Origin of the sequence: Arthrobacter sp. NyZ413, from assembly GCF_049390645.1 — a bacterium.
GTDB lineage: Bacteria > Actinomycetota > Actinomycetes > Actinomycetales > Micrococcaceae > Arthrobacter.
Window position 1 is genome coordinate 4,058,684 of the sequence record NZ_CP155434.1, and the last position, 113,989, is coordinate 4,172,672.

A 113,989-nucleotide genomic window follows, 5' to 3' on the forward strand; every position below is an offset into this window, starting at 1 on the left:
GACAATTCATCCACGTTTCGCCCGGCCAATTCGAGTGTCGACGTCGCCTCGAGGGCCCGCTCCACTGCAAGGTCATGTTCGGACTGGTCGCCGGTCCGCCAACTCTGGAAGAACCCTTGGTGCGGATACCGGCCGCGACCTACGAGCTCACGGACCGTGATGCAGTCCGGGGCGATGGGGTGCTGCGGGAGGAGGCCGAGGATGCGCGCGAGTTCACGCGCCGGACGGGAATGGATGTCCTTGCCGTCCAGGGTGACGACGCCGGCACTCGGCTTAAGGAGCCTCGACAAGCCGCGGAGCAGGATGGACTTTCCACATGCGTTGGCGCCGACAATCATGGTCACCTTCCCTTCCGGGATGGTGGTTGACAGCCCCTCGACCACGCGCCGCTGCTCGTATTGGAGGGTCAGGCCCCGGGCGCTCAGTTGTGCCATGTCAAGCTTCCTTTCAATTGGACGTGACTCGGTTGGACGTGACTCGGTTTGAGGTCATAAGGAGCCACAACAGGAACGGGGCTCCGAGGGCTCCGGTGATGACACCGACCGGCAGGACCGTGCCGGCCAGGACCAGGGGTGCCACGTTGTACGCGAGGTAGTCGGACGCGAGCACAATCGCGGCGCCCGTGAACGCCGACGCCGGAAGGCTGGGACGCCCGACGATCCGGCGCGCGATCGGCCCGGCAAGAAAGGCGACGAAGGCAACCGGCCCGGCAGCCGCCGTCGCCACCGCCGCGAGCGCGACGGCAGTGATCACCAGGGCGAATCGCACCGCGTTGACCCGGATTCCCAGTCCGGCCGCGACGTCGTCGCCCAACTCCAGCATGCGAAGCGGCCTCGCGAGGAGCACCAGCGCGGGGACGAGGACGGCGAGGGAGGCCAACAGGATTCCCACTCGCTCCCAATTGGCCGGATTCAACGATCCGTTGAGCCAAATGAGGGCTTCAGAGGCGGTCCGGATATCGGCCCGCGTCATGAGGAAGTTCACCACTGCCCCCAATGCGGCGGCGATGCCCACCCCGGCGAGGACCAGCCGGTTGCCGGCCGCGTTCCCGCCACGGACGCCTGCGCCCCGGCTGCCCGTCCCCCGCGAAATGGCGTAAATGACCAGTGCGACGCCGATGGCCCCAACCAGGGCGGACGCCGAGACCGCCAGGCCCGACGCGCCGAAAACGACAATCGCGAGGACTGCCGAGGCGCTTGCCCCGTAGCTGATCCCGATCGCATCCGGGCTCGCCAGGGGGTTGCGGAGCATGGTTTGGAAGAGCCCGCCGGAGAGGCCGAATGCGATGCCGACAAGGGCCGCGAGCACCGCGCGCGGCAGCTTGTTTTCCATGACAATGAAGCTCGCACCGGGGATCTTGTCTCCGCTGGTCAATTGGGCCACGACGATCTTGAAGAAATCGGGGACGGTCACTGTGTAACTCCCGAGGAGCACCGCCACCGCGAAGAGGACACCGACGACGGCGGCAAGGAGCGCGGTCCGGTTGCGCGGGTTCATAGCGAAGCTCCCTTTCCCCTGCGCACAAGCCACACGAAGACGGGAGCGCCGACGATCGCCGTCATGATGCCCGCGGGAACCTCGCTGGGCAGCAGCACAACGCGGCCCACCACGTCCGACGCCAGCAGGAGCGCCGGCGCGAGGACCATGGAAAACGGCAGGATCCAGCGGTAGTCCGGCCCGGTGAAGAAGCGCACGGCGTGCGGCACCACGAGTCCAACGAATCCGATCGGACCAGCCAAAGCCGTGGCGGATCCGCACAGCAACACGATCCCCAGGGAAGTCACCCCGCGGGCCAAGGCGACGTTCTGGCCGAGCCCGCGGGCAGCATCGTCACCAAGGGCCAGGCCATTGAGCGTCCTGGCGCTGCCCAACACGATCAACGCACCGACTGACAGGAACGGCAACCCGGTCAGGATTACCGACCAGTCGCTGCCCGCGATTCCACCAACCTGCCAGAACCGGAAACGGTCCAGGGTGTCTTGGCTCGACACCAGGATGACGTTCATGAGGGAGTACAGGCCGGCACTTAGCGCGGCGCCCGCGAGCGCGAGCTTGACCGGCGTCGCGCCTTCGCGGCCTATCGCGGCAATCAAATAGACGACGACGGCGGCCGCCCCAGCGCCGACGAAGGCGAACCAAATGTAGCCGCTCGCCCCCGAAATCCCGAACAAGTAAATTCCGGTGACTACGGCGAGGGCGGCGCCGGCATTGACGCCCATGATTCCCGGGTCGGCGAGCGGGTTGCGGGACACCCCCTGCATGGCGGCTCCGGCGAGTCCCAGTGCCGCACCCGCCACCAGGCCGAGCACCGTGCGGGGAATACGCGTGTGCACTACGGCGTGGTTGCCGTCGTCGGGGTTGAATGTGGTGAGTGCCTGCCACACCGTTCCGAGGGACATGTCCCGGGCACCGATCGTGAGCGAGGCCGCGCATGCGACCGCAAGCACGACGACGGCAACCACCCCGGCATTCGCGCGAGTTGGCAGGAGATGCCGATTGGTTGCGCTTTTAACGGCATGATCTGCCATTTCGCGTGTGGTTCCTGAAGACCGGGGTGGGCCTGCCGTCGTCGTGCGTTTTGTCATGGTGGGTTGCCGCCTACTTGGCGGCCGCGTCGGCGCCCTTGGCCAGCTGGGGAAGGAACATGTCCATCGCCCACGGCAGGCTCAGCGGAGACGAAGCGGAAATCGCCAAGGTGAGGGTGTTGTCCGAATCGGCCACCAAGGCGCCCTTCTTGATCGCGGGGATCTGGCCCAACAGGGGGTCGGCCTTGATCTGGTCCGTGGTCTTGGAATCCGGAACCCACGTGACGAACACATCCGAGGAGAGTTCGTTGGCCTTCTCGGCTGACCATGGAACGAAGAATTCCTTGGAGCCCTTGCTGGCGTCCTCCACCACGGGCGCGAGCTTCATGCCGATTTCGGAGAGGAAGCGCGGGCGGTTGTCGTTCGCCGTGTAGACGTTGACGCCGTCGCCCTTGGCCGGTTCGAGGTTGCCGTAGATGAAGGTCTTTCCGACGAGTTGCGGGAACGCGGCTACCTTGTCCTTGATGGTGGCTTCAGTGTCCGAGACGAGCTTCGCGGCCTCGGTTTCCTTGCCCAGCGCCTTTCCGATGATGGTGGTTGCGTCTTGCCACGGTGTTCCATAGGCGAACTCGGGCTGCGCCACCACCGGCGCGATTTCGGAGAGCTTCTTGTAGTCGGCTTCGTTGAGTCCCGAGTACGCGGCGAGGATGACGTCCGGTGCGAGCTTGGCGATCTCGGTGAAGTTGATGCCGTCGGCCTCCGAGTATTGGACCGGAGCTTTGGGTGTGCCGAAGCCCGCACCCAGCTTCTCGAGCGCGGCGTCCTTCCAGGGGGTGGAGCCCTTGCCGTTGTTGCCCCAAGCGTTCTTCGGGACGCCGACGGGAACCACGCCGAGCGCCAACGCGACGTCGTCATTGACCCACGAGACGGTGACCACGCGTTGTGGTTGCGACTTGATGGTGGTCTCACCAAAGACGTTCTTGATGGTGACAGGGAATTGGCCGGCCGAAGCCGGAGTCGCGGCGCTGCTGGCGGTGGACCCGGTTGAGCAAGCGGAATGGGAAAGTACGACGGCGGCCAGGGCGGCAGTTGCTGCTCCGGCGGACTTGAGCAGTGCCCGGCGAGGGTGGAGGGAAGCCACGAGACTCCTTAGGTAAGTGATGCAAACCTAAGTAAGGCTAGCCTACCCTTCAATCAATTACGAAACATTTACATTGCGTAATTAATTCCGGCCCCCGGGCACCGGAGCAGCGAGTGGCCGCCGTCTAGCCTTCGAACGCCGCCCGGAAGGCTTTGAGTGCGTCGTCGGAGTCTCCGGAGGCGTAGGCTTCCAGGCCGACGGTGCCGGCGTAGCCGGCGTCGGCGAGGGCGCGGTGCACTGCGGCGTAGTTGATCTCCCCGGTTCCGGGTTCACAGCGGCCGGGAACGTCGGCGACCTGGATCTCGCCGATCCACGGGAGTGCCTCGCGGACGAGCTCGATGAGGTTCCCCTCGCCGATCTGGGCGTGGTAGAGGTCCAGCATGAGCCGGGCGTTGGGGTGGTCGACGGCGCGTGCCAGCGCGAGGGTGTCCTTCGCGCGGGCGAGCGGGATGCCCGGGTGGTCAAGGACCGTGTTGAGGTTTTCCAGGCAGAATGTGAGCCCGTGGCGTTCCCCGAGCTCGCCGAGGCGTTCGAGCGTACGCGCAGCCGTGAGCCACATCGTGCCGTCCGGACGCAGGTGCGGACGGGCAGCCTTGCCGTCGACAAGTTCGGCCGAGTGCACCACAAGGCGTTCGACGCCGAGCTCCAGCGCTGTGGGGATGAGGGCTTCGGCGGTGCTCACCACGAGGTCCGCGGTGTCCGGTTCCACGAGCGATCCTGCGGAGTAGCCGGTCATGGAGGAGAACCGGGCGCCGGTGGCCTTGAGCGCCGCGATGTCCTTGCTGCGGGAGTCCCAAAGTTCGACGTCGAAACCGGCCTCGTGGATACGGCTGACCCTTTCGACGAAGGGCAGGTCCGTGAAGACCATCTCGGCGCAGACGGCGAGCCTCATGCGCGGGCCTCGGCGACGGAGGCGCCGACGATGGCGGTGGTGGCGCCGGTGTGGGCCGATTCGATGCAGGCCAGGGCGATCGCGAGGGCGCGCCGCGCGTCTTCCAGTCCCGGGGTGAGGGGCACGCCGTGGTCGGGCACTGCGGTGCCCTCGCGGCGGGAGCGGACGTGCTCGGCGAAGTCTGCGAGCTCGTCGGTGTAGGCGTCGTGGAACAATTCGATGTTCAGGCGCGGGGTTTCGGCCGAAAGCCCCGCGGCACCGTAACGCACTGCTGCGGTTTCGGTGGCGCGTCCGGCTTGGACCATGCCGGCGGAACCGAAGACCTCGCCGCGCACGTCATAGCCGTAGAGCGCGGAGAAGTTGGCTTCCGCGACGGCGATGGCACCGTTCGAGTAGCGGAGCGTCACGACGGCGGTGTCCAGGAAGCCTGCGTCCTTGAAGGACGGTTCGACGAGGGCGTCGGCGGTGACGTGGACGCTCACGGGTTCGGCGCCCGGGTTGAACCAGTTGAGGGCGTCGAAATCGTGGATGAGGGTTTCAAGGAAAATCGTTCCTTGCGGGATCTTGGCGGCGTGTGGGATGCTGCCGGTGCCGGGGTCGCGGGTCAGGGAGCGCAGGAGTTGCGGCGTTCCGACAGTGCCGGCCGCGACGTCGCGGCGGGCCGCCAGGAAATCGGTGGCGTAGCGGCGGTTGAAGCCGATCTGCCAGTGCACCCCCGCTGCGGCGACGGCTTCCTCGACCCGGGCAAGCTCCTCGAGGCTCAGCGCGCCCGGCTTCTCGCAGAAGACATGCTTGCCGGCGCGGGCGGCGTCGATCGAAAGCTGTGCGTGGAAGCGGGCCGGCCCGGCGATGACGACGGCGTCGATCTCCGGATCGGCGAACAGGTCAGCGGGATCCGCGGTCACCAGGGCCACGCCGAGCTCGGCGGCGAGCTCCTCGGCTGCGGCAGTGGCAGGATCGGCGATCGCGACGAGGGCTGCGCCCGGGATGCGAAGGGCGAGGCTGCGGGCGTGGAAAGCGCCCATCCAGCCCGCTCCGATGAGGCCGATGCGCACCGGCTCGGGCCGGGCAGACGCGACGGGAAGGTAAGTCATGACGGGGTCCTCTCAAAACAAGACTAGAACGTTCTAGTGAAGATGTATTGAGTGTCGCACGACACATGCCTGATTGTCTAGAACGTTCCAGTAGAGTTGTGGGAGAGTGTCGAAGGAGGTATCTCATGGTCAAGCGCCCCACCTTGGCGGATGTCGCCGCGGAAGCGGGGGTTTCTCGTGCGCTGGTTTCGATTGTGATCCGTGGTGTTCCGGGCGCGAGCGACGCGACCCGTGAGCGGGTCCTCGCTGCCGCCGCGCAGCTTGGCTACCGCCCGGACGCGCGGGCCCGGCTGCTACGCAGTTCCCGTAGCCGGCTGCTGGGCGTTGTCTTCGACGTCGACGGCCCGTTCCACACGGAGATCCTCGAAGCCCTGTATCCGGCGGCTGCCGCCCTCGGATACGACATCACCCTCAGCGCACGGGGGCATCGCCGCTCGGAGGGCGAGGCCATCCGCTCGCTCCTGGACCTGGGAGTGGAAGCGCTGCTGGTCCTCGGCCCGGCGTCCCCCTCCGACGTGCTTGCCGCCCAGCCGGCACCCGTCGTGTCGGTGCTGGAACCGCACACCGACCCGCGCCTCTCGAGCGCCGCGACGGACGAGGCCGCCGGAATCGCATTGGCCGTCGAGCATTTGCGCGGGCTCGGGCATACCTGGATTGCCCACGTCGACGGCGGCACGGCAGCAGGTGCCGAGGCGCGGAAACTCGCCTACGAACAACTCATGGCGGACGAGGGCGTGCAGCCGCTCGTCATTCCCGGCGGACAGGGTGAAACGGACGGGATGAAAGCGGCCCGCGAATTGCTCGCCCTCCGGGCCGGGCGCCCCGCGCCCGAGCTGCCCACCGCCGTCGTGGTTTTTAACGACGACGCGGCTTTAGGGTTCCTTCACGAGCTCGACACAGCCGGGACGGCTGTTCCGGCCGAGCTCTCGGTTGTCGGGTACGACGATTCCCGGCTGGCCGCACTCGCGCACGTCCAGCTCACGAGCGTCCGGCAAGACCCGGACGCGATCGCGGCCGCCGCCGTCGAAGCCGCCGCCGCCGCTCTCGAGGGGCTACGCACCCACACCCTCGTTCCGCCGTCGCTGGTCGTGAGGTCAAGTACCGCGCCGTTGGCCGCCGTCGCCCGCTAAACCCGGCCACAGGCCGGTCTGCCCTGCCCTTGTGAGCTGGAGGCAGTTGCACAGTCCTTTGGACAGCGGGCGCGGCTTTTGCGAAGATGACAGAACCGGCTGGTTCGAATAGCACCGGAGTCGAAATAGCAAGGAACGAGAGGATGAGCATGCGCCCTATACAAAACGGCGATGCCATGGTTGGCGAGGTGGCCGCTTTGGCCTGCTTTGCAGCTCCCCTCGCGTCGGCCATCCTTTTCCGCAGTTCGGACTCTTAACCCGCACTGCCCCACGCAAGAGGCACATCAAGGGGTTCCTTTGTTGTGCCCGGATCGCCAGACGCCCGCGTAGATCCCTTCGCCAGCTCCAACGATTCGAAAGAACTTCGCCGTGCAGAAAATTACCGCCCAACAAATCCGTTCGTCCTTCATCAACGCGAGCCGCTCAGAGGCTGCCAAGCTCAACCTCCCCAAGGACTTTGATGCCCTCGACTGGGAAAACCTCGAGTTCCTCGGCTGGCGCGACGAAAAGATGCCATTGCGGGGCTATCTTGTGGTTCCACACGACGGCGCCCTCACGGGAATCATGCTGCGCGCACCCGAAGGAGGCTCGGGCAAGAAGCGGTCAGTCTTGTGCGAGCTTTGCCGCGACGTGTTTTCCAAAGATGACGTCTATCTCTGGGTAGCCAAGCGCGCCGGCCAATCGGGTCGCGACGGCAACACGGTGGGGACACTGATCTGCGCGGATTTCGGCTGCTGCACCAACGTGCGCAAAGAGCCTCCGGTCAATGACATCAATCCGGACCCGGCCGCCGTCGTGATCCGCCAAGTCGCCGGACTACAGTCCCGGACGGCCCAATTCCTCCTGAGGGTCCAAGGGAAGTAGGCGCCTGCGGCGGCTGCCCAGAAGCTAGCGGAGGACGATGTCCACCGGGTTGGCTTCGGACCGCCATTCGCCGGGCACACCGGGACCGCCAATGACGGGTGCGGTGAGCACGCCGGAGCGGTTGGTTCGTTTGTCGCGCAGGATTTCGGTGACCGAGCCAAGGTGCCGGGACAAGTCGATCACGTTTTCCGGTGCCGCCAAAAGCAATTGGAAGCCGAATTCGTGCAGTGCCTTGATGCCCGCGCCGGCGAACTCTTCCGACGCCAGGACAAATGCCTCATCCATCATCACGGTCCCGTAACTCGTGAAACCTTGTTCCGCGATGCCCAGCTGGTAGCTCAGCGCCGCGGCCATGATGAACGCGGTGAAGCGCTGCCGCTCGCCACCGGACATCGAGCCGGTGTCGGCGTGCATGTAGACCTCGGTCTTGGTTCCGCCGCGGGGACCCTGGATGGAGCGGTGCTCCTTGCACTGGATGAACAGGTGGCCCCGCACGTCCAGGACCTCCGCACGCCAGCGCCGGTCCTCCGGCGTTTGCGATCCGAGCCTCTTGACCAGGGTTTCGAGCGACTTGTAGCGGTTGGTGAGTTCGACGTCGTCGTCCCCTTCGCCTGTCGAAGCCGCGCCGGCCGCCCGGGATGGCCGCGTGTGGCGCGCCTTCAAGGCGTTATGGATGGCGTCCTTGAACTGTTTCGCCGTGGCGGGAAGTGTCTGCTTGATGTCGAGTTCCAGGAAACTGCCCTCATGGAAATTGACCTCGGACAAGATCCCGTTGAGCGGCAGGATGCGGCTGGTAATGGCGCGTCGTTCCTCGTCCAGCAAGTGCAACAGCGTGCTGAATGATTCGTGCGTGCGCTGGTTGAAGAATTGCCGGAATTCGGCTTCCTGGGCCGGCAGCCCCTCGCTCACGATCTGGTGGTAGCGCGATTCGAACTCGCCCGCGGCGCCGATCGACGTGCCGTGGTCTGCTGAGATCGCCGTTCCCCATTCGCGGACGAAACCTTCGAAAACGCGCGTCAACCGTTCGGCCAGCGCCTGCCCGCGGGATTCGGCGGCGTGCAACTCCGCGAAGAGCTTGCTCCGGACCTCGGCTGCGAGGCTGTCGAGTTCGTGCAGTTCCGATACTTCACCGAATGCGCTGAAGTACGGTTCGAGCGCGGTGACGGTAGCGTCCGACGGCGGCGCCTGGTCCAGGCGGGTGCGCGCGGCATCGAGGAGCGCGTCAGCCGTGGTCATCTGCTGGTCGAGCGTCTTGTATTCGCTCTGCAGAACGGCCGCCGATCCTGTGGAGGACTGGTGCTTTTCGCGAACGGCCTCGATGTTCGCCCGCAAAGGTTCAAGGTCCGCTTGCGCTGCCAAGGCGTCCTTGAGGCGCTGCTCGATCTTCGCGAGTTCGTCCGCGGCCACCGCGGCGGAAACCTGGTCCCAACCGCGCTCGTCTTCGGCGATGCGGCGAAGCGCCTCAAGTTGGCGCGTCATGCCCTGGTGCGAGTCTTCGCGGCTCTGTGCCAGCTGGGCGGCCTTCTCCAGCTCGTTTTCGAGTTCGCCGACCTTCGCCGCGACGAGTTCCAGCTTGAAGGCATTGTCGAAACCGAGGACATAGTCCTGGCGGCTCGTGAAGCGGTCGTCCTTCTCCACCGTGTGCCTGTTGCGCTTGACGACGCCACCCAGGCTCAAACCCTTGTCCAGCTTCGCGAGCTCGTCCGGATCCTCGACGCACGGATAGGCGAAATCGAGGGCGATCCGCTCACGGATCCACTCCCCCGCATCGGCGTTGATCCCGGCGGTGAGGATGTTCAACTTCGTCAGCAAATCGCCGTCGGACACGTCCTCCACAGCGAGGGCGCCGCCCGCGAGCGGCTTCGACACGTCGATCGCCCGCAGCGCTCCGCGCACAGTGTTGTCGTTCAGGTAGCGCGTGACGGCAGCGAAGTGCTCTCCGGGGACGAGCAGGGTGGTGGCGAGGTTCCGCAGCGCCCGCTCGGCGGCGGGCCGCCACTGCTCCTCCCCCTCGGCGAGGTCGATCAACTCGCCGCCGAAAGGCATGCGCTCTTCCGGAACGCCCGTGGCGGCCGCGATCGCGGCCCGGTTTTCAATGCTCGACGGCGGCAGGAGGGACTTGCGCGTCCGCAACGAGACGAGCTCCTGCTGGGCTGCGGCGAGCTCGCGCTTCTTGGTGGCGTGGGCATCGAATGCCTCGAAGCGAAGTTCCCTCAGTGCTTCAGAGTCGTCCTTGAGCTCGTCCGAGCGGTTCGCGGCTTGTTCGTGGGCTTGCTCCCAACCTTCCGCCGTCCACTCAAGGGTGAGTCCGGCGTCGAGCAATGCTTGGCGCGCAGCTTCCTCGACTTGCTGGCGGAGTTTGAGTCCCACCCGCGCGTTGTCGAGCGATTGCTCGATCGCCGAGATGGCGTTGCCGCCCTGGTTGTTGTAATCCGATTCAAGTTGGCGCAATTCCTTGGCCAAGGCGTCCCGGACTGCGCGCTCGGCACCCAGTTCCTTGGCCTTTTGCTGCGCAAGTTCCTTGAAACGGGTCAAGGTCTTGGCATGCACCGTCACGGAAAGCTGTTGCTTGTAGGCGTCGAATTCCTCGCCGCTGAGCTCGCGGAGCCGGTTCGCCTCGAGCAAGGACTGGGCATACTCCTTGTTCATCGCGGGCACCGGAGCGAGCTGGTCGCGCTGCTGGCGGACGTCCTCGAGCCGCTGCCTGATGGACATCAGGTTGCTGAACTCCTCCACAACATCATCTGCTGCGGCCAACGTCGCGGGGGCATCCAACACTTGGTCGCGGAAAAACGTGTTGACGCTCCCACCAAGTCCCTTGCCCGCCTGGATCACCCGGAGGAGCGGGAGCGCCTGGTCCGAGTTGATGCCCAGGAGCCGGCGGAACCGTTCCGCGAACGCCTTGTGGACATCGAACACCTGGGCGTCCGGGAAAATCGTTTCCAACGCCCCCTTGGTGAAGCGCTTCTCGGCGATGCCCTCGATCGCGCCCAGATCCAAGGGCTTGTTGTCGATCAGGTAGAAACGGCCGACGCTGGACTCCGTGCCGTTCTTGGGAAGGTCGAACAGGGCCGAAATCGTCACCTTGGTGCCGGCGGCGTTGTCGAACGTGAGCGCGACGGCGGACCACGTGGCACCCGGGCGCTGGAAGGCACTCGCCGATCCTTCACCCACGGCTTTGTCGCCGACTTTTCCACGCATGTACGTGAACGTGGTCCTCTTGTCCTCCACAGCCCCGCCCGCCCGCTGGGCCGCGGCTTCGTTGGAGCGCGGCCTCGCATCGAACACCCGGAGCATGGCATCGAACAAGGTCGACTTGCCCACGCCCGAGTTACCCGTCAGCAGCGTCCCGTTACGATCCACATGCATCGTGTGGGCTCCGTGGAACGTACCCCAGTTCACAACTTGGACCAAGACCAGGCGCATCTGGCCGGGATTGGTGAGTTCGCCGATAGGCAACATGGTTGCGATGGTCACTTGGCTGCCTCCGTCTCGGTTGCGTTCTTCGTGGTTGCGTCAGTTGTGGTCGCCTTTGCCTCCGCAGCCGATGCCGCCCCCGCCCCTTCGCCGGACGGCACCGCTGCAAGCAGCAGGCCGTCCGGCTCCGATAGGCCCGATGCCACTCCCTGGGCGGCATCGGCTGCTGCGGCGGGGGTGTCGTCGCCAAACGCGTCATCCACGTCGGAGGCAGCGTCGTCGGAGTTGGCGTCGCCGTCGTCGTCTGTTTCTGTTAGTTCGATGAGGGGTTCCGTGCCCGATTCGTCGCTTGCGACGGCCACGAGCGCCTCGATCTGGGCGGGGATGTCTCCGATGTTCTCGAACGGGAGAGCGAGCGGAAGCGCCCTGGAAATGGCGAAAGTGTCCTCGATCCCCGTGGCGAGGAGCAGTTGGCGGGCAAGGAGCTTGGTGACCGTGCGGTTGACGACGTCGGCATCGCGCAAGGCATCTTGTTGGCCGGACGGCTGGTAGTGCGCCACGAGTTCGGCGATTTCCTCGCGGGTGATCACCGGATCCGTCTGGGCCGTGACGTGGCGGTCCAGGAGAAGCCGCAAACGGAGCAGCACGATGGTCTCCACCCTGCTCAAGGAGCGCTGCTGACGCAGGATGCTCGAGCGGGCACTGCCGCCGATCGCCTCCGGATCGACGGGCCGCAACACCGCGATCTTCCGTTCGTGGTCCAGCTGCAGGTTCAGGAACAGCTCGGAAAGCCGGCTGCGGAGGATGACCTGGTTGTCCAGGAGCGTGGTCCAGAGTTTCTCGTCGCGGCCGCCGTCGACATACGGGCCCTTAAGGAGCCTCACGAGGGCTTGCCGGACCTTCATGGGGAGCACACCCGTGTCGCCAGGGAAGAGCGCCGCGCCGTCGACGAACGTGTCGCGGGGCGTGACGCGGAACGGATCACTGTGGACATGCGCATTGTTGGACGCCTCAGCGTGGACATATTCCGTTATGTCCACTCCTTCCTCCGAAGAAGGAGCATGCTCCGTGGGGTGGGGGGCGTCAGTCATCGGAATCCTTAGCATCACTTGAAGGCAACGTCACAAGAGGCAGGTACGCGGTGCGGGAACTGCCATCGATTTGTTCGAAGTCGAGGTCCTCCCAGGCGGCGCGGTCGAACGCCGCTCCGCTGTGCAGCGCCTCGGACAGGAGGGCGCGGACGGTATTGATGTGCCGTTCCTCCTCGGGCAGGTTCGCCCAGGCTCCCGCCAAAGTGGCCGCACCCGCCATGGCCGAGCGCACGACGTCGGGCTTTGCTTTCGCGGAGCGCAGCGAACGAACGCGGTCCGAATCGCTGAACGCGATGGGATCGGCCAATTTGGGCGGCGCCGCAAACTCGTCCGGGTCGAAAAGCTTGACCATGGCCAGCGATTCGAATCCCGCATTGAAAAGCACCGGACCCCGCACAAGGCCGGGCCTGTCGCGTTCGTAAGGCATGGACCGGATGGCTTGTTCGGCTTCGCGCAGGACCTGCCGGAGCCTGACCGACTGGCGGATGTCGTCGCTTTGGATGTAGTTGTTGAGGCTTTCGGACAACTTGCCGTAGATGCGCTGGATCTGGCTATGTTGCGCTCGAAGTTCCGCCACGAGGTTCTTGAGCGTTTCCCTGTCCTCTTGGCTGAGTTCATCGGCGAACTGGCGGCTCAACACGTCGCCGATCGCCGAGCGGAAGCGCAATTGCTGCTGCGGATCCTCGAGGAACGCCGCGAATGACCGGAAGGTACGGCCTTCCGGGCTTTGGCGCAGGCGCTTGTCAGCGTCCAGGACTTGAGCCATGGTGGCGCCCTTGCTGAGTGATTCTTCGATGATCTGGTTGCGCAGTTCGCCCACCAGTTCCTCGATGCGGTCACGCATCTTCTTGTAATCGGCAGGCAAGCTCGCGGCGAGGTCGAGGATGTTCCCCGCGGCTTCGACGGCTTCCTCATCGTCAAGCAGGCCGTCGAAATCGCCGGACGTGATGTCCTCGATCAATTGTTGGCGTTCCTGGATTTCGTCTTCGAGCGATTCGAGGCGGGCGCTTTGGTCCGGGTTGGTCTCGTTGGCGAGCTTTTCGACGTCGCCCAGCAGCGTTCCGAGCCGGGAACCGTTGAGGGTGGAGCGTTCGCTGGAGAGGCTGTCCAGGAAGGCCAGCACGCGCGCGGCCGCCTCGGTGATTTCGTAGACGATCTGGCCGGACTGGCTGCGGCGGGTCAGGAATTGCTTGCGGGTCCACTCGTCCGCGAAAGCCTTGCCGCTTGCCTGCCCGCCAAGCGAAGGATCCTGCTTCCGGAGCTGCTCAAGGAAAGCGTCGACGTCGGCATGGAACTCTTCGAGCGGAAGCTGCGGTTTCGTCCGGGTAAAGGACGCTTGCAGCACCGCGATGACCCACGGCGCCGATCGAGTGAGCGCCCAGGCCGGGCCTTTGGTCAGGAGTTCGAGATCCCTGAGGCGTGCGTTAATGGCATCGGCGGAGGACATCGCTGAGCGGGACACTTACTCTCCTTCAGCTGCCGCAGAAATTTCTTGGCAGCGGAAATCCCGAAAACTGCCCCGTACAAGGTTAACGCAGGGCGCACCGCAACCCTTCCGTGACCTACCTGCGGGTATGGTTTCGATCCCATATCAACGGCCGCCATGCCCGTGTTGCGGGTGGTTGAAGCGGCGACGCCGCCCGTAGTGTCATCTCACCGACGCCACCATCCGGCGTCGATCTTTGGCAGCGTTGCGGAGGGGACCCAATGCAGTTGGATCTGACGAACTTGGACATCAACACCTACGTGTTCATAGGAACCTTGGTGTTCGGCCTGATAATTGCGGCATTTATCACCGTGGCGGCCATGGCCGCCCTGGCGATGGTAGGCGCCGGAAGCCTGGCGTGGTACACCGTAAAGACCGTGCTGGGCGGGCTGGTCCACGGGATCAACTTCGCATGGGACCAGTTGGTACACCACGCCGGGAAGGTGGAACTGCCGGTCGAGTTCCCGGCCCAAACGGCCCCTAGCACAGGAACCTACCCGCGAGTAGCATTGAGGGACAGCTGAAGGGTCCACCACCCGAGGCGGACCCCGGGCCCGAGCCGGCACAACCGGCAAGAGGAGCCTTCCCATGACGTCTGCCACAGAGAACAAGAGCAGCGGCGCCACCGCGGCGGAAGCACGCGCCGTCGCCGAAGCGGCCCGCGAAACAGAATGGACCCGGCCGAGCTTCGCGAAAGGCCTTTACCTCGGCAATTTTGATCTTGGACTCATTCATCCCTGGCCCCAGGCCAGGGATGCTGATGTTGAGCGTGGCGAAGCCTTCATGGCGAAACTGCGGGAGTTCTGCACCACTATGTCCGGCCGGGTCATCGAGCGCGAGGCCCGGATTCCCGACGAATACCTTGCCTCTTTGGCCGAACTGGGCGTTTTCGGCATGAAGATTCCGCGGGAATACGGCGGCCTGGGGCTATCGCTCGTCTATTACGGCCGCGCCTTGGCGCTCCTGGGATCGGTCCACCCAAGCCTCGGCGCCCTGATCTCGGCGCACCAATCGATCGGCGTCCCGGAACCGGTCAAGGTCTTCGGCACGCCGGAGCAGAAACAGGAATACTTGCCCCGTTGCGCCCGCGGCGCCATTACCGCGTTCCTGCTGACGGAGCCCGACGTCGGAAGCGACCCCGCCCGGATGGGCTGCACCGCGACGCCCACTGACGACGGCGGATCCTACCTTTTGGACGGCGTGAAACTTTGGACCACCAACGGTGTGATCGCCGAACTGGTAGTGGTTATGGCGGTTGTCCCCGCCCACTCCAACCCCGACGGAACCCAGGAAAAGGGTGGAATTACCGCGTTCGTGGTGGAGATGAACTCGCCCGGCATCACCGTGGAGAACCGCAACGCTTTCATGGGCCTGCGCGGAATCGAGAACGGAGTCACGCGCTTCCACCAGGTCCGGGTTCCGGCGGCCAACCGGCTCGGCCGCGAAGGGCAAGGCCTCAAGATCGCGCTCACCACGCTCAATACGGGCCGTCTTTCCATTCCCGGACTATGCGTCGCGGCCGGCAAATGGTCGCTGAAGATCGCCCGCGAATGGTCGAACGCCCGGACCCAATGGGGGCGGCCGGTCGGCAAACACGAAGCAGTCGCGAAGAAGATCGCCTTTATCGCGGCTACGACGTTCGCACTCGAGGCGGTGTTCGAGCTTTCCGCCGAAATGGCCGACGCCGGGCAAAAGGACGTGAGGATCGAGGCCGCCCTGGCAAAGCTTTGGTCCACGGAGCTGAGCTGCCTGGTGGCGGACGAACTCGTCCAGATCCGTGGCGGGCGCGGATTCGAGACGGCCGAATCCTTGGAAGCCCGCGGCGAGCGTGCCGTGGCGGCCGAACAATTGCTGCGGGACTTGCGCATCAACCGGATCTTCGAGGGGTCGTCCGAAATCATGCGGCTGCTCATCGCCCGCGAAGCCGTCGACGCCCACCTCGCGGCAGCGGGCGAACTCGCTTCCGTGGACGCGACGCTGCAGGAGAAGGCGCGTGCCGCCGTCGGGGCCTCAAGCTTCTACGCGAAATGGCTACCGAAGCTGGTTGCGGGAGCTGGATTGGATCCGCGGTCCTACAGCGAGTTCGGGCGGCTCGCGAAGCAACTGCGGTACGTCGAACGGGCGTCGCGGAAGCTCGCGCGCCAGACGTTTTACGGTATGGGCCGCTGGCAAGGAAAGCTCGAGTACAAGCAGGCGTTCCTGGGCAGGATCGTGGATATCGGTGCCGAACTCTTCGCCATGGCGGCGTGTTGCTCGCGGGCCGAGATGCTCTTGCGGACAGCCCCGGAACAAGGCGCGGCCGCCTACGAACTCGCCGAAGCGTATTGCGAACAGGCCCGGCTGCGGGTTGACGACTACTTCGAGAAACTGTGGCGGAACACCGACGACGCCGACCGCGAGTTGTCCGCGAATGTCCTGGCCGGGGACTACGCGTGGCTCGAGGCCGGAGTGCTCGATCAATCGGAGGGCACCGGTCCGTGGATTGCCGACGCCTCACCCGGCGCTTCTTCGAAAGAAAGCGTCCACCGGAAATACCGATAATGCGTCGGGCTAGCTGACCTCGCCGTCGAGGTAATACCAGCGGCGGTCAATACGCAGGAAACGGCTTGTTTCGCGCTGCACTCCGCGTCCGCCGTCGGAACGGAAATGCGCCGCGAATTCGACCGTGCCTTCCGCGTCCAAGGGGCCGCCGCGTTGGGTCGCCAGAATGTCCAAACGACGCCATTCAATGCCGGGGTCCACGTCCAGGCTGGCGGGGCGCGTGTCCGGGTGCCACGTCCGCAGGAGGTAGTCGGCGTCGAGGACAACGAAGGCCGAATAACGCGAGCGCATCAGCTGCTCGGCAGTGGGCGCCTGAGCCTCGCCGCGGTGGAAACGTCCGCAGCATTCCGAGTATTGTTCGCCGGACAGGCAAGGGCAGGCACCGTTGCGGAGACGGTCGGGATCGAGTGGCATGCGGCCCTCTCCGGAGACGACGAATGAGACGTGGCTAACAAATTTTGTCACACCAGATAACAGCTTTGAAACAACCTCGGCGGGAGGGAGGCTCGCGGCTGATTCGTCCACCTTTCGACCGTAGGCTAGTAGACATGCCCGCGGACCATCGGTCGCGGCCCACCCTACAACTCCGGCTCAGGGAGGCTACGTGGAGGATCCAGCAACGCTAGGCCTCAACCTGACGTTTTTCGGTACGCTCGGGCTGGCCTTCATCATGTTCATCGGCTTGGGCATATTGGTGGCCATCACCCTGGTCCTGGCCGGCATCGCGAAGCTGGTTTCGATCATCCTGCTTGCCATGGTGGGGGTGTACCCGAAACGCGAGACCGACCCGATTGTGCACCTTCCTCCGAGGCCGCGGCGCAAGCCGGCCAGGCAGGACGGGGTGGACGGGGTGGACGAATGGTTGCCGGAGGCCGGCTACGCCGAGTCCGCAGCTTCCCTTCCCGGGAAACGGCGTCCGGGCTTCTTCGCGACCGCGAAAGTTGTGTGGTCAGCCGGCTGGGCTTCCATCCGGAACGTCCGCTGGAAGTCGGTGGTTGATCCGCGGACGTGGCCCAAGCCCGCCGAGATCGGCGCCGGCCTTGCATCCACGGCCACATCGGTGGCCACCAGTCAGGCCAAAGAGCATCCGCTGCTGGTCGCTGCGAAGGACCCGCACGTCTTGAACAGCAAGTGGGCCGCCGCCGTCGCTGAAGCCGACGCCCGGGCAGCCGCGCGTGCCGGGGAAGCTGCTGTAGAACACCCCGCCGCCTCCCGGCCAGACGCCCCGAACGCTTCCGATGCCCCAAACCCATCTGACCGGCTTCCGCGGGATGTCCGCGAGCACGCTGCGACTGGCCCGCACGGGAGCGCCCCGGCGTCCGGGAAGCAAGCCGCGGGCATCGGCGGCCGCCCCCGCCCGTAGCGGGAGGCAGCTACGCGGCGAGCTGCCTGAATCCCGCCCCATGGTAGATGAGCGGCTCGGCGTCGTGGTTGATCTCGGTTGCCTTCACTTCGAGGACCACAATCGAGTGGTCGCCGGCCGGCGTTTCGGAAACCACTTCGCATTCAAGCGCGAGCGCCGCGCCCTCGATCAGCACCGCACCGGCGTCGCTCGTGGATGTCGCAAGGCCGGCGAAGCGGTCCTGCGACCGCGAAGAAAGCTGGAGGCACACATCCTCCTGGCCCTGGGCCAGGATGGAGACTCCCAACCGCTGGGCGCGCCGCAGCTTGGGCCAGGTAGTGGAGGAATTCCGCACCGCGAACATGACCAACGGCGGCTCCAGCGAGACGCCTACCGTGAAGCTCGACGCGACGAGCGCTTCCGGCACGAAGCCCACCATGGCGCTGAAGGCCGCAACTCCTGAGGGAAATTGCGCGAATGCCTGCTTGATCGAAGCGGCTCCGTCCACCGTTGCCTGGGTCATGGCGGTTTCCTTTCTCTGTAGATTCGTGCCTGCCTTTCTACTAATTCATCCCCTTGGCGCAAGGGCAATATTTGTGTATTCGCGTGTCGATGGATGTCAATTCATAATCCGTCATTCTCGCTTTTCATTACTCCGCAATACGAAAAGCGAAGAATTTGTACGCTTTTCCAGTGTCATGGCGGCGACATGTGTAGCGTCGTGTCAATCCATTGCACATCCTTGATTCACCACGAAGGAAGCCGGAGATGAGCCTGAGCGAGCTTCGAACCCTGGGACGCACAGGCGCCCTGATCAGCCCCTTGACACTGGGCACCTTGAACTTCGGGACAGGTACGGCGCCGTCCGGCGCCGAGGAAAGCGTCCGCATAGTCCACGCAGCGCTCGACGCCGGCATCACGAGCATCGACACTGCGGATATCTATTCCCAAGGAGAGGCCGAGGCCATTGTCGGCCAGGCCTTGCACGGCCGCCGCGACGAGGTTTTCCTGTCCACCAAGTTCCATGGACAAATGGGGCCGAATCCCGCCCATGCGGGAAATTCCAGGCGATGGATCATGAAAGCCGTGGAAGGCAGCCTGCAGCGCTTGCAGACGGACAGGATCGACCTCTACCAAGCGCACCGCCCGGACTACAACACTGACGTGCTGGAAACCATCACCGCGCTCAACGACCTCATCCGCCAAGGCAAGATCCTGTACTATGGAACGTCGGTGTTCACGCCGTCGCAACTCGTGGAGGCGCAATGGATCGCCACCACCAACCACCTCATACCCCCGGTGGTCGATCAGGTGCCATATTCGCTCCTGGTCCGCGCGAATGAACGGGACGTCTTCGCGATTACGCAGCAGTACAACCTCGGCGTGCTCAGCTACGGACCGCTCGACGGCGGCTGGCTCGCCGGGAACTACCGCGTCGGGGCGCCGCAACCCGCGAGCTCGCGCGCCTCCGCCGTTCCCGGGCGGTTCGACGTTTCAGCCCCGTACAACAGGGACAAGCTCCTCGCCGCCGAAGCCCTCGCCCGCCTGGCCGAACGGCACGGACTCACACTCATCCAACTGGCGGTGGGCTTCGCACTGAACCACCCTTCGGTCAGCAGCGTGATCATCGGCCCGCGCACCGAGGAACACTTGGTCGATTACCTCAAGGCAGCGGACGTGATCCTTGAAAACGCCGTGCTGGACGCCATCGACGAGATCGTCGCCCCCGGCACCAACTTCCTTGAACGTGACGCCGGAACCGTTGTGCCGCACCTTGAGTTCGCGGAACTTCGACGGCGGTAAGGCGCGGCTTCGAACGCCCGCTCCGGCAGCCGCCGTCGGACTATACTCATTCGCAATCATGACTAGCCTCCCGTCTGCCCCCAGTACCGTCCGCATCGACGCTTGGTTGTGGGCCATCCGGGCCTACAAGACGCGCTCCGCCGCTACCACCGCGTGCCGGGCCGGACATGTCAGGATCAACGGAAACCCCGTCAAGGCTTCCCAAACGGTGATCATCGGCGACACCGTCCGTGTCCGCCAACCGGGCTTCGAACGCATCCTAGAAGTCCGCCGGCTCATCGCCAAGAGGGTAGGCGCCGAAGCCGCATCCCACTGCTTCACCGACCACACGCCGGAGCGGCCCGTTGCGCCCGCCCTCGGACTGCCCCAGCGCGACCGTGGCGCCGGCCGGCCCACGAAGAAGGACCGGCGCGAGATGGACAGGCTCAGGAGGCAGTAGCCGCACGCAAAAGAGCGCGAGCGGAGTGCAATCGGACAGCGTAAAGTGGCAAGGGACGCCGATTCTGGACGCCGCGCTGCCGAAGGAGAGAACGTGACCATCGACTGGGACGAAAAAAGAGCCCTGCTTCAAGAGCCCAACATCGCTGCCGTAACACAGCTCTGCGACGAACTCATGGCCAGGAAACCTGGCTCCACGGTGCCGTACATCGATCCGGTACATGATGAAGACGAATGCCGGATCATCACCCTCCAGACCAGTCCGGTCCGCGGCGCCGAGTCCGGATTCGTCTCGCACCTGAACGAAGACGACGCCGCCCGCCGCATCCAACTCATCTACGACTCCGCCGAGTTGGACGCCCGCTACGTCATGCCGTGGAACTCATATCCGTGGGTGCGGGACTCCGGATCGCCCACAGCGTTGAGTGCGCAGGAAAAGACGGACGGGCTGCGCCCGTTCCGCCAATTCCTCAAGATCAACTCACGGGTGTCCGCGGTCGTCGCGCACGGGGCGGACGCCGCAGCCTTCCTGGCACTCTACGAGAAGACTTACCATTCTGCGCTCAAGCAGAACGGAATCAAGGTCTACAAGGCGAGCGCGCTAGGTGGAAGGGCATTCGCCCTTTCCGAGGCGAAACAGCAGGAACTACTGGAAAAGAACATCGAGACATACCGGGATGCCATGCAGAGAGCTGGGATCCAACACCTATAGCCGTCCCCTGCGAATCGCCGCGATGTGCTGTGAATCCGGTGTTTTTGCGGCGGCCTACCACCTAATCAGGGCCTTTTCGCCACTCATTTTCGCATTTTCACCACTCAATGGACTTTTTTGGTCCTAGCGTCGAGAACTGTGTGAGCCTCATCCGTTTGGGTCTCGCGCACGTCCACGATATCTGGCCTGCGGTACTGATTCCCGGCCCCGAACAAAGAGCGTTTCGTGTCGCGAGTGACTCCCTGACAGCGCCAAAAGGGGCGCGTGGGATTCAATGATGGCAAGCGCTAAGAGTGAGGAGCCCAGGAGTGTTCGAGGAGGAAGCCCGCCGGGCACTGGAGTACGCGCGCCGTGGGACCAGCGTGCGGATTGTGGGAGGGCCGGGAAGCGGCCGCACAACGGTTTTGCAATCGATCATCGGCGACTTTGAGAAGACGGGCGTTGAGGTCTTCAGCTTGGCCGGTGCGCTGCTCCTGCAGCACACGCCGTTCGCCGGGATCGGAGCGCTGGGACTGGACGCCCGCGTGAGGCTCAGCGGACCGATGGCCGTAGCCGACGTCCTGGCCGAACGCCTGGCTCGAATCGGCGCCAAGGCGATCGTGGTGGACGATATCGACCTGCTGGACAAGGAGTCCGCCGCGGTCATCGACATCGTCCAGCGACGCACCCAACGGCCCCTCGTGATGACCATGGGAGACACGCCGCTGTACTCGCGCACCTCGGTCTTCACGCCTGCCCGGTGGCCGGAAGCGAAGATTCGGCTCAGCCCCCTGCGCTATGACCAGGTGAACAAACTACTAGCCCAGACGCTTGGGGCTCCTCCGGACGTAGACCTGACCAGCCTGATCCTCATGAAATCAGCTGGAAATCCGCGCCTCGTGGTCCGGATCGCCCAAAGTGCGAAACTCAGCAAGCGGCTTGTCCTTCGCGAAGGCCAGTGGAGCATCGGCAAGCACTCACTGTGGAACGAATACCTGCAGAGCACTATCGAGGCCTTGCTCCATGGGCTCAGCGCTGACGAACTTACCGCACTGCATACCTTGTCCGCGGTTGGCGCGAGGCCGGCGGCTTCCCTGGCTCCGACGATCGAAGCGGACATCCTCGATGAGTTGGAACGGCGCGGCCTGGTGGCCGCCGCGGAAGATGCGGACAACGTCATCTGGGTGGACATCAGCCCGCCAATCATCGGCGACTACTTTCGCGACCACCACACAGTTTCCTCCCGCAAGATGCTGGGAAACCGCATAGCGCAGGAACTCGAATCCAGTGCGTCGCAGGCCATCACCGATTTTCCCGGACCGGTGGCCACGCTGCTCAACGAACTCCGCACCGAGGCAGGAGCCGGAACGGCCGCAACCCGGCATTTCCAAGAGCAACTGCGGATCCTCGAGCAAACAACCTACGGGCTGTGGGAGGGCGAGAGGAACATGTCCAACGCAGCGGCCTTCCTGCGGTTCTACTGGGGCGGACCGATCGATCCCGTACGCATCGAATACGTCTTCAACAACACCGAAACGGCCGATGCCAATCCAGCCGACCACTTCTTCTTCACGATGACCCGGGCGCTGTGGGGGATCTTCCGGGGCGCCGAAGTAGTGGACGTGACGGGCATCCTCAAGGAAGTAGGAGACGCCGAACCAGAATGGAAAGCCGAGGCCGAGGCCTTCGCGATCTACCTCCAAGCATCCTTTGACCGCATTCCGGCGGACTTCGACGAAGCGTGGAAACGGCTCGACAGCAAACATCCGGAAAGCGGCGTCCTCCCCGTGATCCGCGGCATCGTGGAACTCTACCGCTTCGACCCCCAGGCCGCGCTTGAGGCCCTCGATTCGGCCGAGGGCTTCGAAATATCAGCGAGTATGGCCCCCTTTGTCCGCGGCCTGGCGCTCCATCTTGCCGGACGCTCCGACGAAGCCCTGGTCTACAGCCTCACCCAGAGAACCGAAGCCCGGAGCAGCCTGAACCAATTCGGCTTCGTCGCCATCAGTTACGTCGCCGCATTGGCACTCGTGCAAAGGGGCCTCATGCGCGAGGCGGACTGGGTGATGAGCAGCGTCTTCGCCCTCGGCAGACCGGGCTTCCTTGTGAGCAACCTTCACGACGCCATGCTCCGGCTCGCCGGCCTGCGCGCATTGTCCGATTCCGGCAAGGACATCCCGTCGCTTGGCGTGCAATCGCGCAGGGACGTTGCGGACATAGGTCCGCTGCCGGGAACGGGCAAGGCTGTCTACGACCTCGTGTCGCGCAAGTACATCAACCCGGGGATGTTCGATGAAGCTGCCGCTCGCGTTATTTCGGAGCAATTGGACCGCGGTTTCATCACCGAAGCCGTATATGCATCATTGTTCATGCTTTCGCTCTACCCCGGACCGCGGACCTTGGAGAAGACAAAGCGGTTCTTTCGGAAGTACGGGATAACGGCACACGGGCAGTTCCTGGCCCTGGCTTCAGCAGTCCTGAAGGCTGACTACCCCCTCATTGAGGAGCTCCTCGACCACTACGAGCGGGACAGCGACGTGCTGTTGGTCGGCAACCTCCTTTACGGGGCAGCCAAACGCCAATCACTCGAACCGGATCCATGCCCGGTTGCGCCGTTCCAGGACCTCGCCGCTTCGTTTGATGCCCGCTTCCCCTTGCGCGCCGAATATCCGTTCCTTGACACCGGGGAGGGCCTTCCCCAGCACCTGTCCGCGCGGGAGATCGAGATTGCCGTACTCGCCGGCAGCCACAGCAACGCCGAGATCGCCAGCCGCTTGGGCATCAGCATGCGAACCGTGGAAAACCACATCTCGAGATCCCTCAAGAAAACCGGAACAACCACCAGGGCAGCCCTGCATGATCTCGTCAGGCGGCCCGGGAAGTGAGCGAGCACCGGCGGGGACGTTCGTTAGCCGGTAGGAGCTGGCGGGAGGGTTTGCCTATTCCGGATTCTCGATGCGCCGAATTCGAGCGGCAAGGAACTGATCTCCCATGGTCCGCGTTCCCTGTCCTTTGGCCTTCCGATGGCTACGTGCGGCAACCATCTCGGCGAGCGGAAGCCGAGGGCGGGTGAACTGAGAATGAAATCGTCGATGTTGTCCACCAGCAGATCGTCCAGGAGTTCGTGCAATGCCTGGACCAGCGAGACCTGGTATTCAAACACGTGCTGCGGTACGTCCACGTCCAAGCCGGACACGCCGCCGCCACCCAGTGCGATCAACCTTTGGGAACTTCCCGAAAACGCATCGAGGACAGGCAATTCGTCAAGCCATGAAGCCACCCTCCGGAGGACCAACTCCGACCCGGTGACATCCTTGGTCCACCTGGCCACATCTTGGGATAGCTCTTCCGCGACCCCCAGGTGCAACAACGTCATGTGCAAGCCCCGCGGGTTCCGCAGAGCGCCGACGTACCGTCCCAGATCCTCGTAGTCCGCCAGCCCGGCTCCGACCTGAAGGAGTGGCACCTCTACCGTGACAGGCGGAAGTCCAAAGTTGCGGGGATCCTGACGAATACGCGGACCGCTGGCCATGAATGCAATTATGCTCCGGATTGTCGGCCCGCGGAGTCACGGATTGACCAAGTGTCTCTACTAGATATCCTTCAGTATCTGAGGCAAGAACCCCATCTGGTCCAGGCGCCATGTAAGCAAAGGCGTCAGGTCACTCGGTACCAAGCGGAGGCGGTAGGTCCTCCTGCCGTCGCCAATCGGTTCTATGACTCCTCGATCAAGGAGCTTTCGGATGTTTTGGCTACGAACGGAAGCGGATCCCGGAAAGGCCGGTTCAAAGTCAGCGGCTTTAGCCTCCCCTTTTTCAGCGACGATGAACAGGGCCGTTGCTTCATTCGCTGTAAACCGAGCTGAGTCCAGCCCCCTTCGTAATGCGGGCAGCAGAAGTTCATCCGTCACGAAACTCTGGATCCCGAGCATCGACAACTTTCTCATATCGGCCAGAAGTCCTTCCAGAACGTAGGTCGACCAGCGGACAAGCGCTTCAGGTTCCAGAGAATCGGCATCTTCAAGTCGTTCGTAGTAGAGGCTCTTATTCCGACCAAATACAGCCGTAGGGTTGAGTCCACGACTCACCGTGGCGTCTACGAATGCCGTTGCTTCTTGGAGTTGGACAATCTCTTTGACGCCGTCACTCTGCTGTGCGAGGCGATCGCAGGATTTTCGCCAGGGGATTCATAACAATTAAGACTATCTCGCGTTTGACCCCCGCAAAATCAACGATTTTTCCTGCACGAGAGAGGTCATGAATCAAGCGGGCCCGGTGCAGGACTTAATCGGAGTGAAGGTGGGCAACGCTCGAGCCGCCGCTTCCCGGATTGAAGGTCGCGCCCCCGAAACCACCCACATTGACACCACCCTGTGACCCGTGCCATATTTTTAACCGTGAACCTGTCAGACAGCTGGACAGCCGGACAGGCTGCCAATGGACAGGCCGCCATCGGACAACCAACCATCAGCCAGAAAGCAGAGGTTGGCAAAGGCCCCGCCACAAGCGTCGCCGTCCCCCGGGCGGCCAAGCGCGTGCCCAGTCCGCGTCCCCTCGCCCGCTTCAGCGCCGCGGAGGCCGTCTTCAGTGCTATCCGCGAGGACATTGAAGGCGGAACCATCGAGGTCGGCTCCAAGCTCAGCTCGGAGGCCGCCCTGGCGGCACACTATGGCGTCAGCCGTTCCGTGATCCGCGAAGCGCTCCGTTCCTGCAATGCGCTCGGCCTGACTGTCACGAAAACCGGCAAGGGCACGTTCGTGGTCGCAAACCGCGTAGCCAACGATCTCTCCCTCGGCCAATACTCGGCGCGGGACCTCAACGAGGCCCGGCCCCACATCGAAATACCTGCGGCCGGCCTCGCGGCAAGGCGCCGCAGCCCCGAAGATCTCGAACACCTCACCGAACTTGTTTCCACCATGCTCGGCGAATCGGATCCCGAAGCCTGGGTTGCCCTCGACGCCAGCTTCCATTCCGCCATTGCCCGCGCCAGTGGCAACAAAGTCTTCGAAAGCGTAGTCGCGGACATCCGCGAGGCACTGTCCCACCAATCCGAAACCCTGAACATGGTGGCCGACCGCCAGCATGTTTCAGATGACGAGCACCTTCGCATTGTCGAAGCCATCGCGTCGGGCGACTCCACGGCCGCCGAAGCAGCGATGGCAGACCATCTCAGCGCGGTAAGCGTTGCGCTGGACGCCATCCTCAGCAAATGATCCACCAACTGAAGGAAGCCATGCCCACCCCGCATGCAACGCACACCACAGCGCCCGAAAACACCGTAGCAAGCCCGCGCCACGTCCCCCTGGCCGAGCAGACCCGCGACGGCTTGGTCGAGAGCATCCACTACGGCTCCCTGATCGCGGTGGGCCCTGACGGCGAAACCCTGCTTGAAGCGGGTGAGCCCGACGCCGCGTTCTACCCCCGGTCCTCCCTCAAGCCGTTGCAGGCAGTCGCGATGGTGCGCGCCGGGCTCAAGCTTCCGGATGACCTTTTGGCCCTCGCCGCGGCGAGCCACTCAGGTGCCGCGATGCATCTCGAAGGCGCCGTCCGCATCCTTGAGATGCATGGCCTGGACGAAGCGGCACTGGAAAACAGCATGGACCTCCCCTACGGGGTCAGCGAGCGCGAGGAATGGCTGCGTGCCGGCGGAAAGGCCACGCAGCTTGCCCAGAACTGTTCGGGCAAGCACGCCGCGATGGCCGCCACATGCGTGATCAACGGCTGGCCTGTGGAGGGCTATTTGCACCCTGAGCACCCGCTCCAGGTCCTCGTGAAGGAAACCATCACGGAACTGACCGGGGAAGACGCCGTTGCGGTGAGCACTGACGGTTGTGGAACGCCGCTCTTCGCCCACAGCCTCCACGGTATGGCGCGCGCGTATGGCCGGATCGCGTCGGCCGCCAAGGAAACCACCGAGGGCCGGGTTGCCCACGCGATGCGTTCCTACCCCGAGATGGTTGCCGGCGAGGGGCGGGACGTCACCGCGATCATGCGCACGTTCCCGGGTTTGCTCGCGAAGGACGGCTTCGAAGGCCTCCAGCTCATAGGACTGCAGGATGGCACGGGCGTGGCGGTCAAGATTTCCGACGGCGGCGATCGGGCCCGCATGCCGGTCACCGTTCGTGTGCTCGAGTCGCTAGGGCTCGACGGCGGCCTGCTCGCCGGGCTTGCCAGCCCGCCTGTGTTGGGCGGCGGCCACCCGGTAGGCGCACTCCGCGCAGCGAATTTCCTCGAATCCAACTGAGAACGTCGTCGAAGAAGACGAGAACCAGAAGACTAAGGACGGTACATGACAACCGCGGTACACACAGCTACTGATGCCCAGCAGGCAGGGCTGTTCCGGTCGGAACACGATCTCCTCGGCGATCGGGATGTCCCGGCGGACGCCTATTGGGGTGTCCACACGTTGCGCGCCATCGAAAACTTCCCCATTACGGGCCAGCCCCTGGCCACCAACGCCCACCTCGTGAACGGCCTCGCGGCAGTGAAACTCGCCGCCGCGCGGACCAACCGGGAGCTTGGGTTGCTGGACGACGAGCGGGCCAACGCGATCGAGCAGGCGTGCCAGGACATCCTGGAAGGCAAGCTCCACGAACAGTTCATGGTGGACGTCATCCAGGGTGGGGCCGGAACCAGCTCCAACATGAACGCGAACGAGGTGATCGCGAACCGGGCCCTCGAAATCCTCGGGCACGCCAAGGGCGACTACGCGAGGCTGCACCCGAACGACCACGTCAACCTGAGCCAGTCCACCAACGACGTCTACCCGACGGCGGTCAACCTCGCCACCATCTTCTCGGTCCAAGGGCTCCTCGCTGCATTGCAGGAGCTAGAGGTGGCTTTCGCCGACAAGGGCGAAGAGTTCCGCACGGTGGTCAAGATGGGCCGCACGCAGTTGCAGGACGCCGTGCCGATGACCTTGGGCCAGGAGTTCGGCGGCTACGCCGTCACGATCGGAGAGGACCGCGCCCGCCTGGCCGAGTCCCAGCTCCTGATCCACGAGATCAACCTGGGGGCCACGGCGATCGGCACGGCCCTCAACGCGCCTGCCGGCTACGCGGAGGCGGCCTGCCGGCACTTGGCCGAGATTACCGGACTGCCGCTCGTGACCGCCGTCGACCTCATTGAGGCGACCCAGGACGTGGGCGCCTTCGTGCACCTCTCCGGCGTGCTCAAGCGCGTCGCCGTCAAGCTTTCCAAGATTTGCAACGACCTCCGCTTGCTGTCCTCCGGGCCGCGGGCGGGACTGGGCGAAATCAACCTCCCGGCTGTGCAGTCGGGATCGTCCATCATGCCAGGCAAGATCAACCCGGTGATCCCCGAAGTTGTCAGCCAGGTGGCCTACGAGGTCATCGGCAACGATGTCTGCGTGACAATGGCTGCGGAGGCGGGCCAGCTCCAGCTGAACGCCTTCGAGCCGATCATTGTCCACAGCCTCCACAAGAGCATCTCCCATTTGGAAGCCGCGTGCCGCACGCTCACGTCACGGTGCGTGCGCGGTATCACTGCGAACACCGAACGGCTGCGCCTCACGGTTGAGCAGTCGATCGGGCTTGTCACGGCCCTCAACCCGCACATCGGCTATGCCTCCGCCACGGCCATCGCCCAGGAAGCGCTGGCAACCGGACGCGGCGTCGCCGAACTAGTCCTCGAACACGGGTTGCTGACTGCCGAGCAGCTCGACGAGCTCCTCCGACCCGAACGATTGGCGAACCTCAGCAAGTAAGCCGGGCAGAGCACCCGTACGACGACGGCGGCACTCGCCTGCCGCCGTCGGGCCCGGTCCGGATAGCAACAGGCGGATAGCAGCAGTCTGGCGGCGAGATCCGGACAACCCAACAGGACACCCCCTAAGGATTCCCATGAGCAATGCACCCATTACGGACCACACGGTCCCAAAGCAAGCGCACGCTACCGAAAACCTCCTCCACGCCGAAGACACGGGCTACCACAAGAGCCTGAAGCCGCGGCAGATCCAGATGATCGCGATCGGCGGTGCGATCGGTACCGGGCTGTTCCTGGGAGCAGGCGGCCGCCTGAACGCCGCGGGACCGTCCTTGGTCATCGCATACGCGGTCTGCGGCTTCTTCGCGTTCCTGATCCTGCGCGCCCTCGGCGAGCTCGTGCTGCACCGCCCGTCGTCGGGATCCTTCGTCTCCTACGCCCGCGAGTTCTACGGCGAGAAGGCCGCGTTCGTGTCCGGCTGGTTCTACTGGATCAACTGGGCCATGACCACCATCGTGGACACCACCGCCGCCGCGCTGTACATGAACTTCTTCGGCAAGTACGTCCCGTGGATCGGGGTGGTCCCGCAATGGGCGTGGGCCCTGATCGCCCTGGTGCTGGTGCTGTGCCTCAACCTGATCTCGGTCAAGGTGTTCGGCGAACTGGAATTCTGGTTCGCGCTCATCAAGGTGGCCGCCCTGATAGCGTTCCTCGTGATCGGCACCTACTTCGTGGTCTTCGGCACCCCGGTCCCGGGCCAGCAGGTCGGCTTCAGCCTCCTCGCCGACCACGGCGGCATCTTCCCCACCGGCGTGGTGCCCATGATCCTGCTGATGCAGGGCGTGCTGTTCGCCTACGCCTCGATCGAACTGGTCGGAACCGCCGCGGGCGAGACCGAGAACCCCGAGAAGATCATGCCCAAGGCCATCAACTCGGTGGTTGTCCGCATCGCGGTCTTCTACGTCGGCTCCGTCATCCTGCTCGCGCTGCTCCTGCCGTACACCTCCTACGTCAAGGGCATCAGCCCCTTCGTGACCTTCTTCGGGCACATCGGCATCCAGGGCGTGGACGTCATCATGAACCTCGTGGTCCTCACCGCGGCCCTGTCCTCACTGAACGCCGGCCTCTACTCCACCGGCCGCATCCTGCGCTCGATGTCCGTGGCCGGTTCCGCACCGAAATTCGCCCAGCGCATGAACAAAGCCGGCGTCCCCTACGGCGGCATCGCGATCACCGCCGGCGTGTCCCTGCTCGGCGTGCCCCTGAACTACCTCGTACCCTCCGACGCGTTCGAGATCGTCCTGAACGTGGCATCCGTGGGCATCATCGTCACCTGGGCCACCATCGTCCTGTGCCAGCTGCAACTCAAACGCTGGGCGGACAAAGGCTGGCTCAAGCGCCCGTCCTTCAGGATGTTCGGCGCCCCCTACACCGGCTACCTCTCCATCCTGTTCCTGGCCGGCGTCCTGGTCATGGTCTTCATCGACTCACCACTCACCATGCTGGTAACCGCGATCGCCTGCATCCTCATCGTGGCCGGCTGGTACGCCTGCCGCAAACAAATCCACGAACTCGCCGCCGCCCGCGACGGCTACACCGGAAGCACCCCAGTCATCGCGAACCTCCCGGTTTCCGGTTCGGAGGACAAAATCTAGGATCGGTTCGAACCGGTTTTGAGTGCCCGACGGCGGCACCCGCGGTTCCGTTCACTCGGAACCTTGGGTGCCGCCGTCGGTCATATTTCCCTCTTACAAGGGGACCGCCGCAAACTGAAGACCGGATGTTCGAGCCAATGACGGAGGAATACATGGACATGAAGTTCGCCCGGTTGGGCGCTGTCGGCCAGGAAAAACCGGTAGTCATCGCCCAGGACGCCAACGGCCCGGAAAAATACTTCAGCCTTGAGCCGCTCACGAAGGACATCGACGGCGGTTTCCTCGCCACGGACGGCATCGTGCGCACCCGTGAGGCCTTGATCCGCGGCGAACTGCCCGAAATCCAGCCCGGAGAGCTGAGGATCGGCGCACCGATCGCGCGCCCGGGTTCGGTGGTGTGCATTGGCCTGAACTACGCGGCGCACGCAGCAGAGTCGGGGGCGACTCCGCCCGAGACGCCCGTGGTCTTCCTCAAACCGAGCAACACGGTCAGTGGACCTTTCGACGCAACGCCCATCCCGCCGTCGTCGGAAAAGTACGACTGGGAAGTGGAACTCGGCATCGTGATCGGCCGCGAAGCGTCGTACCTGTCGAGCACCGACGAAGCCGCGGGGTGCATCGCGGGCTACGTGGTGGGCAACGACCTCTCCGAGCGCAACTACCAGATGCCAGGCGCGGCCGGCCAGTGGACCAAGGGCAAGTCCCTTCCGCAGTCCACTCCCCTGGGCCCGTGGCTGGTTCCCGCGGACCAGGTCGACGCCGGAAACCTCGGTTTGCGTACCTGGGTCAATGGTGAGGTCCGCCAATCTTCGGACACCTCCGACATGGTTTTCGACGTTTACACAATCGTCCACCACCTCAGCCAGTACATGCTCCTGGAACCCGGCGATGTCATCCTCACCGGCACCCCGGAAGGCGTGGCGATGTCCGGCCGCTTCCCCTACATCCAACCCGGCGACGTGGTTGAGCTTGAGGTGGACGGCTTGGGCCGCCAACGGCAGGAGTACTACCGGGCGCAGGTAGCCGCGTTGGCAACTACCGGATCCGCGGACCGGAACTGACGCTGGCTGGCTAGCCGAGCGGCGAGAGGTCGATCGTCGCCGGCAGCCTGCGGTTCAGGTGCGCGATTTCAACGGGCGTGCCGGCGGCAGCGGCGTCCGGGTCAACCCAGGCGAAGGCGAGGAAGGTGCCACCGGCAGGGTCTTCCGCAACGCTGCTGATGTAACCCACCGGCCGTCCTGCCGAAAGGACCGGTTCGCCGGTGATCACGGCGTGGTTCGGGTCTTCCAGCCTGAGACGGGTAAGTAGGCGGTGGCCTTCCCGGCGGTCCGCCCCGCTGTGGTTTGTGGTTTGTCCGAGTCCGGCCTCAGCTGCCGTGTCCTGGGGACCATAATCCACGCCAAATGCGGGAACGCCGTTCGCTATCCGCAATGCGTTGAAAGCTTCGTCGCCTACCAGGACCAAGCCGTGGTCCTTGCCTGCACCCACCAAAAGGTCCCACAGGAACAGTCCGTGTTCAGTTGCCGCGTACATAGTCCAGCCGCCGACTCCCGCCAGCGTCTCCGGGACGGCGCGCACAGGAACACCGCCGAGGTCGATCACCGGGGCTTCGCTTCCGGCGGCCGCCGGAATTCCGCCGCGAGTCAATTGATCCAGCAAATCCGCCGCATTTGGCCCGATGAGGCCCAAGGCTGTGGTGGCAGATGACAGGTCGGAGACAACGGCCGTACCGGAATGCGGCGTTTCGCGACGCAGGTGCCAAACGTCCTCCGGAGTGCTGCCAATGACGAGGTAGGCGTCGACGGCGGAACGGACGACGGTCAGGTCCGCTGCTATACCTCCCGAGGCAGACTCGACGAGGACTCCGGTGGCCTCATCGACAGGGAGGGTGATTTCGGCGCCGAGTACTTCGTGCAGGTGCTTGCTGGCACCGTTCCCGCGAATCTCGAAGACGTTCGCGGCTCCCCTGTCGACGAGTCCCACTGAGCGCGCTGCCGCGGACGCTTCCGCGGAAATGTTCGGCGACCATCCGTAGCTTGTCCAGGCATCCAGGGAATCCCTCTGGGCTGTTTCCGCCGAGGTGTACCAGAGCGGGCGCTCCCATCCTCCCTGCGACGAACCGAATTCCGCACCCAAGGCTTCTTGCCGTGCATAGAACGGGGTGGTGGCAAATTTCCTCAGCCGGCCGCTTTGCTTGCGCGGGTGGCTGATGTCGTAGACCTCGTCGTAGTTCTCGCTGGCGAGTTCGATGCTCACCGTCCGTGTGAGGTGGGTCTGGTCGAACCGGCGGAAATCGAGGCTGGTGGTGTCTACACCGGGATCGCCCGTGACAATCCAGTCTGCAAGGACACCTGCAACGCCCGCGGACTGGGTCAGCCATACGGATTCGCCCAGCCAAACGCCCTTCATGCCGGGGACTTCGCCCAGCAAGGGATTCCCATCGGGGGTGAAGGAGAAGATTCCGTTGTAGCCGTCCACGGCTTCGCAATTAGCTGCTTCAGGGAACAATCGCTGGAGTTCTGCCCAGTCGTCCTGCAGGTCCGGCCAGGTCAGCGGATGGATGGCGGGTTCCACCCGGGTTTCGGCGAACTCCTCCGCGGACGCGATCTCGGACTGCTCGACGGGAATGACGCGGTGTTCGTACGTGCCCCACGCGAGGCGCTCGCCCATCTGGCGGAAGTAGGACCCGGTCCCCTGGTGCCGCACCATCGGGAGTTCAAGTTCAACGGCGTCGCTGCAGCCCGCCAGCGACGGCAACTCAGTGGTGGAAGCGGAGCAATGCTCCATCGGCACCATGGGCAATTCAAGCCCCAGGAGCTTGCCGAGCCCCGGCCCCCACAGTCCGGCGCACACCACCACGATGTCCGCGGCCATGAAATCGGTCCCTTCAGGCAAGCCTTGGCCCTTGGACGGGTTTCCCGGCACCGGCGGCGTGGAACGGACCTCGACGCCGCTCACGCGCCCGGCCTCCGTCCGGAAGCCCGTGACTTCGGTATGGCCGTAGAAAACGGCGCCGTTCGAGATAGCACGGCGGGCTTGCCACTCCACTGCCCGCACTGCTTTGACCACCCCGTCGGTGGGTGTGTGGAACCCTCCGACGACGGAACTGGCATCCAGCGCGGGGAACAGTTCGGCGCACTCGGCCGGGCTGACGATGCGGGACGGAATCCCCCACGACTGCGCCAGGTTGTGGCGGCGATGCAGGTATTCCATCCGTTCTTCGTCGCAGGCCAGTTCCAGGCCGCCGACGCGCTTGAGGATCCACTCCCCGTCCAGGTCCAAGTCATCAAGCTTGTCCAGGGTGCGCCGCGCCAGTTCCGACATCACAGGGGAACCGGTGGTTTGGAAAGCGAACCCGGGAGCGTGCGACGACGAACCGCCGGTCTTGTAGAGGGGGCCACGGTCCACCACGGTCACCGACCTCATGCCATGCCGGGTCAGGTCATCCGCCAATGCGGCTCCTACGACCCCGGCCCCGATGATGAGGATCCGGGTATCTGCGTCAAGTCGGGTGGTGGCCACGTTATCTCCCTTTGAAATCAGAGACGTCAGCGTCTCCGGTCAGAATGTTGAGTTGGCTTGAGGCGCACGCGGCGGCCTCGAATAAGAGTTCTGACTCACAGTATATATGAGATATGTGATCACAACTACACTTTTAAAAAGTGGGCGAAACGCAGCGCGACCCTGGTCGGCTCGCGCTGCATTTGCCCAACCTTCACCCCCGGAACTACGCCGGGACCGACAGTTCCGCCCGGAGCAATTGGGCCACCCGATGGCCTTCCTCGTACGCCCCGTGGGATCCGGCCGTTTCGGACGTGTAGTCGCCGGCAAAATGCAGGTTTCCTATGCTGCGGCGCAACTCGGGAAGAGCATCGTTCCGCTTCGGGGAAAGGACGGAGAAACAGTGCTCCCACGTGGCGGCCACAGCTCCCGCAATTCGGCCACGAAGCTCAGGGGCAACCTCCAGGAACTCCTCCACCCACTCATTGATGCGGGCCTCGTCGTTTTCGATGCCAGGAAGGAACCCGGCAGAGTTGCCGTAGCAGGTGAACCGGACAATTCCATCGGACGGGACGACCCCGGGCAGCGGATTGATAATGGCATCGAACTTCTTGCCGACGGTGGAAACGAATGACCAGTCGGCGATCCCTTCCAGGCCGTCGACATTGGCCGCCACAGTCAGGGTTGTGCTGCCCGGCGTCTCTGCGGCCTTCAAGGCGTCGAGCTTCCAATCCGGCAGGCCCACAGTGATGCCGGCAAGCAGCGGAGCCGGCACGGCCATGACCACGTGCCGGGAAGTAAGGACCTTGGACTCACCGCCATGGTCCACCACGACTTCGAACAGGCCGTCCCGCTCCTGCACGCTGGAGACCCGCGTATTGGTGGTTATCCTCGTCCCTGTCCCGCAACGCCCGGCCAAGGCTCGGGGAAGGGATTGCATTCCATCGACGGGATAAAGACGGTTGTCCTGTTCGTGGACGATGTAGCTCGCAAGGTAGCGCAAGGCGTACTTGGCGGAAAGCTGCGTCGCGTCACCCACGGCACCGCCCCTGACGGCCGTTTCGATGACGCTACGGGCGGGTCCCGGAAGGTGCGCGAGCCTCTCGGCCACGGTTTCGTTGACCAGTCCAGCCGCGTTTTCGGTAATGGCCCCTTCCGAGGTGTTGGCGTTGTATTCGCGCGAGACGGACTCCATGAATTCCGCGAGCGCCTGCTTGGATTCGTCCGGCAGCAGAAGCGCGTCCACCACCCCGGACGTTGACGACGCGACGGAAGTGACGCCGTCGACATGGACGCCGTAGGTTCCGGGATGGAACGGGGCGGTCCTGATCCCCAGTTCCGTGGCGAGCGACTCTGCCCGCGTTCCACGGTAGATGAACATCGCTCCGGTATTGACCGGGGCGCCCGCGAGGTCGCGGCTCAGCGTCCTGCCGCCGATATCGCTCCCTGCCTCAAGGACCTGGATGTCCAGGCCAAGGTCTCGAAGGTAGTAGGCAGTAGCGAGTCCAGCAGGGCCCGCTCCGACTACCACCACATCATGATTTGCTTCCAAGTTTGCGCCAACTTTCGATTCGTCCCCTGACGGGTTGCTCACTGCAAGTCCACTCAGATTACGGTGAGATATGTGATCACACAACGGTAAGTTCGAAGATTTCCCTTCAAGGACATCGGGGAGGGAGATTCATTCGTCGCACGCTAATAATTGCTAGCCAAATGATATTGGACGGCGTGCCGCGGAGGGTGAGTTACTGGTTGAAGTGAGGGGCGGCATCGGCCGTCCGCGGCCTTTCCCGAAGGAGTCATCCATGGAATCTATCGAGTTTGCCGTTATCGGGGCCGGGTTGTCCGGTGCCGCGACGGCTTGGCAGCTTGCCGCCGCGGATCACGAGGTCGCGGTGCTCGAACGAACCACCCCGGCGAACGATGCCGGCAGTTCCCATGGTTCGGCCCGGATCTTCCGCTACGCCTACCCGGACGAGTTCTACACCGGATTGGTGCAGGAGGCGAAGGCCGGGTGGGATGAACTTACCCGCCTTTCCGGGAAGGAACTGATCACCCCGTTCGGCGCGGTGGACTACGGCTCGGTCCGCCAGCCGGAGCACCTCGCCGCTGTGCTGGAGGCCCGGGGCATCGAGCACGAACTCCTCAGCGCCGAGGAAGCGCACAGCCGCTGGCCACAGATCGCTTTCGACACGCAGGTCCTGTGGCACCCGGGCGCCGGTGTGATCGACGCCCACGAGTCCGTCACCGCGATGGTGGACCAGGCCGTGGCCCACGGCGCCACCCTGCACAACAACTGGGCCGTCACGTCCATCAACGCCTCCAACGGCGGCTACCTCATCACGTCCGAGGACGGCCGCACGCTGCAGGCCGCGAACGTGGTGGTCGCCGCCGGCGGCTGGCTCCCGAAGCTGCTCGGTTCCCTGGCCCTGCCGTCCTCGTTCCTGGCGAACATGCCGCAGATCCACGTGCGCCAGGAACAGGCCTATCATTTCCCGTACGCAGACGGCACCGAGCCCGCGTCCTGGCCGACGTTCATCCACAAACGGGATGGATTCCAGGCTTACGGGCTTCCCGGCGGCCGCGACGCCGGTTTCCGGGGACAAAAAGTCGCCGAGTACAACGGCGGGAAAGTCCTGCCTTCGGCCGCGGAACAGGACGGGCAGATCGACCCCGCCAACCGCCGTCGGGTAGTTGAGTACGTGGAAAAGTACCTTCCCGGCCTCATTCCGGAACCCTATGCTGAAACCACCTGCCTCTTCACGAACACGCCCACGGAAGACTTCATCCTGGACCGCGCCGACGGCATCACCGTCCTCTCCCCCTGCTCCGGGCACGGCGCCAAATTCGCCCCGCTCATTGGCCAGCTTGGAGCCGCCCTCGCCACCGGGACAGGCACCGTCCCCGAACAATTCCGCCTCGCCGCGATCGGAGCCCGCTGATGACAACGGAAAACACCGCACAGGGCCCGACGGCGGCAGCCACCACCGCGGCGACCGTCACCGGGCTGCTGGCCGAGATCGCCCGCACCGGCACGGACGCGATCCGCGGCGGCTACACCCGGCCCGTCTACTCCACCGCCGAACTGGACCTGCGGACCTGGTTCACCGAGCAGGCCACCCGACGCGGCCTCAGCGTCGAAACCGACCGCAACGGCGCCATCTGGGCCTGGTGGGACATGCCCGGCGGCGACCGAGCCAACGCCCTCGTCACCGGCAGCCACCTGGACTCCGTCCCGGGCGGCGGAGCGTTCGACGGCCCCCTCGGCGTCGCGTCCGCACTGGTGGCCGTGGACCTCCTCAAGGCACGCATGCCCGAGCCCACCCGGCCGCTCGCCGTCGTCGTCTTCCCCGAAGAAGAAGGGTCCCGCTTCGGCGTCGCGTGCCTTGGATCGCGCCTCCTGTCAGGAGCCATCGACCCGGACAAGGCACGGAACCTGCGCGATCCGGACGGAAACACCTTCGCCGACGTCGCCGGCGCCAACGGCCTGGACCCGCGGTTCATCGGCCGCGACGACGAACTCCTCGGCCGAATCGGCGCGTTCGTGGAACTGCACGTCGAACAAGGCCGCGGACTGATTGACCTCAACCAGCCCACCGCGATTGCTTCCTCGATCCTTGGCCACGGACGCTGGGCCCTGAGCGTCCATGGGCAAGGCAACCATGCCGGAACCACCCTGATGTCCGACCGGCACGACCCCATGGTGGCCGCGTCCAGGATGGTCGTGGCCGTCCGGGATGCCGCCCGGAACCAACCGCACGCCCGCGCGACCGTCGGACGGCTCCAGCCCGTGCCCGGCGGAACCAACGTCATCGCCTCCCGGGTGGACTTCTGGCTCGACGTCCGCCACCCCGACGACGCCGTAACGGCCGCCGTCGTCGAAACCATCCACCACCACGCCCAACTTATCGCCGCCGAAGAAGGCTGCACGGTCCAACTGCGCGAAGAATCCCTCAGCCCCACCGTGCACTTCGACCCCGGCCTGGGCAAGGAGCTCCAAAAAATCCTCCCCGACGCCCCCATCCTGGACACCGGGGCAGGACACGACGCCGGTGTCCTGGCCCCCTACGTCCCCACCGCCATGGTCTTCGTCCGCAACCCCAGCGGAATCTCCCACTCCCCCGAAGAACACGTCGTCGACGAAGACGCCGAAACCGGCGCCGCCGTCCTGGCCGACGCCCTCCACGGACTCATGGGCTGACACAGGAGCACCCCACTGGCACCCGCGCCGGATTCACGGCGCGGGTGCTTTCTTGCGCGTTCCGTGCCCCGGTTCCCCGCGTCAGTGGGTGAAGCCGGCAGCCGTCTCGCTCAGGTTCTTGCCCTTGGTTTCCGGCGCCAGCCATTGGGACAGGACGGCCCCAAGGAGCGTGAGGCCGGCGGCGATCAACATGGTGAATTGGGGACCGTAGTTCGCGACAGACCAAGGCAGGAGAAATGTGCCCGCCCCTGCACCGACCCGGCTTACCGCGGTTGCGAAGCCCGTTCCAATGCCACGGATCTCAGTGGGGAAAACCTCGCCGGGATAGATGCCCGTCAGGGTGTTGTACCCCGCGTTGAAGAACGAAAACATCAGGAAGCACGTCAGTACCACCCAGGACGGCGCCCCTGCCCACAGTCCGATGATGAGCAGCAGCACAAAACATAGCCACTGCGGCGGAACGGTCAAGGCGCGCCTTCCCAGCCGATCGATAAGGATCACTGTCAGGATCACCCCGGCCGTTGCCACCGCTGACAGCCCCACACCGCCGGCAAGCCCCTGGCTCAGGCCATATCCCTCCAAGACCCCCTGCGCGAAGGTTGCGATGGCGAAGTAGGGCGTGACGGCGCAGAGCCAGAACATCGAGCAAAACAGGGTTGACCGCCAGTACCGGCGCGAGAAGAGCATCTTGAAGCTACCGTGCGATCGGTGCTGCTCTTGCTCGAGGTCGCTGGCATCGTTTCCGGATTCCATGTACTTATGGGCGATGGCGCGCGCTTCGTCATGGCGTCCCTTGTTCCACAACCAACGCGGAGATTCGGGTAGTCCCAAGCGGGCGAAGAAGAGTATCAACGCCGGCAGGGTGCTGGAGCCGAGGATGATCCGCCAGTCGACGGAGGTGGTGGTTGTCAGGGCATAGCCGATGATGAACGCGACCATGAAGCCCACATAGAAGGCCACCAGGGTCAGTCCCATGAGCCGCCCGCGCATCCTGGCAGGAGCGAATTCGGACATCAGCGGCCAGCCCACGGAGTATTCGACGCCGACGGCGACACCCATCAGCAGCCGGACAAGGAAGAGGTGCCATGGTTCATGGACGATGAACTGGAGCGCCGAGCCGACCACGAAGATGCCCATGTCCACCATGAACAACGGCTTGCGGCCGAACTTATCTCCAAGCCAGCCGCCCACGGGCGATCCAAGCAGGATGCCCAGAAGCGAAGAGGCCACGGTCAGGCCTTCCCACAATGGATTGAAATTCAGCTCTGTAGTGATCTTGCCGATCACTGTGCCGATGATTCCGAGGATGTAGCCGTCAAGGAACATTCCGCCAACCAAGACGGCCGTGAGTCTTGCCAGGAAGCGGCGTTTGAAGGCCACGACAGCGGGGGAGTCCGCTGTGGGGATTGCGCTCGTTACAGATGACACCAATCGCTCCTTGCGTTAAAGGTGGAAGACATCTTTTCTCCTTCGTCGTTGAGGGATTGGGCTCGCTGGAAGACGTGTGGCTACCATCACATTCAAATGTAATGTGTGATCACATATCTAGACAAGGCCGCATCCGCGTTAGTAGAGTGACGTGCAGCACACGAAATGAAGGCGGAGCGTAGCCCGTCGAACCGAGAATCACGCGGCCCTGCAGGGGGCACGCATCCTCATTTGATCTGTTTGAGGGACAAGGATGTCCCGTTACCGAAGGAATTGGCATGAGCTTCAGTTTTGGCACGAGGGCTCCGCGGGTATCAGTGTCCGGGGAGGTGGTGGTTTCCGGTTTGGGGAAGAGTTACGGCCCGGCCCGGGTGTTGTCGGATGTGAACCTGAGCATGGGCGAGGGCGAGGTCGTGTCGATCATCGGGCCCTCGGGGGCGGGCAAGAGCACGTTCCTGCGCTGCCTGAACTACCTGGAAACCCCCACCGAGGGCATCATCGAGATCGGCGGGGCCCGGGTGGTCGCCGGCGGCAGACGCCCGGACAAGGCCAGCCTGGACCACCTGCGCCGGGTGACCGGGATGGTGTTCCAAAGCTTCAACCTCTTCCCGCACCTGACCGTGATGGAAAACATCGCCCTGCCCCAGCGCAAGGTCCTGGGCACCGGCAAGGACCAGGCCCAGGACACCGCCGAGAAACTCCTCCAGCGCGTGGGCCTGCCGGACAAGGCCACGGCCTACCCGGCCCGGCTCTCCGGCGGCCAGCAGCAACGCATCGCGATCGCCCGCGCCCTGGCCCTGTCCCCGAAGGTCATGCTCTTCGATGAACCGACCTCGGCCCTGGACCCGGAAATCGGCCTGGAAGTGCTCGCCGTCATGCGCGACCTGGCCGACGAAGGCATGACCATGCTCGTCGTCACCCACGAAATGCACTTCGCCCGCGACGTCTCGGACCGGATCATGGTCATGGGCAACGGCGGCGTCCTGGAAATCGGACCCAGCGAACAAGTCATGACCCAACCGGCGAACGAACGCACCCGCCAGTTCCTCAAAGCCGTCCTGGACCGGTGACCCCCATGCCCCTGCACCTGCTCACCACCATCGCCCAAGGCATCGGACTGAGCCTCTACGTCACCGGCGCGTCCCTGCTCTTCGGCGGGATCATCGGCCTGGTCCTGGTCGGCGCCGTCCGCTCCCCCGTCCCCCTCATCCGCGGCATCGCCACCCTCTACATCAACCTCATCCGCGTCATCCCGCCCATCACCTGGCTGTTCCTGATCTACTTCGGCCTGCCCCAATACGCCCTGCGCCTGACCACCATCCAAGCCGCGATCATCGGCTTCTCCCTCATCGCCGCAGCCTTCATGGCCGAAATCTACCGCTCCGGCCTGCTCTCCATCCCCGAAGGCCAACGCGAAGCCGCGCACGCCCTCGGCCTGGGCACCCTGGACACCATCACCCACATCATCACCCCCCAGGCCTTCCGCGTCGCGCTGCCCGCGATCGCCACCTACGGCATCGGCCTGCTCAAAGACTCCGCCCTCGCCTCCACCATCGGGGTGCACGAAATCACCTACTACGCCCAACAATCAGCCAAACAAACCCACCAGGGCCTGCTCTCCTTCATCACCGCCGGAGCCCTCTACATCATCATCAGCCTCATCGTCGCGCTCATCTCCCGGCGCATCGACCTGACCCTGCGCCGCAAGATCGGAGTGGCATGATGGACATGCTCACCCAATGGGCCTCCTGGCTGCCCGCCCTCGCCCCCGGACTCGGTGTCAGCCTCCAACTCACCGCACTGTCCCTGCTCTTCGGCTTCCCCCTCGGCCTGCTCTTCGCCGTCATGGCCGCCGCGAAACCGGCCCCCCTGCGCTGGATCTCCTTCCTCTTCGTCGAATTCGGCCGCGGACTGCCCGCCCTCGTGCTGCTCTACCTGCTCTACTTCAGCCTGCCCGACGCCGGCATCACCCTCGGATCCCTCACCACCGCGATCATCGCCCTGTCCTGGAACACCGGCTCCTACGCCTCCGAATACTTCCGCGCCGGCATCGCCGCCGTGCCCCTCGGACAAAAAGAAGCAGCCCTGACCTCCGGACTGTCCGGCTGGACCGGATTCCGCATCATCATCCTGCCCCAAGCCCTGCGCATCTCCACCCCACCCCTGGCAGGCCTCGCCGTCCTCGTCTTCCAAGGCAGCGCCCTCGCCTTCGTCATCGCCGTCCCCGAACTCATGTCCAAAGCCTTCGAAATCGGCTCCATCACCTTCCAATACCTCTCCGTCTACCTCCTCACCTCCGCCCTCTACGGCACCCTCACCCTCCTCTTCCTCGCCCTCGTCCGACTCCTCGAACAACGCCTCAACCGCCACCTCCAACGCAACTAAACACCCCAGCAAAGAAAGAAGAACCATGTCACGCACCCCCCGCGTACTCGTGCGCGCGCTTTCAGCCGGCACCGCCGCCGGCCTGCTCGCCATCTCCCTCGCAGCCTGCGGAGGCACCGACAGTGCCAGCAGCAATTCCAGCTGCAAACCCGCCCACGACGGCCTCAAGACCCTCACACAAGGCCAACTCACCGTGGCCAGCTACGACTACGCACCAGCCACAACCCTGACCCCCGACGGCGGTGTCACGGGTACCGAAGGCGACCTGATCGGCGAGATCGCCAAGCTCGAATGCCTCCAGGTCACCGTCAGCTCCTCCGGCGGTGCCGGTGCGGTCATCCCGTCGGTACAGTCCAAGCGCGTCGACATCGGCTCGGGTGACTGGTTGCGCACCAAGGCACGCTCGAGCATCGTCTACATGAGCACCCCGCTCTGGAACGATCCGCAAGCGATCATCTCCACCAAGGGCCTCACGAGCGACGACCTCGCCGGCAAGAAGGTCGGCTCGGTCGCCGGCAACCTTTATAACAACAGCCTGCAGACTTGGCTCGGGGACAACTTCAAGATCTACCAGGATGACGAATCCATCTACGCAGACCTCAAGGCCGGCCGCATCGACGCCATCGTGGCATCCGCCGCATCAGCCAAGGGCCGGTTCAAGACCGCGCCCATCGACGGCGCTAAGGTGATCGACGTCAAGCCCAACCCGCATGTCCCCGAATTCGCCTCCGTCGGCCAGGTCATGTTGCCCTCCAGCCTCGACAACCAGGCCCTCGGCAAGGCGATCGACGAGGACATCCGGAAGCTCCGCCAGGACGGCACCATCAAGAAAATCCTCGAAAAGTACGGACTCGACCCCGCGGTCGGCGAGCCGGGTGCGCCCAGCGAGCTGTAATAGGAGCACCACCTGAATAAGGGCGGTGCCGGATATTCTGTCCGGCGCCGCCCTTCCGCTACCCGACGGGCGCCCGACGCGCCCTTGGCACTCAAGTAAATCGAAGCAAGCAAGGGAGCAAGGACATGAGCGGAACCGTTGTTGTAGGCGTTGACGGCAGCCCCACAGCACGAAAGGCTGCGGAAACCGCAAGGGACCTCGCCACGGCACTTGGCGCGACCCTCCATGTGGTTTCGGCGTTTGATAGCGACCGTTCGGACGTATTCGGTACCGGCAGCAACAAATGGCTCGTCTCGGACGCCGACAGGGCCGAACAAGTAGCAAGGACCGTCGCCGATACCCTCGGCGGAAGCATCAACATCACCTACGCGGCAGCCAGCGGCAGGCCCGCAGATGCCCTCATCAGGGAGGCAAACCAAAAGGAAGCCCGCCTCATCGTGGTAGGCAACAGGAGGATGCGAGGCATCGGACGCGTCCTGGGCAGCGTGGCCAACAGCGTGGCCCATAACGCGCCCTGCGACGTCTACATCGCCAACACCTACGACGCAGACTAAGCCTCGATGTCATTCGCGGGCGGGGACTTGGGATAGGCAAACATCACTGCCGCCGAGACAATCCAAATGATCCCCAAAGTGCTCAGGGACAAGGCCCCGCCCAACCCGGTGGCGGCGGCAGCCAGCATGGCGCCGCCGGCCGATGCGCTCGTGCGCAATCCGGCACTGACGGTGAAAACCTGGGACTTGAGCCGCGGAGTACTGTGCCGGTCGCGCAGACGCAGCATCGCCGTCGTCGTTGAAGCAGTAAAGACGCCGGACAGTCCGATGGTGACGAAAACCCACGGCATGCCGAAGTCAAAGGCGGCGCCAATGGTCAGCAATCCGGTTGCAATAAAACCTGCCGTCATGGTGCGATCGGGGCGGCCGCGACTGGGTCGCAGGGTCTCCCAGAGGGCGCCGACCAGGCTTCCGACGGCGAAGGCCGTCACCAGTCCCGCGCCTTCACGCGGTGACCCCACCCGATCAACGGAAAGTGCGACGACGGCAATCGCCAAACCGCCTTGGCCCACCTGGGTCAGTGTCGAGGAGGCCGCCACGATGGCGAGGGGCCGGTGCCCGAAGATCCTTCGGAAGCCCGCTTTGACAACCTGCCATGGCGGTTCTGATGAGTGGTTGTGGGAACGGCTTTTGATGGCGCCGGCAAATGAAGTGCCGGCGAGGCAGATTCCCGCCAAAGCGAAGAGGGCGGCCTGCGCGGAAAGAAACGCTGCGATCAAGGCTACGAACGCGGGCCCGGCCACTGCTGAGACGTTGTAGGAAAGCGCATCGTAGGCGAATGCCCGCCGTCGGTCCGGAATTGTGTCAGCGACGAAGCTGGACAATCCGCCCATGTAGAAGGGCGAAGCTGCGCCCGCGAAGGCCATCAGGGTGATCACGGCGGGCAGCGGCAATTGGTTCAGATTGGCTGCCGCAAGGAAAGCCAGGGCCGTGAGCAGTCCGGAAGCCGCGACGAGGATCGCGGGACGGCGCGCCAAGTCCAGTGCTGCCCCGACTGCCGGAGCTGCAACCACACTGGGGCCAAGGAACGCCGCCACCAAGCCGCCCCCGACGGCAACGTCATGGGTCTGGTCGATCGCCAGGATGGGAAGTGCGACGAGGGAACCGGCCATGGCCGTTCTTTGCGGTATGGAGGCAGCCAGATAGCCGAACGCACTCAACTGTTTAGTACCTTTCAAAAAAGTAACAGCGCCTGCCACCACTGTGAAGTGATGGCAGGCGCCGTCGTGGGACTGCTGCGGACGACTCTCGCCTGTAGCCTAGCTCGCTGATTCAGCAGCCGCGAAGGCGGGTGCGCCTTGTTCCTGCTCTTGCGGTGCCCAGATGTCGCCAACGGTGAAGCCGTTGGGGAACGGGTCGTCGTGATCCAGGACCCAGGTGCTGAAACCGGTGATCCAGGCCTGGCCGCTGAGCGTCGGGACCACCCCGGCATGGCCGTGGATCGTTACTTCTTCCACCAGTTCGCCGGTGTAGACGTTGCCGAGGATGCCTTCATTGCGGAAAGGCTGGTTCAGTGCGAGCTGACCCTTGGCGTGCAGGGTTGCCATCTTTGCGCACGTGCCGGTCCCGCAGGGGCACCGGTCGACGCCGCCGGTCCACGTGGCGGGATTGTCGAAGTCCACGGGGCCGCTGGCGACGGTAACGGCGTTCTTGCGGTCCGCGTTGGGGTTGTTGGTGAGCCCGGAAAGCTGGGAGATGGTGATGCCGATGCCCGGGTAGTCCGGATGCGATACCGGCAACTGGTCCTGGGCTGCGCGGAGGATCAGGGACGAGACGCGGGTGATGTCACGCCCCCGTTCCGGGACAAGATCCAGCCCTTCGAACTGGCCGACGTCCGCGATGACATAGAACATGCCGCCCCACGCGACGTCCACGGTCACCTGGCCGAGCTCAGGAACGTCGATCACGGCATCAAGATACACGGCATAAGCGGGGACGTTCTTGAACTTGACCTGCTTGACCTTGCCGTCCCTGCACTCGGCCTCGATGGCGATAAGGCCGGCGGGCGCTTCCAGGTTGAACTTGGTGACGGGCTCCTGCATCGGAATCATTCCGGTTTCCAGGAGGACGGTAGCGACGGCGATGGTGTTGCCCCCGCTCATGACCGGGTATTCCACCTGCTCCATGATGATGAAACCGGCGACGGCGTCCGGATGCTTCGGGGGCACGATCAGGTTGCAGCACAACGGCGGATATCCGCGGGGTTCGCGGAGCATGAGCTTGCGGATCTGGTCGTCGTTTTCCTCGAGCCATTTCATTTGCTCGTAAACCGAGTCGCCGGGGATGTGCGGAACTCCGCCGGTGATGACACGCATGGGTTCACCGGAGTGGGTCTCCACGGATTGGATCATTCGTTTGAAGGACATTGGCTTCGCCTGGATTCTCTGTTGGGGAAGTGGTGGTGGGGGTGGGTTACTTGGCGCCTTGGGCTTCTGCGGCGCGCAACCGGTCCAGGAGGCCGTCGTCGATAGTGACCTGCTCGGGGAGCTCGGTGTTTTCAAGGGCCGGGAGCCGGACCTGGTGCCCGCCCTGCAGGGTTTCGAGCTGTTTCGTGAGGCGTTCTACAGATCCCGCGAAGATGCCGGGATCGATGCACAGCAGGAACACTCCAATGCCCGGCGATGTTGCCCCATGATCGAAGGGCGCGGCGTCCATCGAGAAGTTGGCTCCGGAGAGCGTCGCCAGAATCTCGACGAGCAATGCTATGTTTCCGCCACGGTGGCCGCCGAAAGGCAGGAGCGTGCCGCGGAGGGCTTCTTCCGCATCCTGGGTGGGTTGCCCGTCAGGACCGAGGGCCCACCCGGCCGGAATGGAATCGCCCGCTTCGGCGGCCCGCCTGATATTGACGAACGCTGTGGATGAAGAGGCTTGGTCGATCACTACCGGGAGCTTGCCAGGCCGAGGGATGCCGTATGCCAGCGGATTTGTGCCAAGGATCGGCTTGGGCGCTCCACCAAGCGACATGAGGGAAGGGCTGTTTGCAGAGGCCAGGGCCACAATTCCCTGCCCCGCCAGGCGGCGGGGGTAGTAGCCGAGTTCGCCGCAAGTGTATGACCCGCGGATCCACAAGGCCGCGATGCCGGACTCCCGGGTGGCCCGCAGCAGTTCTTCCAAGGCGTCCTCGAAGGCGACTTGGGCAAGTCCGTTGCGGGCATCGACGTCGACGACGGCACCCGCTGCACGGCGGACGGCGGGCTGGGCGTCCGCGACGATGCGGCCTGTCCGGTAGCCGTCAAGGTAATCGAACAGGTGGGCGACGCCGACGGCGCGGTTGCCCACCAGTTCCGCTTCAACAGTGGCATTGGCCAGGACCTGGGCGGCCTGCCCATCGGCGCCGGCGGCCAGCAGCGCACGCTCGCACAGGGCAGCCAATTCCTCGCTGCGAATGGTGGTCATCAGGGATTCAGTCCTTTCAACGAGCGGGCGTCGGTGCCAGCCGGGGAGCGCAGCCTATGGACAGGCTGCGCCGCCTCCAAAGATTGTGGTCTGATCACCATAACTTGCGATATGTGATCACACAATAGTTTCCTTATTAAAGGTCTCGCTCCATGCTCCCCCTACAAATGAAGGAAGCAAGTGCCAAAACCATCAGGTTCCAAAGTTGTCCATCCAGCCCGGCTCTCGCGAATGAGATGGGCCAACGGTGGCGGTGCTCGCCATCACGACCGTCCGCTCGGATTAATCGCAAAGGCCGGGTCGGTCAGACCTTGTGTGATTTGTGATCACAAGATAATGTGGTGTGAACAACACTCGGAAGAGGGTTGGGCCACAGAAGAACAGTCCGGACCCCCGAATTCAGGGAACTGGCCGGCTGAAGGATCCGCGGCTCCGCGGCGACTCTTAGGAAGTGCACCAATGCCTAACAGACTTCTGCTGCATGTCGCAGAGAACAAGCAACTTGAAGCGATCGCCACCCGCAACCGCTTCACCCGTCCCATCGTCGACCGATATGTCGCCGGGAACGGGCTCGAAGACGCCTGGGCAGCAACCGCGGAACTCAACAAGGCCGGCATCGACGTCAGCCTTGATCTCTTGGGCGAGTCGGTCCACCACCTGGCCCAGTCCAAAGCGGCGACCCAGGAATACCAAGGCGCCATCGAGAACATCCAAAACCGCGCCCCGGGCTCCACGGTGTCGGTCAAGCTGTCCCAATTGGGCATCATGATCGATCCCCAGGAATGCGCCAACAACCTCAAGGCGCTCCTGGATGCTGCGGCAACGCACGGAGCAACCGTGGAAGTCGATATGGAGCACAGTTCCGTCGGCCGGGAAACGCTTGCGATCTACAAGAGCATCCTCCCGGACCACCCGAACACCCGGGTGGCAATCCAAGCCAACATGCGCCAGACCCCCGAGGACCTGGCATCCTTCACGGATATCAAGCCCCGGATCCGCCTCGTCAAGGGCGCCTTCGACGAATCATCAGCGGCAGCCCTTCGCAACGCCGACGAAGTGACCGAACAATACAAGTTCCTCTCGCGATGGGCACTCCAGCACCTGCCGGACCCTGCATTCGGAACCCATGACGACTCGTGCGTGGACGTCGTCAAGAAAGCCGCGGCCGAACTCGGCGTGGACAAGCGATCCTTCGAATTCCAGATGCTTTACGGGGTCCGGCGGAAATTGCAGGACCAACTGGTCAGGGAAGGGTACCGGGTGCGCGTCTACCTCCCCTACGGCACGCAGTGGTACCCGTACCTCATGCGACGGATGGCCGAAAAGCCCGCCAACCTCCTGCTTTTCCTGAGGTCGCTGATCGGAAGCTAGCCGAAATCCGACAACCCTGAACCTCCAAACGGCCAGTCCGTTCCCTGGCTGGCGCCTTGCGGCCGGCTGGAGCAGAGGCTCGAAACCCACTGAACCAACCCGTGGCCCCGGCTTCGGAAAACCCAAGAGGAGAAAACCGGATCATGTCCGCCCAATCAGTCAGCGTAACTGGCAACTTCAAAGTCCCCACGCCCTACAACGAGCCATCGCGGGAATTCCGCCCGGGTTCGCCGGAGGCCGCGTCCGTCAAGAAGGCGATCGCGGAGGTCACATCCAGTGTCCGCGACCTCCCCCACGTCATCAACGGCGAACGTTCCATGACCGGCGAACTGCGCGATGTCACCGCTCCCCACCGCCACTCCCAGGTATTGGGCCGCATTCCCACCGCCGATGAAACCGTCATCCAGGCTGCCATCGACGCGGCCCTCGCCGCCCAGCACGACTGGTCCCGGACCCCTTGGTGGGAGCGCGCCGCGATCTTCCTCCGTGCAGGCGACCTTGCCGCCGGCAAGTACCGCGACGAGCTCGTGGCCACCACCATGCTCGGCCAGTCCAAGACCTTCCACCAGGCAGAAATCGACGCCGCGAGCGAAGTGGCGGACTTCTTCCGCTACAACGCCCACCTGGCCCAGCAGATCTTCAGCGACCAGCCCGCCGCCCTGCAGGGCGAAGGCAACACCCTGGACCAGCGGGGACTCGAAGGCTTCGTCTTGGCCATCACTCCGTTCAACTTCACCGCCATCGCCTCCAACCTTCCCACCACCGCAGCCCTCATGGGCAACGTGGTGGTCTGGAAGCCTTCCGAAAAGTCCGCGCTCAGCAACGACGTCCTGATGCGCATGTTCGAAGAAGCAGGCCTGCCCCCGGGCGTCATCAACCTCATCCACGGTTCCGGCCGCGTCATTTCCGACTACGCCATGGCACACCCGGAATTCGCCGGACTGAACTTCACCGGTTCCACCGACGTGTTCCGCAGCCTCTGGAAGAAGACCGGCGAACACATCGACCAGTACCGCTCCTTCCCGCGCCTCGTCGGGGAAACCGGCGGCAAAAACGCCGTTGTGGCCCACCCCAGTGCCGACACTGGCGCCGTCCGGGCCGCCCTGATCCGCAGCGCCTTCGAGTACTCGGGACAGAAGTGCTCCGCAGCATCCCGCACCTACTTGCCGCGCAGCGTCTGGAACGCGATCAAGGATGAACTCATCGAAACCACCAAGTCCCTGCGCGTGGGCGACATCGCCGAACACGAGACCTTCACCGGCGCCGTCATCGACGAGACTTCGCTCCGCAAGATCGAAGCCGCCATCGAGAATGCCAAGGGCCTGGAAAGCCACACCCTCCTGGCCGGCGGCAACGTCCACCCCGAGGAAGGATGGTTCGTCGAGCCCACCATCTTCGAAACCACGGACCCGCACGCCTTCACCATGAGCGAAGAATTCTTCGGTCCGCTCCTCACCGTCTACGTCTATGAAGACAACGAGTGGGATTCCGTGCTGGACCTCGTGGACCAGACCAGCAACTACGCCCTGACCCTGTCCATCTTCGCCAACGACCGCCGCGCGATCTCGCTGGCCCTGGACAAGCTGCGCAATGCCTCGGGCATGACCTACGTCAACGACAAGCCCACCGGCGCGCTCATGGGACAGGTCTCCTTCGGCGGCGGCCGCGCGTCCGGCACGAACGACAAGACAGGCTCCCGCCTCGCCCTGCAGCGGTGGCTGAGCGGCCGGTTCATCCACGAAAACTTCTCGCCGTCGTCCGAATGGCGCCAGCCCTACCTCGCCCGGTAGGCAGCACGTGAAGCAGCCGCCGCCTGGCTACTCCAGGCGGCGGCTGCCGCCCTCTCACCGGTTTGTTCCACGCCTCGGAAAGCCACCCCCATGAAAAAGCGAATCCTCCCCAAAAAAGCCTCCTCGACCGCCTTGTCCGACTTCCCGAAACGGCGCGACGAGCGCGGCACGGCGATGTCCATCCTGCTCCTGTTCGCGAGGCACCGAAGCCTCAGCAGCCAGCAGATTGCCGGGCTCCTTCGGCTCCCGCCTTCCACCGTCTACCGGCACCTCGAGACGCTGCTCCAGGCCGGGTTCGTGGTGGAGAGCCAGACCATGGGCCGCTATGCCGCCGGCCCGGAAGTGGTGCGACTGGCCGACAACTACCGTGATGAGGCCTTGGCACAGGGCATCGTGTCCCGGAGACTCGAGCAACTTTCCAAGGAAACCGGAGAACTGGCCGCCTACCTGGTCCAAAGCAGCCGGGAAGTCCTCTGCGTCGAGTCGGTCGAAAGCATCCACATCCTCAGCTGCAGCTACGCGGCCGGCCGCTCCCGCCCACTGCTCAACGGCGCCAGCGCGCGGGCCATCCTCGCCCACCTCCCGGAAGAAGAGATCGACGAGATCCTTGCCGGCCACTTCCTCGCCCCTGCGGAGGAAACCATCATCCGGACCGACCTGGAAGACATCAGAGCCCGCGGATTCGCCACTAGTTCGGGTGCACTCGCTCCGGGCGTCTGGGGCGTCAGCGCCCCCGTCTTCGGCGAAGCAGGCCTTGCCGGCGTCGTCACCACCATGGTTCCGCTCGACCGCGCGGCCACCGACGCGGAGCGGAACCGTTTCATCAGTTTCACCCGCCAAGCCGCCGAGGACCTCAGCCGAGTCGGCGCGAGCGCCTAATGCCTCCCTTGGCTAACGGAATTCCGACGGCGGCGCCTCACCAAGGTGCCTCACCGAGCCGCCGGAGGCAAAACACGTCCGGCTCGCCTAGGATCGATTCCATGGCAAGAAGCGCCGACGCCGACGAACGGCAAGAGACCACACCCTCCGCACCGGGCAAGCAGGCCGAACCATCCCTGGGCCTTGCGATTACCCCCACCCTCGTTGCAGACCAGGTCTACGACGCGCTGCGCACGGCCATCCTCACAGGGGATCTGGCAGGCGGGTCGCCGCTGCGGGTCCGGGATATCGCCGCGATGGTGGGCACCAGCGTCATGCCGGTCCGCGAGGCTATCCGGCGCCTTGAAGAAACTGGACTTGCCACGCGGGTGGCCGCTCATCGGGGCGCCGTGGTCCGCGAATTCACTGTCACCGAGCTGATCCACATCTACGACGTCCGCGCTACCCTCGAAGCCGAAGCCGCCCGCCTTGGCGCAGCCAAAGTCACCGACGCCGATATCGCGCGCATGGAAGCCGCATGCTCCCGAATGCAAAAGGCGGTGGCCGAGCGCCGGGTGTGGGACGCGCTCGACGACGACGAAGACCTCCTCCGCACGCTGTACAAAGCCGGCGGAAACCCCGTCCTGGTGGACGTCATCGAAAACCTGTGGCTCCAATGCCGCCCCTATAAGGTCATCGGCGCCACCGAAGCCATGGATCACAACGACGCCAGCCTCTGGACACCCCAGCCGGCACTCTTGGAAGCGTCCCGGGCGCGCGACGTCAAAGCCGCCACCAAACTGACAAAGCAGTCCCTCGCAAGCGCCCGCTCCCGGCTGGAAAAGCGGCTCGAGCAGCATTAGGGACCACCCGCCGTCGTAACGCAACGCGATTGCAACCCCGCGCGGCATGCCGGTCGCCTATGCTCAACACCAGGTAATCGACGGCGATCCACCAAGGAGCGGGCATGAGCAATTGGCGAATCAGGGACTTCCATTCCTCGGACATGGACGGCATCCTGCACCTGTGGGAAACGCTCAAGGCGGACAACGTCGAGCCGGTCTATGCGCTTTCCGAAGTTTTGGCGTCGTGCGAAAAGGACCACGCCGTCGTCGCGGTGCAGGGCGAGCAAGTGGTGGGGGCCGCCGTCGGACGCGCGGCGCACGACCAAGGCTGGATCGTGTTCCTGGCCACGCTGCCCGATTTCCGCGGCCGCGGGATCGGCACCTCGCTGCTCTCCGCCGTCGAAAACCGCATGGCGCCACACGGCCTGAACAAGCTCTCGGCGCTCATGCCCGAGTCCGAGACCCGCGTTGAAGCTTTCCTCGGCCGTGGTTTCCTGCTCAAGCAGAACCTGCATTATTTCGAGCGGACCATCCCCGTGCAGCGCCAGGAGCTTGAGCCGCTGAGCCAGCTCGGCGGCCGGATCCTGGCCCGCGACCTGTGGGAGAACGTGGCCGGCATGCGGCGCGAGAAGGAACTGCTGGAACGCCGCCTGGTCCTGCCACTCGCCGAAGCCGACCTCGCGGACGAATTCGGCGTGGTGCCGCCGCGCGCCGTCGTGCTTTTCGGGCCCCCGGGGACCGGCAAGACCACGTTCGCGAAGGCGATAGCTTCCCGGCTCGAGTGGCCGTTCGTGGAGGTCTTCCCGTCCCGGCTGGCGTCGGATCCGAAGGGCCTGGCCGGCGCGCTGCGCGAGACGTTCCTGGAGATCGCCGAACTCGAGCACGCGGTCGTGTTCATCGACGAGGTGGAGGAGATCGCGTCGCAGCGTTCCGGCGAGCCGCCGTCGCCGTTGCAGGGCGTCACGAACGAGCTGCTCAAGATCATCCCGGCGTTCCGGGAGCAGCCCGGGCGTTTGCTGGTGTGCGCGACGAACTTCATCCGCGCCCTGGATTCGGCGTTCCTGCGCCACGGCCGCTTCGACTACGTGATCCCGATCGGCCTGCCGGACACCCATGCCCGCGAGGCCATGTGGCAGCGGTTCATCCCGGCGAGCGTGGTGGACTCGATCGACGTGGACTTGCTGGTCTCGCGCACCGAGGGCTTCTCCCCGGCGGACATCGAGTACGCGGCCCGCAGCGCCTCCCAGCGTGCGCTGGAAAAAGCAATATACACAGTCGGCGAGCTCGGTACGTCGCCCGCCGCTGCCGGCTCACCGGCGTCGAACGGCCGCAAGGGACCCGTCACGCAGGACTACCTCGATGCGATCGCCGATACCCGCACCACCGTCAGCGAAGAAGTGCATCGGGACTTCCTGGAGGACATCGACGTGCTGGGCCGGGTTTAGCAGGTCCCGGTTCGGCCGCCGGCCCGCCAATTCGCTGGAACGGTGCGGACTCGCCGGAAGATTCCGGCGAGCGGGAGGGCTTCCGGCGAAATGGGCGGAGGGGAGAAACCATGATCCTGTTTCTGACAATCTTGAGCGGCGTCGCCTGGACAGTGGTCTACGTCGACGCCATCCGCGTGGGATTCCGGGACAAAAGCTACGCGATCCCGGCCGCGGCGCTGGCCTTGAACATCGCGTGGGAATCGATCTACGCGATCCATTCGCTCAGCACCGGGCCGTCCGTGCAGGGGTTCATCAACCTCGCGTGGGGACTTGCCGACGTCGCGATCGTGTACACCTTTTTCGCGTTCGGCAGGCGGGAATTGCCCGGTTTCGTCACGCGGCCGATGTTCATTGGATGGGCGGTCTTGCTGGGAATAGCGGGGTTTGCTGTGCAAGCCCTGTTTGTCTTGAAATTCGATTGGGATCTCGCGGCGCCGTACGCGGCCTTCCTCCAGAACCTTCTGATGTCCGGCTTGTTCATTGCCATGTTCGCAGCTCGCCGGGGACTGCGGGGCCAAACACTGGTGATCGGGGTGTCGAAGTGGATTGGCACGCTCGCACCGACCATCAATTTCGGCGTGCTCCAGGATTCCCCGTTCATCCTGGGAATCGGTGCCTTGTGCAGCGTCTTCGACCTGGCGTACATCGGACTGCTCCTGTGGGCCAAGCGAAACCCCTCGAGTTGTGTACAGCTAACACCCGTTAAAACGGCTTTTAAGGGGCGCGAGGTGTACACAAACTCGGGAGGAGGGGCGGAACGAACGTGCCGGTTTCCGAGGTGGGGGGCTTGATTCGGGCTTTCCGGAAGCGCAAACTGGAGGAAACGGAACGAACGTGCCGGTTTGGGCACGGGACTGTTGGGCACAATGGCAGCCGATGCCCGGAAGGATGAGCATGTCCCCTGAGGAGTTCGCCCGTTCCCTCGGCTCCACCGTCCGCGCCCGCCGCGGGTCCCTCAGCCTGAGCCAGTCCGACCTCGCGGACCTCGCCGGGGTGTCGGAGCGCTTCGTCCGCTTTGTCGAGCAAGGCAAACCCACGGTCCAATTGGAACCCCTCTTGTCCGTGCTCGGCACGCTGGGCCTGGAACTCGCGGTCGCGCACGCCACCAAAGCAGCCAACAAAACAGCCACCAAAACACCCCAACCATGACCTTCCACCGCATCGCCGACGTCTACAAGCAAGGCATCCTCGCGGCCCGCATCGAGCGGCATGAAGGCGGCACCAAGTTCAGCTACCTGCCGCGCTACCTCGAATCGGGAGGCCCGTCCGTCGCCACCACACTCCCCCTCACCAGCCAAGCCGTCTTCACCCCGAGCGGCGCGGTTCCCGCCTATTTCACCGGGCTGCTCCCGGAAGGCCGCCGCCTGAATTCCCTGCGCCGCGCGGTCAAAGCCAGTGCCGACGACGAACTCGCCCTCCTCATGGGCGCGGGCGGGGACGCCGTGGGCGATGTCCAGACCGTCCCCCACGGCGAGCGGCCCACGGAAGGGGGGTCCGCCGTCGTACTCGATTCGAAGCTGCCACTCGACTTCGACGCCCTGCTGGGCGACTCCGGACTCATCGATCCCGTGGCCCTGGCGGGTGTGCAGGACAAGTTGTCCGCAGGGATGATCTCCCTCCCCGTGGCGCAGGCCGGCAAGCGGTTCATCCTCAAGCTCAACGCGCCCGAGTTCCCGTTCGTTGTGGAGAACGAGTTCCTCATGTTCCGTTTTGCGCGCAAGCTGCGGATCCCCGTCAGCTCAGTCCAGTTAGTGCACGACGTCGGCGGGCGGGCGGGGCTGCTCGTCGAGCGTTTCGATCGGCTCACCGGAGCAGACGGCGTGCCGGTGCGCCTCGCCGTCGAAGATGGAGCCCAAGTGCTGGGCCTCTACCCGGCGGACAAGTACAGCGTTCCGTTTGGCGACGTGTGCAGGGCACTCGCAGCGTACTGCGCCGCGCCCTTGCCGGCCCTGCGCAACCTCGCGCTCCAACTCGCCTTCGCCTGGCTCACGGGCAACGGCGACCTCCATGCCAAGAACGTCTCGATGGTCCAGTCCCCGGGCGGCGAATACACCATCGCGCCGGTCTACGACATCCCCTCCACAGTCGTTTACGGCGACAAAACCCTCGCGCTCGGAATCGGCGGGAAGAAAACGGGCATCTCCCGGAAGCATTTCCTCGCCTGGGCAGGAAGGCTCGGCCTGACCGACCGTGCGGCGAACAGTGTCCTGGAGCTTGCGCTCAAAGCGTCCGGTCCGCTGATGGCAGAGCTCGACGGCGGCGCGTCACCTTTCGGGGCGGCGCAAACCCGGGATTGGATCAAAGAACTCAAGCATCGCCGGCGACTGATGGGGGGATAGTTCAGATCGTGGCAAGAGGGAAGTTTCGATGCTAGGTTCACGGGAGTCGCGGCGCTAGGCTCGCTTTCGAAGGCGAGATCGCCTCGCCCCGAGCCAAGGGATCGAACGGATGACACAGCAGGTCGACACACAACCGGCATCCACCAAAAGCGTTCCTCCGCATTCACGGCCCTATTTGAGGCCAACGCGGTTGCTTACCCACAGCGAGCCGTCCAGGCTGCATCCGTCAGTCCTGGCAGAAGCCGAACGTCGAGCCGCAAGCATCCAACTCCGGGTCGCGGACGCAATCACGGCATTCGCCGGATCGATGAACTTCGTCTACCTGCATGTGTTGCTCTTCGCCGTCTGGATGCTCGTGTTCGAACAAAGTCCGTGGCCTACGTTGACGCTGATCGTCTCCCTGGAAGCGATCTTCCTTTCAACCTTCGTGATGATCGGGCAGAACCGCCAGGCCGCTTTCCAGCAGGCGAAGGCGGACCACGACTACAACGCCCAAGAGCAGCTGCTGGAGGAGAACACCAAACTCACGCGGACGATCCACGAACTCACGCGCCAGATCCACGAACACATCCTCCTTGACACGGCTGCGTCCGCTAGCCGGAAGCCCGCCACATCCACCGAGAACGAGCCCGGGAAGCCCTAGACCCTCGGCGTTCCAGTCGATTCAGCCGCTTAGTCCTCGGCCAAGCGGTCCAGTTCGGACAGCAGGTCCGGGTTGAGGCGGTCCAGGATCAGGTGGCTTTCACCGCGTGGGACCGCCTTGTACAGCACCTTACGTGCCTCCGCGTAGCGGGTCGTCGCCGGCGGCCTGTCCGGCCACTTCTCGGCGAACGCCTGCATCCGTTCCGGCAAGGAGGTGTGCGCGTTGCAGGCAATCTTGACCAGGCTCGCGTCATGGTCTTCGGCGATGTGGAGGATTACTTCCTCGTCGCTGTCCGGATTGTCGTTGAACCGCCGCGTCACCCGTTCGATGATGGCCACGGCCCGTTCGGAAACGCCCATGTCCACCAGAGCTTGCTTGGTGATGGGAGTGTCCTTGGCGATGTCGTGGAGGTAGCCGGCGATCTGGATGTCGTCGTCGAAATCGACCAAGGCCTCACCCACCGCCAAAACATGGTCTCGGTGCGGCCGCTTCAGTTTGTCCTTCTGGCGATAGTGGGCCACCTCGGCAAGGACCTTGGCGGTTTCAACAGTGAATGTCATGCCGTCCTCCTAGTGAGACAGTCCGATAATCGCTTTGCGCACCGCCGCGCTCAGTTCGAGGTTGCGGCACCCCGCGCCACCGGGCTCGGCCTGCTGCGGTACGTAGCCAAAGCCGAGTTCATACACAGGGTCCGCGAACCCCAAAGACGCGCTGGCGCCGTCGTGCCCGAACGCACGGTGGCTGCCGTATGGGTTCCGCGCGTGCGATCGCATGAACACGGTCGCGAAGCTGCTCGTGTCACCGAACACGCGGTCTATGCCGAAGACCTGCTCGTCCGAGACCGTCCGGATGGTTTCCTCGCTGAGCAAGGGCGCGACGGCGGGATGGTCGCCGTCGGAAGCAAGTCCCGTGAGCGCCGCCGCGTAGACGCGAGCCATGCCTTCCGCGCTGGCGACGCCCGCCACGGAACACAAGCCCGCCGCCCGGACCTCGCGGATATTCGGCAGGTCGAGGATCGCGCCTCCCACCGAGTTGGCGGACAAGCCGTAGTGGCTGGCGGGGTCGATCCACGGCTGGGCGGGGTCGGCCTGCCAGCGAAGCGTCGCGTACCGGGCCTCCTCGGCATCCGGGAATCCCAGGAAAAAGTCGGCTCCGGTAACAGCGCGGATCCGCTGTTCGTAGACTTCCTGGAGCGTGGATCCCGTGATTCGCCGGCACAACTCCTCCATGAAGACGCCGATGGTCAGGGCGTGGTAGCCGAACGCGGCGCCGGGCTTCCACATCGGACGCAGGCGGGCCAGCTTGGCCGCGGCGAGCTCGGAGTTGTTGCATTCCTCCAAGGAAAGGCCGCCTTCGACGCCCAGGAGGCCCGCCTGGTGGGAAAGCAATTGGGCAACAGTGACCGCCGCCTTCCCTTCGGCCCCGAATTCGGGCCAGTATTTGACCACTTCGGCGTCGAGGTCCAAGAGACCGTCCTGGACCAGGAGGGCGATGACCAACCCGGAAACGCCCTTCGAACAGGAGAAGACTCCCGTCACCGAGTCCGGCCGGCGGTGCGGGCCTCCGCTGATGTCCAGGACCTTGACGCCTCGGTGATAGGCCGCCAACTGGGCCGAGTATTCGGGGTCCTCGCGGAGGTATCGGCCAAAGAGTTCGGCTACCGCTTCGAATCCTGGGGCAATCGTCTGTGCATCCACCCGGACAGCCTATCCGGCACGACTGTCCATGGTCACCACGATCTTGCCCTTGGCGCGTCCCTGCTCGAGTGCGGCGAAGGCGTCGGCGATTTTTTCCAACGGATAGCTGCTGTCAATGACTGGCTTGAGCCGGCCTTCCGTGACCAGTCGCGCCAGGACAGCCAGGTCTTCGCCGCTGGGATGCATGAACAGGTAGCGGTATTTGACCTTCTCTTCGCGCGCGCGTCCGCGTAGCCCGAAGCTTGCCGCCCAGAACAACACCGTCAGCCAGGCAGGTGCGCCGAGGTCCTTCAGCGCGGTCTGCGGTTCCGGCATCCCGGCGATGCTGACAACCGTGGATCCAGGCTTGAGGATCTTGAACGTCTGCTCCAGGGTTTCCCCGCCTACCAGGTCAAGGGCTGCGTCGAAACCGCTCAGAACGGCGGCAATGTTGTCCTTCGTGTAGTCGACGACGGCGTCCGCGCCGAGGGAGCGAACCAGCGCTTCTCCGCGGGGAGACGCTGTGGTGGTCACCTCTGCGCCGAAGTGCTTGGCGAGTTGGATCGCCAAGGTACCCACTCCGCCGGCGCCGCCCGAGATGAACACCTTCATCCCGGGCTTGACCTTGAGTTCGTCTCTTAGTGCCTGCAAGGCGGTGAGACCGGCGAGCGGGAGGCTCGCGGCTTCGGCATAGCTGAGCGACCTCGGCATGAGGGCCACCAGGTCCTCATTGACGGCGGCATGTTCGGCGAACGCACCGAGGCTGGCCTTGTCCACGCGGGCGAACACCCGGTCTCCAGTTGCGAAGCGGCGCACGCCAGGACCCACGGCTTCGACGATTCCAGCCAACTCGCTTCCGGCAACCAGCGGCAGCCTCGGCCTGGTGATCAGCCGCACGGCTCCTTCGCGCTGCTTATAGTCGACGGGATTCAAGCCGGCCGCGAAGACCTTGACCAAGACCTCGCCGGGGCCCGCGATGGGCTTCGGCACGTCTTGGAGTTCCATGGCCTCGGCTCCGCCGTAGCCGGTCAGCACGTATGCGAGCACCTAGTCCCCCTTCCGGATCATCGCTTGCAGCCGCCCCGTCCACACCCATGGCTCGAGCGGCAATCGGGCCGGATCAAAGCTGTCCACGGCGCCGCCCAGCGGCCCCATTGGCAACTCTAGCGACTCCAGGATCATGTCCCGCACCTCTTCGGCGGAAAGCCCGACGGCGGCGAGGTCGTCGAGCGTCACTGCGCCGTCGCGCTTCGCCAAACGGTCGCCGTCGTGATTCACCACGAGCGGCACGTGCGCGTATTCCGGAACCGGCAAACCCAGGAGGGAAGCCAAATACGCCTGGCGTGGTGTGGAGGACAAGAGGTCGTCGCCGCGGACCACCTGGTCTATGCCTTGTTCGGCGTCGTCGACCACGACCGCCAGGTTGTAGGCGGTCACGCCATCGTTGCGCCGGAGCACGAAGTCGTCCACGATCCCCGTGTAGGCCCCGTGCAACTGGTCCTCAACAGTCCATTCCTTCGTTTCGGAACGGAGCCGGATGGCAGCGGGGCGAGTGGCCCGGCGGATCTCCCGTTCCGCCGTCGAGAGCTTCCTGCAGGTCCCCGGGTAGGCACCTTGCGGAGCGTGCGGCGCGGACGGGGCCTCCTGGATTTCCCGGCGCGTGCAGAAGCATTCATAGGTCAGTCCGGCGTCGCCGAGTTGCCTGATCACGGAATCGTACAAAGCGGCGCGGCCGGTTTGGCGGATGACGCCGCCGTCCCACGTCACGCCCACCGCTTCCAGGTCCCGCAGCTGGACGGCTTCGGCCCCGGCCCGCGCGCGGTCGAGGTCTTCGACGCGCAACAGGAAAGAACGGCCGGTGGAACGGGCGAAAAGCCACGCGAGCATGGCCGTGCGCAAGTTGCCCACGTGCAACTCACCCGAGGGGCTCGGGGCAAAACGGCCAGCGGAGGTCATGCCTCAAGCCTATGCAGCACAAGAGCCCCTCAGCTACCGCAACGCGTTCGGTGGCTCAGGGGCTCTTGAGGATGGTTGCCGGCCGCCCTTCATTGGCGACACCGGCGGATGCGGAAGGACAATGCTGTGAACAAGAGTCATTCAGCGGGCTGCATCCTTGCGGGATGTGTTTGCGGTGACCGGTTGGTGTGCCGGCTGGTCCGTAGCCTCTTGGGTTGGGCGGTAGCCGTTCCCTTCGTTGCCATAATTGCAGCAGGATCCCGGCAGTTGGTGCAACAGAGCTAGCCTCGAGTGGTCAATCTGACCAAACTCCTGGAAGAATGTAGGCAGCGGATAGTCATTTTGCCGAAGCTCCCTCCAGAAAGCCCCACCATGCACGAATTGGATTCAACGGACAAGCGGATCCTCGCAGCGCTCGACGACGATCCCCGCGTACCCATCATGGTGCTCGCCCAGCGCCTGGGCCTGGCCCGCGGAACGGTACAGTCGCGCCTTGAGCGGATGTCGGCGTCGGGGGCTTTGCGTCCCAACAGCAGCCGGGTGCTGCCGTCCGCCCTGGGCCGCGGCGTCGCGGCGGCGGTCAGCGCGGAACTGGACCAAAGCAGGCTCAACGAAGCAATCGCGGCCCTCCGGGAAATCCCCGAAGTCCTCGAATGCCACGCCCCCGCCGGCGACACCGACCTCATCATCCGCGTTGTCGCCACCAGCCCGGACGATCTCTACCGGGTGTCCGAAGAGATCAGGTTATGCCCCGGAATCGTTCGCACTTCAACGAGCATGTTCCTTCGCGAAGTCATCCCCTACCGGACAACCGGCCTCCTCCACCCCTAGACGGGCGGGCCGGTGTTGGTTTTGAGGTTCTTCATCACCAGCGTGGACGTGAGGCGTTCGACGGCGGGAAGCGCCGTGAGCTGGTCGTCGTAGAAACGCTGGTACGCGGGAAGGTCCGCCGCGATCACGCGCAGGAGATAGTCCGGCGAACCGAAGAGCCGCTGGGCCTCCACGATGTTGGGGATGGCTGCCACGCGGTCCTCGAAGTCGGACATCGTGGCCCGATCGACCTGGCGCAAGGTGACGAAAACGATCGCCTCGAAACCGAGGCCAATAGCCGCGGGATCGATGTCCGCGCGATAGCCCCGGATCACCCCGGAAGCCTCAAGATCGCGCAGCCGCCGATGGCACGGAGCCACCGTCAAACCCACCTTGCCCGCGAGCGCCGTGGCAGTTATCCGGCCATCTTCTTTGAGGTGGCGCAAAATAGTTCTATCAATCCCGTCAATCACGCAAATATCTTACCTACCAGGCGGTGAGTTGAGCTAAAAATAGGAACACTTATGGGGCGATTTTCCCTAAAGTTCATGGTGTACCCACCAGCCAGGAGCCACCATGAATCCCCAGCTTTTCATCGCGTTCGTGATCGTCGCCTTCAGTTTGGCGGCCACGCCGGGCCTCGACTGGGCGTACACGATTTCCGCCGGGCTTCGGCAGCGCAGCTTCGTCCCCGCGGTGGCCGGCCTGTGCAGCGGATACCTGGTGCACACAGCCCTCATGGTGGTTGGCCTCGCCGCCCTCCTGGCCGGCGTTCCGGGGCTCCTCGGCTGGCTCACGATCGCCGGGGCAGGCTATTTGCTCTGGCTCGGTGTCGGCACCATGCGCTCGTGGCGGGGCGCGAGCTTCGCCGCGGATGACGCCGTCGGGCAGTCCCCCACGCAACTGCGCACTTTCCTGCAGGGCATGGGGACGAGCGGCATCAACCCCAAAGGCCTCCTGTTCTTCCTGGCGCTGGTGCCGCAGTTCGTTAGTCCCCAGGCGTCGTTGCCGGTGCCGGTTCAGTCGGGCGTGCTTGGATTGACGTTCGTGTTGCTGGCGGGGCTCATCTACACGGTGGTGGCGTTGACGGCCCGGAGGCTGCTGCAGTCGCGGCCCGGCGCGGCACGCGGAGTGACACTGGCCAGCGGCATCATCATGATGGGGCTTGGGGCCGTGCTGCTCGGGGAACAGGTTCTGCCGCTGCTGCGGTGAGTCCGCCATGGGCGCCGTCCGGACTGCGGCTCTGGCGTTCGCGCGCGGGGCGGCCTATCGTCGGCTTCATGTCTGACGACTTTTCAGCCCTCGTGGAATCCTTCAAGCAATTCGGCGTATCACGGGCCTTTGGCCCTGCGCAGCAGATCGGCGGAGAGGAACTGATCCCGGTCGCCGTCGTATCCTTCGGTTTTGGCGGAGGCGGCGACGGCAACAACGCGGCTGGTGGCGGGGGCGGCGGCATGGTCTTCCCGATCGGAGCCTACGGCCGCAAAGCCAACGGGAGCGTCGCGTTCCAGCCGAACACCCTGGTGCTCATGGCGATGATGCTGCCGCTCGTCGGAGCTGTGGGGGTTTCGCTCCGGGGAATCATCAAGGCGTTGCGCTCCTAGTCGCCAGGCTCGCTGAAATCCTTGTTCCACAACCGGCGGATTTCGGCGTCCTTGCGGATACCGTCCACGGTTTCGAGTTCCCCGTCCTTACTGTCCTTCCCGCGCAATCCGGAGCGGGCCTTCGGTGCGCGGGCACCCGGGGGACGCGCACCCGGGGGACGGGGGCTGGAAGCCTTCAGTCCGACGTCGAGCACTAACAAGGCGCGGTCCGTGAACGCGTCATTGCGCAGCGCCAGGCTGGTCTTCTTGCGTCGAAGCACTTCGGCGAGCGCCGCCAGCGCCGCCCTCCGCTCGCCCAGGCTGTTGAGCGAGCGAGCCCGGATCAGGAGGAGCGCCGCCGAAAGATCGTCCGCGTTGCGGAGCCCTTCGGTCCAGGCGACGACGTCGGCGTGCCGCTCAAGCGTCCCCGCGGCGGTGCAGCGGGCCAGCGCGGAAGGCAACGACGGCGGCAAACCGGCCAGGACTTCCAGCGCCTCTTCGGTCTGCCCCGCCTCCCGCAAGCAGTGCGACAGCGCCAGGAACACAGATTCCTCACTGAAGAGGACCGGTACGTTGATCCGCTCGGCGACCTCGACCCGCGTGACCACCCTGCCAAGGTAGGTGGCCGAGAACTGGCTCGCGTCGTCGTCGATCCGTACCGAAAGACCGCGCCGGAGCAGCTCCGCCGCGCGGAGGTAGCCACCGTGCTGATACAGGAGAAGGCCCGCGATGACGTAGCACAAGCCGGCCCAGCCCGGATTGGCACGGGCGAAGGCGATGAGGCGGTCCGGTTCCGCGCTGGTGAAAACCGCCTGGTACATGGTCTTTGCTGTCTTGCCCGAAAGCCGCCTTAGCTTTGGAACATCCCCGGCGACGTCGATCCTGCCCGCCGTTTTTCCCTTCAGCACGGCGCTTATCGCCCCGGCCAGGCCATCGGCCAAGCCGCTCACCGAAGTCCGGACATGTCCCTTCCTGAAAGGTGTAATGTCCCGCGTTTCATTGAAGATCGGGCCGTTGGCTCCGGGAACCGGCGACTCGCTCATGCTTGCCGCGCCATCCCCCGGCTGGAACCGGGACGGGAACTCGAACAATCAGGCATCACAGAACCATGCTAGCTGTGCTGGTTCCACCCCTTCCCCCTCTTTTTCCGCGCTTTCGGGAGTAAGATATCTTCGTCGGCAGGGTTCCGACTCCTTGCCGCGATACGGCCCTCCACTTGAAGGGCCGGTGGAAATCGTGATCGGGAGGAGCTATGACCACTGCTTCGCACCCGGCGCAGCACCATCACGTCATGGGGCTGACGCTGCACAACACAGCACTCACCTTGGGCTGGGTTTTCCTGGCTGTTGGTGTTCTGGGATTCATTCCGGGCATCACCACCAATTACGGCGCGATGTCCTTCGCTGGGCATGACTCGGGCGCCATGCTTCTTGGAGTCTTCCAAGTATCCATCCTGCACAACATCGTCCACCTGCTGTACGGCGCTGTAGGCCTTTACATGGCCCGTACCGAGGGAATGGCCCGTGGATACCTTCTGGTCGGCGGTGCAATTTACCTCCTGCTGTGGATCTACGGCCTCATCGTTATGTCCAACGCAAGCGCGGACTTCGTGCCACTGAACACCGGCGACAACTGGCTGCACCTGATCCTTGGCATCGTCATGGTTGGCCTAGGAATCTGGCTCGGGCGGGACATTAGGGAGGAAGCAAAAGGCCGCGCCATGTAGCGCAGGCCGATTGCGACACCAACTGAAAAGCACGACGGCGGCCACCCCTTCGCGGGGCGACCGCCGCCTTTGTTTCTGGTTCTTGGGTGACGCCGGCTCACGTTTCGCAAGTTCTACCCGAACGCTCGCTCACATCCCGCAGGCTCTACCCGAACGCTCGCTCACAGCCCCCAGGCTCTACCCGAACGCTCGCTCAAGCCAGAATTGTGCAGTTCCTAAGCGGCGATGACTGCTATCCACACGCCGACCACCCACGTACTTGCCGCCAAGCACGCCAGTGTGAATTCCGCCAGCATGCCCAAACCCGTGGCCTTGAGCGCGGCAGCACTGGTCTTGATTGCGCCCCTGAAATTCCTGGTCCGAAGCAATTCATTCAGGAAAAGGCCTACCGCGAATCCCAGGAACAAACCAACGACGGGAAGGACGAACATCCCGACGATTCCCAGGACGACGCCCACCAAAATGGAACGATTCGGAATCCGGTGCTGCTTGAGTTTCCGGCCCGTGAGCACAGTGCTAGATGCCATGCCGGCCAAGACGAACCCTGCGCCGATCCCGAACGCTATCCACCCCACTACGCCGGCACCGCCCCAAAGGGCCCACGCCAACAAGCTCAAGCCGATCAAAACGCTCCCCGGCAGCACAGGAACGATGGTGCCGATCACGCCCACCACGATCGCGAGCCCGCACAGCACGGTCACCACTGTTTCGGCGTTCATTGCCCCAGTTTAGGTTGGCCCGGCCTGCGCGAGCGTTGGGTGCGTTGCCGCAAGAACCGCGCGGGCGTCGGGAGAAAACCCGCGAGACCTGCGCGAGCGTTGGGGGAATTGCCGGGAAAAGGAACGACGGCGCCGCCCCCTGGGGAGCGTCGCCGTCGTCGGATCTTCGAGCGAGGTTGGCGTTACTCGGCCGCGGCTGCGACGGCGGCCGTCACGGCGGGGGCGACGCGCGGATCCAGCGGGCTCGGCACGATGTATTCGGCGGAGAGGCCTTCCTCGGCGAGTTCGGCGATTGCCCGGGCAGCCGCGATCTTCATGGCCGGGGTGATGCGGCGTGCACCGGCGTCCAAGGCTCCCCGGAAGATGCCCGGGAAAGCGAGGACGTTGTTGATCTGGTTCGGGAAATCGCTCCGACCCGTAGCCACAACCGCCGCGTACTTCACCGCGACTTCCGGAAGGACTTCCGGGTCAGGGTTGGACAGGGCGAACACGATGGAATCCTGGCTCATGAGCATCAGGTGCTCTTCGGCCAGCTTGGACGAAGAAACGCCAATGAAGACGTCTGCTCCTTCCAGTGCCTCGGCGGGGCCGCCGGAAATCCCGCGCGGGTTGGTGCGGCGCGCGAACCGGGCTTTGACGCTGCTCGAATCGTTGGCCAGGTCCGCGCGCTCGGCGTTGATGATGCCCTTGGAGTCCAGAAGGACGACGTCCTTGACGCCGGCGGTCAGCAGGATCTCGGAAACCGCAATGCCCGCGGCGCCCGCACCGGAGACGACCACCTTGAGGCCTTCGAGTTCGCGCCCGGTCACGTTGGCGGCGTTCGTCAAGGCCGCGAGGACTACGACGGCGGTGCCGTGCTGGTCGTCGTGCATGACCGGGCAGTCCAGGGCTTCGATGAGGCGCTCTTCGAGTTCGAAGCAGCGAGGGGCTGCGATGTCCTCGAGGTTCACGGCGCCGAAGCTCGGGCGCAGGCGAACGAGGGTTTCGATGATTTCGTCCACGTTGGTGGTGTTGAGGACGAGCGGAATGGAATCGAGGTCGCCGAAGGCCTTGAAGAGGGCGGACTTACCTTCCATGACCGGAAGGGAGGCGCTGGGTCCGATGTTTCCGAGGCCCAGGACGGCGGTGCCATCGCTGACGACGACCACCAGGCGTTCGGCCCACGTGTGGGTGCGGGCGAGCTCGGGCTTGGCGTGGATTGCCCGGCTCACTTCGGCGACGCCGGGAGTGTAGGCAATGGAAAGGTCCCGCTTGTCCGCAAGCGGCACGGTGCTGGAAACGGAGAGTTTTCCGCCTTCGTGGGCGGCGAAGATTTCCTCTTCGCTCAGTGCCAGGGCTGTCAGGTTCTGTTCAGGGGTGATGGTTTCGACGGACACGTCGTTGTCTCCTCAGGCTAGCCGTGTACCCACGGCACGTCGGGCAGGTGTTGAGGCTTCGGTGCGGACCAAGGGTGGCTGGTCCGTGCTGTGAAGCTCCTGCGGATATGGGCTGCTAGCCGCTTGGCCCCTGCCTCGGTAGGCAGGTGCTTGATAGGAAGACTAGATAATTCCGGACGTCAACACCTACTTTTGGTCATAGTGGTCTAGACCAATTACGCGAATTAGCGGGAAAACTACGCTGCCGCGAACAGCTTGCAGGCGTTCTTGAGGTCCTTTTCGGCGTCGAAAAGGGAGAGCCGGCGGCAATTGACCGACTGGACCAGACCAGTGATCATGTGCAGCAAAATCCGCGCATTGCCTTGGTCCCGGGTTGCCGCAGTGACCATCTCGACAGACAGCGTCTCGATGTCCTTCAGGAGCACGGGAATGTCGCCGTCGCGCGTATCCCACGCGCGGGAAAGGCAATGCTCGACGGCGGGCTGCATGACACGCATGTGGAATATCTCCATCGCGAGCCCCGTGAGTTCTTGCTGGCTGGACCGTGACGAAGCCGGTTTGGCGTCCCTCAGCTCCCGGAGCTGGTTCCGGTAGACCGCGAGCATCAGATGAACCGTGGAGGGGAAGTACCTGTAGAGCGTCCCCAGCGGAACGTATGCCCGGGTAGACACGTCCGAAAGGCTCACGGTATCGAACTGCCGCTGGGCGAATCCGGCGGCAGTCTTCAGGATGCGGGCGTAGCGCAATAGCTGTCTTGGCGTGGTGGGGGCGGCTGCCATGTGCGGCAGTCCCGCGGCCAGATCCAGCGAATACGGTTCCAGGGAGTTCGGTTCGGACATTTCCGGCGTTCTGTTGGTTTGGGCTTCGTACTGGGACAGTGCCCGGCCCCCCATAGGCCGCGCGCATCCTGACAATGATACGGCAGCAAGTTGTCAGTTCCCTGAGAGCGCAGCCCGCCTACGCGACGCCTTTGATCTTGACGACGAACACCGCACCGAGCAATCCGATAGCCGCTGCGGCCACATACAGCGAGACGTAGCCGCCCCAAGACACCACGAAAAACGAGGCCAACGGAGGCGCTATCACCTGGGGCAATGAGTTGGCGATATTGATCACCCCGAGATCTCGCCCACGATCCAAAGCCGCCGGCAGCACTTGGGAGATCAGGGCAAAGTCGACCGCCAGGTAGGCGCCAAAACCGATGCCGAGCACGACGGCCCCGGCAATCGCGCCCGGCCACGTTGGTTCGAAGGCGAGGATCAACGCTGCGAGGGAAATGACGATGGAGGAGACAATCACGAGGGGTTTGCGTTTGCCCATCCGATCACTGATGGCCCCGCCCACCACGCTGGTGGCGATCACCATGACCGCATAGAGGCCGGTAAGGATGAGGACTCCGAATTCGGGCGCGATCCCCTGCGTCTCCTGAAGCCGGACGGCGTCCTTGAGGAAGAAAAGCAGGTACAGCGTGACCATATGGTTGCCGACATTGACCAGGAACCTCGTCAGCCAGGCCCACGCGAAGTCCGGGTATTTGACGGGCGGGACCCAAAACCGCTTGAGAAACGCCCACAGCTTGAAAGGTGGCCGTTCCGCCACGGGAAGGACGGAGTCCTCATTCTTGAAAAGGTAGGGGACAACGCTCACAAGCAGCACCACCGCGCACACGATGAAGCCGAGGGCGAAGTTCCCGGAGACAACCGACGCGATCACCGCGCCGGCGAGGATCCCCGCGGTTTGGCCCATGGCAGCGAGGCCTCCCACCGTGCCCCGCTGTGGCACGGGGACACGGTCCGGGATGGCCGCGGTTATGGCTGCATATGCGCCATTACAGCCGGCCTGGACAAGGCACCACAGGATCGTCATGACGGCGACATTCGGCGCACCTGCGAGTCCTACCAAGGCCGCGGCACCGAGGACAGCCCCGAAGACCACCCAAGGCACCCGGCGCCCGAAGCGGGAGGCGGTGCGGTCACTGAAGGCTCCGAAGAGGGGGTTCGCGACCATCGATACCGCCGCTCCGCATCCAGTGACCAGCGCAAGGATCGCTTCCTTCTGCCCCTCGTCAAAATGGATGGCCTGCTGCCCAAGCAACACCTGGAGCGGACCGAAGAAGGCAGCGTTGATGCCCACATTGACGAGCACCAGTCCGCTGATCCACAGGGAGCGGACACGCTGGACAGGCTCGGCGAGCGTCGTCGTCGGGACGCCGGATGTGGCGCCGCGCGGTGGAACGGCGCCGCTCGGTGGAACATTGGACAAGCTCATGAGAGTGCTCCCCTGGCGTCAGGACGTGTGCAATCAGCCTATCGCCGCAGGCCCGTAACGGACTGTCAGGTATTTACGTATGTGGACAACTACCCTGGCTGGAACAGCAGCAGGCTGGTGGCGGTAGGTTAACTGCAACGGACCGAAGAGGAGCACGATGAACACGCCCGCGAACCCCATCAACACCGCCGATCTCTACGATGAGCGCGCCGAAGATGTCGAGTCGATTTCACTTCAGTTCCAGGACCTCGGTGGCTTGACCCATTTCAACGGCCCCGTCCGAACCATCAAGTGCTTCGAGGACAACGCCTTGGTGAAGGCGGTCCTGGCTACGCCCGGCGAAGGTTCCGTCCTGGTGGTGGACGGCTACGGGTCGCTCCGCACCGCCCTGATGGGGGACATGATCGCCGAAAGCGCCGTCGCGAACGGTTGGGCCGGCGTCGTGATCAACGGAGCGATCCGCGATCGCCTGGCGATCGCGAAGCTGCCCTTGGGCGTGAAAGCCCTGGGAAGCAATCCCAAGAAGAGCTCCAAAGTGGGCCGCGGCGAGGTGGACATCGCCTTGGTGATCGATGGAGTGCACATCGAACCGGGCAACCTCATCTACTGCGATCCGGATGGAATCCTCGTGGAGAGGTAACAGTGGAGAGGTAACAGTGGAGAGGTAACAGCGGAGCGGTAACAATTGTCACTCCATTCTGGTACGACAGGGAATACAGGAGCGATTAGGATAGTTACTGAAAGCAACTATCCTGCTTAGTCCCCTTTTCTGCCATCCTTGGAGAAGCAATGTCCAAAACCACGCCCGTACGGGCCGCCGGTGAGGTCCTGACGCACCGTCAGACGCTTACCGTCATGGTGGGCCTCATGCTCGGCATGTTCCTGTCATCGCTGGACCAGACCATCGTGTCCACGTCCATCTACACCATCGCCAACGATCTCGACGGCCTCTCGCTCCAGGCATGGGCCACCACGGCTTACCTCATCACCTCCACCGTCAGCACGCCGCTGTACGGCAAGCTCAGCGACATCTTCGGCCGCCGGCCACTCTACCTGGCTGCCATCCTGATCTTCCTGGCCGGCTCCCTGTACGCCGGATCGGTCCACTCCATGACCGAACTCGCCATCGCCCGCGGCATCCAAGGCATGGGCGCCGGCGGCCTGTTGGCCCTCGCGCTGACCATCATCGGCGACATCGTCGCGCTCAAGGACCGCGCCAAGTACCAGGGCTACTTCATGTCCGTGTTCGGCGTTTCCTCCGTGCTCGGACCCGTGATCGGCGGCGCCTTCGCCGGCGCTTCGCACATCCTCGGCTTCGACGGCTGGCGCTGGGTCTTCTTCATCAACCTGCCGATCGGCCTCGCAGCGCTGGTGGTTGTCTTCATCTTCCTGCACCTGCCGGCCAAGCACGTCAAGCAAAAGATCGACTACTGGGGCGCCGCTGCCATCACCTTGGCAATCGTGCCGCTGCTCCTCGTGGCCGAACAGGGCCGCAGCTGGGGCTGGACCTCCACGAACTCGTGGATCTGCTACGGCGTGGGCTTCGTGGGTATTGTCGCGTTCCTGCTCGTGGAGAAGCGCGCCGGCGATTACGCCCTGATCCCGTTGCGGCTCTTCAAGAACATCACTTTCGGTTTGTCCTCGCTGTTGAACTTCATCATCGGCATCGGCATGTTCGGCGCGATCGCGATGCTCCCGATGTACCTGCAGCTCGTCAAGGGCCTCACCCCTACCGAGGCCGGCCTCCTGATGATCACCTTCACGGTGGGCATCCTCTTCGGTTCCATCACAGCGGGACGCACCATCTCGTCGTCGGGCGTTTTCCGCGTCTTCCCGATCATCGGCACCGCAGTCCTGACGGCGTCCGCCGTCGCCATGGGCCTGTCCCTCGGAGTGGACACCGGCCTGTGGGTTCCCGGCCTGATCGCCGTGTTCTTCGGCGTCGGCCTGGGCTTCTGCATGCAGCCGCTCACCTTGGCCATGCAGGTCTCCGTCCCGGCGAAAGACATGGGCGTGGGCACGTCCACCGCCGCGTTCTTCCGCTCGATGGGTGGCGCCGTGGGAACCGCGGTCTTCATCTCGATGCTCTTCAGCCTGGCCGCGGACAAGATCGCTTCCGGCATGAAGGACGCGATGGGCAGTGCCGACTACCTCAAGGTCCTCAAGGACCCGGCCGTCGCCGCCGATCCCGCAAACGCCAAGCTGTACGACTTCTTCAAGAACGGCGCCAGCAACGACTCCCTGAATGACACGAGCTGGCTGCACCACGCCAACCCCGTGCTCACCCGGCCCATCACTGAGGGCTTCGCACAGGCGATCGACGGCGTCATGCTGACCGCCGCGGTCCTGACCGGTATCGCGTTCCTCATCAGCTTCGCGTTGCCCAACAAGAAGCTGACGGATCCGAAGGCCGCCGCGAAGGAATCGGTCTCGGCGCACTAAGGTTCCGGCCCGGTAAACGAACGGCGTCAACGGCAGGCAGTCTTTTGGACTGCCTGCCGTTGACGTTTCCAGCAAGGATCTAAACGAGGTGCGGCTCGTGGGTCTTCAGGTAGCGGCGGCCGCCGAGGGCCACCAGGATCGCGATGGCGAGGGCGACCGCGCCGGCGAAGAACGGCACCTGCGGACCGAAGTGCTCACCAAGCTGTGCCGCAACGAACGGGGCCAGTGCGCCACCCATCCAGCGCACGAAGTTGTACCCTGCCGACGCAACGGGACGCGGCGAATCGGACACTTCCATCGCCAGCTCGGTATAGAGGGTGTTGTTGATGCCCAGCAAGGCTCCCGCCACGATGACAAGTACGACGACGGCAGTCACCGAGTGCCCCGCGGCCAGTCCCAGCCCGGCAAGGTCGAGCAAAAGCGCACCCAGAGTGCCGACCAGCACATTGGTGGTGCCGAAGCGGCGCTGCAGCACGGGAGCCACGAAGACCGAGAACACCGCCACGGCCACGCCCCAGCCGAAGAACACCGCACCGATTCCGTAGGCGTCCATTCCCAGGATGAACGGGGTGAACGCCAGGATGGTGAAGAAGCCGTAGTTGTAGAAGAGGGCGCTTGCGGCAGTGGTGCGCAGTCCTTTGTGGCCGAGTGCGAGGAGCGGGTCACGCAGCCGGGCTTTCTTGGCGGGGGTAGGGGTCTTGGGCAGGAGCGCCATCAAGGCGATGAAGGAAACGGCCATGAGGACCGCGGTGCCGAAGAACGGTGCGCGCCACTGCCAACCGCCCAAGAGGGCGCCGAGCAGGGGGCCGAGGGAGATGCCGAGCCCGAGGGCGGCTTCATACAGGATGATCGCGGTTCCGGTCCCACCGCTTGCGACGCCGACAATCACCGCGAGCGCGGTGGCCACGAAGAGCGCGTTCCCGAGTCCCCAACCCGCCCGGAATCCAACCAGTTCACCCACGCTGCCGGAAAGGCCGGACAGCGAGGCGAACACCACGATCAGCGCCAGGCCGATCATGAGCGTCTTCTTTCCGCCGATGCGCGATGAGACGAATCCGGTCACGAGCATCGCGACGGCGGTGACCAGGAAGTAGCTCGTGAAAAGCAGCGATACCTGGCTGGGGCTCGCTTGGAGGTTCTTGGCGATGGCGGGAAGGATCGGATCCACCAAGCCGATGCCCATGAAAGCGAAGACCGCGGCGAGGGCCGTGGCCCACACAGCCTTGGGCTGCTTGATGAACGAGGCTTTCTCGGCCTCGAGGGTTTCTTCCGCTGGCTGCAGTTGGCCTGCGAGCTGGCCTTTCATGGACTGCTCTCCTTGTTTTTCCGTTAGTTCTGGAATGAGTTGTTGATCTTGCCGAATACCGGCAGGGCGGCGGCGATGGCGTCGCGTTCCGCTTCGCTGAGCGTGCCAAGGATCCCGGCAATGTATTCGTTACGCCGGCGGTCGGCATTCTCGATGGCGGCATGCCCCGCCTGCGTCGCTACGACCCGTACGGCGCGGGAATCGTCGGGGTCGGCCTCGCGCTTGACCAGGCCTGCGCGTTCGAGCTTGATGATCTGTTCCGTTGCGCTGGGGACCTTGACCCCAAGGTTCCGGGCGATCGCCCCGACGCGGGCACCGCCGTCGAGCGCCATCTTGAGGACCCCCAACTGTGCCGCGCTGAGCTGCTCTTCTGAATCAAGGCGGCGCATCACGTAGACGCTTTGCCGCAGCGCTTCCCGGAAGGATTGGGCGAGGGCCATGAGCGTTTCCTCGGGTCGATCGGTGTTCATATTTAGGTATCCTAACAGTTAGGCAGCCTAAATATCAACAGACCTGAACCACAACCGGCAAGAATTTCGAGTGAAACGTTCAATCACAACTTTCCGGAGGCTTCGCGCTACCTTTATCTAGCCGATCTGTTAGCCACGTCACCATCGTGGCGAATCACCTGAAGGATGCAGATATGTCTGAACAGACAACAAAGGGGCAGCGCAGCGCCTCAAGCAAAGACAGTGAACCTCATCTCGCGCGTTCACTCAGCAACCGCCACATCCAATTGCTCGCCATTGGCGGCGCGATCGGCACGGGCCTCTTCATGGGCTCCGGCAAGACGATCTCGGTTGCCGGCCCCTCCGTGATCTTCGTGTACATGATCATCGGCTTCATGCTGTTCTTCGTCATGCGGGCAATGGGCCAGCTCCTGTTGTCCAACCTCAACTACAAATCGTTCAGCGATTTCGCGGGCGACCTCCTCGGTCCCTGGGCAGGCTTCTTCACGGGCTGGACGTACTGGTTCTGCTGGGTTGTCACTGGAGTTGCCGACGTCATCGCCATCGCCGGGTACGCAAAGGAGCTATGGCCCGGCGTGCCGCTCTGGATCCCGGGCTTGGCCACCATCGCCATCCTCCTCGCGCTGAACCTCCCCACGGTGAAGGCCTTCGGCGAGACCGAATTCTGGTTCGCCCTCATCAAGATCGTTGCCATCGCCGCGCTGATCATTGTTGGCCTCGTGATGATCTTCTCCGGCTTCAAGTCCGACGCCGGAGCAGCGAGCTTCACCAACCTCTGGAGCCACGGCGGCTTCTTCCCCAAGGAATTCATGGGCTTCGTGGCCGGATTCCAGATTGCCGTCTTCGCGTTCGTCGGCATCGAACTGGTGGGCACCGCAGCTGCCGAGACCAAGAACCCGGAGCACAACCTGCCCCGCGCCATCAACGCCATCCCCGTCCGGGTCATGCTTTTTTACGTCGGCGCCCTCATCATCCTGATGTCCGTCATCCCGTGGACCGAATTCAAGGCCGGCCACAGCCCGTTCATCGCCATGTTCTCGCTCGCGGGACTGGGGATCGCGGCCACCGTGGTGAACCTCGTGGTGTTGACCTCCGCGATGTCCTCGGCCAACTCGGGCATCTACTCGACGTCCCGCATGGTGTTCGGCCTGGCGAACGACGGCGACGCACCCAAGGTGTTCGGCCGCCTGTCCCGCCGGAAGGTTCCGCAGAACGCCCTGTTCCTGTCCTGCGTCCTGCTGCTGTCCGGCGTCGTACTGCTTTACGCGGGCAAGGACATCGGAGCGGCCTTCGACATGGTGACCACCGTTTCCGCGGTCTGCTTCATGTTCGTCTGGTCCATCATCCTGGCCAGCTACCTTGTTTACCGGAAGCGCCGTCCGCACCTGCATGAGGCCTCCCCGTTCAAGATGCCCGGCGGCATCGCGATGGTGTGGGTGGTCTTCGCCTTCTTCGCGTTCCTCGTGTGGGCCCTGACCACGCAGCCCGACACGCTCACCGCGCTGCTCGTCACCCCCGCCTGGTTCGCCATCCTGGGCGTGGCCTACTTCGTGGTCCGGAAGACGCCCCTCCACCAGGCCCGGGTGGCAGAGTGGAAAGCCATGGCGGAAACCGAAACGGCCGCCGTCGTGAGCTCCCGGTAGCAACGCGCGCCAAAAGCGAAACCGCTCCTGCACAAGATGCGCAGGAGCGGTTTCGTCTTTTCCATCCAGTTGTGGGCGAGCGGCCCGCAGGCCCTACACCTCGGCTTTGCGCTCCTCGATCAGCTTTTGCACTTGCGGGAACAACGGGTGCGACGGCGGCAGTTCCGTGATGCGTTCGACGGCGTCGGCGGCGTCCATTTCCGCGAGCATCCGGGCGAGTTCCACGGCTTCGTCGTCTGCTCCGTCGTCGAAACGCAGGGCTGCCGACATCGCGTCCAGCAGGGCAACCGGGGTGACTCCGCGTTCGGCGAGTTCCGCGGCGGGTCCGATGAAGCGCTCATGGCGACCCAGCTTGCGCAACGGGGCGCGACCGACGCGGTACACGGTGTCCGGCAGGTATGGATTGGTGAAGCGGGACAGGATCTTCTGCACATACGCTTCCTGCTCCGCCTCGACGAACTCGTGCTTGGCCACGAGGAGTTGCTTGGTCTCCTCCAACACAGCCCGTACCCGCGCAGCCACCGAAGCATCCGCCATGGCATCGGAAATCTTCTCCAGGCCGGCCCCATAGCCGAAGTACGCCGCCGAAGCGTGTCCCGTGTTGACCGTGAACAGCTTCCGTTCGATGTAGGGACCAAGCTCGTCCACGAAGGTCGCGCCGGGGATGACCGGCGCGGCGCCCCCGAACGGAGTGCGATCGATGACCCACTCATAGAACGTCTCGACCGTGACGTCCAGCCCCTGCCCCGGAGCCTGGTTGGGAACGATCCTGTCCACCGCGGTGTTGGCGAACACGGCCACCGCGGAAAGGTCCCCCGCGGCCCCGTCCCAAGCCGCCAGCACTTCCGCCTGCAGGAGGTCGGTGGCATTGATCGCGTTCTCGCAGGCCATCACCTGCAAGGGAGCCAACGACGGCGAGCGGCCCGCGAGGCCGCGCGCAATCACGGGTGCCACGAACTTGAGGATGTGCGGCCCCACGGCCGTGGTGACGACATCCGCCGTCGCGATTTCCGCGACGACGGCTGCCTCCTGGGTGCCCGAATTCAGGGCCCGGAAACCGGACACGGTCTTGACCGCCGCATTCTCGCCGACCTCGTGGACCTCATAGGAGGACGCGGCGGCGAGTTGGCTGATCAGTGCTTCCGCGACGTCCGCGAAAACCACCTCGTAACCAGCCTCGTGCAGCAGCAAGCCCACGAATCCCCGTCCGATGTTCCCGGCCCCGAAATGGACTGCCTTCACTATGCGTTGACCTTTCCGAACAGTTCCAGCACTTCGTCCACCGACGTGGCCTGCTCAAGCTGGGCCACTTGCGCCTTGTCCGTGAAGATCTTGGCGATGGAGGACAGGATGTGGAGGTGTTCGTTGTTGATGCCGGCCACGCCGACGACGAACTTGACTTGCTTGCCGGCCCAGTCGATGCCCTCGGGATAGCGGACAATCGACACGCCCGAGTGCTTGATGTGGTCCTTCGCGGAGTTGGTGCCGTGCGGGATGGCCAGGAAGCTGCCCATGTAGGTGGACACGGATTCCTCGCGCTGGTGCATGGCCTGCACGTAGCTGGTGTCCACGGCTCCTCGGTCCAGCAGGAGCTGGCCGGCTTCGTCGATGGCCGAATCGCGGTCCCTCGCGGTTCCGTTCAGGACTACGCTTTGGGCCAGCAGGACATCCTTGCCCCCGACGTCGGATGGCTCGGCCGCGTGGGCACCGCCGCCTTGGGCGGCCGGTTCGGCAGGCGGCGTCGTGCTTTCAGCGCCGGGTCCCGCCTTGCTTTCCTTGACCATTTCGACGATGTCGTCGTACCGCGGGCTGTTCATGAAGTTGTCCACGGAGACGTGCACGGCGCTGGAGGTGGCCGGGCGGGCGCGTTCAGTCAGGTCCTGGTGCGTGACGACGACGTCGTAGTCGTCACGCAGGTTGGCAATGGACGCGTTGGTCACCTTGACTTCCGGGAAGCCCGCCGCCTTGATCTTGTTGCGCAATACCGAGGCACCCATGGCGCTGGAGCCCATGCCGGCGTCGCAAGCAAAGACGATGTTCTCGATCGGGCGGGTCATGACGGCGGTTCCGACGCCAGCACCCACGAGGGTGGAGGCGACGGAGCTCTTCTTGCCCTTGAGCTCTTCCATCTTGGAGGTGGCAGAGCCGAGGTCCACTTCGTCGCTGTGGTGCGTGGTCCGGAGGATCAGCGAAGAGACCAGGAACGAAACGGTTGCTGCCAGGACGACAGACAAAATCACGCCAAAATAGCTGTCGCGGGCCGTTTGGGCAAGGACCGCGAAGATGGATCCCGGGGCCGCCGGAGCGACGAGGCCGGAGTTGGTGATGGCAAGCGTCGCAATGCCCGTCATGCCGCCGGCCATGGTTCCGAGGATGAGCAGCGGGCGCATGAGGACGTACGGGAAGTAGATCTCGTGGATGCCGCCAAGGAACTGGATGATCAGTGCGCCAGGTGCCGAGGCCTTGGCTGCCCCGCGTCCGAAGAAGATGTAGGCGAGGAGAAGTCCGGCACCCGGACCGGGGTTGGCTTCAAGCAGGAACAGGATGGACTTGCCCTGTTCGAGCGACTGCTGGATCCCCAGCGGGGTCAGCACGCCGTGGTTGATGGCGTTGTTCAGGAAGAGGACCTTGGCGGGCTCGATGAAGATGCTGGTCAGCGGAAGGAGTCCGTTGTGCACCAGGAACTCGACGAAATTGCCTGCCGCGGAGCTGAAGTTGGCCACCACGGGCGAAATGCCGAAGAATCCGAACAGGGCGAGCAATGCTCCCCAAATGCCTGCCGAGAAGTTGTTGACCAGCATCTCGAAGCCGGGACGGATCTTGCCGTCCCAGATGGAGTCGATCTTCTTCATCGTCCAGCCGGCCAGCGGACCCATGATCATGGCGCCGATGAACATCGGGATACCGGCACCGACAATGACGCCCATGGTGCCGATGGCGCCGACGACGCCGCCGCGGACGTCGTAGACCATCTTGCCGCCGGTGTAGGCGATCAGGAGGGGCAGGAGGTAGGTGATCATAGGGCCAACAAGGCCCACGTTCGGGGTGCCAGCAGCGCTGTTGCCGAAGCCGCCGAGTTCGGGGACGGGCAGCCAGCCAGTCTGGATGAAAAGGGCCGTGATGATGCCCCATGCGATGAAGGCACCGATGTTGGGCATGATCATGCCGGAGAGGAATGTTCCGAACCTTTGGACATGCACGCGCATGCTGGTGCGCGGTTTCGCAACGGTCGCTGTTGCCATGGGTGAATTCCTAACGTGAGTCCCGCAGCCGTGCGGGATCAGTCGATATGTATCGAAGGAGGACAGCTCTTAGGAGCTGCTGGAAATCCGGTGGAGCCATTCGAGGAACAGCTTCAACTCAGAACTGGATAGTTGGTCTGAATGGGAGGCCTGCAGTGCCGCATTCAGGGCGATTGCCGCAACAACAACTGACGACTTGCCGGAGTCGCCTGTTGCGGCGCCACGGGCGGTATCCGTGGACACGGCGAAAATCATGGAATCCCGGGTCATGGTGGAGAGCTCGATATTCCGGTCTTCCAAGGGTTCCGCAATGAGCATGAGCGTGACTCCCACATTGGCCGCGAGAATGCTCCTCGCTGCCTCGCGCGGGGGTACGTTGATTTGCCCGGCGATCGCTGCCTTGTTCAGCATTTCCTCCAGGAGCGCCTCGGCATCGGCCACGATGGACGGCCTGCTCTCTGGACGGATATTGCCGAACATCACCAAATAAAGGTGCGGCTGGGTAAGCCCGAACTTGACGTGGTTGTCCCACATCCGCCGGACATCCTCCAGGGGTTCCCCGGAGGGTGCGAAATCCCGCTCCCCCGCCACGTACTCCTCGAAGCCGGCTGAAACAACGGCGTCGAACAGCCCCTCCTTGTCGCCGAAGTGGTGGTAGAGCGTCGGCGCCGAAACCCCGGCAAGCTTGGTGATTTGGCGCGTAGAGACCGGTGACCCGTCCGAATTCGCCAGCAACTCGGCAGCAGCGCGAAGCAGCCGAGTTTTGGGCGGAAGCTGGTCATCGAAACTCATAGCCGCTACCCTAGCACCTATAGCAACGCTATATGAAGTGAATCACAGGGGATTTTTTCGGGTCACGAGGCGCCGCAGCCACCGGGGTCCGGTCCACGAGCAGGAACAGAGGATTTCAGTGCAGAATTTCCAAGGAGTAGGCGTCAGCCCGGGCCGCGTCATCGGCACTATCCGCCAGATGCCCAAGCCAGTCAGCGAACCGCCGTCGGGCGAACAGCTAGCCGCTTCCGTCAGCGCGGAAGACGCCATCGCAGGGCTCAAGACGGCGGCACAATCAGTCCACGACGAACTCAAGGCACGCGCGGACAAGGCCAGCGGAGATGGCCAGAAAGTCCTGGAAGCCACCGCGCTCATGGCCAAGGACACCATGCTCCTGAAGTCGGCCGCCAAGCTCATCAACAAGGGCACCTCCGCCGAACGCGCCATCTGGGAAGCAGGCGCCTCGGTCTCCGAAATGCTCCACAACCTGGGCGGCTACATGGCCGAGCGTGCTACGGACGTCCTCGACGTACGCGCCCGCATTGTCGCCGAACTCCGCGGAGTCCCCGCCCCGGGGATCCCGGCGTCGGACGCTCCATTCATCCTGGTTGCCGAAGACCTGGCTCCTGCCGACACCGCAACACTGGATCCCCTCCTCGTGAAGGCACTCGTCACCTCCGGCGGCGGACCGCAGTCCCACACAGCAATCATCGCGCGCTCGCTCGGCCTGCCCGCCGTCGTCGCGGCCCACGGCGTGGACGACATCCCGGACGGGACCGAAGTCTTTGTTGATGGCGCCGCCGGATCCCTCACCGTTGAGCCCACCGAAGAGCATCGCACTGCGGCACTCACATGGCTGGAGAACGCCGCTACCCTTGCGGTATTCGACGGAAACGGCACGACGGCGGACGGCCACTTGGTGCCCCTCCTCGCCAACGTGGGCGGGGCGAAGGACGCCGCCAAGGCCGCGGCGCTCGGCGCCCAGGGCGTTGGCCTGTTCCGCACGGAATTCTGTTTCCTGGAACGCGACACCGAGCCGACCGTGGAAGAACAAGCCGCCGCGTACAAGGGCGTGTTCGACGCTTTCCCGGGCAAGAAAGTGGTGCTCCGCACGCTCGACGCCGGCGCCGACAAGCCCCTGCCCTTCCTCACCGACGCCAGCGAACCGAACCCTGCCCTCGGCGTCCGCGGCTACCGCACCGACTTCACGACGCCCGGCGTCCTGGAGCGCCAACTCGAGGCAATCGCGGCCGCGAGCCGGGAATCCGAGGCTGACGTCTGGGTCATGGCACCCATGATTTCGACGGCGGCGGAGGCAGCGCGTTTCGCCTCCATGTGCGACGCCGCGGGAATCAAGACTCCGGGCGTGATGGTGGAAGTGCCATCGGCCGCGTTGACCTCGGCCGCGGTCCTGCGCCACGTTGGATTCGCTTCCCTGGGAACCAACGACCTCACCCAGTACGCAATGGCCGCCGACCGCCAGCTCGGACCCCTCGCCGAGCTCAACACTCCGTGGCAGCCTGCCGTGCTGCGTCTTGTGCAGCTGACCGTCGCGGGTTCACTCGAAGAAGGCAACGGTAAGCCCGTGGGTGTCTGTGGTGAGGCGGCCGCGGACCCGGCCCTCGCCGTCGTACTCGTTGGACTGGGCGTGACCACCCTCTCGATGACCGCCCGCTCGCTTGCCGCGGTGGGCACTGTCCTGAGGACGGTCACGCTGGAGCAGGCACAGGAACTGGCCCGTTTGGCGCTTTCTGCGCCCGATGCCCTCGATGCCAAGGCATGGGTGCGCGCCAAGCTGCCCGTCCTCGAAGAGCTCGGCCTCTAAGGTTGAACTGACTGCTGAGGTTCGCCGTCGATCAGTCGGCGGACTTTCCACGGGTTGGCATCCTGCAGCGGTGCCGGCCGGAGCTCCTCGGGGAAGTTCTGGTAGGCCACCGGGCGGAGGAACCGCCGCCGCGTTCTCGCGGATCGGCGCTGCGGCGGGCACCTTCATCCTCCCGATGTCCGTGGACAGGCTGGGCGTGGGAACCACCATGTTGATCGGCGCCGTGATCTCGCAGTACCTTGCACCCGAAACGAAGGGCCTCAGCCTGAGCGACACCTCGGCACCCTTGGCCAAGTCGGCCCAGAGGTAACCCTCCCCTCTCCGGAGTTTGTGTACAGATCACACCCCTTAAACCTCGTTTTGAGGGGTGTGATCTGTACACAAACTCGAGGGGGGTTGAGGTGGCTTTGAACGCCCCGTTCGCCAGTTGAAAGAGCATAGGATGGTTATCAACCACCAAGGCCGGCGCGCTTTGGGCCAACGCGAACCGGGAGCTTACATGGCAACGGAACCAAGGGCAGACACACTGAGCGAATCGGCGGCCGAAGAGTCCACCCACGATGAGGCCGCAGACCTGACCAACAAGTCCGTCATCAAGGCCACGGTCATACTGAGCGAACTCGGACGCCACAAACAAGGCATCACCGTCACCGAACTGGCACAGGCTGTGAAGATCACCCGGCCTACGGCGTTCCGCCTTCTCCTCAGCCTGGAGCAGACGGGCTTCGTGGACCGTGTGGACAACCGCTACATGCTTGGGTGGGAGATGGCCCGGCTGGGCCGGCTCGCCGATCCCTACGCCGGGGCGGTCGCCAGGATCCAGCCCGTGCTCGACGAATACGCCCGCAAACTCAACGAGACCGTGAGCTTCGCGATGGTCAGGGGCGATCTTGCCTACGACGTCATCGCGGAAGCCGCTGCCACCCGGTACCTGAACGTCTCGCTGTACGTCGGCGAGACGTACCCGATGCACGCGAGCGCCACGGGTAAACTCCTTCTTGCCCAATTGAGCGACAACAGGCTCGCCGAGGCACTGCCCGAGAAGCTGGAAAGGTACACGCCCAACACCATCACCAGCCGGAAAGCGCTCCTGCAGGAGTTGCAAAAGATCCGGGAACAGGGCTACGCCGTCATCGACAACGAACTTGAGGAAGGCCTCTTCGTCGTCGCTGTCCCGGTCCACGACCTCGCAGGTTCCGTGGTGGGCGTTTTCACGATCAACGGCCCTGTCCAGCGGCTGAAGTCGGATCAACTGCCGGATACCTTGGACCAACTGCAACAGGGTGCCCGCGATATCTCGAAAGCGCTGGGTTTCGTCTAAAGCCCGGGTTCGTCTAAAGCTAGGCTTCTGCCATGGCATTGATAGCTCCCCGGGTGACGCCCGGCCTGCCCGCAGACGACGCACGGAACCTGGCCCGCGCCCTCCAGGACAGCGACGACGTCACTGTCTTCGTCGACGGCACGGTCCATCGGCTGCCGAACGAGGCGAGGGACGCCGTCGTCGACCTCCTTTCGCGGCTGGGCCGCGGCGAAGCGGTGACGGTGAGCAGCGTGGAGGAAATGCTCACGACGTCGAGGGCCGCCGAGCTCGCCGGAATATCGCACACCTATCTGCGCAACATGACGGATCGCGGCGAAATCCCGGTGGAATACCGCGGAACGCACCGGCGCATCCGGCTCGCGGACGTCATGGCCTGGCTGGACAAACAAAAGCGTTCCCAGGAAGAGTCCGCGGCCTCGGTGAACCCGGACCAGGGACACGAAGGGTAGGTCAACGCAGCGGCAGGACCTCCCCAAGGTCATAATCGGCTGATACCTCCAACTGCGCGTAAGTGCAGCTTTCCGGCTCGCGGTCCGGGCGCCAGCGGCGGAACTGGGTGGTATGCCGGAATCGGTCGCCTTCCATGAAGTCGTACGCCACCTCGACCACGAGTTCCGGGCGGAGCGGCACGAAGGAAAAGTCCTTGCCGGCGCTCCACCGGCTGGGCCCGCCAGGCATCCGGGAGGCGGAGGAACCTGAACCTTGCCCCGCCCAATCTCCCCAAGGATGTTCGCCAAGCCCGGTCTGGTACGGCTCGAGTTCGGCCACCAGGCTTTGGCGTCGCGCCATGGGGAAGGAAGCCACAACGCCCACGTGCTGCAACCGTCCTCCGTCATCGTAGAGGCCCAGCAACATCGACCCGACCACCTTGGCCGTTTTGTGCCAGCGGAATCCCGCCACCACGCAGTCCGCCGTCCGCTCGTGCTTGGTCTTGAACATGACCCGCTTGTTCGGCTGGTAGGTTCCGTCGAGCGGTTTGGACAGCACGCCGTCGAGCCCTGCTCCTTCAAGGAGCGCGAACCACTCTTGGGCCCGGCTCAATTCCTGGACGGCGGGCGTGACGAAAACAGGCGCCTTCGCCCCCGCCAACGCGCCCTCGAGGGCGGCGCGCCGCTCGGCGAAGGGCCGGTCCATGAGGTTCTGGTCGTCCAGCGCGAGGATGTCGAAGGCAATGAATGACGCTGGCGTGTTTTTCGCGAGCAGCCGCACCCGGCTCTCGGCCGGATGGATCCGCTGCTGAAGCCCTTCGAAGTCAAGGCGGGTGCCCGAGATCAGGACGATCTCGCCGTCGACCACGCATTTGGGCGGAAGGTTCAGGCGCAGGGCGTCGATGAGCTCGGGGAAGTACCTTGTCATCGGGCGTTCGTTGCGGCTGCCAAGGATGATCTCGTCGCCATCCTTGAAAACGATTGTCCGGAAGCCATCCCATTTCGGCTCGAAGTGCCCTACGTCAGGGATCGAGGGAACAGGCTTGGCGAGCATGGGCGGGATCGGCGGCATCACTGGCAGCTCCATACGACCCTGTTCTACCCGCATGCCGGCATGGAAAGCTAGCCTTGCGCGGATTCCAGTAACCATCCCGTTACCTAAATGTGACTTTGCCTCCAGCCTCCTGTACGGTCGAAGGGCGCTCCATTCCCCAACTGGGGCGCTTCCGGGCTGACGCCGAGCTCTGCCGCAACCCGGAATCCGCCAGACCCGCGGCAGAGACGGGGGACCCACAGTCTCCGGGCCTACCCTCCATGGGCCCTCGGGGTGAAGCCGCCCAGCGGCCGGACGGCCTCGTCCGAACCCGACAGCTAACCTCGCAGGCGTAGAGAGGCAACCACCATGTCCCCAACCATGGATCAGCCGCGCCGCGCCCAAAATCCGGCCGGACCCACCAAGCCAAGCGGTCGCCGTCGGGCCGAACCGAGCGCACCTTCGGTTCCCGCTACTTCTTTCGAAAGTACGACGGCGGCACCCACCACGCGCGCGGCCGCCCGGGCCGCTGAGCGCAAGAGGGCCGCCGAAGCGGGCCAGGCGCCTGCCGCGTCCACCACGCCAGGACCCCCGACGGTGCCGCTCCCCGTGGCGGCGGCAGAGTCCACAACCGCTCCGGTCCGCAGCAGCATCGCCCCGGCGTCGTTCTCGGGCTCGTCGTTCAGCAAGGAACCGCACGCCGTCCTGAAGAAGGCAGCGAACTTCAAGGCCATGAGCCAGCGGATGGCGGTAGTGGCGGGCGCCGTCGGCCTCGTCCTGACGGCAAGTTCGATCGGTCACGCGCTTGAATTGCCGCTGTTCAATACGGATAGCCAGACCCAGGATTCCGGCGACACCGGAGACCAGAACTCGCCGGAGAACGCAGCCCCGTCCACGGGCGCGAGCACCACCCCCGGCACGACGACGACACCGACCGCGACGTCCAAGGCCACCAACGCGAGTCAATCCGCCGAGGCGAACCATCCCGCGCAAGGCTCATCTTCCAGCAGCGGTTCGGAGCGGGTAGCCACCCCGCCCATCCGTATCCAGGTGCCGGGCGTGACCCCGTCGGCACTTCCGCCGAGCCTCGCGCCGATCGTTCCCGCGGTGCCGGCACCCGCTGTTCCGGCCGTGCCGGCGCCCGCCGATCCCGCGCAACCGGTTGTTCCGAGCCCGACGCCATCCGACCCCGGCACGTCCGGGCCGCGGTATCCGAGGCCGACGCCGAGCCCCACGGATCCTTCAACCCCCACTCCGACGCCGAGCGATCCGGGTTCCCCCAACCCTCCCGGCCATTCGAAGCCGCGGCCCTCAGACCAGAGCAGCATCGCCTCGACTCCGGCACCCACTGACTCCACCGACGGCTTGGCGTCGATCTTGAGCGCCGCGTCGGGAGCGCTGCTATGAGGATGGGTTGGCATCGGCCACACTCGTCCGGTTGGCACGGCCGCGTCTGCAGGCACAGCCTCACCGCCACGTTCCGACGCCGGCCGGCCGAGTGGCGCTGCCAGCTCAGGCCGCGTTACTGACAGGCAGTATTCCTAGCCGAAGAGGACGGCGGCTTCGTCGTAGCGGTGCTGGGGGACGGTCTTGAGCTTGCCCAAAGCCGATTCGAAGGCAACATGCTCAATATCCGTGCCCTTGAGGGAAACCATATTGCCCCACCGGCCTTCGACCACCGAGTCGATGGCGGCCATGCCGAGGCGGGTGGCGAGGACCCGGTCGAAGGCCGAGGGGACGCCGCCGCGTTGGATGTGTCCCAGGATCGTGGCACGGGTTTCGATGCCGGTGCGGGCCTCGATCTCCGGAGCCAACTGGTCGGCGATGCCGCCGAGGCGCGGGCGGCCGAAGGTGTCCAGGCCGCGTTCGGAATGGGGCGCTTCCATGTGGTCCGGCACGAAGCCTTCGGCTACGACCACGAGGGGTGCGCGTCCGCGGTCGTGGGCTTCCTGGACCCATTTGGAGATTTGTTCGATGCTGACCTTTTGTTCCGGGATGAGGATCGCGTGGGCGCCGGAGGCCATGCCGGCGTGCAGGGCGATCCAGCCGACGTGGCGGCCCATGACTTCGGCGATCATGCAGCGGTGGTGCGATTCGCCCGTGGTGCGGAGCCGGTCGATGGCCTCGGTGGCGATCTGTACTGCGGTGTCGAACCCGAAGGTGTAGTCGGTGGCGTCGAGGTCGTTGTCCACGGTCTTGGGCACGCCGACGATCTTCAGTCCGGCGTCGGTGAGCCGCTTCGCCGCGGCGAGGGTCCCTTCGCCGCCGATCGCGATAATGGCGTCGATGCCGAGCCGTTCCATGTGGGCCTTGATGACGTCCGGGCCGCCGCCGTTTTCGAACGGGTTGGTGCGGGAGGTACCCAGGATGGTGCCGCCCTGCTTGGCGATGCCGCGGACCATGGTCCGCGGAATATCGACGACGTCACCCTGCACCACACCACGCCAGCCGTCACGGAATCCCACAAATTTCTGGCCGTGGACGGCGATGCCTTTGAGTACGGCACCGCGGATGACGGCGTTCAGTCCGGGGCAGTCGCCACCGCTGGTAAGGATTCCAATTTTCATGATCGGCTCTATCTGGTTCGAAGTTAACAAAACCAGGGCACAACGCCCGGGGCTGACAAACGGCGATTGCGCCCATTTGGACAGTTTACCGACGGGTGAAACCCTCCGCGCAGTCCTAAAGGGTAGTTAGAACCGTCAGAAAACAGTGTTACACCTACCCGTTTGTATCGAGATTATGGATGTCAACCGGAAAATACCCGTTCGGCCGATGTTGGCCGATGACCCATTATCGAAGAGGACAAATCGTGAACCCGACAGCAACCGCGACACTTGTCGCTGACAGCACCGCAACACTTGACTGGACCAGCGTGGACCAGCGTGCCGTTGACACGGTGCGTGTTTTGGCCGCTGACGCCGTGGAGAAGGTCGGCAACGGCCACCCGGGCACGGCGATGAGCCTCGCCCCGGCCGCCTACCTGTTGTTCCAGAAGCTGATGCGCCACGACCCGAAGAACCCGGACTGGATCGGCCGTGACCGGTTCATCCTCTCCCCGGGCCACAGCTCCCTGACCCTGTACATCCAGTTGTTCCTCTCCGGCTACGGCCTCGAAATGTCCGACCTGGAAGCCCTGCGTACCTGGGGTGCGCTGACTCCGGGCCACCCGGAATACAAGCACACCGCGGGTGTGGAAATCACCACCGGCCCGCTGGGCCAGGGCCTGGCTTCCTCGGTCGGCTTCGCGTACTCCCAGCGCCGCATGCGCGGCCTGTTCGACGCCGACGCCCCCGCCGGCACTTCCCCGTTCGACCACACGATCTGGGTCATCGCCTCCGACGGGGACCTGCAGGAAGGCGTGACCTCCGAAGCGTCCTCGCTGGCCGGCCACCAGGAACTGGGCAACCTCGTGGTGGTCTACGACGAGAACCACATCAGCATCGAGGACGACACCGACATCGCGTTCACCGAAGACGTCCTCAAGCGCTACGAATCCTACGGCTGGCACACCCAGCGCGTGGACTGGACCAAGACCGGCGAGTACGTCGAAGACGTCCAGGAACTCTACTCCGCGCTGCTGGCGGCCAAGGCCGAAACCTCCAAGCCCTCGATCATTTCGCTGCGCACCATCATCGGCTACCCGGCCCCGAAGAAGCAGAACACCGGCAAGATCCACGGCTCCGCCCTGGGCGCCGAGGAAGTCGCCGGCCTGAAGGAAGTCCTCGGCTTCGACCCCGCCAAGTCCTTCCAGATCGAGGACGAGGTCCTCGCCCACGCCCGTGCCGCTACCGAGCGCGGCGCGCAAGCCCGTGCCGCGTGGCAGGAAGGGTTCGAGGCCTGGCAGTCCGCCAACCCCGAGGCTGCTGCCTTGCTCGAACGTGTCGAGGCGAAGAAGCTTCCGTCCGGGATCGACGCCGCCCTGCCGACGTTCGAAGCCGGCAAGGATGTTTCCACCCGTGCCGCGTCCGGCAAGGTCCTGAACGCCCTCGGCCCGGTCCTGCCCGAACTCTGGGGCGGGTCCGCCGACCTCGCCGAGTCCAACAACACCACGATCGAAGGCTCCCCCTCGTTCATCCCGGCCTCACGCTCCACCGAAGCGTGGAAGGGCAACCCCTACGGACGGGTACTGCACTTCGGCATCCGTGAGCACGCCGCGGCCTCGATCGTGAACGGCATCAGCCTGCACGGACGCACCCGCGCGTTCTCCGGCACCTTCCTGATCTTCTCGGACTACCAGAAGCCCGCGATCCGCCTCTCGGCGCTCATGGGTGTCCCGTCGATCTACGTCTGGTCGCACGACTCGATCGGCCTGGGCGAAGACGGACCTACCCACCAGCCGGTCGAGCAGCTCTCCACCCTGCGTGCGATCCCCGGCCTGGACGTCGTCCGTCCGGCGGACGCGAACGAGGTCGGCGTTGCGTGGAAGACCATGCTGGAGAACCACGAGAACCCCGCAGGCATCGTCCTGACCCGCCAGAACGTTCCCGTCTTTGCACGTGGTACTGGTGCGGCCCAGGGTGACACCTTCGCTTCCACCGCCGGCGTGGCCAAGGGCGGATACGTCCTGGCCGAAGCATCCAGCAACGGCGCCACCGTCCCGGCGCAGGTGCTGCTGATCGCCACCGGTTCCGAGGTCCAGCTGGCCGTTTCGGCCCGCGAGGCCCTGCAGGCCGAAGGCATCCCCACCCGCGTCATCTCCATGCCGTGCGTGGAATGGTTCACCAAGCAGGACGCCGCCTACCGTGAGTCCGTGCTCCCGGCAGCCGTGAAGGCCCGTGTCTCGGTCGAAGCCGGCCTGGCCCTGGGCTGGAAGGAATTCGTCGGCGACGCCGGCCGCTCCATCAGCCTCGAGCACTACGGCGCCTCCGCGGACTACAAGCGGCTCTTCACCGAATTCGGCATCACCGCCGAAGCCGTCACCGCCGCCGCGAAGGACTCCCTCGCAGCAGCAAGCAACTAGGCACCACCACAGCCCAGAGGAAGTAGCAGAAGACATGACCAACGCAACACCCACCGCACAGCTTTCCGCCGCCGGCGTCTCCATCTGGCTCGATGACCTTTCCCGTGAGCGCCTCTCCAGCGGCAGCCTCCAAAGGCTCATCGACGAAAAGAACGTCGTCGGCGTGACCACCAACCCGTCGATCTTCCAGGCCGCGATCACCTCCAGCAACGACTACGACGCCGCGATCGCAGAGCAAGCCGCCAAGGGCGCGTCCGTCGAAGAAGCGATCTTCGAGATCACCACCACCGACGTCGCCGACGCGTGCGACCTCTTCGCTCCGATCGCTGCGGCGACCAACGGCGTCGACGGCCGCGTCTCCATCGAGGTGGACCCGCGCCTTGCCTGGGACACCGACGGCACCTTCGCCGAGGCGAAGCACCTCTACAAGAAGGTGGACAAGGACAACGTCCTCATCAAGATCCCTGCCACGCTCGAAGGCCTCGCGGCCATCACGTCGACCTTGGGCGAGGGCATCAGCGTCAACGTGACCCTGATCTTCTCCCTCGAGCGCTACCGCGCGGTGATCAACGCTTTCCAGTCAGGCTTGAAGCTGGCGAAGGAGAACGGCCACGACCTCTCCAAGATCCACTCCGTGGCCTCGTTCTTCGTCTCCCGCGTGGACACCGAGATTGACAAGCGCCTGGACGCGATCGGCACCGAGGAAGCCAAGGCCCTCAAGGGCAAGGCCGGCGTCGCCAACGCCCGCCTCGCCTACCAGGTCTACGAGGAGCTGTTCTCCACCGAGCGCTGGGCCGTGCTCGCCGAAGCCGGTGCCCGTCCGCAGCGTCCGCTGTGGGCCTCCACCGGCGTGAAGGACCCGGCGTACCCGGACACCCTCTACGTGACCGAGCTTGCCGCTGAAGGCGTCGTGAACACCATGCCGGAAAAGACCCTCGACGCCACCTTCGACCACGGCGTGGTCACCGGCGACACCATCGCAGGCACCTATGAGGAAGCCAAGAAGGTCCTGAGCGCCCTCGAAGGCCTCGGCGTTTCCTACAACGACGTCGTCGCGCAGCTTGAAACCGAAGGCCTCGACAAGTTCGTGGCCTCCTGGAAGGAACTCCTCGCCGACGTCGAAGGCGCCCTCGCCTCCGCGCGCAAGGCCTCGTAGTCCGGCAGGATCCTCGATCCGCCATCCTTCTCCCGGGAGTGGAGACCCTCCGGGGTCTCCACTCCCTGCTCGCAATATCACCCGAATGCTCTATTGAAAGACAGGGATCATGTCTATTTCACCCTTGCAGTGCTGCATCAACCCCAGCATCCTCTCGGCCGACTTCGTCAACCTCGAGGCCGAACTCGCCCGCATCAGCAACGCCGACGCCGTACACGTGGACGTCATGGACAACCACTTCGTCCCCAACCTGACCATCGGCCTGCCCGTCGTCGAACGCATCCAAAAGGTCAGCCCCGTCCCCCTGGACGCCCACCTCATGATCGCCAACGTCGACCGCTGGGCACCCCACTACGCCGACGCCGGCCTGGACTCGGTCACCTTCCACGTCGAAGCCTCCGACGCCCCCATCAAACTCGCCCGCGAACTCCGCGCCCGCGGCTCCAAAGCAGGCATGGCCCTGCGCCCGGCCACCCCGGTCGAACCCTACCTGGACATGCTCACCGAACTGGACATGCTCCTGATCATGACCGTCGAACCCGGGTTCGGAGGCCAAGCCTTCCTCGACGTCATGCTCCCCAAAATCCGCCGTGCCCGCCAAGCCATCGACGGCTCCGGCGCCAACGTCGCCATCCAAGTCGACGGCGGCATCACCGAAGAAACCATCATCCGCGCCGCAGAAGCAGGCGCCAACGTCTTCGTCGCAGGATCCTCCGTCTACGGCAAACCCTCACCCGAAGAAGCCATCGAATCCCTCCGCGCCAACGGCCAACTCACACACGCCTAAAACCCAGCCGCCGGGATCCGCCCCTGGAATTCTCGACCCGGCACTACGTCGCAGAACAAAAATCCCTACCCCAGGAAGGCAGCCTTATGAGCCAGACGTCAGATTCATATCTGGATACGTGGATGAGCCGCGAGGCTCTTGCCGAGGCAATGATTCCGGTGATCGGCCGGCTATACCGCGAAAACAACGTGGTGACCAGCATTCATGGCCGAAGCCTGGTCAACAAGTCCACCATGAGCATCCTCAAGGCGCACCGCTTCGCGCGCCGCATCAGCACCACGGAGCTCCCCCTCGAAGAGACGGCGCCGATCCTGAACACGCTGGCGCAATTGAACCTTGGCGCCGCGGCGATCGATATCGCCCGGCTCAACCAGAAGTTCAAGTCCGACGGCGGTGACCTGGCCCTGGAGGAATTCCTCCTTCTCGAGCTGGCTGACCTCGTCGGGAAGCGGGGCGCAGACGACCGCACCAGTACCGACGTCGTACTTTACGGTTTCGGCCGGATCGGCCGCCTGCTCGCCCGCCTCCTGATCGAAAAGGCCGGTGGCGGCCACGGCCTCCGCCTGCGCGCGATCGTGGTACGCCGCGGTTCCGAGAACGACCTCGCCAAGCGGGCCAGCCTCCTGCGTCGCGATTCGGTGCACGGTCCTTTCGAGGGAACCATCAAGGTGGACACCGAAACCAACACCATTACGGCCAACGGCGTCCAGATCCAGGTCATCTACTCGGACAACCCCGCCACGATCGACTACACCGCGTATTGCATTGAGAACGCGCTGGTGGTGGACAACACCGGGCGTTGGCGCGACGCCGAGGGCTTGTCCCAACACCTGCAAAGCAAGGGCGTGTCCCGTGTCCTGCTGACCGCGCCGGGCAAGGGCGGACTGAAGAACATTGTGCACGGCATCAACCATGGCACCATCCTGGACGAAGACACCATCGTCTCCGCGGCGTCGTGCACCACGAACGCCATTACGCCGGTCCTGAAGGCCATCAACGACCAGTTCGGCGTGGTCCACGGCCACGTGGAGACCGTCCATTCGTTCACCAATGACCAGAACCTGATCGACAACTTCCACAAGGGCGACCGCCGTGGACGCTCTGCCGCGCTGAACATGGTCATCACGGAAACCGGCGCCGCCCGGGCCGTTTCCAAGGCCCTGCCTGAACTCGAAGGCAGGCTCACGGGAAGTTCCATCCGTGTCCCTACCCCGGACGTATCCTTGGCTGTGCTCAACCTCAGCTTGGCGGCCTCCACCACCAAGGATGAAGTCAATAACTACCTCCGCGAAATGTCGCTGTACTCGGACCTGCGCGAACAGATCGACTACATCGACTCCCCCGAGGTCGTCTCCACGGACTTCGTGGGATCCCGCCGCACCGGCATCGTTGACGGCCTTTCCACCATTTCCAACAACAAGAACCTGGTCCTCTACGTCTGGTACGACAACGAGTTCGGCTATAGCTGCCAGGTTGTTCGCGTCATGGAAGAAATGGCCGGGGTCAACCTGCCGTCCTTCCCGGTGGAAGAAGCGGCCGTTCCCCTTCATGCGTTGACGGTCTAGTAGTTAAAAGGGGTGGGGCCCGGCGGGACATGTGTCCCGCCGGGCCCCACCCTTTTAAGCCGGTTTTGCTTTATTCGACCACTTCGCCGGTGGTTTCGTAGGTTGCGATCTTGCCGATGCGGCGCACGTGGCGTTCGGCCTTGCTGAACGGCTCAGCCAGGAATGCCTCGATGAGTTCGGTGGCCTCATCCACGCTGTGCTTGCGTCCGCCCACAGCCACCACATTGGCGTCATTGTGCTCGCGGGCCAGGCGGGCAGTTTCAAGGTTCCAGGCCAAAGCCGCCCGGACTCCCTCTACCTTGTTCGCTGCGATCTGCTCGCCGTTGCCGGAACCGCCCAGCACGATGCCCAGTGCGTCGACGCCGGCTGCCTGGTCCGCGACGACGGCACGTGCCGCGTTGATGCAGAAGGAGGGGTAGTCATCCTCGGCATCGTAGCTCTGCGGCCCGTGGTCCACCATCTCGTAGCCACTGGCTGAGAGAGCGGAGATGAGGTGGGAGCTGAGATCCAGGCCGGCATGGTCGGTTGCGATGTGAACGCGCATGGGAAATGGTCCTTCAGGTTGATGGGTTTCAGGCGTTGGAATTCGGGAGCTGCCGCGGGTGAAAGTGTCGTGGCCTACGCCGTCATGGTGGCGAACATGAGGGCCATGGTGGCGGCGCCAGTGGCCTCGAGGGCGTGTTTGGTGCGGTTGTGGTGTTTGTTGTGGTGCTTGGCCTGGCCGGTGGTGGGTTGGCGGCGCAGGAGCAGGGTGGTGAAGGTGATTGCTGCGGCGCCGAAGAGGATGGCCAGGATGAGGGCGGGGGCGCCTTGGTGGGTCAAGAGCGAGGTGAGCGGGTTGCCTGCGCCTGTCCCGGCGGCGGCGGTGGTGTGGTGGTTCATGGGCATGGAGCCCATGTCCATGCTTCCCATGCTTCCCATGCTTCCCATGTTCATGTGAGGCATGCCGGTGGTTCCCGTACCGGTGGTTCCCGTGCCGCTGGTTCCGGTGGTTCCTGGGCCGGTGGTGGGGGTGTTCATCATGGTGAGCATGAGGGCGGCGGCGGCCATGGTGGCGGCGTGGTAGGCGCAGGTGATGCGGCCTTGGGTGCCGGTGCAGAGGAGTTTGTATTCGGGGCGGGCGATGGCTTGGAGGGTGAACCAGAGCGCGGCGGCGGTGAGGATGCCGATCTGGGCCAGGAGGGCGGCGGGGGCGAGGTTCCAGATCATGGCGGCCATGGCGGCGTGCATGAGGGCGTGCAGGGCTTCGTTGATGCGGTCCGTGGCCTGGCGGGCGCGGGCTGCGAGGTAGAGGTGGTAGGCGCCGGCGGTGGACAGCACGGCCGTGAGGGCCCAGGAGACTGCGGGGATTTCGAACACGCGGATCACGCCCTCACTAAGGGAACTAAAAAGGTTTGTGGCTGGGATGGTTTCGGTCCCCGGCGCTGGGTGTCAGCGCCGGGGACCGAAGACTGTGTCATGCCGGTAGTACAGGTCTGCGGGAACTACCGGTGCGGCAGCCGCCAGTACGGCCCCTGCGGCTTAGAGGTGGTGCTTGGGTGGAACCCAGTGCGAGCGACTGGCGTGATGCCGGTCACTTGCGTTCCTTTGATGTAGCAAAACTACGTGAGGGAATTCATTTAGGCGAGCGTTTTTTAGATATTTACTTGAGAAATTCAGGGCGCTATTTTCCCAGTCCAGTTAACATGTTGGAAACATTTGAGAAACGCTCTCCAGCCCTCATTGCCGGCAGAAAAGGCATTCATTCAGGCGCCCTGCGTCAGCCGCAGAAGCTCCTGTCACACCACGCCTGGCATTCCTGCCCCACCCGGGAACGCAGCAGGCCCCAAGCACCGCACAGGACGGGGCGCGGGACCGGCGTTAACGCGTGGGACCGATGTTAAAAGGGACAGGCCCTGATGCTGCCGGGAGGCAACACCAGGGCCTGCAACTGCTAGGACTGCTCCTTTTCCATTTCGAGTTCTTCGAGTTCGGCGTCTGTGACGTGTTGGTTTTCGAGTTCCCGGACGTCGTTGAGGTGGATGGGTCGTAGGGGTTCGGGGTCTTCTTCGTCCAGGACGGGTCCTTGGCCGTCTTCGCCCATGGCGACGTGGCCGATGGTTTCGTATTTGAGGGGGTTGGTTTTGCGTAGGTAGAGGGCTTGGGCGACGCCGGCGAGGAAGAGTGTGGCGGTGATGTAGGGGATGAGTTTGAAGAGCAGGGTGGAGGCTGCGGGTCCGGCGGCGGTGTCGAGGTTGGTGATCATCATGATGACGACGCAGACCATTCCGATTCCGCCGAGTATCGGGGCGGCTTTGGTGCGCCAGGGGTTTTCGTGCGGGTGGTGGTGGCGGAAGTAGTTGTAGACGGCGGCCATGGTGATGGTTTGCACGATGAGCAGGGAGAAGGTTCCCAGGACGGCCAGGATGGTGAACAGGTCCGCGTAGGGGTCCTGGTTGAGGGCGAAGAATCCCAGGATCCACAGGATCGCGATGCCGGTCTGGATGAACGAGGCGATGTGCGGGGATCCGTGTTTCTTGTGGGTTTTGCCGAGGATGCCGGGCAGGACTCCTTCCCGTCCGAGGGAGTACATGTAGCGGGCTGCGGCGTTGTGGAAGGCCATGGCGCAGGCGAAGGAGCCGGTCATCATGAGCCATTCCATGACCAGGACCCAGCCGTGGCCGACGAACACGTTGGTGGGGTGGAAGAACATGTCCAGCGGGTTCGCGCTTTGGGCCAGGGCGATCGCGGTCTTGGCGCCGTTGCCGGCGACGGACATCCAGGAGACGAAGGTGTAGAACACGCCGACGCCGGTGACGGCGATCATCGTGGCGATCGGGATGATCTTGCGCGGGTTTTTGGATTCCTCCCCGTACATCACGGTGGATTCGAACCCGGTCCAGGACCAGAACGCGATGAACATCGCCAGTCCGGGTGCGGCGACCTGCAGGCCGTTGGGCAGGAAGACGTTGGCCGGGTTCAGGGTTTCGGGCATCAGCCCGTCCGGGCCGCCGCCGTGGAAGAGCACGCCGAAGGCCATGATGGCCAGGATCGCGATCTCGGTGAACAGCAGCAGGGTCAGGATTTTCGCGGCCATGCTGATCTCGAAGTAGCTCAGGGCCCCGATCGTGATCAGCCCGGCCAGGGCGAACACGACCCAGTTGATGTCCAGGCCGAGCTGGTCCTTGAAGGCCAGTTGGCCGAAGTAGGAGAAGATCCCGATGATGCTGGCTTCGAAGACGATGTAGCTGAAGGTGACCATGTACCCGGTCCCGAGGCCGAACACGCGTCCCAGGCCGCGGGAAATGAACCCGTAGAACGCGGCCGTGGAGGTCACGTAGCGGGCCATCGTGACGTAGGCGATCGCGAAGACCGACAGGATCACGGTGGCCCAGATGTAGGTTGCCGGGGTCCCGGTGCCCACGCCGAACCCGACCGAGATCGGCACGTTGCCGCTCATGACCGTGATCGGGGCCGAGGTCGCCACGGCCATGAACACCACGTCCCACAGGCCCAGGGTGTTCGCTTTCAGCGCCCCGGCCTTGGCCCCGGGCCTGGCCGCCCTGGTCCCGGCGCTGGTCCCGGTGGCGGGGGTGCGGCTGGTGGTGCTCATGCCTGGGTCCCGTGCTGGTGGTCGGCGTGGCTGCTCAGGCAGTGGGAGCCTTCGGCGGCTTTGTCCGAGGGCAGATCCAGGGTGGGGTTTTCGTCGAAGAAGCCGTAGGGCTCGATGAAGAACCCGGTCATCTGCTTGGGCATCACGGGCCAGTCCTCGATCCGGACCACGTGGTTCAGGCCGAAGGAGTGCCACATCACCAGGTCCTCGTTCACGATCGATTCGTCGGCCTCGATGTAGGCCGGGAGCCCGTCATTGCTCAGCAGCGCGCTCTGGTTCGGGTATTCCCCGGCCGGGTAACGCTCGCCCTCTTCGTACTTGGACACCCAGATCGTCTTCGTCGCGAACGGTGCCCGCTTGGTGACCCAGTTGTTCGGCTTCTTCTTCATCAGCACCGGGTCGGTGGGCATGATCCGGTACGCGGTGTTTTCCCCGACCTTGTTCGTGCGCGATTCACTGGCCACCATCCACCAGCGGTGGGCCAGCGGGTCCGCTTCACGGGCCGCGGCCTTCTCGGTTTCCAGCAGGGTCCGGCGGGCGTAGAACGGGCTGACCATCGGGTCATCGGTGTCCTCGGCGACGGTCTCGACCTCGAAGACCGAGTTCTTGTCCCCGTCCAGCGCCCAGTCCAGGCGGGCGTTGAAGATGTGCTCGTGGATCGGCGCGTACAGCCCGTCGGTGTTCAGCAACTGCCCGTACTTCGTGGTCTCCCCCGGGGCGATGCCGCCGGTGGACAGGATGCCGGTGGCCTTGATCTCGAACTGGATCGTGCCGTCCAGGTGCAGCGTCCAGTAGAACGCGTACTCATAGTTCGCCACCGTGACCACGAACGAAACCACGAGCTTGCGACCGCGCCGGGTCTGGGCATCGTTGGTCCGGAAGTCCCAGTGCTTCCACTCCAGCCCGTCGTCTTCCTCGTGCAGGCAGATCGCGTTCGTGATCGTGTACGGCTTGCCGAACGAATCGACCAGGTTCGCGTCGAAATACTGGATATCACCCAGGCAATCACACCCCAGCTCCAGCGAGTTGGTCATGTACCCGAAGTTGTACTCCCCGGCATCGAACGCGTTCTTCTGCTGCTGCGAACGGCTCGGCGGACCATACGGCACCACCATCTCCGTCAGCGACGCACGGTGCAGGATCGGACGCAGCTCGCCCTTGTCACGGAACCCGACCTGGTGCAGCACCAGACCCTCACGCGGAGTGAAGCCCAGATCAAAGGACCAGTTCAACCACTCCACATGATTGCCCTCGACCGTGAAGTTCCGGCCCTGCGGGAAGGAAATCTCGATCGGCTTGATATCCGTCCGGGCCGGACCCACGAAATCCGGATGGTAGTTGTTCTTCTCCATCGGCACGTGCAGGAACCCGTCATCCTCAACACCGATGACCTCCTGCTTGTTCAAATCAACCAGGACCGTGAAGTCCTCCATCGGATGCGCATACGGGTTATCGTTCGGCTCCAACCGGGTGAACATCAACGCACGCATGATCCGCTTGCCGCCCTGGTCCTCACCCCAGTACCCGATCGACCACGGCTCGGCACACACCAGGGACATGTCCGTGATGCCACGCTTGGCCAGCGCCTCCCGCACCAGCGGCGACGCGACCACCGCGGCCTCGCACTCGGCAAACTCATCAGCCATGATCGGCGGCTGCGTCCCGGCCGGCAACTCCACCCACCGGGTAATCGTGGACGAAGCCACATCCACCACCGCCTCGTACGCCAGGTTCGTCGCACGGTCCACCAACACCACCTCGGCCTCACGGGCGTAAGTACCGGCCCGCAACGCCGCCTTGCCCGGCTCATGCAACGACACACTACTGAACCGGAAACTCTCCCCGGCCGCCGGCCCCGACTTCAACACACCAACAACCCGCGCCAACTCATCACGCGACAACTGCTCAAACGGACGGGCACCAGCCCCCGCAACAGCCCTACCCGCTTCAGTTTCTTCGATGGTCATGAATAACTCCTTGCTAGATACAAAAAGGACAAAAAAGGTCCATGGCATGGCAGCCGAAGAGTCCCGGAGATCGGCTTGAATAGGCTGGACATGTCCCGCCTAAGCCGAGCAGCACCCCGTGGCCTGCTGATAGTGGTCCGGCACCACGGCATGGTTCTCACGCCGGATGCAGAAGACTTGAAGCCGCTGAGTGCGGCTTAGCGGGGAGATGGTGGTTGTTGGACCCAGCCACTCCCGGCTTGGATTTAATGCTTTCGAAACTGCGCTAAAGAAGTTCGTCCGGAACCCGGGTCGGGTCCGGGGAAGAATCACTTGCACTCCCGCGCTTCCCTATTCCTAGAGATTCAGTGGAACTCTACTTCGAGCTTCACCGACGTGATGCGGGTCACTTGTGTTCCTTTCATGTAGCAAAACTACGTGAGGGAATTCGTTTACGCGAGGCTTTTATGAATATTTTCCTGAGAAATTCAGCACCCTAAATTCTCATCCCAGTTAACATGTTGGAAACATTTGGTTGCGCGTCTCAGACTGTCGTTTCGAGTTCGGAAATGCTAGTGTTCTGGATCTCGGGCCGATGACTTGCGTCCCCCTCATGTGCAAGATGAGACTGCCCGTCATAGGGAAAGTTGGTTCGCATTGTCAGGCCGCGGTGATCGCTTTATCACTCCCCGTTCTCCGGTGGAGGGCCTCCGCCGTCGGAAACTGTCTTTCCTGCCGGTCTTCGCGCAAGCCGTTGCGGCCGTTGCGCCCGCCGGCGCCATGACCGTCATACCTGCGCTGGTCTTTCCGTCGCTTGTCTTTGGGTCCACCGGCCCGAACCTCGTGCTGACGTTCGGGGTGGCCATGGCGATCATGGTGCTGGTTTCCCTCAGCCTGAGGCCGATGGCCAAGCGCATGGCAGCCGTCAGCGGGCTCTACAGCTACACAGCCAAGGGACTGGGGCCGCGAACGGCAATTACCGTCGGCTGGTCTGCTATCTTCGGATATGCCCTCGTGGCCATGGCCAGCTTGTTGGTCGTCGGCACCTATGTGGCCCAGCTGTTCATCAACCTGGGAGTTCCCCTAGCGGACCCCCGGGTTGTCATGGTTCCCGTTGTCCTGCTCGCCGCGGGAGCCGCATGCCTTCTCATGGTGAGGGGGATCCAGATTTCCGCCTGGTTCACCCTGCTGATCGAATCCATTTCGATCGGCGTCATCACCGTTCTCATGATTGTCTACTTCGCCTTCAACGCACCGAAGGTGAGCTTCACGAGTGTGTTCACGTGGAGCGGTAACTTTGATTCGTTATGGATTGGAATCGTGGTGGCCGTAAGCGCCTTTGTCGGTTTCGAAAGCCCGACGACGCTCGGCGGGGAGGCGTACAAGCCTTTCGTCAGCGTCCCTCGGGCCATCATGTGGACCCCGATTGTTACAGGTGTCCTCTACCTTCTTTCGGCAAGCGCCCAGGATGTCGCCCTCACGGGTGCGCCCTTGAGCATTGCCGCCAGCTCTACTCCGTTGTCTGACCTGTTCGCCCACACGTCCCCGGTATTCGCCGCGGTCCTTGACCTGGGAATCGCGGCATCGTGGTTCGCATGCTCGATCGCCTCCGTCAACGCGCTTGTCCGGATTTTCTTCTGCATGGGACGCGAGGGAGTGGCACCGCGCGTAGTCGGCCGGACGCACCCCGTCTTCAGGACCCCGTCGATGGCAATCCTGTTCGTCATGCCGGTTGTTACCATCGTCCCCATCGTGGTCATCATCTCCGGAGCCAGCCCCGCCCAGGGCCTCGTGACCCTCTTCCTGCTGGGTTCCTTCGGGTACCTGGGCGCCTACATCATTGCCAGCGCCTCCATGCCTTTCTTCCTGCGACGAATAGGCGAAGCCACGATTGGCAGCTGGATCCTCGGAGCGGCAACCACCTTGGCGCTCGGCGCGGTGCTGTGGGAAGCGACAGCGGAGTCCATCCGTGCGGGCAGCATGCAGATCTTCGCATACGCCGCCGTGCTCCTGGCCAGCGTCATTTACGCCCTGATCCTTCGCCTCCGCTTACCCGGGCGATTGTCTTCGGTGGGTATCTACGACGAGACCCGGGAATCGGACCTCTACCAAGGGAAGACCCTTCCGTGACCTACAGGCCCGTTAACGCGGGGTCCAACACCGTGTCCAATCCGCTCAGGATCCTCGAGGTCGTGGCGCGGTTCGGCACGGGCACCACCGCGAAAGAAATCACAGATACCCTGCAGATGGCGCCGGCGACCGCCTACCGCATGCTGAACGCGCTGGTCGGCGATGAATACCTGGTCCGGACCTCGGACCTGCGCGGTTTCGCCCTTGGCCACGCCATTTCAGGCCTCATTACGGCCGCGACTCCGCCAAATGTTCCTACCGCTGCCCGCGCCGTCATAGAGGAATTCCGCCGCGGAAACCGCTTCACGGTGCACCTTTTCATGTTCCGGAACGCTTCCCTCAGGATCGCCGACGAGGACCCTTACTATCCCCTTCGCTCGGCCTACGAAATGCTGCGGTATCCGCATGCCTCGGCGGCCGGGAAACTCATGCTCGCCGAGCTTGACGACTTGTCCGCTTCACTCCCAGGCGGGCAATTGGCGAAACTCACGGCGCACACCATCACCAACCGTGCCAAACTCGAAGAGCAACTCGAAGAAATACGCTTCAACGGCGAAGCCTCGGAAGTCAATGAAATGGAGCAGGGCTCCTCCAGCTTGGCCCTTCCCGTAAGGATGCCAAACGGCTCGGTAGGCGCAGCGTTGTGCCTCTCCGGCCCGTCTGAGCGATTCGCGGCGATCTATGAGCATGCGGACGCGGGACGTGAATTGACGGTGCAACTCGCGCCGCTGTTGTTCTGACTCGCCTGAAGTAAGAGCCGGAAAGAACGGCCCCACCTCCGGACAAACGGAGACGGGGCCGTTCGCGCAATACAAACCCGGAGCTACACAGCCGCGTCCTCGAGTGCAGCCTTCTCTGCTGCCTCTGCGGCGCCCCCTGCGTGCGGCTCAAAACGGACGAACATGGCTTTGAAGCCCGGAGTGTTGGACACGCGTGCCACGTTCTCCTTGTGGACCAGGGCGTTGGCTTCGGGGAAGTATGCCGCCGCGCACCCCTTCGCCGTCGGGTAGGCCACCAGGCGGAACTTCTCGGCCCTGCGGTCGCTGCCCTGGAAGGTGCTCACGACGTCCACGAGTTCCCTGTCCTTGAAGCCTTGCTCGGCGAGGTCCTCAGGGTGGACCAGGATCACCCGGCGGCCGTCGGAGATGCCACGGTAGCGGTCGTCAAGGCCGTAGAACGTGGTGTTGTACTGGTCGTGGCTGCGCATGGTCTGCAGGACAAGGTGCCCGGGAGGCGGCGTGAGGTACTCCAGCGGGCTGACCGTGAAGCGCCCGCGGCCAATGTCCGTGGCGAAGGAGCGGGTGTCGCGCGGCGGGTTCGGCAGGACGAACCCGTTCTTGGTCCGCACCCGGGCGTTGAAGTCCTCGAAGCCTGGCAGGACCCGGGAAATGTGGTCGCGGATCACGTCGTAATCCTCGGCCATGGCCTTCCAGTCCACGGGGTGGTCCGGACCGAACGTGGCCTCGGCCATCCGTGCCACGATCACGGGCTCGGCGAGCAAGTGCTCGGACACCGGCTGCAGCCTGCCCTGGGTGGAGTGGACCACGGACATTGAGTCCTCGACGGACAGGAACTGCGCGCCGCCAGGGTGCTTGTCGTCCTTGTCCGTCCGGCCCAGCGTGGGCAGGATCAGCGAGGTCCGCCCGTGCACCACGTGCGAGCGGTTGGGCTTGGTGGAGATGTGCACGGTGAGGCCGATCCGCTGCATTCCCGCCTCCAGGGTCTCCGTGTCGGAGCAGGCGAGCGAGAAATTACCGCCCATGGAAACGAAGACGTCCACCTCGTCCCGTTCGAATGCTTCCATCGACTCGACCGCGTCGAAGCCGTGCTCGCGCGGGGAATGGATGCCGAATTCGCCGTCGATCGAGGCCAACAGAGCCTCTTTGGGCTTCTCCCAGATGCCCATGGTCCTGTCGCCTTGGACATTGGAGTGACCGCGCACGGGGCATGCTCCCGCGCCCGGCTTGCCGAAGTTGCCCTGCAGCAGCAGGACATTGACCATTTCCTTGATGGTGTCCACGGAGTGCGGCTGCTGCGTCACGCCCAAGGCCCAGCAGAAGATGGACGCCTTGGAGCGGATCAGCATGCCTGCCACGTCTTCGATCTGGCTGCGGGACAGGCCGGTGGCCTTCTCGGTTTCCTCCCAGTCCAGGACCCGGCGCGCTTCGCGGTAGGCCTCGAAGCCGTCGGTTTGGGCCTCAATGAAGGAGCGGTCGACGACGGTGCCCGGCTTTTCGTCCTCGGCCGCCAGGAGCAGGTGGCCGAGGGCCTGGAACAAGGCGAGATCTCCGCCCACCTTGATCTGCAGGTATTCGTCGGCGAGCGGCGTACCGTTGCCCACGACGCCGGAAAGCGTCTGGGGGTCGCGGAAGTTGAACAACCCGGCCTCGGGGAGCGGGTTGACGGCCACCACTTTGCCGCCGTTGTCCTTGCATTCCTTCAGGGCGGAAAGCATGCGGGGATGGTTGGTTCCCGGGTTCTGCCCGACGACGAAAATCAGCTCGGCGTCGTGGATGTCATCCAGCGACACCGTGCCCTTGCCGATGCCGATGGTCGGGTTCAACGCGGAACCGGACGATTCGTGGCACATGTTGGAGCAGTCCGGAAGATTGTTGGTTCCCACGGACCGTGCGAACAACTGGTACATGAACGCGGTCTCGTTGGCCGTGCGCCCGGACGTGTAGAAGACGCAGCGCTCGGGCGTACTGGCCCGGACATGTTCGCCGATGAGCTCGAACGCATCCGTCCAGGAGATCGGCGAATAGTGCGTCTCCCCTTCCCGGATGACCACAGGTTCACTCAGCCGGCCCTGGTTGCCCAGCCAGTACTCGGTCTTTTCGGACAGTTCGGCAATGGAATGCTTCGCCCAGAACTCGGCACCCACGGTCCGGAGCGTGTTTTCCTCGGCGACAGCCTTGGCGCCGTTTTCACAGAATTCCGCCGCTTTGCGTTTCTTGTCCGATTCCGGCCACGCACAACCCGGGCAGTCGAAGCCGCCGCGTTGGTTCAGCCGCAGCAGCGACTGCGCCGTGCGGGACACACCCGCCTGCGCCACCGCACGCTCGAGTGCCACCATGACCGCTTTGACCCCGGCGGCTTCGGTCTTGGGTTTGTGGACCTCAAGCTTGTCTTCGTTGATGTCGTCGATAGGGGCCGGCTGTTTCCCGAACTTCATTGTTCCAATTCCTTAGCGTTGAATTCCTGCTGGTTTCGATCACCACGAAGGCGCGCCAGGCAATCCCTGGCGCGCCTTCGTCGGGGCCCTGGCTACTCGGTAACTTTCGCCAGCGTTTCCTGTTCGGCTCCAATGGTGGTGTTGTCGCCGTGGCCTGTGCGGACGACGGTGTCCGCCGGCAGGGTCAACAGCCGTTCCCTAATGGAGCTCAGGATGGTCGGGTAGTCACTGTAGGACCGCCCAGTCGCCCCCGGACCGCCGTTGAACAGCGTGTCCCCGGTGAAGACCGTTCCTTCGCTTTCCAGGTAGAAGCACGTGGAGCCCGGGGAGTGTCCCGGCGTGTGGATTGCCTTGAGGGTGGCGCCGCCTACCTGGAATTCGTCGCCGTCGTTGTGGTTCCGGTCCGGCGCGGCGTCCGGGTACACCTGGTTCCACAGGACCATGTCCTCGGCGTTCAGGTAGATCGGGGCGCCGACGGCGTCGGCTACTTCGCGGGCCGCACCGATGTGGTCGTTGTGCGCGTGGGTGAGCAGGATGGCCACGACCTTCCGCCCACGCACCTGGTTGACGATCGCCGCGGCGTCGTGCGGTGAGTCGATGATCACGCATTCGTCGTCGTTGCCGACGATCCAGACGTTGTTGTCCACGTCCCAGGTTCCGCCGTCGAGCGAGAACGTGCCGGAGGTGATCAGGTTTTCAATCGTCACAGCCATTAGAGCTCCACCACCGAACGAAGTACTTTGCCAGCGTGCATCTTGTCGAAGGCCTCCTCAATTTGGTCAATCGTGATGCGTTCGGACACGAACGCATCCAGGTCCAGGTTGCCCTGCTTGTAGTGCTGGACCAGCATGGGGAAGTCGCGCGAAGGCAGGCAGTCGCCGTACCACGAGGACTTCAGGGAGCCGCCCCGGCCGAAGACGTCCAGAAGGGGCAGCTCGAGCTTCATGGCAGGCGTCGGGACGCCCACCAGGACCACGCGGCCGGCGAGGTCGCGGGCGTAGAAGGCCTGCTTATAGGTTTCGGGGCGTCCGACGGCGTCGATCACCACGTCCGCGCCGTTTCCGCCCGTGAGCGCACGGACGGCCTCGACCGCATCCTCTTCCTTGGAGTTGACGCCGTGGGTGGCGCCGAGCGACTTCGCCATCTCGATCTTGTTGTCGTCGATATCGACAGCGATGATCGTGGTGGCTCCCGCGAGCTTGGCGCCCGCGATCGCGGCGATGCCCACGCCACCGCAACCGATGACGGCCACGGATTCGCCGCGCTTGACCTCACCCGTGTTGATCGCGGCACCGATGCCGGCCATCACGCCGCAGCCGAGCAGGCCGACGGCGGCAGCATCGACGTCGGGATCTACCTTGGTGCACTGGCCGGCGGCCACGAGCGTCTTCTCGGCGAAGGCGCCAATGCCCAAGGCGGGAGAGAGCACGGTCCCGTCCTCGAGGGTCATTTTCTGCGTCGCATTGGCAGTGTTGAAGCAGTACTGCGGCTGGCCCTTGGCACAAGCGCGGCACTGCCCGCACACGGCGCGCCAGTTCAGGATCACGCGATCGCCGGGGGCCACGTTCGTGACGTCGGGGCCGACGGCGCTGACAACGCCGGTAGCCTCATGGCCCAGGAGGTAGGGGAAGTCGTCGCCGATCCCGCCCTGCTTGTAATGGAGGTCGGTGTGGCACACCCCGCAAGTCAGGATGTCCACCAAGGCCTCCCCCGGCCCGGGGTCCGGCACCAGAATGGTCTCCAACGAAACCGGGGCGTCCTTTTCCCGGGCAATAACGGCACGTACTTTATGGGCCATGGTTCCTGGTGTTCCTTTCCTGGGGGCCTTCAGACCGGTTGGGGAGTCGGGCATCAGTGCCAATCTACCGCCTCAGTGGTACTACTAAACGGCTACCAGGGCCAAATGGTCGCGGCTACGTTGCGGCTGCGCTTCGTCCGCGAACGCAATGTAGCTTTCCTGCCGCATCCTGGACACGTCGAGGGTGCGGACGGTCTCGCCGAAGACGTCGTCGGGATCCAGGCGGCGCAGTTCCTCCACGAGGCAATCCTGCAGTGTCCGGCGGGGCAGGGAGATCCGCTGCGCGGGCTGCCCCGGCTGGGTCAGGACGGCCACGGTGGAGCCGGGCCGGACCAGCTGGATGTCGCCCGAGGCCCGGGAGAGCTTGACGCCACGGATCCCGGTGCCCGCGGGGTGCGCGACGATGGTGACCGGGGCGTTGAGGGCCCGCTGCAGCCAAGAGGCCAGCAGGAGGGTGCTCGGAGAATCGGCAGCGCCTTCGACGGCGACGGACGTGATGGGCGAGCTGTCCGGGTGGTCCAACGCCGCCGCGAGCTGGATCCGCCAATTGGTCAGCCGGGTCCACGCCATATCGGTGTCACCTGCACGATACGTCAGGCGGAGGTTGTCCAGGGCCCGTTGCGGATCCGATTCGTTGGCGGAATCCGTGATCCGGCGGTGGGCGATGCGTCCAATCGAAGTTTGGGAAGCGTTGAGCGGTGCCTCGTGCGGCCACCAAGCGACGATCGGAGCGTCGGGCAGCAACAAGGCCGCGACGAGCGACTCGCTTTCCGCGGCGAGTTCCCCATAACCGCGCAGCACGATCACTTCGGAGGCACCGGCGTCGCCACCCACCCTGATCTGGGCATCAAGGCGGGTCGCCTTCTCAGGGGAGCCCGCGGCCAGAACGATCACCCTGCAGGGGTGTTCGCGGCTGGCCTCGTTGGCGGCCTCAATGGCCTCTTCTTCCAATCCGGATTTGGTAATGACCACCAGGGTAAGCACCCTGCCCAAGGCAATCACCCCACCCTGCTCGCGCAGGGTCATGAGCTTCTTGGCGATTTTGGCAGTTGTGGTGGCTGTCAGGTCTACGATCATGGCCTTCTCCATGTTCGTCCGTCGCGGGCCAACAGGTCATCGGCGGAGGCGGGGCCCCAACTTCCAGGGGCATAGGGTTCGGGCTGTTCCTGTAGGGACGCCCAATAGTTTTCGAACGGGTCAAGGATTTTCCAGGACAACTCCACCTCTTGGTGGCGGGGAAACAGTGGCGGTTCGCCCAACAGGACGTCCAGGATGAGGCGTTCATAGGCCTCCGGGCTGGACTCGGTGAAGGCATGTCCGTAGCCGAAGTCCATGGTCACGTCGCGGACTTCAGTCTGCGTTCCCGGGACTTTGGAGCTGAAGCGGATCGTGGCGCCTTCGTCGGGTTGGACCCTGATCACCACGGCGTTCTGGCCGAAGTCGTCGTCGAAGTCGCTGCGGAACAACAGATTGGGCGCGCGCTTGAATACGACGGCGATTTCGGTCACGCGGCGCCCGAGGCGCTTGCCTGCCCGCAGGTAGAACGGAACGCCGGCCCAGCGCCGGGTATTGATGTCCAGACGGATCGCGGCGTAGGTTTCCGTGGTCGATCCGGCCGGAATGCCGTCTTCCTCGAGGTAGCCCTGGACCAGTTCGCCGCCTTGCCAACCACCGGCGAATTGTCCGCGCGCCGAATGCCTGGACAAGTCTTCAGGGAGTTCGACGGCGGCGAGGACCTTTTCCTTCTCGGCGCGCAGGTCGTCCGCATTAAAGGAGATGGGCTCTTCCATCGCGGTCAGTGCCAGCAACTGCAACAGGTGGTTTTGGATGACGTCCCGCGCCGCACCGACGCCGTCGTAATACCCTGCACGGCCGCCGGTGCCGATGTCTTCGGCCATGGTGATCTGGACGTGGTCAACGTGCTTGGCGTTCCAGAGGGGCTCGAACAACTGGTTCACGAAACGCAGGGCCAGGATGTTCTGGACGGTTTCCTTGCCCAGGTAGTGGTCGATCCGGAAGACGGAATCGGGCGGAAACACCGATTCAACGATCTGGTTGAGCTGCCGGGCCGAATCGAGGTTGTGGCCGAACGGCTTCTCAATGACCATGCGCCGCCACTTGTCCCCTTCGGCCTGGGCAAGGCCGTGCTTGGAAAGCTGGCGGCATACGAGCTCAAAAGACTTGGGGGGAATGGAGAGGTAGAACGCGTGGTTGCCCCGCGTTCCGCGTTGCTCGTCCAGATCCGCGAGGGTTGCCGCAAGCCGCTCAAAGGCGGCGTCGTCGTCGAACTCGCCTTGGACGAAACGGATGCCTTCGGAAAGTTGTTCCCACACCGATTCGCGGAACGGAGTGCGGGCATGAGCCTTGATGGTCTCTTTGATCCCGGCGAGGAAGTCCGCATCCTCCCGGTTGGACCTGGCGAAACCGACCAAACCGAAGCTCGGGGGCAACAATCCCCGGTTGGCGAGGTCGTACACGGCTGGCAGGAGCTTCTTTTGAGCCAGGTCTCCCGTGATGCCGAAGAGCACCAAAGATGATGGTCCCGCAACCCGTGAGAGCCGGCGGTCACGGCCGTCCCGGAGCGGATTCCGCCCGGGCCTCACACTCGTATCAAGGTAAGTAACAGACATTGTTGCCTTCTATCTCTGACAAGCAATGCGGCCGTCGAACGACGGTCACGAAAGTATTTGCTCGCGGGTCTCCCCGAAAGGGACCGTGTTGCTGAGGGCGAGCGTGTACCGCCCGGGCTCGTGGCGGGTGACGAGGATGCCGGCATACCGTTCTGGCATTGCTGCTTGCCGCAGCATAGCCTCTGCACCGTCGAGCAACTCGTAAAGCCGACTTGGTTCAGTGACGCGAACTTCCAATTGTTCGGTGACCTGACTACGCATGGTGAACAGTTTCCTTCCTAGGGATTTCGGGCCCCCGTCCCCTTATTGCTGGTGGTAGAGCTTTTAGATCAAATAGAGGGTGACGGGATCGTCACGGACAAACAAGCGACGGCTGCCTGTGCCGTTCTCGATGACCCAGATCAGTTGGCCGTCGGCCGCGAGGTCATCTACGTAAGCGATGTATCGAAATGAACCTGCGGACCAGACTTCAACACAATCCCGGCGCTCGAGGGAAGCCCAGTCCCGGACCGGCGGTTGGTCGGGGAATCGGCGGCTTCCACTGGACGATTCCAGTGTCCGTTGATTCATGACTTTTCCTTCCGCCGGAGACGGCGTCCCGCAGCCTTCGAAGCTGCGGGACGCCGTTGTCAATCCGGGGACTAGACGATGGCGGCGCGGAGTTCCTTGGCAGCCAGGGCGGGGTCAGCAGCGCTGTAGATGGCGCCACCGACGACGGCGACGTCAGCACCTGCGCGCTGAACCGCGGCGATGGTGGAAACCTTCACGCCACCGGCGACGGAGAACGGAACGCGAGCTTCTTCACCGGCAGCCAGGAGGCCGTTGAGGTCGAAGCCGGGCTTGGCCTGCTCGTCGAGGCCAGCGTGCATCTCAACGAACTTCGCACCGAGGGTGCGGGCTTCCTTGGCGCGGGTGACCTTGTCTTCGACGCTGATGAGGTCAACGACGACGCCCTTGTTGTGGGCCTTGGCAGCCTTGACAGCACCGGCGATGGTGGAGTCGTCAGCGGTACCCAGAACGGTCACGAGGTCGGCACCGGCCTTGAACGCGATGTCGGCTTCGAGTTCGCCGGCGTCCATGGTCTTCAGGTCGGCGAAGACGATCTTGTCCGGGTGGGCGTTCTTGACCGCGGTGATGACCGAGAGGCCTTCGCTCTTGATCAGCGGGGTGCCCAGTTCGATGATGTCGACGTATTCGGCAACCTTGCCGGCCAGTTCGAGGGCAGCTTCGGTGGTCAGGAGGTCGATGGCAACTTGGAGTTTCATGATGTTGTTTCTTTCTGTAAGGGAACTGCTGGTTTGTGTGGAAAATGAGGGTCCCGGAAGGGTTCTTAGCTGGGGGTTGGTTCTTACTCGAGGTTTGCGTGGCGCAGCCACAGCTCCTCGGCCGGGGTGGCCACGGTGTCCCAGAGCGACTGGAAGATCGCCTCGGTGGCGATGAACAGTGCCTGCTCGAAGAGCGAACCGGCGTACTGGCGCGAAACGCTGGAGCCGTGGTCGGTCTTCTGGGCGGCGGGGATGATCACCACGGCGTCGGCCAGGCCGGCCAGCGGCGAGTCCGGGTTGGTGGTGAACGCCGCGATGCGAGCTCCGGCCTTGGCTGCCGTCTCGGCGGACTTGACCACACCGGAGGTCGTTCCCGATCCGGAGGCCACCAGGAGCACATCGCCGGAGCTGATGGCGGGGGTGGTGGTGTCGCCTGCGACGTGGACGTTCATGCCCAGGTGCATCAGCCTCATCGCCGCCATGCGCAGGACCAGGCCGCTGCGGCCCGCACCGGCAACGAATACCCGGCCGGGGTGGCTGAGGTGGCTGGCCAAGCGGGCCATCTGCTGCTCGTCGATCTTCGCGACGGTAGCCGAAATCTCGTCCCTCACGAGGGACAGATTGCGGACAATGTCACTTGCGGTGGTGTACGCGGCGGTTGTCGCGTTTGCTGTCGTGGTCACGATTTGTCCCTTCGATTCGGTCGTCGGCCGGAGTGGCCGATCGAGTGCTTTCTGGTTGACATCAATACTCGCGAAACAAATGGGTAGGAGTAACACTGTTTTGTGACGGTTCTAACTACCCATTCGGACTGGGCCGGCAATTTGGGTCCGGAGTAGACTGTCCTGATGAGCACTTCCGCCCCCCAATATGTGAAGGAATCCATCACTCCACTGGCAGAACTGCCTTGGCCGCTTCTTAAGGCCGTGGCGGCATTGGCCGACGCCCCACTCCTCCAAATAGCGGACAGGCTTCGCCAAGCCATGCTCCCCTACATGGGGAACAGCGCGTTGGTCATCTTCACGGAGGACTGCACGGGGCGCCCCCAGAAAAAGGCGGGAGACGAAGGAATCATTTCTCGGGTTTCCATCGCCGAGATGGACGCGGTCCGCGCTTCACTGCCGGACGAGTCCCCATGGTTCGGGGACGCGGAAATCGCCGGCAAGGCGCGCCCCGTGCTCGCCATGAAGCACGCGGCCAGCAACGCCCTCCTGGTCCTCACCAACCCTTACCCGCCCGGTCCCGCATCCCAGGCTGAGATCGAACTGGTCACCTATTTGTGGCGCATCACGGCGAAACGGATCCAAGAGAAGGTGGCGGACGCACCGCCGTCGTACCTTTTGGAATCGCGCGCGGCTTCAGCCGAACGCCTTCGCGTCACCGCGGAACTGACGGACATGCACTCCACCACCCTCGAGACGCTCCTCGCGGCGCTTCGCTCTTCGTCCTTGGACGACTCGACAGCCCGGAACACGGTCACCGACCTGACCGCCAAAGCCCTGGTGGCGCTGCGCACCCTAAGCGACCGCACCACGGACCTCGTGGAAGAACCGGTCGCGAACGCCTTCGAACGCCTGCGGGAAGACCTGCGGCCGCTCACCCGTTTCAGCGGCACCGAGGTCGAATTCATCGAACCGCCGCTCAACGGCAGGGCCCTCCCCGGCGAAGTGGCCCACGCTGCGCGCGCCGTCGTCCGCGGACTTGTCCTCGCCATGATGGAGCAACCGAACGTCAGTCGTATCCGCACCCAATGGGACTGCGACGGCGAAAACCTCCTGATCAACGTGCGCGACGACGGCCGTGGCGTGCTCGCCCCGAACGCGCCGAGCATCAACCGCCTGGACCGTCGCGTCCAGGCGCTCAGCGGAAACCTGCGGATCGAAGTCATGCCGGGCTGGGGCGCCGACGTCTTCGTCGCACTCCCCCTCGACCCGCCGTCGCGCCCGGCCGGGGACGTCGCCGGATGGAACCTCGCCGCCCGGGAACTCGAAGTGCTGCAGCACCTCGCCGCGGGTCAACGCAACCGCACCATCGCCTCGACGCTCGGCATCAGCGAGAACACGGTCAAGTTCCACATGCGGAACCTTTTCAAGAAGCTCGACGTCGGCTCCCGCACCGAGGCGATCGCCCTGGCGCACAGCCATGGTCTCCGCTGAGGCGCTGTGGCCTTAGCGGCGCGGATCGACCATCGTCATCCCGGCTACCTTCGCCGCGTCGAAGCGGGGTAGGAGCAGAGCCGCCTCGTCGAGCCCAATGACGCGTTCGATGAGGCCCTGGGGCCGGAGCCTTCCGGCTTCGATGAGTGCGAGCATGCCCGGATAGTCGGCCGCGGCCATGCCGTGGCTTCCGAAAACGTCGAGTTCCCAGGCAATCACGCGCGCCATGGGGACCCGCGGGTGGCCGTCCACCGGTGGCAAAAGACCGATCTGCACGTGCCGTCCGCGGCGGCGGAGGCTCAGGATGGCGTCGGCACTAGTCTGTTCGCTGCCGACGGCGTCGATTGCTACGTGGGCACCGCCCGCGGTAATGGCGTGCACTTGGGCGGGGATGTCCGAACCGTCCGCGAGCAGCACCTCATCCGCTCCCAGCGAGGTGGCGACTTCCAGGGCCGCGGCATTGCGGTCGACGGCGATGACCTTGCCGCCGAGGGCTTTCGCGATCATGACCGCGCTAAGTCCCACGCCTCCGGCGCCTACTACCGTCACCCATTCCCCGGCGGCGAGGCGCGCACGGCTGGTGAGCGCGCGGTACGCTGTTGCGAATCGGCAGCCGAGGCTCGCGGCGGCTTCGAAAGTGACGCCGTCGGGAATCGCCACCAGGTTGGTGTCCGCGGCGTGGATGGCAACCCGTTCGGCGAAGGATCCCCAGTGCGTGAAGCCGGGCTGCTGCTGTTGGGGACACACTTGCGCGTTGCCGGCCAGGCACCATTCGCACTCCCCGCAGCCCTCGACGAAGGGAGCGGTGACGCGCTCGCCCACGGACCATTTCGCCACTCCCGGGCCCACCGCGGCGATTACTCCCGCGAATTCGTGGCCGGGAACGTGCGGGAGGGCGATGTCGTCATGGCCGGCCCACGCGTGCCAGTCGCTTCGGCACAGCCCGGTAGCTACGACGTCGATTACCACCCCGCCAGGCAGAACCTCGGGTTCGTCGACGTCGCGGACCTCGAGGGGTCCGGCAATCTGTTCCATGACCATCGCGCGCATTAGCCAAGCATCCCCGAACCGCGAGTTTGTGTACACCTGACACCCCTTAAAGCGGGCGTTAGCGGGTGTGACCTGTACACAAACTCCAGCGGGCCACGCTACTTGCGGACGAGGTAGATCGCGCCGGTGGTCACGTCCTCCTCAAGCGCCTCGAGCGTGCGGCCGCGGCTTTCCGGCACCTGGGTGATCACGAAGACCAGGGCCAGGGCGCCTACAACAGCGAAGAGGAAGAACGTTCCGGTGATACCCATCGCGGCAACCATGGACGGGAAGTACAGCGAGAGGAAGCCGTTGACCACCCAGAGGGCGAAGACGGCCACGCCGATGCCGAAGCCGCGCATGTGCAGAGGGAAGATCTCGGAGAGGTAGACCCAGACTGCGACGTTGAGGAACGTCTGCATCGAACCGACGAAAGCGACAACGAGGAACAGGATCACGAACGGACGGATGGGGTTGCCGACGGGGAGGGCCATCGAGGCGATGCCGATGAGGACGTGGCACGTCGTGGTGAGGGAGAGGCCGATGATGAACGTCTTGCGGCGGTCGAGGCGGTCCATCATCTTCAGGGCGATGATGCCGCCGACGACGGCGATGATGCCGGGAGCGACGTTGGCGATGAGCGCGCCGTCCTTGCTGAAGCCGGATTCGGTAAGCACGGTCTGGCCGTAGTACATGATCGAGTTGATGCCGGTCAGCTGCTGCGCAATTCCTAGGCCGATGGCAACGAGGAGGATGCGGAAGAGGTTCTTGTTGGAGAAGATGGCGCGCCAGCCGATCTGGTGGCTCTCGCGCTCTTCCTTGGCGACAATCTCGACGTCGGCGAGCTCGGCTGCCGCGCGGTCCGCGGTGCGGACGGTCTGGAGCACCGAGAGTGCTTCATCCCGGCGGCCCTTCTCAACGAGCCAACGGGGCGACTCGGGCATCCGCAGCATGCCGAAGAACAGCGCGACGGCGGGCAAGGCGCAGATCGCGAACATGATGCGCCACACGCCGTCGAGGTGGCCGAAGAGGTTGCCGATAATGGCGTTGACAACGAACGCCGCGAGTTGCCCGACCACGATGGCGAGCTCGTTGCGGCCGGCAAGCGAACCACGGATTTCGTAAGGCGCGAGTTCGGCGAGGAACACCGGAACAACCGTTGAAGCGCCGCCGACGGCGAGGCCGAGGAGGATGCGGCCCAGGACCAGGACCTCGAAGTTCGGGGTAAAGACTACTGCCACCGTTCCCGCGAAGAACAGGACGGCTAGGAGGATGATCGACTTGCGGCGACCCCAGAAGTCGGAGAGGCGTCCGCCGCAGATTGCCCCGATCGCCGCTGCGAAGACGAGCGAAGCCGTGACGACGCCCTCAGTGATGGGAGTCAGGCCGAGCTCCGAGGACATCGGGCTCAATGCTCCGTTGATGACGCCGGTGTCGTAGCCGAAGAGGAGGCCGCCGAAGGTGGCAACCAACGCTACGAGGCCAAGGCGCTTACGGTGTGGGCCATCCGTCAATGGCGGTAAGGATGAGGCTTTGCCGTGAAGATTTGCGGTTTCCATGTGACTCCTTTGTCGTCCAGGCGCGGACCCCTCGTGACCCGCATCACTACTCTAACACGCGAAAGTCTATATGTCAGGTCAAACTTACATGGAAATGTTTTCGATGCCCTCGCGGGGCGCGGAGGTATGAGCTGGGGCACTTCGGCGCGGAACGCTACAGGGGCTGAGAGGCCTAACGACTGGGGTTGAGAGACCTAACGCGCGATAGGATGTCACGCATGAAGACAACGCGCGCCCGCTCCATCACACAGGAAGACGTTGCGCGCGAGGTTGGCGTATCGCGCACGCTCGTCTCGTTCGCCTTCCGGGGCGCACCAGGCGTGAGTGACGAGACCAAACAGGCAATCTTCGACGCCGCAAAGCTCCTCGGCTATCGCCACAACGCCGTCGCTGCCGATCTTGCACGGAAACAGCCCGCAACGGTCGGACTCTTCCTCCTGGACCTGAGCAACGAAGTCTATGTCGACGTTTTCAGCGGAGTGCGCGAGGCGATTTCGCCCATGAAGAAGCGCCTCATCCTCAGCGTCTCGCACTCCCGGGGCAGCATCGACGAAGGATCGCTCAGCTCGCTCATCGAGGTGCGCGTGGGCGTCATCATCGCGGCCACACTCCTGGAACCCGACTCGCAGGTCCAGGAGCTTTCCCGGACAGTACCGCTCATCAGTGTCACGCGGCGGGTGGAGGGGGTTGACAGCGTCTATTCAAACAATGTCGCCGGCGCCCGGGCCGCAGTGGAGCACTTGCTCAGGCTCGGCCACACCCGCATTGCCCACGTGACCGGCCCGATCCACCAAGGCCACGAAGACCGCCGCCTGACGTATGAAGAGGTCATGCACAAGGCAGGCCTGGTGCCGCAGGTGGTGTACGCGCAGGACTACACGCAGGAAGCAGCGAGGCAGGCCGCGGACCAACTGTTCGGAGCATTGGACCGACCCACCGCCGTATTTGCCCACAACGACGAGATGGCCCTCGGCGTCCGCGAAATCGCCTTCGTCCACGGCCTTGAAGTCCCGCGGGACCTCTCCCTTGTTGGCTACGACGATTCGAGGATCGCCAAGCTCCACGGAATCGACTTGACCTCGGTGGACCTCCACGCACTGGAACTTGGCCGGACAGCCGGAATCACGGCACTCGAGCGACTCGCCAAGCCCGACTTCCCCGTCATTGACCGCAAACTGGAGCCGCGTCTGGTGGTGCGGAGCTCGACGGCGGCGCCCGCGAGTTAAATGGACCCTTGATTCAGGTTCGTCCGAATTGTTAGCATGTCAGTATGTAAGGACAAATTCCTTCACTTTGCTCTTGCGCTCGAAAGACACTCGCGCCTACACGCACTGCTCGGCTGACAGAAAGAAAGCAATCGTGACGACTACGCTTGAAACGCTCACTATCAACCATTTCATTGACGGGGAATTCTCCGCGGGGACGGGGTCGGCGACGAAGCCGGTCTACAACCCTGCCACCGGTCAGGTCACCGCGGAGTTGCGGTTGGCCTCGCGGGAGGATCTGGACCGCACGGTGGCCATCGCGAAGAAGGCCGCGGAGTCCTGGGGTGATATTTCCCTGGCCAAGCGCACCGCGGTGCTCTTCAAGTTCCGTGAATTGGTCGCCTCCCATGTGGATGAGCTGGCGGCGTTGATCACGGCCGAGCACGGCAAGGTCCTTTCGGACGCGAAGGGCGAGATCGGGCGCGGCCTGGAAGTGATCGAGTACGCCTGCGGTGTGCCGACGCTGCTCAAGGGCGAATACTCCGACCAGGTCTCCACCGGCATCGACGTGTTCTCCTTCCGCGAACCCGTCGGCGTGGTCGCGGGCATCACCCCGTTCAACTTCCCCGTCATGGTGCCGCTGTGGATGGCCCCGATGGCCATCGCGACCGGGAACGCGTTCATCCTCAAGCCCTCCGGCAACGTCCCCTCCGCCGCGATGCTGCTCGCGCGCCTGTTCCAGGAAGCAGGGCTGCCGGACGGGGTGTTCCAGGTCCTGCACGGCGACCGGGAGACGATCTCGGGGTTGTTGACCCACCCGGACGTGGACGCGATCTCCTTCGTCGGCTCCACCCCGGTCGCCAAGCACATCACCGAAGTCGGCACCAAGCACGGCAAAAGGGTCCAGGCCC

Annotated in this window: 101 protein-coding genes, 1 pseudogene and 1 riboswitch (2 of these 103 cut by a window edge); of the genes and pseudogenes, 51 read left to right on the top strand and 51 right to left on the bottom strand. The window is 64.3% G+C overall.

Features of this window, described 5'->3' with window-relative positions:
* The 6 genes from ABCW42_RS18945 to ABCW42_RS18970 form a co-directional block, all read right to left on the bottom strand.
* Positions 1-434, bottom strand: the 5' portion of a protein-coding gene (locus ABCW42_RS18945; protein ID WP_423182636.1) for an ABC transporter ATP-binding protein. The gene continues 406 nt to the left of window position 1, outside the view; only the first 434 of its 840 coding nucleotides appear in the window; its start codon is at positions 432-434; its stop codon lies beyond the left edge, outside the window.
* Between the two features lie 13 nt (positions 435-447).
* Entirely contained in the window at positions 448-1,497 is a 1,050-nt protein-coding gene (locus tag ABCW42_RS18950; RefSeq protein WP_423182637.1) for a FecCD family ABC transporter permease, read from the bottom strand.
* Complete coding sequence (locus tag ABCW42_RS18955) at positions 1,494-2,528, bottom strand: FecCD family ABC transporter permease (RefSeq protein WP_423182638.1); 1,035 nt, start codon at positions 2,526-2,528, stop codon at positions 1,494-1,496. Before ABCW42_RS18955 ends, ABCW42_RS18950 begins: the two co-directional genes overlap by 4 nt.
* 70 nt (positions 2,529-2,598) lie before the next feature.
* Positions 2,599-3,666 carry an iron-siderophore ABC transporter substrate-binding protein gene (locus tag ABCW42_RS18960; RefSeq protein WP_423182639.1) on the bottom strand — a complete coding sequence of 356 codons (1,068 nt, stop codon included), beginning with the start codon at positions 3,664-3,666 and terminating at the stop codon, positions 2,599-2,601.
* 124 nt (positions 3,667-3,790) lie between these two features.
* Complete coding sequence (locus ABCW42_RS18965) at positions 3,791-4,558, bottom strand: TIM barrel protein (RefSeq protein WP_423182640.1); 768 nt, start codon at positions 4,556-4,558, stop codon at positions 3,791-3,793.
* Positions 4,555-5,652 (bottom strand): Gfo/Idh/MocA family oxidoreductase, encoded by a 1,098-nt coding sequence (locus ABCW42_RS18970; RefSeq protein WP_423182641.1) that lies wholly within the window; start codon positions 5,650-5,652, stop codon positions 4,555-4,557. Before ABCW42_RS18970 ends, ABCW42_RS18965 begins: the two co-directional genes overlap by 4 nt.
* Before the next feature lie 125 nt (positions 5,653-5,777).
* Between ABCW42_RS18970 and ABCW42_RS18975 the strand changes: the two genes are divergently transcribed.
* Together ABCW42_RS18975 and ABCW42_RS18980 are read left to right on the top strand one after the other, a co-directional pair.
* Complete coding sequence (locus ABCW42_RS18975) at positions 5,778-6,782, top strand: LacI family DNA-binding transcriptional regulator (RefSeq protein ID WP_423182642.1); 1,005 nt, start codon at positions 5,778-5,780, stop codon at positions 6,780-6,782.
* A gap of 369 nt (positions 6,783-7,151) precedes the next feature.
* The gene (locus tag ABCW42_RS18980) at positions 7,152-7,646 is read left to right on the top strand and encodes an FBP domain-containing protein (protein ID WP_423182643.1); all 495 of its coding nucleotides are present in this window, start codon (positions 7,152-7,154) and stop codon (positions 7,644-7,646) included.
* A gap of 24 nt (positions 7,647-7,670) precedes the next feature.
* Here ABCW42_RS18980 and ABCW42_RS18985 read toward each other — a convergent pair whose 3' ends face one another.
* From ABCW42_RS18985 to ABCW42_RS18995, 3 genes and pseudogenes are all read right to left on the bottom strand, one after another.
* Positions 7,671-11,123 (bottom strand): ATP-binding protein, encoded by a 3,453-nt coding sequence (locus ABCW42_RS18985; protein WP_423182644.1) that lies wholly within the window; start codon positions 11,121-11,123, stop codon positions 7,671-7,673.
* A gap of 167 nt (positions 11,124-11,290) precedes the next feature.
* Positions 11,291-12,154: pseudogene (locus ABCW42_RS18990) on the bottom strand (DUF4194 domain-containing protein); the annotation flags it as partial.
* Positions 12,147-13,616: a DUF3375 family protein gene (locus tag ABCW42_RS18995; RefSeq protein ID WP_423182645.1), complete on the bottom strand. Its 1,470-nt coding sequence runs from the start codon at positions 13,614-13,616 to the stop codon at positions 12,147-12,149. The pseudogene ABCW42_RS18990 and the gene ABCW42_RS18995, both read right to left, overlap by 8 nt.
* A 245-nt stretch (positions 13,617-13,861) precedes the next feature.
* On the opposite strand from ABCW42_RS18995, the gene ABCW42_RS19000 reads away from it, so the two are divergent.
* Positions 13,862-14,164 (top strand): hypothetical protein, encoded by a 303-nt coding sequence (locus ABCW42_RS19000; protein ID WP_423182646.1) that lies wholly within the window; start codon positions 13,862-13,864, stop codon positions 14,162-14,164.
* A 64-nt stretch (positions 14,165-14,228) separates the two neighbouring features.
* Entirely contained in the window at positions 14,229-16,181 is a 1,953-nt protein-coding gene (locus ABCW42_RS19005) for an acyl-CoA dehydrogenase family protein (RefSeq protein WP_423182647.1), read from the top strand.
* Between the two features lie 9 nt (positions 16,182-16,190).
* On the opposite strand, the gene ABCW42_RS19010 is transcribed toward ABCW42_RS19005, so the two are convergent.
* The gene (locus ABCW42_RS19010; RefSeq protein WP_423182648.1) at positions 16,191-16,595 is read right to left on the bottom strand and encodes a YchJ family protein; all 405 of its coding nucleotides are present in this window, start codon (positions 16,593-16,595) and stop codon (positions 16,191-16,193) included.
* A gap of 190 nt (positions 16,596-16,785) precedes the next feature.
* Between ABCW42_RS19010 and ABCW42_RS19015 the strand changes: the two genes are divergently transcribed.
* Positions 16,786-17,544, top strand: coding sequence for a hypothetical protein (locus tag ABCW42_RS19015; RefSeq protein ID WP_423182649.1), 759 nt, complete (start codon positions 16,786-16,788; stop codon positions 17,542-17,544).
* Between the two features lie 10 nt (positions 17,545-17,554).
* On the opposite strand, the gene ABCW42_RS19020 is transcribed toward ABCW42_RS19015, so the two are convergent.
* Positions 17,555-18,046 carry a flavin reductase family protein gene (locus ABCW42_RS19020; protein ID WP_423182650.1) on the bottom strand — a complete coding sequence of 164 codons (492 nt, stop codon included), beginning with the start codon at positions 18,044-18,046 and terminating at the stop codon, positions 17,555-17,557.
* A 245-nt stretch (positions 18,047-18,291) separates the two neighbouring features.
* On the opposite strand from ABCW42_RS19020, the gene ABCW42_RS19025 reads away from it, so the two are divergent.
* From ABCW42_RS19025 to ABCW42_RS19040, 4 genes are all read left to right on the top strand, one after another.
* On the top strand, positions 18,292-19,326 hold the full coding sequence (locus ABCW42_RS19025; RefSeq protein ID WP_423182651.1) for an aldo/keto reductase: 1,035 nt from the start codon (positions 18,292-18,294) through the stop codon (positions 19,324-19,326).
* Between the two features lie 58 nt (positions 19,327-19,384).
* A complete protein-coding gene (locus tag ABCW42_RS19030) occupies positions 19,385-19,765 on the top strand; it encodes an RNA-binding S4 domain-containing protein (protein WP_423182652.1) in 381 nt (126 codons plus the stop codon).
* A 93-nt stretch (positions 19,766-19,858) separates the two neighbouring features.
* Complete coding sequence (locus ABCW42_RS19035; protein ID WP_423182653.1) at positions 19,859-20,476, top strand: uracil-DNA glycosylase; 618 nt, start codon at positions 19,859-19,861, stop codon at positions 20,474-20,476.
* Between the two features lie 308 nt (positions 20,477-20,784).
* Entirely contained in the window at positions 20,785-23,340 is a 2,556-nt protein-coding gene (locus tag ABCW42_RS19040; RefSeq protein WP_423182654.1) for a LuxR C-terminal-related transcriptional regulator, read from the top strand.
* Positions 23,341-23,363: 23 nt separating this feature from the next.
* Here ABCW42_RS19040 and ABCW42_RS19045 read toward each other — a convergent pair whose 3' ends face one another.
* Both ABCW42_RS19045 and ABCW42_RS19050 read right to left on the bottom strand, forming a co-directional pair.
* The gene (locus tag ABCW42_RS19045; RefSeq protein WP_423182655.1) at positions 23,364-23,987 is read right to left on the bottom strand and encodes a hypothetical protein; all 624 of its coding nucleotides are present in this window, start codon (positions 23,985-23,987) and stop codon (positions 23,364-23,366) included.
* A gap of 60 nt (positions 23,988-24,047) precedes the next feature.
* On the bottom strand, positions 24,048-24,542 hold the full coding sequence (locus tag ABCW42_RS19050; protein WP_423182656.1) for a hypothetical protein: 495 nt from the start codon (positions 24,540-24,542) through the stop codon (positions 24,048-24,050).
* 447 nt (positions 24,543-24,989) lie between these two features.
* On the opposite strand from ABCW42_RS19050, the gene ABCW42_RS19055 reads away from it, so the two are divergent.
* The 5 genes from ABCW42_RS19055 to ABCW42_RS19075 all read left to right on the top strand — a co-directional run bounded on the left by ABCW42_RS19055 (position 24,990) and on the right by ABCW42_RS19075 (position 30,895).
* Positions 24,990-25,667, top strand: a complete 678-nt coding sequence (locus tag ABCW42_RS19055; RefSeq protein ID WP_423184951.1) for a FadR/GntR family transcriptional regulator — start codon at positions 24,990-24,992, stop codon at positions 25,665-25,667.
* A gap of 20 nt (positions 25,668-25,687) precedes the next feature.
* A complete protein-coding gene (locus ABCW42_RS19060; RefSeq protein WP_423184952.1) occupies positions 25,688-26,698 on the top strand; it encodes an asparaginase in 1,011 nt (336 codons plus the stop codon).
* Between the two features lie 45 nt (positions 26,699-26,743).
* On the top strand, positions 26,744-28,180 hold the full coding sequence (locus tag ABCW42_RS19065) for an aspartate ammonia-lyase (RefSeq protein ID WP_423182657.1): 1,437 nt from the start codon (positions 26,744-26,746) through the stop codon (positions 28,178-28,180).
* A gap of 136 nt (positions 28,181-28,316) precedes the next feature.
* Entirely contained in the window at positions 28,317-29,834 is a 1,518-nt protein-coding gene (locus ABCW42_RS19070; protein ID WP_423182658.1) for an amino acid permease, read from the top strand.
* A gap of 152 nt (positions 29,835-29,986) precedes the next feature.
* Complete coding sequence (locus ABCW42_RS19075) at positions 29,987-30,895, top strand: fumarylacetoacetate hydrolase family protein (protein WP_423182659.1); 909 nt, start codon at positions 29,987-29,989, stop codon at positions 30,893-30,895.
* 10 nt (positions 30,896-30,905) lie between these two features.
* On the opposite strand, the gene ABCW42_RS19080 is transcribed toward ABCW42_RS19075, so the two are convergent.
* Positions 30,906-33,356 (bottom strand): FAD-dependent oxidoreductase, encoded by a 2,451-nt coding sequence (locus ABCW42_RS19080; RefSeq protein WP_423182660.1) that lies wholly within the window; start codon positions 33,354-33,356, stop codon positions 30,906-30,908.
* 205 nt (positions 33,357-33,561) lie between these two features.
* Positions 33,562-34,887 (bottom strand): flavin monoamine oxidase family protein, encoded by a 1,326-nt coding sequence (locus ABCW42_RS19085; RefSeq protein ID WP_423182661.1) that lies wholly within the window; start codon positions 34,885-34,887, stop codon positions 33,562-33,564.
* Between the two features lie 253 nt (positions 34,888-35,140).
* Here ABCW42_RS19085 and ABCW42_RS19090 point away from each other — a divergent pair, with 253 nt between their 5' ends.
* Positions 35,141-36,277 carry an FAD-dependent oxidoreductase gene (locus ABCW42_RS19090; protein WP_423182662.1) on the top strand — a complete coding sequence of 379 codons (1,137 nt, stop codon included), beginning with the start codon at positions 35,141-35,143 and terminating at the stop codon, positions 36,275-36,277.
* Entirely contained in the window at positions 36,277-37,536 is a 1,260-nt protein-coding gene (locus tag ABCW42_RS19095; protein ID WP_423182663.1) for an allantoate amidohydrolase, read from the top strand. The genes ABCW42_RS19090 and ABCW42_RS19095 overlap by 1 nt, the downstream gene beginning before the upstream one ends.
* Positions 37,537-37,617: 81 nt before the next feature.
* Here ABCW42_RS19095 and ABCW42_RS19100 read toward each other — a convergent pair whose 3' ends face one another.
* Entirely contained in the window at positions 37,618-38,964 is a 1,347-nt protein-coding gene (locus ABCW42_RS19100) for an MFS transporter (RefSeq protein WP_423182664.1), read from the bottom strand.
* A gap of 278 nt (positions 38,965-39,242) precedes the next feature.
* Between ABCW42_RS19100 and ABCW42_RS19105 the strand changes: the two genes are divergently transcribed.
* The 5 genes from ABCW42_RS19105 to ABCW42_RS19125 all read left to right on the top strand — a co-directional run bounded on the left by ABCW42_RS19105 (position 39,243) and on the right by ABCW42_RS19125 (position 42,798).
* Positions 39,243-40,034 carry an amino acid ABC transporter ATP-binding protein gene (locus ABCW42_RS19105; protein ID WP_423182665.1) on the top strand — a complete coding sequence of 264 codons (792 nt, stop codon included), beginning with the start codon at positions 39,243-39,245 and terminating at the stop codon, positions 40,032-40,034.
* 5 nt (positions 40,035-40,039) lie between these two features.
* Positions 40,040-40,687: an amino acid ABC transporter permease gene (locus tag ABCW42_RS19110; protein ID WP_423182666.1), complete on the top strand. Its 648-nt coding sequence runs from the start codon at positions 40,040-40,042 to the stop codon at positions 40,685-40,687.
* Complete coding sequence (locus ABCW42_RS19115; RefSeq protein WP_423182667.1) at positions 40,684-41,349, top strand: amino acid ABC transporter permease; 666 nt, start codon at positions 40,684-40,686, stop codon at positions 41,347-41,349. Before ABCW42_RS19110 ends, ABCW42_RS19115 begins: the two co-directional genes overlap by 4 nt.
* Before the next feature lie 25 nt (positions 41,350-41,374).
* Complete coding sequence (locus ABCW42_RS19120) at positions 41,375-42,244, top strand: substrate-binding periplasmic protein (protein WP_423182668.1); 870 nt, start codon at positions 41,375-41,377, stop codon at positions 42,242-42,244.
* A gap of 125 nt (positions 42,245-42,369) precedes the next feature.
* Entirely contained in the window at positions 42,370-42,798 is a 429-nt protein-coding gene (locus ABCW42_RS19125) for a universal stress protein (RefSeq protein ID WP_423182669.1), read from the top strand.
* On the opposite strand, the gene ABCW42_RS19130 is transcribed toward ABCW42_RS19125, so the two are convergent.
* From ABCW42_RS19130 to ABCW42_RS19140, 3 genes are all read right to left on the bottom strand, one after another.
* Complete coding sequence (locus tag ABCW42_RS19130; RefSeq protein ID WP_423182670.1) at positions 42,795-43,910, bottom strand: MFS transporter; 1,116 nt, start codon at positions 43,908-43,910, stop codon at positions 42,795-42,797. The two genes, ABCW42_RS19125 and ABCW42_RS19130, sit on opposite strands and share 4 nt — an antisense overlap.
* Positions 43,911-44,057: 147 nt before the next feature.
* Entirely contained in the window at positions 44,058-45,164 is a 1,107-nt protein-coding gene (locus tag ABCW42_RS19135; protein WP_423182671.1) for a proline racemase family protein, read from the bottom strand.
* Between the two features lie 46 nt (positions 45,165-45,210).
* Positions 45,211-46,194: an Ldh family oxidoreductase gene (locus tag ABCW42_RS19140; protein ID WP_423182672.1), complete on the bottom strand. Its 984-nt coding sequence runs from the start codon at positions 46,192-46,194 to the stop codon at positions 45,211-45,213.
* A gap of 459 nt (positions 46,195-46,653) precedes the next feature.
* Here ABCW42_RS19140 and ABCW42_RS19145 point away from each other — a divergent pair, with 459 nt between their 5' ends.
* The 9 genes from ABCW42_RS19145 to ABCW42_RS19185 all read left to right on the top strand — a co-directional run bounded on the left by ABCW42_RS19145 (position 46,654) and on the right by ABCW42_RS19185 (position 55,527).
* A complete protein-coding gene (locus ABCW42_RS19145; RefSeq protein ID WP_165962458.1) occupies positions 46,654-47,565 on the top strand; it encodes a proline dehydrogenase family protein in 912 nt (303 codons plus the stop codon).
* Positions 47,566-47,708: 143 nt separating this feature from the next.
* Positions 47,709-49,355, top strand: a complete 1,647-nt coding sequence (gene pruA / locus ABCW42_RS19150) for an L-glutamate gamma-semialdehyde dehydrogenase (RefSeq protein WP_423182673.1) — start codon at positions 47,709-47,711, stop codon at positions 49,353-49,355.
* Positions 49,356-49,445: 90 nt separating this feature from the next.
* Entirely contained in the window at positions 49,446-50,234 is a 789-nt protein-coding gene (locus ABCW42_RS19155) for an IclR family transcriptional regulator (protein ID WP_423182674.1), read from the top strand.
* Positions 50,235-50,335: 101 nt separating this feature from the next.
* The gene (locus ABCW42_RS19160; protein ID WP_423182675.1) at positions 50,336-51,076 is read left to right on the top strand and encodes a GntR family transcriptional regulator; all 741 of its coding nucleotides are present in this window, start codon (positions 50,336-50,338) and stop codon (positions 51,074-51,076) included.
* A 104-nt stretch (positions 51,077-51,180) separates the two neighbouring features.
* Positions 51,181-52,503, top strand: coding sequence for an ATP-binding protein (locus ABCW42_RS19165; protein ID WP_423182676.1), 1,323 nt, complete (start codon positions 51,181-51,183; stop codon positions 52,501-52,503).
* 110 nt (positions 52,504-52,613) lie between these two features.
* Positions 52,614-53,336 (top strand): hypothetical protein, encoded by a 723-nt coding sequence (locus ABCW42_RS19170; protein WP_423182677.1) that lies wholly within the window; start codon positions 52,614-52,616, stop codon positions 53,334-53,336.
* A 103-nt stretch (positions 53,337-53,439) separates the two neighbouring features.
* A complete protein-coding gene (locus ABCW42_RS19175; protein WP_423182678.1) occupies positions 53,440-53,694 on the top strand; it encodes a helix-turn-helix transcriptional regulator in 255 nt (84 codons plus the stop codon).
* Positions 53,691-54,884: a type II toxin-antitoxin system HipA family toxin gene (locus ABCW42_RS19180; protein ID WP_423182679.1), complete on the top strand. Its 1,194-nt coding sequence runs from the start codon at positions 53,691-53,693 to the stop codon at positions 54,882-54,884. Before ABCW42_RS19175 ends, ABCW42_RS19180 begins: the two co-directional genes overlap by 4 nt.
* Positions 54,885-54,993: 109 nt before the next feature.
* On the top strand, positions 54,994-55,527 hold the full coding sequence (locus ABCW42_RS19185; protein ID WP_423182680.1) for a DUF1003 domain-containing protein: 534 nt from the start codon (positions 54,994-54,996) through the stop codon (positions 55,525-55,527).
* 29 nt (positions 55,528-55,556) lie between these two features.
* On the opposite strand, the gene ABCW42_RS19190 is transcribed toward ABCW42_RS19185, so the two are convergent.
* Genes ABCW42_RS19190 through gluQRS form a run of 4 tightly spaced genes read right to left on the bottom strand, consistent with a single transcriptional unit; the run spans position 55,557 to position 59,159 of the window.
* Positions 55,557-56,087, bottom strand: coding sequence for an HD domain-containing protein (locus ABCW42_RS19190; protein WP_423182681.1), 531 nt, complete (start codon positions 56,085-56,087; stop codon positions 55,557-55,559).
* 9 nt (positions 56,088-56,096) lie between these two features.
* Positions 56,097-57,224: a serine hydrolase domain-containing protein gene (locus ABCW42_RS19195; RefSeq protein ID WP_423182682.1), complete on the bottom strand. Its 1,128-nt coding sequence runs from the start codon at positions 57,222-57,224 to the stop codon at positions 56,097-56,099.
* 9 nt (positions 57,225-57,233) lie between these two features.
* Entirely contained in the window at positions 57,234-58,250 is a 1,017-nt protein-coding gene (locus tag ABCW42_RS19200; RefSeq protein ID WP_423182683.1) for an NADP-dependent oxidoreductase, read from the bottom strand.
* Positions 58,251-59,159, bottom strand: a complete 909-nt coding sequence (gluQRS, locus tag ABCW42_RS19205) for a tRNA glutamyl-Q(34) synthetase GluQRS (RefSeq protein ID WP_423182684.1) — start codon at positions 59,157-59,159, stop codon at positions 58,251-58,253.
* Between the two features lie 372 nt (positions 59,160-59,531).
* Between gluQRS and ABCW42_RS19210 the strand changes: the two genes are divergently transcribed.
* Entirely contained in the window at positions 59,532-59,990 is a 459-nt protein-coding gene (locus ABCW42_RS19210; protein WP_133206458.1) for an Lrp/AsnC family transcriptional regulator, read from the top strand.
* On the opposite strand, the gene ABCW42_RS19215 is transcribed toward ABCW42_RS19210, so the two are convergent.
* Complete coding sequence (locus ABCW42_RS19215) at positions 59,987-60,442, bottom strand: Lrp/AsnC family transcriptional regulator (protein WP_133206457.1); 456 nt, start codon at positions 60,440-60,442, stop codon at positions 59,987-59,989. The two genes, ABCW42_RS19210 and ABCW42_RS19215, sit on opposite strands and share 4 nt — an antisense overlap.
* A 103-nt stretch (positions 60,443-60,545) precedes the next feature.
* Here ABCW42_RS19215 and ABCW42_RS19220 point away from each other — a divergent pair, with 103 nt between their 5' ends.
* Positions 60,546-61,181, top strand: coding sequence for a LysE family translocator (locus ABCW42_RS19220; protein WP_423182685.1), 636 nt, complete (start codon positions 60,546-60,548; stop codon positions 61,179-61,181).
* 68 nt (positions 61,182-61,249) lie between these two features.
* Positions 61,250-61,573: a hypothetical protein gene (locus ABCW42_RS19225; protein WP_423182686.1), complete on the top strand. Its 324-nt coding sequence runs from the start codon at positions 61,250-61,252 to the stop codon at positions 61,571-61,573.
* On the opposite strand, the gene ABCW42_RS19230 is transcribed toward ABCW42_RS19225, so the two are convergent.
* Positions 61,570-62,595 (bottom strand): hypothetical protein, encoded by a 1,026-nt coding sequence (locus tag ABCW42_RS19230; RefSeq protein ID WP_423182687.1) that lies wholly within the window; start codon positions 62,593-62,595, stop codon positions 61,570-61,572. The genes ABCW42_RS19225 and ABCW42_RS19230 overlap by 4 nt on opposite strands.
* Before the next feature lie 209 nt (positions 62,596-62,804).
* On the opposite strand from ABCW42_RS19230, the gene ABCW42_RS19235 reads away from it, so the two are divergent.
* A complete protein-coding gene (locus tag ABCW42_RS19235) occupies positions 62,805-63,278 on the top strand; it encodes a DUF4383 domain-containing protein (RefSeq protein WP_423182688.1) in 474 nt (157 codons plus the stop codon).
* A 215-nt stretch (positions 63,279-63,493) separates the two neighbouring features.
* On the opposite strand, the gene ABCW42_RS19240 is transcribed toward ABCW42_RS19235, so the two are convergent.
* From ABCW42_RS19240 to ABCW42_RS19255, 4 genes are all read right to left on the bottom strand, one after another.
* Positions 63,494-63,997: a DUF456 domain-containing protein gene (locus tag ABCW42_RS19240; RefSeq protein ID WP_423182689.1), complete on the bottom strand. Its 504-nt coding sequence runs from the start codon at positions 63,995-63,997 to the stop codon at positions 63,494-63,496.
* Positions 63,998-64,179: 182 nt separating this feature from the next.
* Positions 64,180-65,373: an NAD(P)-dependent malic enzyme gene (locus ABCW42_RS19245; protein WP_423182690.1), complete on the bottom strand. Its 1,194-nt coding sequence runs from the start codon at positions 65,371-65,373 to the stop codon at positions 64,180-64,182.
* A 236-nt stretch (positions 65,374-65,609) separates the two neighbouring features.
* The gene (locus ABCW42_RS19250; protein WP_423182691.1) at positions 65,610-66,212 is read right to left on the bottom strand and encodes a TetR/AcrR family transcriptional regulator; all 603 of its coding nucleotides are present in this window, start codon (positions 66,210-66,212) and stop codon (positions 65,610-65,612) included.
* A gap of 118 nt (positions 66,213-66,330) precedes the next feature.
* Positions 66,331-67,641 carry an MFS transporter gene (locus ABCW42_RS19255; protein WP_423182692.1) on the bottom strand — a complete coding sequence of 437 codons (1,311 nt, stop codon included), beginning with the start codon at positions 67,639-67,641 and terminating at the stop codon, positions 66,331-66,333.
* A 157-nt stretch (positions 67,642-67,798) separates the two neighbouring features.
* On the opposite strand from ABCW42_RS19255, the gene rraA reads away from it, so the two are divergent.
* Together rraA and ABCW42_RS19265 are read left to right on the top strand one after the other, a co-directional pair.
* Entirely contained in the window at positions 67,799-68,281 is a 483-nt protein-coding gene (rraA, locus tag ABCW42_RS19260; protein WP_133206448.1) for a ribonuclease E activity regulator RraA, read from the top strand.
* A 149-nt stretch (positions 68,282-68,430) separates the two neighbouring features.
* Entirely contained in the window at positions 68,431-70,083 is a 1,653-nt protein-coding gene (locus ABCW42_RS19265) for an MDR family MFS transporter (protein WP_133206447.1), read from the top strand.
* Positions 70,084-70,162: 79 nt separating this feature from the next.
* Here the strand turns inward: ABCW42_RS19265 and ABCW42_RS19270 are convergent, their stop codons facing one another.
* A complete protein-coding gene (locus tag ABCW42_RS19270; RefSeq protein WP_423182693.1) occupies positions 70,163-71,389 on the bottom strand; it encodes an MFS transporter in 1,227 nt (408 codons plus the stop codon).
* 23 nt (positions 71,390-71,412) lie between these two features.
* Positions 71,413-71,859, bottom strand: a complete 447-nt coding sequence (locus tag ABCW42_RS19275) for a MarR family winged helix-turn-helix transcriptional regulator (protein WP_423182694.1) — start codon at positions 71,857-71,859, stop codon at positions 71,413-71,415.
* Positions 71,860-72,032: 173 nt separating this feature from the next.
* Here ABCW42_RS19275 and cycA point away from each other — a divergent pair, with 173 nt between their 5' ends.
* Positions 72,033-73,502 (top strand): D-serine/D-alanine/glycine transporter, encoded by a 1,470-nt coding sequence (cycA, locus tag ABCW42_RS19280; protein ID WP_423182695.1) that lies wholly within the window; start codon positions 72,033-72,035, stop codon positions 73,500-73,502.
* Between the two features lie 93 nt (positions 73,503-73,595).
* On the opposite strand, the gene ABCW42_RS19285 is transcribed toward cycA, so the two are convergent.
* From ABCW42_RS19285 to ABCW42_RS19295, 3 genes are all read right to left on the bottom strand, one after another.
* On the bottom strand, positions 73,596-74,744 hold the full coding sequence (locus tag ABCW42_RS19285; RefSeq protein ID WP_423182696.1) for a mannitol-1-phosphate 5-dehydrogenase: 1,149 nt from the start codon (positions 74,742-74,744) through the stop codon (positions 73,596-73,598).
* On the bottom strand, positions 74,744-76,744 hold the full coding sequence (locus ABCW42_RS19290; protein ID WP_423182697.1) for a PTS mannitol transporter subunit IICBA: 2,001 nt from the start codon (positions 76,742-76,744) through the stop codon (positions 74,744-74,746). Before ABCW42_RS19290 ends, ABCW42_RS19285 begins: the two co-directional genes overlap by 1 nt.
* Before the next feature lie 69 nt (positions 76,745-76,813).
* Positions 76,814-77,536 carry a TetR/AcrR family transcriptional regulator gene (locus tag ABCW42_RS19295; RefSeq protein ID WP_423182698.1) on the bottom strand — a complete coding sequence of 241 codons (723 nt, stop codon included), beginning with the start codon at positions 77,534-77,536 and terminating at the stop codon, positions 76,814-76,816.
* 118 nt (positions 77,537-77,654) lie between these two features.
* Between ABCW42_RS19295 and ptsP the strand changes: the two genes are divergently transcribed.
* The 4 genes from ptsP (at position 77,655) to ABCW42_RS19315 (ending at position 81,110) form a co-directional block, all read left to right on the top strand.
* The gene (gene ptsP / locus ABCW42_RS19300; RefSeq protein WP_423182699.1) at positions 77,655-79,340 is read left to right on the top strand and encodes a phosphoenolpyruvate--protein phosphotransferase; all 1,686 of its coding nucleotides are present in this window, start codon (positions 77,655-77,657) and stop codon (positions 79,338-79,340) included.
* Positions 79,341-79,410: 70 nt separating this feature from the next.
* Positions 79,411-79,650: a hypothetical protein gene (locus tag ABCW42_RS19305; protein WP_423182700.1), complete on the top strand. Its 240-nt coding sequence runs from the start codon at positions 79,411-79,413 to the stop codon at positions 79,648-79,650.
* Positions 79,651-79,839: 189 nt separating this feature from the next.
* Positions 79,840-80,661, top strand: coding sequence for an IclR family transcriptional regulator (locus ABCW42_RS19310; protein ID WP_423182701.1), 822 nt, complete (start codon positions 79,840-79,842; stop codon positions 80,659-80,661).
* A gap of 32 nt (positions 80,662-80,693) precedes the next feature.
* Positions 80,694-81,110: a helix-turn-helix domain-containing protein gene (locus tag ABCW42_RS19315; RefSeq protein ID WP_423182702.1), complete on the top strand. Its 417-nt coding sequence runs from the start codon at positions 80,694-80,696 to the stop codon at positions 81,108-81,110.
* 1 nt (position 81,111) lies between these two features.
* Here ABCW42_RS19315 and ABCW42_RS19320 read toward each other — a convergent pair whose 3' ends face one another.
* On the bottom strand, positions 81,112-82,176 hold the full coding sequence (locus ABCW42_RS19320; RefSeq protein WP_423182703.1) for an ATP-dependent DNA ligase: 1,065 nt from the start codon (positions 82,174-82,176) through the stop codon (positions 81,112-81,114).
* Between the two features lie 165 nt (positions 82,177-82,341).
* A riboswitch (cyclic di-AMP (ydaO/yuaA leader) is annotated at positions 82,342-82,487 on the top strand.
* Positions 82,488-82,491: 4 nt separating this feature from the next.
* Here ABCW42_RS19320 and ABCW42_RS19325 point away from each other — a divergent pair.
* Positions 82,492-83,529 (top strand): hypothetical protein, encoded by a 1,038-nt coding sequence (locus tag ABCW42_RS19325; RefSeq protein WP_423182704.1) that lies wholly within the window; start codon positions 82,492-82,494, stop codon positions 83,527-83,529.
* A gap of 134 nt (positions 83,530-83,663) precedes the next feature.
* On the opposite strand, the gene ABCW42_RS19330 is transcribed toward ABCW42_RS19325, so the two are convergent.
* Entirely contained in the window at positions 83,664-84,689 is a 1,026-nt protein-coding gene (locus ABCW42_RS19330; protein ID WP_423182705.1) for a 6-phosphofructokinase, read from the bottom strand.
* 245 nt (positions 84,690-84,934) lie between these two features.
* On the opposite strand from ABCW42_RS19330, the gene tkt reads away from it, so the two are divergent.
* From tkt to ABCW42_RS19350, 4 genes are all read left to right on the top strand, one after another.
* Positions 84,935-87,085, top strand: a complete 2,151-nt coding sequence (gene tkt, locus ABCW42_RS19335) for a transketolase (RefSeq protein WP_423182706.1) — start codon at positions 84,935-84,937, stop codon at positions 87,083-87,085.
* 34 nt (positions 87,086-87,119) lie between these two features.
* The gene (tal, locus tag ABCW42_RS19340; protein ID WP_423182707.1) at positions 87,120-88,241 is read left to right on the top strand and encodes a transaldolase; all 1,122 of its coding nucleotides are present in this window, start codon (positions 87,120-87,122) and stop codon (positions 88,239-88,241) included.
* Positions 88,242-88,350: 109 nt separating this feature from the next.
* Positions 88,351-89,028: a ribulose-phosphate 3-epimerase gene (gene rpe / locus ABCW42_RS19345; RefSeq protein WP_423182708.1), complete on the top strand. Its 678-nt coding sequence runs from the start codon at positions 88,351-88,353 to the stop codon at positions 89,026-89,028.
* 122 nt (positions 89,029-89,150) lie between these two features.
* Positions 89,151-90,593, top strand: a complete 1,443-nt coding sequence (locus ABCW42_RS19350) for a glyceraldehyde-3-phosphate dehydrogenase (protein WP_423182709.1) — start codon at positions 89,151-89,153, stop codon at positions 90,591-90,593.
* A gap of 70 nt (positions 90,594-90,663) precedes the next feature.
* Here ABCW42_RS19350 and ABCW42_RS19355 read toward each other — a convergent pair whose 3' ends face one another.
* The 4 genes from ABCW42_RS19355 to ABCW42_RS19370 form a co-directional block, all read right to left on the bottom strand.
* Positions 90,664-91,137: a ribose-5-phosphate isomerase gene (locus ABCW42_RS19355; protein WP_423182710.1), complete on the bottom strand. Its 474-nt coding sequence runs from the start codon at positions 91,135-91,137 to the stop codon at positions 90,664-90,666.
* A 74-nt stretch (positions 91,138-91,211) separates the two neighbouring features.
* Complete coding sequence (locus ABCW42_RS19360) at positions 91,212-91,961, bottom strand: DUF5134 domain-containing protein (RefSeq protein WP_423182711.1); 750 nt, start codon at positions 91,959-91,961, stop codon at positions 91,212-91,214.
* A 565-nt stretch (positions 91,962-92,526) separates the two neighbouring features.
* Positions 92,527-94,185 carry an APC family permease gene (locus ABCW42_RS19365; RefSeq protein ID WP_423182712.1) on the bottom strand — a complete coding sequence of 553 codons (1,659 nt, stop codon included), beginning with the start codon at positions 94,183-94,185 and terminating at the stop codon, positions 92,527-92,529.
* A complete protein-coding gene (locus ABCW42_RS19370; protein WP_423182713.1) occupies positions 94,182-96,152 on the bottom strand; it encodes a primary-amine oxidase in 1,971 nt (656 codons plus the stop codon). Before ABCW42_RS19370 ends, ABCW42_RS19365 begins: the two co-directional genes overlap by 4 nt.
* A gap of 678 nt (positions 96,153-96,830) precedes the next feature.
* Between ABCW42_RS19370 and ABCW42_RS19375 the strand changes: the two genes are divergently transcribed.
* Positions 96,831-98,261, top strand: coding sequence for an APC family permease (locus ABCW42_RS19375; protein ID WP_423182714.1), 1,431 nt, complete (start codon positions 96,831-96,833; stop codon positions 98,259-98,261).
* Positions 98,258-99,001 carry an IclR family transcriptional regulator gene (locus tag ABCW42_RS19380; RefSeq protein WP_423182715.1) on the top strand — a complete coding sequence of 248 codons (744 nt, stop codon included), beginning with the start codon at positions 98,258-98,260 and terminating at the stop codon, positions 98,999-99,001. Before ABCW42_RS19375 ends, ABCW42_RS19380 begins: the two co-directional genes overlap by 4 nt.
* A gap of 83 nt (positions 99,002-99,084) precedes the next feature.
* On the opposite strand, the gene ABCW42_RS19385 is transcribed toward ABCW42_RS19380, so the two are convergent.
* The 9 genes from ABCW42_RS19385 to hxlB form a co-directional block, all read right to left on the bottom strand.
* Positions 99,085-101,436, bottom strand: coding sequence for an FdhF/YdeP family oxidoreductase (locus ABCW42_RS19385; protein ID WP_423182716.1), 2,352 nt, complete (start codon positions 101,434-101,436; stop codon positions 99,085-99,087).
* A 92-nt stretch (positions 101,437-101,528) separates the two neighbouring features.
* Positions 101,529-102,149: an MBL fold metallo-hydrolase gene (locus tag ABCW42_RS19390; RefSeq protein WP_133206946.1), complete on the bottom strand. Its 621-nt coding sequence runs from the start codon at positions 102,147-102,149 to the stop codon at positions 101,529-101,531.
* Positions 102,149-103,234 (bottom strand): S-(hydroxymethyl)mycothiol dehydrogenase, encoded by a 1,086-nt coding sequence (locus tag ABCW42_RS19395; RefSeq protein WP_423182717.1) that lies wholly within the window; start codon positions 103,232-103,234, stop codon positions 102,149-102,151. The genes ABCW42_RS19390 and ABCW42_RS19395 overlap by 1 nt, the downstream gene beginning before the upstream one ends.
* Before the next feature lie 84 nt (positions 103,235-103,318).
* Positions 103,319-104,311, bottom strand: a complete 993-nt coding sequence (locus ABCW42_RS19400) for a glucose-6-phosphate dehydrogenase assembly protein OpcA (protein ID WP_423182718.1) — start codon at positions 104,309-104,311, stop codon at positions 103,319-103,321.
* A complete protein-coding gene (gene zwf, locus ABCW42_RS19405; RefSeq protein WP_423182719.1) occupies positions 104,308-105,864 on the bottom strand; it encodes a glucose-6-phosphate dehydrogenase in 1,557 nt (518 codons plus the stop codon). Before zwf ends, ABCW42_RS19400 begins: the two co-directional genes overlap by 4 nt.
* Positions 105,865-105,909: 45 nt before the next feature.
* Positions 105,910-106,125 (bottom strand): hypothetical protein, encoded by a 216-nt coding sequence (locus ABCW42_RS19410; RefSeq protein ID WP_423182720.1) that lies wholly within the window; start codon positions 106,123-106,125, stop codon positions 105,910-105,912.
* A gap of 63 nt (positions 106,126-106,188) precedes the next feature.
* The gene (locus tag ABCW42_RS19415) at positions 106,189-106,434 is read right to left on the bottom strand and encodes a hypothetical protein (RefSeq protein WP_133206951.1); all 246 of its coding nucleotides are present in this window, start codon (positions 106,432-106,434) and stop codon (positions 106,189-106,191) included.
* Between the two features lie 71 nt (positions 106,435-106,505).
* Complete coding sequence (gene hxlA / locus ABCW42_RS19420; RefSeq protein WP_133206952.1) at positions 106,506-107,129, bottom strand: 3-hexulose-6-phosphate synthase; 624 nt, start codon at positions 107,127-107,129, stop codon at positions 106,506-106,508.
* A gap of 83 nt (positions 107,130-107,212) precedes the next feature.
* Entirely contained in the window at positions 107,213-107,812 is a 600-nt protein-coding gene (hxlB, locus tag ABCW42_RS19425) for a 6-phospho-3-hexuloisomerase (protein ID WP_423182721.1), read from the bottom strand.
* A gap of 165 nt (positions 107,813-107,977) precedes the next feature.
* Between hxlB and ABCW42_RS19430 the strand changes: the two genes are divergently transcribed.
* Positions 107,978-109,285 carry a LuxR C-terminal-related transcriptional regulator gene (locus ABCW42_RS19430; protein ID WP_423182722.1) on the top strand — a complete coding sequence of 436 codons (1,308 nt, stop codon included), beginning with the start codon at positions 107,978-107,980 and terminating at the stop codon, positions 109,283-109,285.
* A 12-nt stretch (positions 109,286-109,297) separates the two neighbouring features.
* Here the strand turns inward: ABCW42_RS19430 and ABCW42_RS19435 are convergent, their stop codons facing one another.
* The gene (locus ABCW42_RS19435) at positions 109,298-110,335 is read right to left on the bottom strand and encodes a zinc-binding dehydrogenase (protein WP_423184953.1); all 1,038 of its coding nucleotides are present in this window, start codon (positions 110,333-110,335) and stop codon (positions 109,298-109,300) included.
* A gap of 98 nt (positions 110,336-110,433) precedes the next feature.
* Entirely contained in the window at positions 110,434-111,873 is a 1,440-nt protein-coding gene (locus ABCW42_RS19440; RefSeq protein WP_423182723.1) for a sugar porter family MFS transporter, read from the bottom strand.
* A 218-nt stretch (positions 111,874-112,091) separates the two neighbouring features.
* On the opposite strand from ABCW42_RS19440, the gene ABCW42_RS19445 reads away from it, so the two are divergent.
* On the top strand, positions 112,092-113,099 hold the full coding sequence (locus ABCW42_RS19445; RefSeq protein ID WP_423182724.1) for a LacI family DNA-binding transcriptional regulator: 1,008 nt from the start codon (positions 112,092-112,094) through the stop codon (positions 113,097-113,099).
* Between the two features lie 130 nt (positions 113,100-113,229).
* Positions 113,230-113,989: the 5' portion of a CoA-acylating methylmalonate-semialdehyde dehydrogenase gene (locus tag ABCW42_RS19450; protein ID WP_423184954.1), read on the top strand. Its footprint extends 755 nt past the window's final position; the window shows 760 of its 1,515 coding nt (coding positions 1-760); the start codon lies at positions 113,230-113,232; its stop codon lies off the right edge, out of view.

What these genes read in the sequence shown, in the direction of transcription:
- ABCW42_RS18950 (WP_423182637.1), bottom strand. Translation starts at nt 1,497, where the DNA reads ATGAACCCGCGCAACCGGACCGCGCTCCTTGCCGCCGTCGTCGGTGTC.
- ABCW42_RS18955 (WP_423182638.1), bottom strand. Translation starts at nt 2,528, where the DNA reads ATGGCAGATCATGCCGTTAAAAGCGCAACCAATCGGCATCTCCTGCCA.
- ABCW42_RS18965 (WP_423182640.1), bottom strand. Translation starts at nt 4,558, where the DNA reads ATGAGGCTCGCCGTCTGCGCCGAGATGGTCTTCACGGACCTGCCCTTC.
- ABCW42_RS18970 (WP_423182641.1), bottom strand. Translation starts at nt 5,652, where the DNA reads ATGACTTACCTTCCCGTCGCGTCTGCCCGGCCCGAGCCGGTGCGCATC.
- ABCW42_RS18975 (WP_423182642.1), top strand. Translation starts at nt 5,778, where the DNA reads ATGGTCAAGCGCCCCACCTTGGCGGATGTCGCCGCGGAAGCGGGGGTT.
- ABCW42_RS19000 (WP_423182646.1), top strand. Translation starts at nt 13,862, where the DNA reads ATGCAGTTGGATCTGACGAACTTGGACATCAACACCTACGTGTTCATA.
- ABCW42_RS19005 (WP_423182647.1), top strand. Translation starts at nt 14,229, where the DNA reads ATGACGTCTGCCACAGAGAACAAGAGCAGCGGCGCCACCGCGGCGGAA.
- ABCW42_RS19010 (WP_423182648.1), bottom strand. Translation starts at nt 16,595, where the DNA reads ATGCCACTCGATCCCGACCGTCTCCGCAACGGTGCCTGCCCTTGCCTG.
- ABCW42_RS19020 (WP_423182650.1), bottom strand. Translation starts at nt 18,046, where the DNA reads ATGACCCAGGCAACGGTGGACGGAGCCGCTTCGATCAAGCAGGCATTC.
- ABCW42_RS19025 (WP_423182651.1), top strand. Translation starts at nt 18,292, where the DNA reads ATGAGCCTGAGCGAGCTTCGAACCCTGGGACGCACAGGCGCCCTGATC.
- ABCW42_RS19030 (WP_423182652.1), top strand. Translation starts at nt 19,385, where the DNA reads ATGACTAGCCTCCCGTCTGCCCCCAGTACCGTCCGCATCGACGCTTGG.
- ABCW42_RS19045 (WP_423182655.1), bottom strand. Translation starts at nt 23,987, where the DNA reads ATGGCCAGCGGTCCGCGTATTCGTCAGGATCCCCGCAACTTTGGACTT.
- ABCW42_RS19060 (WP_423184952.1), top strand. Translation starts at nt 25,688, where the DNA reads ATGCCCACCCCGCATGCAACGCACACCACAGCGCCCGAAAACACCGTA.
- ABCW42_RS19065 (WP_423182657.1), top strand. Translation starts at nt 26,744, where the DNA reads ATGACAACCGCGGTACACACAGCTACTGATGCCCAGCAGGCAGGGCTG.
- ABCW42_RS19070 (WP_423182658.1), top strand. Translation starts at nt 28,317, where the DNA reads ATGAGCAATGCACCCATTACGGACCACACGGTCCCAAAGCAAGCGCAC.
- ABCW42_RS19075 (WP_423182659.1), top strand. Translation starts at nt 29,987, where the DNA reads ATGGACATGAAGTTCGCCCGGTTGGGCGCTGTCGGCCAGGAAAAACCG.
- ABCW42_RS19090 (WP_423182662.1), top strand. Translation starts at nt 35,141, where the DNA reads ATGGAATCTATCGAGTTTGCCGTTATCGGGGCCGGGTTGTCCGGTGCC.
- ABCW42_RS19095 (WP_423182663.1), top strand. Translation starts at nt 36,277, where the DNA reads ATGACAACGGAAAACACCGCACAGGGCCCGACGGCGGCAGCCACCACC.
- ABCW42_RS19105 (WP_423182665.1), top strand. Translation starts at nt 39,243, where the DNA reads ATGAGCTTCAGTTTTGGCACGAGGGCTCCGCGGGTATCAGTGTCCGGG.
- ABCW42_RS19110 (WP_423182666.1), top strand. Translation starts at nt 40,040, where the DNA reads ATGCCCCTGCACCTGCTCACCACCATCGCCCAAGGCATCGGACTGAGC.
- ABCW42_RS19115 (WP_423182667.1), top strand. Translation starts at nt 40,684, where the DNA reads ATGATGGACATGCTCACCCAATGGGCCTCCTGGCTGCCCGCCCTCGCC.
- ABCW42_RS19120 (WP_423182668.1), top strand. Translation starts at nt 41,375, where the DNA reads ATGTCACGCACCCCCCGCGTACTCGTGCGCGCGCTTTCAGCCGGCACC.
- ABCW42_RS19125 (WP_423182669.1), top strand. Translation starts at nt 42,370, where the DNA reads ATGAGCGGAACCGTTGTTGTAGGCGTTGACGGCAGCCCCACAGCACGA.
- ABCW42_RS19130 (WP_423182670.1), bottom strand. Translation starts at nt 43,910, where the DNA reads ATGGCCGGTTCCCTCGTCGCACTTCCCATCCTGGCGATCGACCAGACC.
- ABCW42_RS19135 (WP_423182671.1), bottom strand. Translation starts at nt 45,164, where the DNA reads ATGTCCTTCAAACGAATGATCCAATCCGTGGAGACCCACTCCGGTGAA.
- ABCW42_RS19140 (WP_423182672.1), bottom strand. Translation starts at nt 46,194, where the DNA reads ATGACCACCATTCGCAGCGAGGAATTGGCTGCCCTGTGCGAGCGTGCG.
- ABCW42_RS19145 (WP_165962458.1), top strand. Translation starts at nt 46,654, where the DNA reads ATGCCTAACAGACTTCTGCTGCATGTCGCAGAGAACAAGCAACTTGAA.
- pruA (WP_423182673.1), top strand. Translation starts at nt 47,709, where the DNA reads ATGTCCGCCCAATCAGTCAGCGTAACTGGCAACTTCAAAGTCCCCACG.
- ABCW42_RS19155 (WP_423182674.1), top strand. Translation starts at nt 49,446, where the DNA reads ATGAAAAAGCGAATCCTCCCCAAAAAAGCCTCCTCGACCGCCTTGTCC.
- ABCW42_RS19160 (WP_423182675.1), top strand. Translation starts at nt 50,336, where the DNA reads ATGGCAAGAAGCGCCGACGCCGACGAACGGCAAGAGACCACACCCTCC.
- ABCW42_RS19165 (WP_423182676.1), top strand. Translation starts at nt 51,181, where the DNA reads ATGAGCAATTGGCGAATCAGGGACTTCCATTCCTCGGACATGGACGGC.
- ABCW42_RS19170 (WP_423182677.1), top strand. Translation starts at nt 52,614, where the DNA reads ATGATCCTGTTTCTGACAATCTTGAGCGGCGTCGCCTGGACAGTGGTC.
- ABCW42_RS19175 (WP_423182678.1), top strand. Translation starts at nt 53,440, where the DNA reads ATGTCCCCTGAGGAGTTCGCCCGTTCCCTCGGCTCCACCGTCCGCGCC.
- ABCW42_RS19180 (WP_423182679.1), top strand. Translation starts at nt 53,691, where the DNA reads ATGACCTTCCACCGCATCGCCGACGTCTACAAGCAAGGCATCCTCGCG.
- ABCW42_RS19185 (WP_423182680.1), top strand. Translation starts at nt 54,994, where the DNA reads ATGACACAGCAGGTCGACACACAACCGGCATCCACCAAAAGCGTTCCT.
- ABCW42_RS19190 (WP_423182681.1), bottom strand. Translation starts at nt 56,087, where the DNA reads ATGACATTCACTGTTGAAACCGCCAAGGTCCTTGCCGAGGTGGCCCAC.
- gluQRS (WP_423182684.1), bottom strand. Translation starts at nt 59,159, where the DNA reads ATGACCTCCGCTGGCCGTTTTGCCCCGAGCCCCTCGGGTGAGTTGCAC.
- ABCW42_RS19210 (WP_133206458.1), top strand. Translation starts at nt 59,532, where the DNA reads ATGCACGAATTGGATTCAACGGACAAGCGGATCCTCGCAGCGCTCGAC.
- ABCW42_RS19220 (WP_423182685.1), top strand. Translation starts at nt 60,546, where the DNA reads ATGAATCCCCAGCTTTTCATCGCGTTCGTGATCGTCGCCTTCAGTTTG.
- ABCW42_RS19225 (WP_423182686.1), top strand. Translation starts at nt 61,250, where the DNA reads ATGTCTGACGACTTTTCAGCCCTCGTGGAATCCTTCAAGCAATTCGGC.
- ABCW42_RS19230 (WP_423182687.1), bottom strand. Translation starts at nt 62,595, where the DNA reads ATGAGCGAGTCGCCGGTTCCCGGAGCCAACGGCCCGATCTTCAATGAA.
- ABCW42_RS19235 (WP_423182688.1), top strand. Translation starts at nt 62,805, where the DNA reads ATGACCACTGCTTCGCACCCGGCGCAGCACCATCACGTCATGGGGCTG.
- ABCW42_RS19240 (WP_423182689.1), bottom strand. Translation starts at nt 63,997, where the DNA reads ATGAACGCCGAAACAGTGGTGACCGTGCTGTGCGGGCTCGCGATCGTG.
- ABCW42_RS19250 (WP_423182691.1), bottom strand. Translation starts at nt 66,212, where the DNA reads ATGTCCGAACCGAACTCCCTGGAACCGTATTCGCTGGATCTGGCCGCG.
- ABCW42_RS19255 (WP_423182692.1), bottom strand. Translation starts at nt 67,641, where the DNA reads ATGAGCTTGTCCAATGTTCCACCGAGCGGCGCCGTTCCACCGCGCGGC.
- rraA (WP_133206448.1), top strand. Translation starts at nt 67,799, where the DNA reads ATGAACACGCCCGCGAACCCCATCAACACCGCCGATCTCTACGATGAG.
- ABCW42_RS19265 (WP_133206447.1), top strand. Translation starts at nt 68,431, where the DNA reads ATGTCCAAAACCACGCCCGTACGGGCCGCCGGTGAGGTCCTGACGCAC.
- ABCW42_RS19270 (WP_423182693.1), bottom strand. Translation starts at nt 71,389, where the DNA reads ATGAAAGGCCAGCTCGCAGGCCAACTGCAGCCAGCGGAAGAAACCCTC.
- ABCW42_RS19275 (WP_423182694.1), bottom strand. Translation starts at nt 71,859, where the DNA reads ATGAACACCGATCGACCCGAGGAAACGCTCATGGCCCTCGCCCAATCC.
- cycA (WP_423182695.1), top strand. Translation starts at nt 72,033, where the DNA reads ATGTCTGAACAGACAACAAAGGGGCAGCGCAGCGCCTCAAGCAAAGAC.
- ABCW42_RS19290 (WP_423182697.1), bottom strand. Translation starts at nt 76,744, where the DNA reads ATGGCAACAGCGACCGTTGCGAAACCGCGCACCAGCATGCGCGTGCAT.
- ABCW42_RS19295 (WP_423182698.1), bottom strand. Translation starts at nt 77,536, where the DNA reads ATGAGTTTCGATGACCAGCTTCCGCCCAAAACTCGGCTGCTTCGCGCT.
- ABCW42_RS19310 (WP_423182701.1), top strand. Translation starts at nt 79,840, where the DNA reads ATGGCAACGGAACCAAGGGCAGACACACTGAGCGAATCGGCGGCCGAA.
- ABCW42_RS19315 (WP_423182702.1), top strand. Translation starts at nt 80,694, where the DNA reads ATGGCATTGATAGCTCCCCGGGTGACGCCCGGCCTGCCCGCAGACGAC.
- ABCW42_RS19320 (WP_423182703.1), bottom strand. Translation starts at nt 82,176, where the DNA reads ATGGAGCTGCCAGTGATGCCGCCGATCCCGCCCATGCTCGCCAAGCCT.
- ABCW42_RS19325 (WP_423182704.1), top strand. Translation starts at nt 82,492, where the DNA reads ATGTCCCCAACCATGGATCAGCCGCGCCGCGCCCAAAATCCGGCCGGA.
- ABCW42_RS19330 (WP_423182705.1), bottom strand. Translation starts at nt 84,689, where the DNA reads ATGAAAATTGGAATCCTTACCAGCGGTGGCGACTGCCCCGGACTGAAC.
- tal (WP_423182707.1), top strand. Translation starts at nt 87,120, where the DNA reads ATGACCAACGCAACACCCACCGCACAGCTTTCCGCCGCCGGCGTCTCC.
- rpe (WP_423182708.1), top strand. Translation starts at nt 88,351, where the DNA reads ATGTCTATTTCACCCTTGCAGTGCTGCATCAACCCCAGCATCCTCTCG.
- ABCW42_RS19350 (WP_423182709.1), top strand. Translation starts at nt 89,151, where the DNA reads ATGAGCCGCGAGGCTCTTGCCGAGGCAATGATTCCGGTGATCGGCCGG.
- ABCW42_RS19355 (WP_423182710.1), bottom strand. Translation starts at nt 91,137, where the DNA reads ATGCGCGTTCACATCGCAACCGACCATGCCGGCCTGGATCTCAGCTCC.
- ABCW42_RS19365 (WP_423182712.1), bottom strand. Translation starts at nt 94,185, where the DNA reads ATGAGCACCACCAGCCGCACCCCCGCCACCGGGACCAGCGCCGGGACC.
- ABCW42_RS19370 (WP_423182713.1), bottom strand. Translation starts at nt 96,152, where the DNA reads ATGACCATCGAAGAAACTGAAGCGGGTAGGGCTGTTGCGGGGGCTGGT.
- ABCW42_RS19385 (WP_423182716.1), bottom strand. Translation starts at nt 101,436, where the DNA reads ATGAAGTTCGGGAAACAGCCGGCCCCTATCGACGACATCAACGAAGAC.
- ABCW42_RS19390 (WP_133206946.1), bottom strand. Translation starts at nt 102,149, where the DNA reads ATGGCTGTGACGATTGAAAACCTGATCACCTCCGGCACGTTCTCGCTC.
- ABCW42_RS19395 (WP_423182717.1), bottom strand. Translation starts at nt 103,234, where the DNA reads ATGGCCCATAAAGTACGTGCCGTTATTGCCCGGGAAAAGGACGCCCCG.
- ABCW42_RS19400 (WP_423182718.1), bottom strand. Translation starts at nt 104,311, where the DNA reads ATGATCGTAGACCTGACAGCCACCACAACTGCCAAAATCGCCAAGAAG.
- zwf (WP_423182719.1), bottom strand. Translation starts at nt 105,864, where the DNA reads ATGTCTGTTACTTACCTTGATACGAGTGTGAGGCCCGGGCGGAATCCG.
- ABCW42_RS19410 (WP_423182720.1), bottom strand. Translation starts at nt 106,125, where the DNA reads ATGCGTAGTCAGGTCACCGAACAATTGGAAGTTCGCGTCACTGAACCA.
- ABCW42_RS19415 (WP_133206951.1), bottom strand. Translation starts at nt 106,434, where the DNA reads ATGAATCAACGGACACTGGAATCGTCCAGTGGAAGCCGCCGATTCCCC.
- hxlA (WP_133206952.1), bottom strand. Translation starts at nt 107,129, where the DNA reads ATGAAACTCCAAGTTGCCATCGACCTCCTGACCACCGAAGCTGCCCTC.
- ABCW42_RS19430 (WP_423182722.1), top strand. Translation starts at nt 107,978, where the DNA reads ATGAGCACTTCCGCCCCCCAATATGTGAAGGAATCCATCACTCCACTG.
- ABCW42_RS19435 (WP_423184953.1), bottom strand. Translation starts at nt 110,335, where the DNA reads ATGCGCGCGATGGTCATGGAACAGATTGCCGGACCCCTCGAGGTCCGC.
- ABCW42_RS19440 (WP_423182723.1), bottom strand. Translation starts at nt 111,873, where the DNA reads ATGGAAACCGCAAATCTTCACGGCAAAGCCTCATCCTTACCGCCATTG.
- ABCW42_RS19445 (WP_423182724.1), top strand. Translation starts at nt 112,092, where the DNA reads ATGAAGACAACGCGCGCCCGCTCCATCACACAGGAAGACGTTGCGCGC.